Genomic DNA, 109,013 nt, shown 5'->3' on the forward strand with positions numbered 1-109,013 from the left:
GTTCTGGCGCACCGTGAGCGTGGTGAAGATGCGCCTGTCTTCGGGCACCAGTGCCAGGCCCAGGCGCGCCCGTGCCTCGGTCGGCAGGCCGGCCAGGGACTGATCGTCCAGGCGCACTTCGCCGCGCGATTGCGGGCCGGCGTCGAGCAGCGATTTCATGAGCGTGGACTTGCCGGCACCGTTGCGGCCCAGCAGCGCCACGCCGCCGCGAGTGGGCACCGACAGGTCGATGCCGAACAGCACGCGGCTGTCGCCGTACTGCGCATGCAGGTCGCGCACCTCAAGCATGTCCATCCCCTTCGTCACCCAGATAAACCTCCTGCACGCGCGCATCGGCGCGGATGGCGTCGGGGCTGCCCGAGGCGATCAGCTCGCCGTGGTGCAGCACCGAGATGCGGTCGGCCAGGCCGAACACGACCTCCATGTCGTGTTCGGTCATGAGCATGGCCAAGCCGCGCCGGCGCTTGACCTGCTGCAGCAGCCGCACCGACGCCTGGCGCTCGGCCGCCGACATGCCGGCGGTCGGTTCGTCCAGGAACAGCACGGCCGGCTCCAGCGCCAGCACCATGGCAAGCTCCAGGCGCTTGCGGTCGCCATAAGCCAGCGTGCCGGCCACGGCCTCGCGCTGGGATGCGAAACCAGTGTCGTCCAGCAGCGCAGCGATGCGCGCGTCGAAGGCCGCGGCACGCGCGGCAGGCACGCGGCCCCAGGGATTGCCGCGGCGCGCGCCGGCCTCCAGCGCCACGCGCAGGTTGTCCTGCACGCTGAGCTTGGTGAACACCTTGGCGACCTGGAAGGTGCGGCCGAAGCCGCGGTGCACGCGCTGGTGCGCGGGCATGCGCGTGAGGTCTGCGCCCTCGAACAGCACCTGGCCGCGGTCCGCGTAGAGCTCACCCGTCAGCACCTTGAACAGCGTGGTCTTGCCGGCGCCGTTGGGGCCGATGACCACATGGGACTCGCCGGGCGCAATGGTGAGGCTCACGCCGCGCAGCACGCGGATCGGGCCGTACGACTTGTCCAGCGTGGTGGCTTGCAGCAAGGCGCTCACCGCTTGTCTCCCCGCTGCGTGAGCCGCGCCAGCAGGCCCAGGATGCCGCCCGGCAGCCCGACCACCACGACCAGCAGCAAGAGGCCCGTGACCATGTCCGACAGCCCCACCAGCGTGCGTGTGACGTAGAACACGCAGGAGAGCACCAGCGCACCCAGCACCGGCCCCCAGAAGTAGGCGCTGCCGCCCAGCAGGGTGTAGAGGATGGGGTTGGTCGAGTTGGACCAGTGCGCGAGTTCAGGTGTGACGATCTGCGCCCAGGGTGCGACCAGCGCGCCGGCCGTGGCCGTCACGGCGCCAGCCAGCACGAAGATGGCCAGGCGGTGCCTGCGCACCGGGATGCCCAGGAACTCGGCGCGCTCAGGGTCCTGCTTGACGGCCTGCAGCGCCCGGCCGAACGACGTGCCGATGAGCCAGCGCACGAAGGCGATCAGCAAGCCGCAGACCCCGACGATGCAGTAGTAGAAGTTGTCGCCGGCCGCCAGGTCGATGCGCCAGCCGCCCAGGGCCAGCACGGGGCGGGTCAAGCCGGCCAGCCCGTCGTTGCGGCCCAGCGCACCGGTGTTGGCGATCAGCAAGTGCAGCAGTTCGGCAAAGGCCAACGTCAGGATGGCGAAGTACACGCCCTCGCTGCGCCGCAGTGACACCACGCCCACGGCCGCCGCCAGCACAGCGCCGACCAGCCCCGACAGCGGCAGCACCAGCATGAACGGCAGCCCGCTGCCCTGCGTCAACAGCGCCGTGGCATAGGCACCGGCCGCGAAGAACATGGCCTGGCCGAAGCTCAGCACGCCGGACAGGCCGAACAGCAGGTTGAAGGCCAGGCCGAACACGGCGTTGATCCAGACCATGCCGGCGATGAACACCAGGCCGCGGTTGAGGAAGGCCGGCGCCAGCAGGGCCGCGGCCATGACCAGCAGCAGCACGGTGGCGTCGCGCCGGGGGCTGGCGCCCGCGAAGGTAGAGGCTTGCATGTTCAGTGCCTCTTGCCCATGAGGCCCTGCGGCCGGATCAGCAGAATGAGCGTCATGGCCACGAAGAACGGCAGCCCCGGCAGGCCCGGCAGCACCCACTGCCCCACCGCATCGATGAGCCCGAGCAGGATGGAGCCGAAGAAGGCGCCGCTGATGCTGCCCATGCCGCCGATGATGATGACGCCGAAGGCCTGGATCACGAAGGCGCTGGCCAGCGTGGGCGACAGCGTCTGGTTGGCCAGCAGCAGGCCACCGGCCAGGCCGGCCAGCGCGAAGCCGATGGCCACCGTGGCGGTGTAGACCCAGCGCACGTTGACACCCAGGAGCCGCGCCATCCAGGGATCGACGGCAATGGCCTTGACCAGCCGGCCCGGGCCGGTGCGGTTCAGGAACACTTCCAGCGCCACGAAGACAACGATGCCCGCGCCGATGATGAACAGCGAGAAGCGTGGCACCACGGCATTGCCCAGCAGCCAGGCGCCGTCCAGCGCGGCCGGCGGCATCACGCTGTGGTAGTTCAGGCCCCAGACCAGCTTGGTCGCGCCCTCGCAGACCAGCAGCAGCGCGTAGGTGGCGATCAGCACGTAGGCGTCTTCCACGCCGGCCAGGCGCCTCAGCACCAGCCGGTCCACCACCAGGCCCAGCAGGGCCACGAACACGCCGGCCACGAGCGAGCCGAACAGGTAGAACGCGATCGAGCTGCCGGCGCCCAGGGCCTGGGCCAGCGAGTACGCGCCGTAGGCCCCGATCATGAAGAAGCCGCCGTGCGAGAAGTTCAGGATGTGCAGCGTGCCGAACACCAGCGTCAACCCGGCGGCGACCAGGAAGGTCGCCATGGCCCAGGTCAGGCTGTTGACCAGCAGCGTGGCGATGTCTGCCAGCAGCATGCGTTCTTCAGGCGGTGCGCAGCGTGAGCTTCTTGCCCGGCGTGGGCGGGAAGATCACGGTCTTGCCGTCGACCTTGACGTACTGCGCCACCTTGTAGCCCCTGTCCGTGGTGGCGGGCTCCAGGTAGACCAGCTCGACGTCCTTGATGGCCTGGTTGTCTTCGGCGCGCATGGTGCGCGGGCCGGTCACGGTGTCCCAGGTCAGGCCCTTGAGCGCGGCGATCACGGCCTCGGTGTCGGTGGACCTGGCCTTCTCGATCGCCTGCTTGTAGGCGTACAGGCTGGCGTGGGCCTCGGCGGCCCAGCCCAGCGGCTCGCTGTCCTTGGTCTTGGCCGCGTAGTCGGCGACGAAGCGGTCGCTCATGGCATTGCCCTTGTTGGCCTCGGCGTAGTAGTGCATGCCGGTCCACTGCGCGGGCAGTTGCTGCTTGAGGCCACGCGCCACCAGGAACTCGTTGGCCGCATCGCAGACCACCTTGTAGCGGTTCATGAGGCCGAAGCCGCGCGCCTGCTGGAACATGGTGATGGCGTCGCCGCCGTACGTGCAGTTGAAGACGCCGTCGGCCTGCTGGCGCAGCGCCTGCGTGATCGAATTGCGGTAGTCGGAGACGCCGTAGGGCATCAGGATGGGCTCGAGCACCGTGGGCTTCTTGCCGGCGATGGCCGGATAGAACTCCAGCAGCGCGTCGACGAAGATGCTCCAGGTGGTGCGGCCGTACTCGTGGTCGGGCACGAGGCCGGTCCAGCGCGTGATGTCGGGGTACTTCTGCGCCATCAGCTTGGCCTGGGCGCGCGTGCGCGCGTCGGGCGCGTCGCCGGGGCGAAACAGGTTGGGCGAGTAGTTCTCGTGGTTCATCTTCTCGGTGCCGGCGCCGCAGGTCATGAACACACCCTTCTCCTGCTGCATCACCGGACCCAGCGCCAGCACCACCGCGCTGGAGATGCCGCCGGTGTGCAGATTGACGCCCGCGCCCAGCAGTTCGCGCGCGGCGGCCAGCGCGGCGGCGGGGTTGGCCTTGTCGTCGCGAATCTCCAGCTGCACCTGCCGGCCCAGGATGCCGCCGGCCTTGTTGATCTGCTCGATCGCCACGTCAGCGCCGTTCTTGACGTAGGAGCCGATGAACTCCTGCGGACCGCTGAGCGGCGTGATCAGGCCGATCTTGAGCGAGCCGGATTGCGCACGCACGAGGGCTGGCAGGCCGGTGGTGGCGGCAACGGCGGCCAGGGCCGAAGCCTTGAGGACGCTTCTGCGTGGGATGGCGGGCATGGGTGTCTCCTGGATGTTGTCAGGCGGTGGCGGGTGGAAAATCAGCGGCCCGTGAACACGGGTGGGCGACGTTCGCGAAAGGCGCGCACGGCCTCGGCGTGGTCGGCTGTTCCGTTGGACAGGCACTCGTAGGCCACGCCAGCGTCGAAGTAGCTGTGGAACAGCTGGCGAAGCGGCAGGTTGGTCGTGACCTTGCTCCAGCGGATGGCCTTGGTGGCGCCAGCCGCCAGGCGCTGGGCCAGCGCGGCCACATGGGCATCGAGCTCGGCGCGCGGCACCACGTCTGTCACCAGGCCGATGCGCTCGGCCTCGGCCGCGGTCATGAGCTCGCCGGTCAGCAGGTACTTCCTGGCCTTGGCATAGCCCACGAGCTGCGGCCAGATCAGCGCGCCGCCGTCGCCCGCCACCAGGCCCACGCTGACATGCGGATCGCCGATGCGCGCCTCGGCCGCCATCACCACGATGTCGCTGAGCAGCGCCAAGCTCGCGCCCAGGCCGGTGGCGTGGCCGTTGAGCTTGCAGATCAGCGGCTTCTCCAGGTCGAGCTGGGTATAGACGATGTCCTTGGCCTCGCGCGCGGTGCGCTCGAACTCGCTCGGCTCGTCCACCGATAGCTGCATCCAGTCGATGTCGCCGCCGGCGCAGAAGGCGCTGCCGTTGCCGGTCAGCACCACGATGTCGGAGTCTGGGTCGCGCTGCGCATCGGTGAACACGCGCGAGAGCTCATGGTGGAGCCGCGCATTGACGGCGTTGCGCTGTGCGGGGCGGTTCAACGCGATTGTGAGGATGCGGCCCTCGCGCTGGAATTCGATGCACTCGTAGCTGGAAAAGTCCATGGTTTCCGGTCTCCCTTCAAACGGTGGCGGTGGTGGCCGCCGTCGCGGCAAAAGCCAGGAAGTGCTGCTCGCCCGCGCCGTAGAGCTGCTCGTCCACGCGCACGCGGCGCAGGTAGTGGCTGGCGGCGTACTCCTCGGTGATGCCGATGCCGCCGTGCAGTTGCACGGCCTCCTGCGCGCCAAGCAGCGCGTGCTCGCAGACCAGTGCCTTGGCGGCATGCACATCGCGCGTGGCCGAGTCCGCACCAGCCGCCAGCGCGGCGATGGCCTGGTCCAGCACGGCACGGCTTTCCTCAACGCGGATGTAGAAGTCCACCATGCGGTGCTGCAGCGCCTGGTAGGAGCCCAGCGGCACGCCGAACTGGCGGCGCGTCTTGAGGTAGTTCAACGTGAGGTCGAAGACCGCGCGCAGTGCGCCCCAGGCGTCGCAGGCGGTGGCCAGCGCGGCCAGTTGCAGCGCGGGGCCGGCGGTGAACGGCAGCGTGCCGTCCAGCCGCGTGGCCTGCGCATCGACGAGATCGACGCTGGCTGCACCGCGGCCGTCGAGCAGCGGCAGTGGCCGGCGCTGCACGCCGTCCTGCGCGGTGTCGACCTGCCACAGCGCACCCTCGGCTGCCACGAACAATTGCTCGGCCAGGTCGGCATCGGGCACCAGGCTCTGGCGGCCCGTCAGCGTTCCACCCTGCACCGCCATGGCTTGCGGTTCCAGCAGGCAGGCGGCACGGCGCTGGCCGTTGAGCAGCGACGGCAGCCAGGCCTGTTGCTGCGCGGCGCTGGCGTGCCGGCCGACCAGCCAGGGTGCCAGCACACCGCTGGACAGCCAGGGCTCGTTGAGCAGCGCCTGGCCGGCGCGCTCGGACAGCAGGCAGACCGAGGAGATGCGCACGCCGAAGCCGCCCTGCTCGGCCTCGTTGGCCACGCTGCACCAGCCCATCTGCGCCAGGCCCTCCCAGATCGCCGCATCGAAGCGGCGCGCAGCGGATGCCAGACGCTGGCGCTGCGCGAAGGGGTAGCGCTCGGCCAGGTAGCGCTGGGCGGCCTCGTCCAGGGCCGCGTCGGTGTCGTCGAACCAGGTCTTGTGGGTCACAGGCCGAGCTCCGCCTTGCTGATGATGTTGCGCTGGATCTCGTTGGACCCGCCGTAAATGGTGGACGCGCGGCCGTGCAGGTACTCGCGCACGGCACCGCTGGCGTCCTGCGGGCCCAGCGGCGAGCGCGCGTTGTCGGCGTTGACGTCGGCCGGGTCGTAGACGATGGCGGCCTGGCCCAGCCAGTCCAGCGTGGCCTCGGAGATCTGCTGCTGCAGCTCGGAGCCGCGCAGCTTCATGATGGAGGCCTCCACACCGGGCGGGCCGGAGGCGTCCATGCGCCGCGCGTAGGCCAGGCAGTAGGCGCGCAGCGCGTGCAGCGACAGCTCGATGCGCGCGACGCGGCGCTCGAAGACCGGCCGGTCGGCAATGCTGGTGCTGGGCACCTCGCGCACCAGGCGCTTCAAGTGCTCGAGCTGGCGCATGGAGCGGCCGGTTTCGGCCGCCAGGATGCGCTCGTTGCTGAGCAAAAACTTGGCGTAGGTCCAGCCGCGGCCCTCCTCGCCGACCAGGTTCTCGACCGGCACACGCACCTCGTCGAGGAACACCTCGTTGACATGGTGGCAGCCGTCCATGGTGCGGATGGGCTGCACCCGCACGCCGGGGCTGCGCATGTCGATCAGCAGGAAGGAGATGCCCTGCTGCGGCCGCGCTTCCTCGCTGGTTCGCACCAGGCAGAACATCCAGTCGGCCCATTGCACGTAGCTGGTCCAGATCTTCTGGCCGCTCACGCGGTAGTGGTCGCCGTGGCGCACGGCGCGGGTCTTGAGCCCCGCGAGGTCCGAGCCCGCGCCGGGCTCCGAATAGCCCTGGGCCCACCACTCCTCGGATGCCAGGATGGGCGGCAGGAAGCGCGCCTTCTGCGCCGCGGAGCCGAAGGTGTAGATCACCGGGCCGACGTAGTTCACGCCGAAGGGGATCAGCCAGGGCGCACCGAGTCGCGTGCTCTCCTCCTCGAAGACCAGGCGCTGCAGCGGCGTCCACTCGGCACCGCCGTAGGCGCGCGGCCAGTGGCCCGCGACCCATCCGCGCGGCGCCAGCGAGCGCAGGAAGTCCAGGTTGTCCTCTTTCGTGAGGAACAGGTTGGCGTGCACCTTGGCGCGCACATGGGCCGGCAACCCGTGCTCGCAGTACGCGCGGACCTCGGCGCGAAAGGCGTCTTCGGCTTGGCGGGCCTGCTCGATGGTTGTAGTTTGCGACATAAAATGAACCATGATTCATTAATCAGTTTCAGCCATTTGCCACGCCCTCGCACTAGGGAAAACACCCGAAACGGATGGAGCGAAGGCGACCGGTAAACTGAAAATCGAACCCTTGAACGGCATGCAGGAGCAGGCCCAACAGCAGGAAAGGAATGGATGTGGCAAGCGCCTCAGGCAGCCGGACAGGACGGTCACGCAAGGTCTTCTCGCCCGCCGTGCAAATCACGCGCGACGAGCGTGCGGCTCGGACGCGCGAGCAGTTGTTGATGTCGGCCGCACGCGTGGTCGGCGAATTTGGCTACCGAGATGCGTCGATCCAGCGCATCACGGCTGACGCCGGCATGGCGCAGGGCACGTTCTATCTGTACTTCGCTTCACGCCAGGCTCTGTTCGACGAATTGCTGCCGCACTTCGGTCTCCACATGCTCGAGCACGTGCGCGAACGCGCCCACGGCAAGAGCGACTTCTTCGAGATCGAGGAAATCGGCGCGCGTGCGGTGTTCGCGTATCTGCAGGAGAACCCCTGGTTTTGGCGCGTACTGAACGAAGCCGAGGTCGAAGCCCCAGCGGCCTGGGCACGCCACCATGAGGAAGTGGTGCGGCGCTACCTGAAGTTTCTCAAGCGTGCCCGCCAGGCAGGTGTGATCACGCTGTACCGCGAGGACGAACTAGACACGCTGGCCTACCTGCTGATCGCAGCGCGTGACTACCTTTATCTCTACCACCTGCATCGTTCAAAGCAAAACAGCGGCATCCCGGAATCGGTGGTGAGAACCTACATGCAGTTTGTGCGAGGCGGCCTCAATGCGTTGCCAGCGACGGACTAGCAAGCTGCTGAAGTTTCCTCCCGGACAGGACCTGTGCACCCTCAGCGAGATGCGCAAGCCGCCCGGGGCCCCATGGGGGATGCGCCACAATTCGATGACACAGGGAGCTATCCGGAGCATGAGCAAAGCATCGCAGTCAGAGGCCAAGGGAGCGCGCATGAGGAGCAAGAAGCCGGCGCCCCCGGTCATCGACCTCGAGCAGTACGCCCCTGCGTACCTGACCTGGATCGCCAACAAGCTCTCCGGAGGCGCCTCAAGTGCCTACCTCCGTGCATTCGACGTGGGGATAGAAACCTGGCGCCTCTTGGTATTGCTGGCCATCGAGAACGACGTGACTGCTCAGTCGTGTTCTCGAACCATCGGTATGGACAAAGCTTCGGTGAGCCGCGTCTTCAAGGCCATGCAGGCCGACGGCCTCATCACGTTCAGCCTCGACGACCGCGATGGACGCCTTCGCATCGCCAGCATCACCGAGAAGGGGCGCGCGCTCCACGACCAGATTCTTGAGCTGGCCCGTGAGCGCGAGCGCGTCTTCCTCTCTGTGCTCACCAAAGCGGAGCGGGAGACGCTGATGGACTTGCTGCGAAGGCTCCACGACAACCTGCCAAGCGTCGAGAAAGCGACGGCGCTGTTCCTGGAAGAGCGCTACCCCGAGGCAGTGGCACGCCGACCTCGCGGTTAGACGGGTTGCCGCGGTCCATGCAGTGACCCTGCCCTCAGGCAGATTCCGCCAGCAGCCGCTGGACAACCCGCCGGGCTCGGTTGCCGCCCGCATCGACATGGATGTCGATCCACTCGGGCTTTCCTCCGAACTCCTTGATGTTCCGGTACTGCTCCTCGATGACGATGCGGTCCTCGTCGAACGTGAAGGCGGTCTGCTGGATGACCGCTTGGCTGTTGTCCGGCTTGTCCGGGTGGCGCGTGCTCGACATGCTCCAGAAATAGTGGCAGGTATCGTCGGTCTCCGGTGTGATGCCGTGCAGACCGCGCATGTGGAAGCCCCCACGCTGGGGGTCGTCGATGGAATCGGTGCCAGGCTCGATGGCGCCCGTCCAGATTCTCAGGTGCGACAACGCGAACTCGATTTCCTGCCAGCGGTCGCAGGAATCGCCGAACGGCCAGGCCGCCTTGTACGTCGGCGGTGGGCGCGATCCGGGCATCTGCCGGACCACCTTGACCGTGTCGCCATCCTGCGTGACCTTCATGCCGGCGTTCATGTGCAGCCGCGCATCGCCACCGATGGTCTGCAGGTGCACGTACCCCAGATGGCTCAGGTCCAACAGGTTGTCGTGGATCAGCTGCCAAGGCGCCTTGTAGTGGTAGGAGCCGGTTCCAAACTTGTAGCGGGGGTCGTTGTGCCAGGGGTAGTCGGGTGCTTCAAGGGTCGGCGCACCCCCAACTTCCTTGGGCATCCAAATCCAGAGGATGTGGTTCTTCTCGGCGATGTGGTAAGCCCGGACCTTGGCCTTGGTCGGAATCTTCTCCTGGCCGGGAATCTCCAGGCACTGGCCGTTCGGCGCGTAAAGCATGCCGTGGTAGCCGCAGCGCACACCCTGTGCCTCCACCGTGCCGCAGGACAGCGGCAGCGAGCGATGGCAGCAGCGGTCCTCCAGCGCGGCGACCTGGCCGTCAGCGGTACGGAACAGCACCACGCGCTGGTTCAGGAACATGCGCCCCACGGGCTTGTCGGTCACATCGGTGGAGAAGCCGGCCATGTACCACTGGTTGAGCGGGAACTTGGGCAGAGCAGGCGTGGCCGACACCGGCTGGATGGGAATGCTTTCGATGGTCATGGGGTTCTCCTTTGGGGCGTGAGCGGGGCTCACAGGTCAAGAACGAGGGCTGGTGTCTTCGCACGCGAGCAGCACGGCGTGAAGAGCTTGTTGTCCGCGTGCTCCGAGTCCATCAGGCAGGCGTCGCGGTGGTCCGGCAGTCCTTCGAGCACGGCTGTGATGCAGGTGCCGCACACCCCGGACTCGCAGGAGTAGTTCACGTCGATGCCGCTGTCGAGCAGGACCTGCAGCGCGGTCATGCCCACGGGGACGTCCAGGGTGGCGCCGGACCGGGCCAGCCGCAGTTGGAATGGCTGGTCACCCGCGGTCTCCTGCACTGCGCCTGTAAAGTGCTCGCGGTGCAGGCGCTCCTCCGCCCATCCCGCGGTCCGCGCAGATGCGAGCACGTGGTCCATGAAACCTGCAGGGCCGCACACGTAGAGGTGCGCCCCTGCGGGAGCGGTGCGGAACGCCGCCACGGCGTCGAACTTGGGGCCGTCCGCCAGGTCGCTGAAGTACATGCTTGCCCGGTCCGAGAACCGGCTTGCGCCAATCTCATCGCGAAACGCCATGCGCTCAGGTGCGCGGGCACAGTAATGCAGCTCGAATGGTTGGCCATCGCGCTGCAACTGCAGTGCCATCGCGAGGATGGGCGTCACGCCGATGCCACCCGCGACCAGGACGCTGTACGGCGCTTCGGTCAATGCGAACAGGTTCTTCGGTGCGCTGACCTTGAGCACGGTGCCCACCGGGGCCGCATCGTGCATGCCGGACGAGCCGCCGCGAGACGCCGGCTCGCGCAGCACGCCGATGCGCCAGATGCCACGGTCGTGCGGGTCACTGCACAGCGAATACTGCCGCACAGGACCCGACGGCACGTGCACATCGATGTGCGCGCCGGCGCTGAAGGATGGAAGCGGCGCCTCCGCGACCGGCTCCAGTTCGAAACTGCAGATGCCGTCCGCCTCGTTGCGGCGGGCGCGCACTCTCACGTCGAGTTCAACCATCTCATCCACCTCTTTGCGCGCGCTCCGTGTTCGCGCGGCCTCTGGCTTCGCGGGCGGCAAGGAAGCGCTGGGTCGCGGCCTCCACCTCCGGCAGGTTTTCGTGCACACGCTGCAGCAAGGTCAGCAACGACTTCGCTTCGTCCTTGGACAGCACCTCCAGCAGCGCCCGCTCGCGCTCCAGCGCGACATCGCGGATCGCGTCGTGCAGCGCGCGGCCCTGGTCGGTCAGCACCGCGATGCGGGCACGGCCGTCGTTCTGGTCGAGCGCAATGCGGATGAAGCCGTCTTCCTGCATGGTCTTGAAGCATCGGCTCACCGACGCCTTGTCCATGCCGATGACGCGCGACACCTGGTTGGCCGAGCACGCCCCGTCGACGGCCAGCAGCACCAGGCAGCGCCAGACTTCGATGCCGACACCGAAGTGCTTGAGGTAGAAGCCGGACGCGCCGCGCGACAGCTTGTTCGCAGTCCAGGTCAGGTAGGCCGGGACATAGCGCTCCAGGTCGATATGCCTGTTGTGTTGGCTGGCACGCGGGCCGCCAGCGCTCAGTTCGCGGTTCTCAGCGTACATCTCAGTGCACCGCCATGCCGATCCAGCGTTCGAGCGTGCCGGTATCGGACGCCAACGCGGCCGCCTCGGCGTCGTGCACGACGCTGCCGTGGTCGAGGATGACAGCCCGGCTGGCGTACGCCAGGGCTTCGTCAACCTGCTGCTCCACGATCACCACGCTGATGCCGGTCTGCTGGCTCAGCCGGCGGAACGCTGCCAGGAGTTCCTGCCGAATCAAGGGAGCCAGGCCTTCCAGCGGCTCGTCCATCAGCAACAGCTTGGGCTGGCCGAGCAGCGCACGCGCCACGGACAGCATCTGCTGCTCGCCGCCGGACAGCTGGTTGCCGCCGTTGTGGCGGCGTTCCGCCAGGCGCGGGAACAGGTCGTAGGCTTCGCCCAGCGCCGTCTTCGGTCGCCGCTTCAGGCCCGCGAGCAGGTTCTCCTCCACGGTCAGCGAAGGGAATACGTCGCGCGTCTGCGGCACGAGGCCGAGGCCGCGCTCGGCGCGCTGGTGGGCAGACAGCCGGGAGACGTCTTCGCCGCAGAAGACGATGGCGCCACCCCGCAGCGGTATCACGCCCATGACCGCGCGCAAGGCTGTGGTTTTGCCGACACCGTTGCGGCCGATCATGGCGAGCCGTTCGCCGCGCGCCACCTGGAACGACAGTCCATCGAGCACCGTCATCGGGCCATAGCCCGCCTGGACGGCCTTCACTTCGAGCATCAACGCAGACATGTCAGTTCCCCAGGTAGGCGGCCCGAACCTTCGGGTCGCGCCGGATGTCGTCGGGCGTGCCCTCGGCCAGGACCGCGCCCTCGCACAGCACGACGATGCGGTTGGCGAAGCGGAACACCAGGTCCATGTCGTGCTCGATGATGAGCACGCCGAGGTCCTGGGGCAGCGCATCCAATGCGGACAGAAGCTTGGCGCCGTCGCCCTTGGGCACGCCCGCCATGGGCTCGTCCAGCAGCAGGACCTTGGGCCGCAGGGCCATCGCCAGAGCCATCTCGATGAGACGCTGTTCACCGTAGGCCAGGTCCTGGGTGGCCGTTGCCGCGTGGGCTGCGAGACCGAAGCGGCCCAGCAGCTCCTGCGCTTCTGCGGTCAGGGATGGGTAGCCATCGACGCTGCGCCAGGCACTGCCACTCAGGCCCTCGCGTTCGAACAGCGCCATCTCGATCTGCCGCTGCACGGGCAGATGCGGCGCCAACGTGGTGATCTGGAAGGTGCGCGCCAAACCGTGGCGCACCCGCTTGGCCTGCGACAGCCGCGACACGTTCTCGCCACGCAGCCACACCTCGCCGCTGTCCGACGGGACGACACCGCTGATCTGGTGAACCAGCGTCGTCTTCCCCGCGCCGTTGGGACCGATGAGCGCGAGCCGGTCGCCGGCGGCCAGTCGGAACGAGACCTTGCGCGTGACGTGGAGCCCGCCGTAGCGCTTGTCCACATGGCGCAGTTCGAGCAGGTCGCTCATGGGGCGCCTCCCAAGCGCTTGCGCATCCATGCCAGGGCTTGCGCTGGCGGGAACAGGACCACGAGCATCAGCAAGCCGCCCACGATGAACAGCCAGTGGTAGGGATTGATCGACGATGCCGTGTGGTGCAGCACCAGGAAGACGGCCGCGCCGACCAGCGCACCGGTCAGCCGCCCTGCGCCTCCCAGGATCAGCATGACCAGCACCTCGGCCGACAGCGCGAACGAGAGGCTGTCCAAGCCGACGACGGCGGTGGTCTGTGCAGACAATGCGCCCGCCACACCGGCGAGCGCGCCCGCCACGGTGTAAATGGCCAGCAACCGGCGGTAGACCGGCGTGCCCAGCGCGGCCATGCGGGCGCGGCTCTCGTGGATGCCCCGGACCGCCAGGCCGAACGGAGAGTCGACGAGCCTGCGCGCCACGTAGAAGCCCAGCACGAGGATGGCCAGGGCGTAGTACGCAGCCACGCGGCCTTCCAGGTCGAACTCGAAGCGGCCCAGCAGCGGCCCCATGGTGTAGCCCGACAGCCCATCGTCGCCGCCGGTCCATCCCCGCGCTTTGTGCGCCACCGACAGGACCAGTTGCGATACCGCCACCGTCAGCATGAGGAAGGTGAAGCCCTGGTAACGCAGCAGGAAGGCGCCGCTCAGCCCGGCGAGCAGCGCGCCGGCCACGAGGCCAATGCCCAAGCCGAGCAGCGGATCGGGAGCCACGTGCAGAGCGAACACGCCCGCCGCGTATGCGCCCGTGCCGAACATCGCAGCATGGCCCAGCGTCGCCAGGCCGGCGATGCCGACCACCAGATCGAGCGACAGCACGAACAGCCCGACGATGAAGATGCGGGTCAGCAGGCCCAGCTGATCAGGCATGCTTGCGCAGGCTGCCAGGCCCAAGGCCAGGGTCAGTACCGGGGCACGCCAAGCGGGCGCGCAACGCGGGCCGGACGCGACAACCGCCGTCTCGGCCGGCGCCGGCTTGGTAAGGGAGATCGTGATCATCGCTTCAGCAACCCATTCGGACGCCACGCCAGCACGATGGCCATCGCCGCGAAGAAAAAGAGACTGCCCCAGTCGGACGCGAGGTACTTGCTCGCGGTCTCGATCAGGCCCAGCAGGATGGCGGCGCACAGGGAGCCGGGAATGCTGCCCATGCCGCCGACGGCGACGACCACGAGCACCAGGACCAGGTACTTCAGGGCGTAGTACGGCTCGAGCGGCATGACCTCCGCGCCAAGAACGCCACCCAGCCCAGCCAGGGCCGCGCCGGCGGCGAACGTCAGGCACTGCACGGTCCGGATCGGAATGCCCAGCGAAGACGCCGTGCCGGGGTGGTCCACGGTGGCGCGCAGCCAGATGCCGAAGCGGGTCTGGGTCACCGTCCACGCGGCTGCTAGCGCGACGGCGATCCCCGCGCCGATGACGAGCAGGCGCTGTGCCGGCATCGTCCGGAACCCCAGGTCGATGGAGCCGGCCAGCGAGGGCGGCAGCTGGACCATCTGCACCTGCGGGCCCACCAGCGCGTTCGTCGTGGCGATCAGCACGAAGGTCAGGCCGATGGTGAACAGCACCTGGTCCAGCTCCTTGCGCCGGTACAGATGGCGGAGCACGGTGGCCTCGAGCACGGCGCCCAGCAGACCGGTGGCGATGACCGCGAGCGGCACGGCCAGCCAGAAGCTCCACTGGAGCTCCCGGGTCAGCAAGGCCGCGCAGTAGCCCCCGACCATGGCGAAGGCGCCATGGCTCAGGTTCACGAAGCGCATCAGCCCCAGCGTGACCGACAGCCCGACAGCGATCACGAACAGCACCATGCCGTACGCGAGCCCGTCGATGAGGATGTTGGAGAAGGTGTTCACGTGGCCTCGCGCGTCACTGGCTCAGACCGAAGTCCACCTGCGGCCCGAAGTTCTGCGTCTCGGCATTGACCAGCGAGGAGCCTTGCTTCTCTACCTTGCGCAGGTAGACGTTCTGGGTGATGTGGCGCGACTTCGGGTCGATGCGCACGGGGCCGCGCGGGCTTTCCCACTGCAACTCACGTGCGGCGGCCAAGGCCTTCGCGCCGTCCTTCGCGCCGCCAGTTGCTTCGATCATCTTGTGGATGACGTACATGCCGTCCCAGGCGCCGACCGAGGCGTAGTTCGCGACGGCGGCCGGGTCCTGCTTCTTGAGCGCGGCCACGAAGGTCTTGTTCTGCGGCGAGTCGTGCGCGCCGGAGTAATGGAACGCTGTCGTCAGTCCAAGCGCCGAGTCGCCGAACTTTTGCAGGTCGAACTCATCCATCTCCGCCGTGCCCAAGAACTGGATACCCGCCTTGGCCAGGCCGTTCTCGTTGTACGCCTTCACGAAGCCCAGGTTCGGCGGGCCACCCGGCAGGAAGGTGTAGACGGCTTGTGCGCCACTGGCCCTTATGCGTTGTGCGAACGGGCCGAAGTCGGTCGTCGCCATGGGCATGCGGATGCTCTCGACGACAACGCCACCCTGCTTGGCAAGCTCGGCTTTGAACGCGGCTTCAGCGTCGATGCCTGGACCGTAGTCGGTCACAGCGGTCACGATCTTCTTCAGACCCTGCTTCGCTGCCCACTGCGCGAGCGGCACGGTGACCTGCCACAGCGTGTAGCTGGTCCGGATGAAATAGTCGGACTTCTCGGTGATCGAGGAAGTCGCGGCGTTGAAGATGACCGTCGGCGTCTTCGACTGCTGGATGAGCGGCGCCACCGCCATGGCATTCGGCGTGAAGACGAAGCCGCCCAGGAAGTCGACCTTGTCCTTGACGATGAGTTCTTGCGCGAGAACCTTGGTCTGCGCCGGGTTCGGCCCGCCGGTGTCGCGGTAGATGAGCTCCACGTCCTTGCCCGCGAGCTTGCCGCCCTGGCTGGCAATGTAGGCCTCGGCGCCTGCCTTGAACAGCGTACCGTAGTGGGCAAACGGGCCGGAGAACGGTCCGATGATGCCGACCTTGACCTTCAGGTCCTGTGCAAGCGCCAGGGGTGGGGTGAGAGCCGTTGCGGCCAGAACAGCGCCGCACAGAACGCGTCGGGTCAGTGGCATGTTGCCTCCTTGGTTGTCGTGCCGTTCGGGGATACGGCCTTCGCGGCGAATTTTGGTTGAAATACCAACTAGTTGCAATATCAACTTATTGGTGAAAACCCTTGTTGCAAGTCATGGCACGGGAGCCCTGCACCGGCGCCATCAGTTGCTTGGCTTGCCGCGCAAGTGCTGCAGGTTCGATACGAGCACGCACCGTCTGCTTGAGGGAGTGCGACGTCAGCTGGGTGGAACGTAGGCTACGGCGCACGAGAAGTGAGGCCAAAGTCTGGCCCGTCTGGACAGCCCGTTTGCCTACGCTGTACTTCTCACAAACCCACTGCCAACAGGCGGTTCAACCGAGAGGAAATGACCATGAATACCGATCAAGTCAAGGGCGCCCTGAAGGATGCAGCGGGCAAAGTGCAAGAGAAGGTCGGCGAGGTGACTGGCAGCCGCGAGCAGGAGGCCAAGGGAGTTGCGAAGCAAGTTGAAGGCAAGACCCAGAAGAGCTTCGGCGACACCAAGGAAGCCGTCAAGGACGCAGCAAACAAGCCGTAAGTTTCGGCAGGTGTTCGCACCATGTACAAAAGCGGCCGAGGCCGCTTTTCTTCGCATGGGCTGCGGACAGAAGGACAAGTCGGTCCGCCTGTGCTGGTAGGAGCCACGCGGCGAACTTGCGCCATGCCGGCGCGTGCGCCGATTCTTGGATCCATCCAACGCTTGCGGATGGCATCGTCGGCTTTGGAAACGCGGGGTTCACTGGGCGAAGGCTTTCGCTCTTTCGTTGCCGCGCTGCTGACTCGATCCGAGGGTGGCGACGTTCCAGTCCACCTCTTGCCAGAAATGTCGAACGGCGTCTCGCCGTTCGCTGAAGCAACGCTGGTCGGCGCCCATGCCCCGCGGCTCTTCGGCAACTCGCGTGGCAAGTGCCTCCAGCTTCTGCGCGCCCAAGCACACCGCACCGAGACAGCGCAGCCCTCCTGCAGGCCGACGGGCCAGTCCACTGGTTTGAACGCGACCAAGGCTGGCATCCCACGCACCAGCATGCGTAGCATGGGGACCGCTGCCGGGCAGCGGGCGCCGTGCAGCCGACGGTGAACTCTCGGTCCCGCTCGCTCTGCAGGCTCTCGCGCAAAACCACTCGCGACCGAGGCGACAGTCTCGAGCGGCCGACCCGCTATCCCACGGCCTTCTCTTCGAAGCGCTCGTCGGCATGGTATTCGCGCCGTAGCTCGCGCACCAATTGGGCCACGGTCGGCAGCCCGTGTACGCCAGAGACCGAGTGGCCGGCGCTCCAGATGTCGGTCCATCGCTGGTTCGGGGCGGCGTTGGCGCCGCCGCCGTAGCGACGCCGCGCCTCCTCCACCGATATGCTCTCATCCAGCGTCGCGAGGTCAATGCCCAGCCGCCGCGCAGACGGTGCCAGGAAGCTGGCGGGCAGGCCAGTGAAACCGCGCGTGAGCCGCACGTCGTCGATGGAGCTGTCCACCAGCATCTGCCGGTATTGCTCACTCGCCATGCTTTCGCGTGTGGCGATGAAGCGCGTGCCCATGATGCCCAGCGTGCAGCCCAGTGCCCGCGCGGCGCGCAGTGCCACGCCGTCGGACAGGCCACCGGCCAGCACAACGGGACCACCGAACACCTTGCGCACCGCCCGCACGAAAGCGAAAGGGTTGGCCCACCCTGTGTGCCCGCCTGCACCGGCCGTGAGCAGCACGAGGCCGTCCACTCCCGACTCGATGGCGCGGAGCGCATGGTGCAGCGAGGCGACATCGGCGAACACCCGGCACCCGGCCGCATGCAGCCGCGGTACCACCGCGCTGGGCGAGCCTACGCTGGTGATGACGAGCCGGACGCGGTGGCGCGCCATCAGCTCGACTCGGCCATCACCCGGACCGGGTCACGCCGCATAATGAGGTTGGGGCAGTACGGTGCCGTGCGGTCGAGGGCCGCCACGGCTTCCGCGTCCAGCCGCGTCATCCAGGCATCGAACTCTTCCAAGGTGCCGCAGTTGGCGGTCGGGAACGCGCCGATCACGCCGGCCGCGCAGGCCGCGGACACCAGCTCGATGCCCGAGACGCGCAGCATGGGCGCGGCGATCACCGGCAGAGCGAGGCAATCGAGAAAAGAGAAGTCAGGGGTCATGTCGAAATTTGCAGAGTCCTTGACCAGGCCAGCATCGGCTGCCTCTTCGGGTACCGGTCCGCGCGACGTCACAGCGATCGGCGGGCATCGTCCAGCGCAGGCGCAGCTCCCAGCGCGCCGGCATCGACACCGTCCAACGGCACCGGAAAGCGCGCCAGCGAGAGCGGCGCATCCTGCGCCAGGCGCGCGCGCTGCGCGAACTGCGCGAGGCCGGCGAGTTCGCCGGGCTCCACCACCGGTGCGACAGGCAGGTCGTGCCTTGCCAGATCTTCGAACGCCTGCGCCGCGTCGCGGCCGGCCAGCTGTGCAGCGATGCGCGCGTTGATGGCCTGCGCCACCTTCTTGCGCGCGCCGAGCGTGCGGTAGGCCGCGTCGGCGAAAGGCCCCATGTCCAACGCCTCGCACAGGCGCACCCAGAAGTGGTCTTCCAGCGCGGCCACCGACAGCGCGCGTCCGTCGCGGCAGGCAAAGCTGCCGTAGGCCGGCTTGGCGAGCGTGGCGGCGCGCTGGGCCTGCAGGTCGGTGGCGCCGTCCGCCCGGTATGCACCCAGGCGCGGGTTCATCCAGTGCAGCACGCAATCTGCCAGCGCCACGTCCAGGTGCTGGCCGCGCCCGGTGTGCTGGCGCTGCAGCAGGGCCGCGAGCGTGGCCGACAGCGCGTACATCGACCCGCACAGGTCGGCCACCGGCAGCGCGAAGTTGTGCGCGGGCGGCCCGCCGGGTTCGCCCGAGATGGCCAGCGCGCCGGCTGCGGCCAGATAGTTGATGTCGTGGCCGGGCAGGTTGGCCCAGGGGCCATCCTGCCCGTAACCGCTCAGCGAGACGTAGACCAGGCGCGGGCAGCTCTCGCGCAGGCTGTCGTAGTCCAACCCGAGGCGGGCCATGACGCCGGGCCGGTAGGACTCCACCACCACGTCGGCCTGCGCCACCAGCGCGCGGATCTCGGCACGCTGGGCCGGGTCCTTGAGGTCGGCCAGCAGGCTCTGCTTGCCGCGATTGACGGCCTCGAAGGCCCCAGGGCCCATGCGGCGCGCATTGTCGCCGCCGGGCGGGCGCTCGACCTTGACCACGCGCGCGCCCATCTCGGCCAGACTCTGCGTGAAGAATGGCCCCGGCAGCAGTTCGCTGAAGTCGACGACGGTGACGCCCGTCAGCGGAGCTGCGCCCTTCATGCCGCGCTCCGTTCGACGATCACCGCGTCCAACGGCAGCACGCCCTCGCCTTCGGCGCCCACCCAGACCGGGTTGAGGTCCATCTCCTCGATGGTCGAGGCGTTCGCGGTGACGAACTCGGAGACGGCCACGAGCAGCCGCTCCAGCGCCGCCACGTCGGCCGCCGGCCGTCCGCGCGCGCCGGCCAGCAGCGGAAAGCAACGCATCTCGCGGACCATGGCCGCCGCGTCGGCGGGGCCGACCGGCAGCAGGCGGCGCGTCACGTCGCGCAGGATCTCCACGTAGATGCCGCCCAGCCCGAAGGTCATCACGTGGCCGAACACCGGGTCGCGCGTCACGCCAACCATCAGCTCGGTGCCCCGCGCGGCGCCATCTTCTCGACCAGCAGGCCCTCGATGCGCGCACCGGGCTTGTGCCAGGTGGCCGCGGCCATGATGTCGTCCCAGGCGGTCTCCACATGGGCGCCGTCAGCGAGATTGACCTGCACGCCGCCAATGTCCGACTTGTGCAGGATGTCGCGGCTGGCGATCTTGGCCACGACCGGCTACGGCAGCTTCGCCACCACCTTGATCTCGAAGTCGAAGCCGTAGAGCCAGGTCACGCCCACGCAGGTGATGTTGGGGTACGGCGCCTCGCCCCAGTACTCGGGCACGACGGCCCAGATACGTTCGAACTTCTCGGCAGGGTCGACGATGAAGACCGTCACGTCGACCACGTCGTCGAAGCCGCAGCCGGCCGCCGCCAGCACCGCGTTGAGGTTCTCGAAGGCGCGGCGCACCTGGGCTTCCAGGCCCGGTTCGGGCGAGCCGTCCTCGCGGCTGCCGACCTGGCCCGAGACGAACAAGAAGCCGTTGGAGCGCACGGCAGGCGAGTAGCGGTTGCGCTCATACAGCGCCTGGCGGCCTGCGGGAAAGACGACGTCACGTTGTGCCATGGAAATGCCTTGGTGGATGGATTCAGGATGGCGCAACTGTAGAAAGCCGCGCCCGTGCGATCAACGCGCCGGTCCACCCACCACTGTTCGTAAACTCCAAACAATCCCCGATCCCACCGGAGCACGCATGGACCGTTTCGATGCGATGCAGGCCTTCGCCCGTGTCGTGGAAGCCGGCAGCTTCACCAAGGCCGCCGACACGCTGCACATGGGCAAGACCAGCGTCACCCATCTCGTGCAGCAGCTCGAGGCGCGGCTGCGCGTGAAGCTGCTGAACCGCACCACGCGCCGCGTGCACCTCACGGCCGATGGCGCTGCCTATTACGAGCGCGTGGTGCGCCTGCTGGCCGACGTGGACGACGCCGAGACCAGCCTGTCCAGCGCGGCTCGCGCGCCGCGTGGCCGGCTGCGCGTGGACGTGCCGAGCCCGCTCGCGCGCATGCTGCTGGTGCCGGCGCTGCCGGACTTCCATGCGCGCTATCCCGAGATCCAGCTCGACATGGGCGTCAGCGACCGCATGGTCGACCTGATCGGCGAGAACGTGGACTGCGTGCTGCGCGGCGGCCGCATCGCCAACCCCTCGCTCGTGGCGCGCCACGTGGGCGACCTGCAGCTGGGCGTGTACGCGGCGCCCGGCTACCTCGCGCTGGCCGGCCGGCCGGACCACCCGGGCATGCTGGAAGACACGCACCACCGCATCGTCGGCTTCCTGTGGTCGCGCGCGGGCAAGACCTTCCCGTACGCGATGCAGCGTGGCGACGAGCAGGTCCGCGTGCAGGGCCGCTACGCCTTCGCGGTGGACGACGGCAACGCCTACCTCGCGGCCGGCCTGGCCGGCCTGGGCGTGCTGTGGCTGCCCGAGTACATGGCCAGGCCGCACCGCGCCAGTGGCGAGCTCGTGCCGCTGTTCGAGGACTGGCGGCTCGACCCCATGCCGCTGTACCTGGCCTACGCGCCAAACCGGCATGTGAGCGCCAAGCTGCGCGCCTTCATCGACTGGGCCGTGGCGCTGCTGGCCGTGCATGCGCCGGTGGGCGGGCAACCTCCCTCCGGCCACAGGCCTGCCGGCGCGCCAGGGCTGGCGCGCAAGGGCGCGCCGCGCGGGCCGGCAGCGGCGCTGGCGTCCGAGGCTGTGCTTGAATCGCGCGGTACCTCCGCGGCACCATGACCTACGCTTCTTCCCTGCTGGTGCTGGCCGGCATCTACCTCGCCGTGCTCGCCAGCCCCGGGCCCAACTTCTTCATCCTGAGCCAGATGGCGCTGCAAGGCCGGCGCGCCGAAGCGCGCTGGGTCGTCCTGGGGCTGACCACCGGCTCCATCGTCTGGGTGCTCGTGTCGCTGGCCGGGCTCAGCGCCGTGCTGGCCAGCCACCCCTGGGCCGCCGCCGCGGTGCGGCTGCTCGGTGCGGCCTACCTGCTGTGGTACGGCGCGCGGCTGCTGGCGTCGGCGTTCGTGCCGGCCCGCGCGCCGCGCGAGCATGCCCGCCCCGTTTCTGGTGCGGGGTCCAGGCTGGCGGCCTGGCGGACCGGCTTGGTGACGGGCCTGACCAACCCCAAGGGCGCGGCGTTCTGGACCAGCGCCTTCGCCACGGTCCTGCCCGCCGGCGCACCGCCGTGGTTCCTCGCCGCCACGGTGGCCCTGGTGGCGGTGCTCTCGCTGGGCTGGCATCTGGGCATCACGCTGGTGTTCGCACTGCCTGCCTTGCGCGACCGCTACCTGCGGCTGGAGCGCGTGGTCAACGGCGTCGCAGGTGGCGCCCTGGTCGTGCTGGGCCTGCAGCGCGTGGCGGGTCGCTAGCACGTCGCTGCCGACCCGGCGCGGCCCCTGCGCCCCCCCGATCACCCCGGCATGGCACTGGCCAGGGTCTGCACCCTCTGGCCGAACACGTCCAGGTCGAACGGCTTGGTCAGCACCTGCATGCCGGCCGGCAGCAGGCCGTGGCTCAGGACGGCATTCTCGGCATAGCCGGTGACGAACAGCACCTTCAAGCCGGGGTTGATGACCCGCGCTGCGTCGGCAACGTGGCGGCCATTCATGCCGCCGGGCAGACCCACGTCGGTGATCAGCAACTGCACGGACGGCTCGCTGCGCAGCACCTCCAGCGCCATCTGGCCATGGCCCGCCTCCAGCACGCGGTAGCCCATGTCGTTCAGCAACTCCACCATGAGCGAGCGCACGGGAGCTTCGTCCTCGACGACGAGGACGGTCTGGCCGGCGCCATCCAGCGGCAGCGCCCCGGCTGCATTGCCGAGGTCTGCCTGCGCCGCGGCTTCGCTCTCGTGCCTGGGCAGGTAGATGCAGACCTTGGTGCCGGCGCCGACCTCCGAGTAGATGCGGGCCTGCCCGCCCGACTGCCGGGCGAAACCGTAGACCATCGACAGCCCGAGCCCGGTTCCCATGCCGATGGGCTTGGTCGTGAAGAAGGGGTCGAACGCGCGGGCGATGACCTCCGGCGACATGCCGGCGCCGTTGTCGCTCACGCAGATGGACACGTACTGCCCGGGCAGCATCTCCTGCGCGCCGGCAGTGCGTTCGTCCAGCGCACGGTTGGCGGTCTCGATGACGAGCCGGCCGCCATCGGGCATGGCATCGCGCGCGTTGATGCACAGGTTCAGCAGCGCGTTCTCGAGCTGGCCGGGGTCGGCATGCACGGACCATACGCCGATGCCGGCGATGACCTCGAGCACGACCTGCGGGCCGATGGTGCGCCGGATCAGGTCTTCGAAGCCCCCCACCAGCTGGTTGACGCTGAGGACCTTGGGTTCGAGCGTCTGCTGGCGCGAGAACGCCAGCAGCCGGTGCGTGAGGGCGGCGGCACGCTTGGTGGCGGTCTGGCCGATGTCGACGTACCGCACCAGGGTCGAATCGCCGTCCAGCCGGCGCCGGAGCATCTCCAAACTCCCAGACACCGCCGCCAGAAGGTTGTTGAAGTCGTGCGCCAGGCCGCCGGTCAATTGCCCCACGGCTTCCATCTTCTGCGACTGCCGCAGCGCCGCCTCGGACTTCTGCAGTTCGGCGGTCCGCTCCTGCACCTGGCGTTCGAGCGAACCCGCCAGTTCGCGCAGTTCGCTTTCGGCCCGCCTGCGCTCGGTGGCCTGGCGGGTCCGGTGCGCCACCTCGCGGACCAGCGCCATCTCGTCGGCGGTCCAGGGGCGCGAGGTGGCATGGTTGAGGTAGAGCAGCGCGACCAGGCCGCCGTCCTCGCTGACCGGCATGTTGACCACGGACTGCGCGCTGATGGCAATCAGCGCATCCGCGTTGTCGCGCGTCCTGGGGTCCGTCCGCGCGTCCGCGAACACGACGGTCTGCCCCCGCTTCAAGTCTTCGATGTAGCTGCCGTAGTCGCGGAAGTGCAGCGTGCCCGCCAGCGAGCGGATGCCGGGCGCGTTCCAGTCGCGCTCGATCGTGATGGTCTCCGCCTGCTTGTCGACCGTTCCATAACCCGCCCGGCTCACGTCCAGCGCCTGGCCCAGGGCCTGCGCCGCCCGGTAGGCGATGTCGGCCGGGCCTTCCGCTGCACCAAACACCTCCTGGTCCAGGTGGTCGAGCAGTTCGGCACGCCGCCGCGCCAGCATCACGTCGGTGATGTCGTGCGAGATGCCGGACATGGACACAGGCCTGCCGTCGCGGTCGCGCTCCAGGCGCCCGCTGATGCGCACCCAGGCCATCTGCCCGTCCGGGCGGATGATCCGGTACTCGATGCCGTAGTCCTCGCCCGTGTCGATGGTGTGCGCGACCGCGTTGCGCATCCTGGCCTGGTCATCCGGGTGGACTGCGGCCAGCAGTTCAGCGTACGTGAACGGCAAGGCCGGATCACGGCCGAAATTGCCCTTGCAGTGGGCCGACGCCGACAGCGCCTGCGTGGGCAGGCACAGGTCCCACACGCCCAGGCTGGCCGCGTCCGTCGCCGCGAGCAGCCGGGCTTCGCTCTCGCGCAGCGCCGTCGTCTGCCGCACGCGCTCCACCCACCCCACCGTCCGTTGGCCCACCTCCTTGATGAAGGCGAGGTCCTGCGGCGTCCAGTCGCGCACTTCGGCGTTGTTCACGAAGAACACCGCCACCAGCCGGCCGTCTTCCACCACGGGCATGTTCACGAATGCGCGGGAGGACTTGGCCTCCAGCGCGGCGGCGGCGTGCGCGGTCCGCGCGTCTTCGCGCACATCGCGGATGGCGATGAATTCGTTGCGCTTCAAGCCGTCGATGAACGAACCGTAGCCGCGCAGCGGCGTGGACCCTTCCAGCGTCTCGACGCCGGGCGCACACCAGTCCTTCTCCACCTCCAGCGTTTCGCGGTGGGGGTCGATGCTGCCGAAGCCGACCCGGCTCGCACCCAGCGTCGTGCCCAGCATCTCCGATGCCATCAAGCCGATCTGCGCGGCCGTCTTGCCGGCGCCAACGGCATCGGCAAGCTCCGCAAGCCTGTCGCGCTTGAACTGTGCGGCCACCCGTTCGGTGGAGTCCACGCCCGTCACGAATATTCCCTCCACCCGGCCCTCGGCATCGCGCAGGGGCTGGAAGACGAAGTCGACGAAGCGTTCGTCGACAGGGCCGCCCGGGTGGGTCTTCACTGCATAGCGGGCGCTGTCCGCCGCGTAGGCCACGCCGCTTCGGTACACGCCGTCCAGCAGGTCCAGGTAGCCCTGCTCGACCGCATCGGGCAAGGCCTGTGCGACGGTCTTGCCGATGACCTCGCGCTCTCCGACGAGCTTGAGGTAGTTCGGGTTCGCCAGCGCGATGACGTGCCCCGGTCCGCGCAACATCGCCATGAAGCCGGGCGCCTGCTCGAACAGACGCGCGAACTCGTCCGGGTCACCGGTCACGGTGTGGACGGGGCCGGTGCCATGAACGTCCGAACCGACGCCATCGTGCAGCACGGGGCGGTCCGTCATCGGGCATCGCCCGCAAGGCGCGTGGTCGCAGCGGCGGCGACACCGCACGCCGCATGCGTTTGCCTCTCAAGGACAACGACGTGGAAGATCAGCTGTTGCATGGCCTTGGGAAGGAATGGGCGTGCGATGCATCGCCGCCTCTCGGGGCAGTCTACCAGCGGCCCTGCCATCCATCCGGGGGCTGGACGGTAGCGCCAGGCCGGGCCGCCCGCCCCGCGCTGCGCCTTGTCCATGCCGTTGGCTGCCATGCCATCCCAGCCCTGGAAGTCGTCCTACATACGGATACATCTGCCGGTTGAAGAATCATGACGCGCATCCCGCGCGGATTTCAACCTGGTCCAAGGACACCCATGCGCGAATGGCCCTTCAAAGTGCAGCCAGCTGACAGTTCAGCTCCCGCCGGCCATCCCGGCAGCCAAGGCATCGGCAGCGCTGCGGTGGCGCCCACCCTGCCGCAGTCCCACGGGCTCGGCAACGGGGGCCGTGCCGACGCCCCTCCACAGACCTTCGACCGACCCACGCGCGCAACGTCCGGCTGAACGCCCCCCGAGCCGCAGCCCGGGCATGGGCCCCTCACTTCAGGGGCCGCTGCTGTTGCTGGAACGTGCCCACCAGTTCGCCCTTGGCCAGCACACGGCCGCGCATCGCTGCCAGCAACTGGTCGCGCTCCGCACCGGGTGGCACATCGAGCATCGTGTCGAGCGCGAAGACCTGGAAGTGGTAGCGATGCGGCGGGTCCATGACCGGTGGCCGCGGGCCGTAGTAGCCGGGCGACCCCCGCGTCGTGGCACCTTGCACCACCCCCTCGGGCTCGGTCAGGCGCAGCTGTTCCTGCAGTCCCTCGGGCATCTGGTTCACACCCGCCGGGATGTTCCAGGCCAGCCAGTGCACGAAGGGCGTGACGGGTCTGGCGTCCGGGTCTTCCACGATCACCACGTAGGACTTCGCACCGACCACCGGGCTCCAGCCGAGCTGAGGCGAAACACCGTCGGCATATTCGCTGTGGCGCAGCGGGATCGCCGCCAGCGGCGCGAAGCTGGACGATGTCACCTGCAGTGCGGCGGCGGCGCGTGTCTCCTCGCGGTCGCGGGCGAGCGGCACGCCGCTTCCGCGCATGGCCTGTGCGCGCATGGGTTCGGCCGGCGGCGTGCCCGCAGCAGCGGTGCTGGCGTTCCGGCCTTCATAGGCGATGCGGTAGACCACGCCATTGGCATCGTCCGCCATCAGCAAGGCACCGTCCCGGGCCACGGCCAGGCCTACCGGCCGGGCGATGTGGGTCTTGCCTGCGTCGGTCAGGAATCCCGTGACGAAGGGCTCGATCTTCTGAGGTTGGCCATCGGCAAAGCGGATGCGGACGATCTCGTAGCCCGACGCAGGGTTGCGGTTCCACGAGCCGCGCATGGCCAAGAAGGCGTCGCCCGTGTATTCGGCCGGGAACGCGCCACCGGGGTAGAACAGCATCTGCATCGGGGCGGCATGGGCCGTGTAGCCCAGCACCATCGGCGTGCTGAGGGCCAGCCACTGTGCCTTGCCGATGTCGCCCACCGGCGTGCTCTGCGGGTTCACGCCATCGGTGCCCCAGATGTGCGGCCAGCCGTACTGCTTGCCGCGCTCGATCCTGTTCAGTTCCTCGGGCTGCACGTCGTCGCCCAGGAAGTCGATGCCATGGTCCATGCCCCACAGCGCGCCCGTGCGCGGCTCCCAGGCAAAGCCGATGGTGTTGCGCAGCCCGCTGGCGAAGATGGTCCGGCTCTTGCCGTCGGGCGAGATGCGCAGCATGGCCGCGTTCTCGGGGTTGGATTCGTTGCAGGCATTGCAGGTCGAGCCCACGCTCAGGTAGAGCATGCCATCCGGGCCGAAGGCCATCGTGCGGTTCGGATGCTGGCCCGAGTCCGGCAGGTCGCCCAGCAGCATTTCCAGCGGCCCGAGCAGGCCGTCCGGGCGGATCGGCGCCTTGAACACTTCCTTGACGGTGGCAAGGTAAAGATGGCCGTCGTGGATCGCCAGCCCGTGCGCGCCGGCGCGGTTGGCCACGATGACGCCCGGGCCATCGGCCCGGCCATCGCCGTCCTGGTCACGCAGCATGACCACATCGCCCTGGTCGCGGCGACTGACATAGACCGTACCGTCGGGAGCCACGGCCAGGATGCGCGCGTTCTTCAGCCCCGCTGCGAACACCGACACGCGAAAGTCGGGCGGCGCCTGCAGGGCGCGCACACGTGCTTCGGTGGCATCGACCTTGGCGGGCTTGAACACGTTGGTGCGGATCGGAACGTCCGTGCCATCACCCTGTTGGGCGAATGCTGCGACCGGGCCGAGCGCCCCCAGACCGAGCATCACGGCGCACAGGGCTCCGCGTTCGAGGGGCTTCATGAAATGGTGGACGGCAGGGTTTGTCATCGTCCAAGTCTTCGGGCTGGGCGGCGCACGGACTGTCGGCGCGACGCCTTGGTCGCCGTAGGCGAGCCGGCGGCCCTCCGGGCGGCTGCACATCGACGCGGCATCCTGCGAGACAGACGGCGCCGCGTCTGACGTCCGGCGCACTGCCGCCGACCGTACAACGAACTGACGGGTCTTCGCCGGACGAAGCATCCCCTCACCCACATCTCCGATCTTTCCGAAATACCGATCCAACAGGAGCCATCCAGTGAACCGCACTTCCATCGCTACCGCCATCGTCACGCTGGGCACTGCCCTCGCACTCACCGTCGCCCATGGCGCCGAGCCAGGAGAGCCCGGCAAGGTCTCCACAGCCATTGCCAAGGCAACCGCGGCCATCCGTGCCGACAAGGACATGAAGGCCGTGCTCGACGCCCATGCCGGCCTCAAGCCCAAGGCCATCGAGAAGATCTCGGTGGAAGAGGCGCGCAAGCAGCCCACCCCTGCCGACGCCGTGAACGTGGTGCTGCGCGCCAAGGGCATGCCGACGGCACCCGAGCAGCTGGTGCCCGGCGTCGAGAGCCGCGACACCACGGTCAAGGGCGCGGCCGGCGACCTGCCCGCGCGCATCTACACGCCGCAAGGCGCAGGCCCATTCCCCGTCGTCGTGTACTTCCACGGGGGCGGCTGGGTCATCGCCGACAAGCAGGTCTACGACGGCGGCGCGCGCGGGATCGCCAAGCAGGCCAACGCCATCGTCGTGTCCGTGGATTACCGGCAGGCCCCCGAGAACAAGTTCCCGGCCGCATGGGACGATGCGCTGGCCGCCTACAAGTGGGTGCTGGAGAACGCAGCGTCGATCAAGGGCGACCCCAAGCAGGTGGCGCTGGCCGGCGAAAGCGCTGGCGGCAACCTGGCCGTGGCGACCGCCGTCGCCGCCCGCGATGCAGGCCTGCAGAAGCCCGCACACGTGCTGGCGGTCTACCCGGTCGCGCAGACCAGCCTGAACACCGAGTCTTACATCGAGAACGCGCTGGCCAAGCCCCTCAACCGCGCCATGGTCAAGTGGTTCGTGGGCCACCTCACGACCTCGGAGGAGCAGCTCAAGGACCCGCGCCTGAGCCTTATCGATGCGAATCTCCAGGGCCTGCCGCCGGTGACGATCATCAACGCTCGCATCGACCCGCTGCGCAGCGACGGCTCCAAGCTGGAGGATGCGCTCAAGAACGCCAACGTCCCGGTTGAGCGGCGCAGCTACGAGGGCGTCACCCACGAGTTCTTCGGCATGGCCGCGGTCGTGCAGAAGGCGAAGGATGCGCAGCAGTACGCGGGCGAGCGCCTGCGTGCGGGCTTCAACGCGCGGTCGGTCCAGTGACAGGAACTGCCGGCGGCCACGGCCAGCAGCCGCCGGCTATTTATTCTTCGCCTTGCTCTTCGCGGCCTTGGCCACCTGCATGTTGTCGACCAGGTTCGGGTAAGGCCGGCCTGCGGCCTTGGCATGCCGCTTGGCGGTGGCCTTCTGCGCCGGCGTCAGGTGCGTGCTCTCCTGGCCCTTGGCGGTGCGAGGGTTCTTGCGTTTCCAGGGCTCCTTGTCGGTGGCAGACGCGCGTTGCGCGCCAGCCTTGGTCGCTTGCCCGCGCGACGACGCTGCCCTGCTCTTGCTGTCCGACATGGTGTTCTCCGGGTGCTGGCGGAACGTTCCGCGCTACGCCAGCATGGCTTGGCACGTCGTACCCCAAGACCGGACCGCGCCGCTTGTGGCTGCGGGAGAGCGCCGACGCCACGCAGACGCACAACCGCTCGCATGGCCGACAGGCCCTGCCTCCCGGCACCTACAGCCCCGCAGGGGGGCTTGCCGGATGCTCTGCGCATCGATTGGGAGGAAACGATGCGAAAGATGATTCTGATGGCCGTGGCCGGCTTTCTGTGGAAGAAGTTCAAGGCGCACCAAGCTGCCAAGACCACCGGCGCCCGGTACCGCCGCTACTGACGGAGAAGAACGGCGGGCGGCCTCCGCCCTGCCCCGCGCTGGCCCGATGCGTGTCGCCACCTGGAACATCAACAACGTCGTCAAGCGGCTGGACCTGCTGCTCGACTGGCTCGGCCGTTCCCAGCCGGATGTGGTGGCGCTTCAGGAGCTGAAGACGCCCACGGCCGACTTTCCGTCCGGGGCGCTGGAGGCTGCGGGCTACCAGAGCCTCGTGGTCGGCCAGCGCGCCTGGAATGGTGTGGCGCTGCTCGCGCGCGGACACGCGCCCGTGCCTGTGCTCGCCGCGCTGCCGGGCGACCCGAAGGACAAGGATGCACGGTACCTGGAGGCCGCGATCGACGGCGTGCTCTTCGCCGGCCTGTACCTGCCCAATGGCAATCCGCAGCCGGGCCCCAAGTTCGACCACAAGCTGAGATGGATGGAACGGATGCGCCTGCGGGCCGAAGCGCTGTGGAACTCTGGCCAGCCCGTCGTGCTCATGGGCGACTGGAACGTGGTGCCCACCGATGCCGACATCTACAAGCCCGACACCTGGCGCGACAACGCGCTGTTGCAGCCCGCACCACGCCAGGCCTATGCCGCGATCCTGTCGCAGGGCTGGACCGATGCACTGCGGGCAGCGCATCCTGGCGAGACGGGCTTCACGTTCTGGGACTACCGCCGCAAGCGCTGGCCCCGCAATGCCGGCCTGCGCATCGACCACATCCTGGTCAGCGCAGCACTCAAGGTTGTCGACGCCGGCGTGGACCGGGAAGAGCGCGGGCAGGAGGGCGCCAGCGACCATGCGCCGGTGTGGGCCGAGGTGCGCACGGCCTCACACAAGCCCAGGCGCGCGAGGCGCGCGAGGCGCTGAGCGGCCTCGCCTGCGCGGATGCGTGCCACGCAGACGTGCTGCGGATCAGGCCGTCACGCCCAGCCCAACGCCGTACAACACCGCCAGCAGCACCACCGCGGCTACAGCCCCTGCGACGATGAACATGCGCTTGTTGGCAAAGCGGTTGCGGCTCGACGAGGTGGGCACCGCGCCGGTATCTGGTTGGTTGTTGGCAGGCATGGGGACTCCTTGGATGGCATGCATGTTCCCATCGAGACGCCGCCAGTGCGGTAGGACAACACTGCCACTGCTGGAGGGACGACAGCGGGTCCGGCCTCAGGCCACGCACCACCGGTCGACCGGCACCCTTGGCCGTGTCCCATCGGCAAGCCAGTGCGGGGCGCGGCCGCTGGTTGCTACAAGCCCGGTTCGCCCGCCAGGGCGCGCGCCAGGTACCGGGCGGTGCGGCTGTCCGCCTCCCGCCCTGCCACTTCGGCGGGTGTGCCGCACGCCACCACCTGGCCGCCGGCCGCGCCCGCGCCGGGGCCCATGTCGATGACCCAGTCGCAGGCCGCCGCAACGCGCATGTCGTGCTCCACGACCACCACGGTGTTGCCGGCCGCAGCCAGCCCGTCCAGCTGCACCAGCAGCCGGTCCACATCGGCAGGATGCAGGCCGGTGGTGGGTTCGTCCAGCACGTAGAGCGTGTCGCCACGCTGCAGGCGCTGCAGCTCGGTGGCGAGCTTGATGCGCTGGGCTTCGCCACCGCTGAGCTCGGTGGCCGGCTGGCCCAGGCGCAGATAGCCAAGGCCGATGTCGCGCAGCAGCACCAGGGGGCGCAGCACCGCGGGTTCGTCCGCGAAGGCCGCGCAGGCGCTGTCCACCGTGAGCGCGAGCACCTGGGCGATGTTCAGGCCGTTCCACTGGATCTGCAGTGTGTCGGGGTTGTACCGCGCACCGTGGCAGTCCGGGCACGGCGCGTACACGCTGGGCAGGAAGAGCAGTTCCACGCTCACGAAGCCTTCGCCTTCGCAGGTGGGGCAGCGCCCCTGCGCCACGTTGAAGGAGAAGCGCCCCGGCCCGTAGCGCCGCCGCCGTGCGGCCGGCGTCGCCGCGAAGAGCTGGCGCACGCCATCGAACAGGCCGGTGTAGGTGGCCAGGTTGGAGCGCGGCGTGCGGCCGATGGGCTTTTGGTCCACCTGCACCAGGCGGCGGATGCCCGCCAGGCCGCCGACGAGGCGGCCTTGCAGGGGGGCGCCTGCAGCGTCGTCGGCGGCACCGGGGTCGTCGTCCTGCAGCGCGTGCTGCGACGGCGCGCGCGACGCGGCGGGGTCGTTCTCGCCGTCCGCCACCGCATCGGGCGCCGCCGGCGCCGCGCCAGCGGACGGCGTGCCAAGCGCAGCGGCCACCAACGCCACCAGCGCCTGGCTCACGAGGCTCGACTTGCCCGAGCCCGACACACCGGTCACCGCGGTCAGGCAGCCCACGGGGAAGGCGGCGTCCGCGCCCTGCAGGTTGTGGCGGACGATGCCTTCGAGCCGTAGCCACTGCCCCGCCACCCGCGGCGCCCTGGGCACGGGCCGCGGCGCCACGTCGGCCGCGGGAAAGAGGTAGCGCCTCGTCTGCGACTGCGCCACGTGCGCCAGCCCGGCCGGCGGGCCGCTGTAGAGCACCTCGCCGCCGTGGGTGCCCGCGCCGGGGCCCACGTCCACCAGCCAGTCGGCGTGGCGCATGGCGCCGAGGTCGTGCTCCACCACGAAGAGCGAATTGCCCGCCGCCTTGAGCCGGTGCAGCGCGTCGAGCAAGGCCTCGCCGTCTGCGGGATGCAGGCCTGCCGAGGGCTCGTCCAGCACATACACCACGCCGAAGAGCTGCGAGCCCAGTTGCGTGGCCAACCGCAGGCGCTGCAGCTCGCCCGACGACAGCGAGGGCGTGGCGCGGTCCAGCGTGAGATAGCCCAGGCCGAGCTGCGCGAGCGCAGCGATGCGTGCGCCGATCTCCTGCGCCAGCCGCTGCGCGGCCAGCACCTTCTCGGCCGAGAAATCCGGCGTGCGGCGCACGTCCGGCGCGGCGGCGTGCGCCGAGCCACCGGCCGCCACCCGGCTGGCGGTGTGGGCCCGGTGGCTGCGCGCACCCGCGCGGCCGGTGCCGGCGGCGCGCCCCGCCTGTCCTTCGCCGAGCCGGCCTTCGGCCGCGGGCTGCAGCAGGCGCGCCACCTCGTCCAGCGGCAGCCGCCCCAGGGCGGCGATATCGTGCCCGGCGAAGGTGACCGACAGCGCCTCGGGCTTGAGCCGGCGCCCGCCGCAGGCCGGGCACGGGCTGCCCACCAGGAAGGCCGCCGCGCGTTCGCGCATGCGCGCGCTCTTGCTGTGGGCGAAGCTGTGCAGCACGTGCCGCCGCGCGCTGGTGAAGGTGCCCATGTAGCTCGGCGCCGTGCCCGCCTTGCGCGCGGCCTTCGCCTCGTGGCGGTCGAAGCCCACGTAGACCGGCACCACGGGCTGCTCGTCCGTGAACAGGATCCAGTCGCGCGTCTTCTTCGGCAATGCGCGCCAGGGCAGGTCCACATCGTGGCCCAGGGTGGTCAGGATGTCGCGCAGGTTCTGCCCGCCCCAGGCGGTGGGCCAGGCGGCCACCGCACGCTCGCGGATGGTGAGGCTGTCGTCGGGCACGAGCGAGCGCTCGGTGACCTCGTACACGCGGCCCATGCCGTGGCAATGCGGGCAGGCGCCTTCGGGCGTGTTGGGCGAGAAGTCTTCCGCGTACAGCATGGGCTGGCCAGGCGGATAGTGGCCGGCGCGCGAATACAGCAGGCGCAGCAGGCTGGAGATGGCGGTCGCGGTGCCCACGGAAGATCGGGCCGTGGGCGTGCCGCGCTGCTGCTGCAGCGCCACGGCCGGCGGCAGGCCGTCGATGCGGTCCACGTCGGGCGTGCCGGCCTGGTCGATCAGCCGCCGCGCGTAGGGCGCCACCGATTCCAGGTAGCGGCGCTGGGCCTCGGCGTACAAGGTGCCGAAGGCCAGCGACGACTTGCCCGAGCCCGATATGCCCGTGAAGACGACCAGCGCGTCGCGCGGGATGTCGACATCGACGTTCTTGAGGTTGTGCTCGCGTGCGCCCCGCACGCGGACGAAACCCTGGGGCGGGTGGGAAGGAGTCTTGGGCACCGGCGCATTGTGGGGTGCGCCTGCGGTGGGCCATGTGGGATGCGGCGACGTCCCGTCGTGCATGCCTGCGAGGCGACCGCGTGGCCGCTCTTCGCCCGCCGGTTCGCCCATCCGGGCACCGGCCGTTCAGGCGGACACAGGCGCCCCCTTGCCCGGCAGGCGCAACTCGCCCTGCGACCCGGCCGCCTGCGCCAGCAGCCATCCGCGGAATGCCGAGAACGCAGGCAGGTGCAGGCGGTCCGGCCGGAAGCACAGGTAGTGGCCCTGGTCCACGGCCACCGACGTGCCGCAGGGGCTGTGCAGAGACCCGTCGGCCAGCTCGTCCTCGACCAGCACCCGCGGGACGATGCCGACACCCAGGCCGCTGCGCGCTGCCTGGATCAGCGCCGAGTACTGCGCAAAGCGCGGCCCCGCGGCGACCTGCGCCTCGGGCACGCCGTGCTGCGCCGCCCACAGCGGCCAGGCGCTGGGCGCCTCCTCATGGTGCAGCAGCGTGTGGCCGAGCAGGTCCTCTGGCCGCAGGATGCGGTGCTGGCCGCCGGCCAACGCGTCGGACGCGATCAGCACGAACTCGCGGCCCGCGATGTACTCGGCCACCACGCCGGGCCACTCGCCCGGGCTGTAGCGGATGGCCGCGTCCACCTGCGGTGGAATGCCGTCGGACGGGTCCAGGTGGCGGCTGAAGCTCAGCGTGATCTGCGGGTGGTGGCGCCGGAACTCGGGCAGGCGGGGAATCAGCCAGCGCGTGAGGAAGGTGGGCACGCTGGCCAGCGTCAGCAGCCCCACGCCGGCGCCGCCCGAGCGGGCCTCGTAGGTCGCCGTCTCGATGGCCCGCAGGCTGGCCGCGATCTTCTGCCAATAGGCCCGGCCCGCCGGGGTGAGCTGCACGCCGCGCCCGTGCTTGGCCAGCAGCGTGACGCCCAGAAAGGCCTCCAGCGCGGCGATCTGCTTGCTGACTGCGCCGACGGTGATGCACAGCGCCCCGGCGGCCTGCGTGAGCGTGGCGTAGCGCGCCACGGCGTCGAAGGCCAGCAGCTCCTGGATGGTGGGGCAGTTGCGTTTCATGGTGGGGGAAAACTTGAGCAGAACATGCGGGACATTTTCCATCTGCTCAACAGAAGTCATCCGAATGTCACCTCCCGCACCGCATTCCCTCTCTAGAATTCCTGCACATTGAACTTCAGGGCCGTCGCGATCGGAAAGTATTGCGGGGCCCGCAGATGGACGGGAGACATGGTTCGCGGCATTTCCCTGGTGTATGGCCTGTACCTGCTGCTGCCGATGGCGCTGCTGGCGATCGGCAGCTTCGGCCAGAGCTGGACCAACAGCCTGCTGCCCTCCGGCTTCACCGGCCAGTGGTACGCGGACCTGTGGGCCGATCCCTCCTTCCGCAAGGCTTTCACGAGCAGCCTGACGGTGGCCCTGTCCGCCTGCGCCATCGACGCCGTGCTGGCGCTGCCGCTGGCCTATGCGCTGTACCACGGTGCGCGCCGCGGCCATGCACTGGCGGCCCGCATCGTCAGCGCCATGCCGGTGGCGGTGCCCGCCATCACGCTGGGCTTCGGCTACATGATCGTGTTCAACACCGACGCCATGCCCTGGCTGGGCAGCACGCCGCTGCTGGTGGCGGCGCATGCCATCGCCACCCTGCCCTACCTGACCAACACGCTGCTGACCGACCTGCGCCACCTGGGGCTGGAGCGGCTGGAGCAGGCCGCCGCCACGCTGGGCGCCACCGAGTGGCAGCGCTTCACCGGCATCGTGCTGCCCAGCCTGCAGCAGAGCCTGCTGTCCGGGCTGGTCATGGTGGCCGCGCTGTCCATCGGCGAGTTCAACCTGTCCAACCTGCTGGCGGGCTTCCAGAACCGCACCTATCCGGTGGTGCTGCTGCAGGCCTTCTACGGCGCCACCGGTTTCGCCTGCGCCGCCACCGTCGTGTTGCTGCTGCTGGCCTGCGTGGCCGCGCTGCTGTCCTCCTCCGCGCTGCGCAAGTCCTCCGGAGCGCCGTCCGGCGGCCCGGAGGTGCCCGGCACCGCAGCGCACCGCGCGAAGGGATCCCCATGAGTCTCGTCTTCGACCACGTCAGCTACCGCTACCCCGGCAGCACCCAGGGCCTGCACGACATCTCGTTCGAGGTCGGCAGCGGCGAGCTGGTCGCCGTCATCGGCCCCAGCGGTTCGGGCAAGTCCACGCTGCTCAAGCTGGTCGCCGGGCTGGAGAGCGGCCACAGCGGCCGCATCGCGCTGGCGGGGCAGGACATGGCCGGCACGCCGGTGCACCAGCGCGGCATCGGCATGGTGTTCCAGAGCTATGCGCTGTTCCCGCACCTGTCGGTGCAGGACAACGTGGCCTACGGCCTGGCACTGCGTGGCCAGCCCGCCACGCAGCGGCGTGCCCGCGCGCGCGAACTGCTGGAGGTGGTGGGCCTCGCCGAGCACGCCGGGCGCGCCGTCACCCAGCTGTCGGGCGGCCAGCAGCAGCGCGTGGCGCTGGCCCGCGCGCTGGCCATCGACCCACGCGCGCTGCTGCTGGACGAGCCGCTGTCGGCGCTGGACGCCGGCGTGCGCGGCCACCTGCGCGACCAGATCCGCGCGTTGCAGCGGCGCTTCGGCGCCACCACGCTGCTGGTGACGCACGACCAGGAAGAGGCACTGACCATGGCCGACCGCGTGGCCGTGCTCAAGGACGGGCGCCTGCTGCAGATGGCCACGCCCCGTGAACTCTACGAACGCCCCGCACAGCGCGCCGTGGCCGAGTTCGTCGGCCTGTCCACCCTGCTGCCGGGCCGGGTCGCGGCGCCGGATCGCGTGGACGTGGGCTTCGCCGTGCTGGCCGCGCCCACCGGCCAGCGCGCCATCGGACAGGCCGTGCACGTGCTGGTGCGGCCCGAGCACGTGCAGGCCGACCCGCCGCCGGGCACGCCGAACCGCCTGGAGGGCAGGCCCGGCGCGGCGCGCTACCTGGGCGCGCTCACGCGTTACGACTTCGAGGTGGCCGGCGCGCCGCGGCCGTTCCTGGCCGACGGCCGCACCAGTGCCACCGCAGCCATTGCCATTGCCCCGCAATCCATCCGCCTGCTCGACGAGTGAGCACCCCCGCATCTTCGACCCAAGGAGTCACCGCATGCAACGCAGACAACTGATCCAGGCCGCCAGCGCGCTGCCGCTGGCCGCCCTCGCCGCCCGCACCCACGCCTTCGACGGCGCCGAGCTGTACGCCGGCGAGAAGGCGCTGTACGAGGAGGCGCGCAAGGAAGGCATGTGCGTGTCCTTCGACACCGGCCCGGAGTGGGCCAACTGGAAGTCGCTGTTCCGCGATTTCAAGAAGCGCTATCCCGAGATCGAACTGACCTACAACGACCTGGGTTCGGCCGCCACCGTGGTCGCGCTCGAGAAGATGCGCCGCCGGCCGCAGGCCGACACGGCCTACTACTTCGCTGCCTCGGCCGTGGATGCGGCCAGGAAGGATGTCGTCGCGCCCTACAAGCCCATCCACTTCGACCAGCTGCCCCCCGTGTTCCGCGAGGAAGAGGGCAGGTGGTTCACGGTCCACACGCTGAACATCGCGTTCCTGGTCAACAGGAAACTCGTCAAGAACGTGCCCACCAGCTGGGCCGACCTGCTCAAGCCCGAATACAAGGGCGCGGTGAGCTACCTCGATCCGCGCAGCACCGGCGTGGGCCAGGTGCTGGTGTTCGCCGCGGCCTATGCCAACGGCGGCAGCGTGGACGAGATCAAGCCCGGCACCGACTTCCTCGGCCGCCTGCACGCCGCGGGCAACGTGCAGCGCGTCGAAGGCACCACGCCCTATGCCAAGTTCCTCAAGGGCGAGATCCCGGTCTGGATCAGCTACGAGAACGATGGCCTGAAGGCCAAGCACGTGGACGGCATGGGCGACGCCTGCGAGGTGGTGATCCCCAAGGAGGCCAGCGTGGCCGCGCCCTACGCGATCAGCCTGGTCAAGAACGGCCCCAACCCCAACGCCGGCAAGCTGTGGCTGAACTTCATCATGAGCAGCGCCGGCCAGCAGCTGTTCGCGCAGGGCTTCGTGCGGCCTGCCGTGCCGGGCATCCAGCTGCCCGCCGACGTGGCGGCCAAGATGCCGGCCGCGGCACAGATCCGCCCGCTCGACGTGGTCAAGGCCTCGGCACGCAAGGCCGAGGTGGACCAGCTGTGGGCGCAGGCCACGCTGTCGCGCTGACCGGCCCGCCATGATCCGCCGCTTCGGCGCCTGGCCCGCCTGGGCCTTCATGCTGGTGTTCTTCGCGCTGCCGCTGGGCGCGTTGCTGCCCGAGGCGCTGGGCGATGGCGGCGGCGCGTTCGCGCGCCTTCTCGCCAATCCGCTGCTGCCGGGCGCGCTGCGCAACACGCTGGCGCTCGGGCTCACGGCCGGGGCGGTGTCGGCCCTGGTCGGCACGGCGGTGGCCGTCGAGCTGGCTCGCCAGCCACCGGCGCGGCGGCGCTGGATGATGACGCTGCTGAGCCTGCCGCTGGCCTTCTCGGGCCTGGTGATCGCCTATGGCTTCATCCTGGCCTTTGGCCGCGCCGGCTTCGTCACGCAGCTGCTGGCCGGCCTGGGTGCCGATCCGGCGCGCGTGGGCAGCTGGATCTACGGCGCCGCGGGGCTGGGCCTGGCCTACGCCTACTACCTGGTGCCGCGCGTGGCGCTGTCGCTGTACCCGGTGTTCGTGAACCTGGACCTGCGGCCGATGCAGGCCGCACGCACGCTGGGCGCCACGCGCTGGCGCGCCTTCCGCGACACGGTGCTGGCCGAGGTCGCGCCCTCCGTGCTGTCCAACGCCTGCATGGTGGCGGCCATCGCCATGGGTACCTATGGCACGGCGCTGGCACTGGTCGGCACGCAGCTCAACATCCTGCCGCTGATGCTCTATGCGCAGGTGGGCGATGGCGGTTCGGATTTTGGTGTGGCGGCGGCCTTGTCGCTGCTGCTGATGGCGCTGTGCGTCACCGTGATGGGATTGGGAGATGCGATTGCACGCAGAAGAGAACGGGGTGGCGCAGCCGCCCACTGACATGGACGCCACGCACTACCCCGCGCCGCTCGCCGAGGCGTTGCAGCGCCTGGCAGAACGCCAGCGCGGCCCGCAACGCCTGGTGCGGCCGGTCGGCATCATCGGCCCGGGCGACGGCGACGCACAGGTCTGCGCGGCTGCGCGCGAGGTGGCCTGCGCGCTGGCCCGGGCCGGCATGGCCATCGTCTGCGGCGGCCGCGGCGGCGTGATGGCGGCCGCATCGCAGGGCGCGCGCGAAGGCGGGGGCATCGCCATCGGCATCCTGCCGGAGGAGGACGAACGCAACGCCAACGCATGGCTCAGCGTGGCGATCGCCACCGGCATGGGCGAGATGCGCAACGCGCTGGTGGCGCGCAGCGCGCTGTGCCTGGCCGCCATCGGCGGCAACATGGGCACGCTGTCGGAGATGGCGCTGGGCCTCAAATGGGGCACGCCTGTGTTCGTGCTGCACGGCGATGTGGCGCTGCCCGGCGCCGTGCAGGTCGCCGACGCGCAGGAGATGCTGGCGCGGCTGGTCGATGCGCTGCTGGGCATGCAGCCAGCGGCACGGACCTGAGGGCCGTGGACCAAGCCGGTGGGCCTTGGCGGACCTGGCCGGCGTGGACCGTTCCATGGATCCGGCCGGCGCAGACTTCGGGCCGTGGACAATGCCCGTGCGAGGTCTGGCATGGAAGTGGGTTCTGAACAAGTCGGCACGGCCGGTGGCCGAAGGAATGCGTCGCAGCGGCTGATGGCGGCGCTGCGCTTTCGCCAGCTGGAGCTGCTCAGCACGCTGGCCGACACCGGCAACATGCGGGCGGCCGCCCAACGGCTCCACATGACCACGGCAGCCGTGAGCAAGGGCCTCAAGGACGTCGAGGCGCTGTTCCAGCAAACGTTGTTCCATCGCCTTCCCCGCGGCGTCGTGCCGACCGCGGCCGGTGCGCTGGTGGTGCAGCGCGGCCGCGTCCTGCTGGCCGAGATGGAGCAACTGTCCGACGAGCTCGCCTCGCCACTCCGGCCGCTGCACGAGCGGCTGAAGATCGGCGCGACGCCGTTCCTTGCATGGACGCTGCTGCCGGGCGTCCTCGCGGACCTCGCGGGCGCGGGCCAGCTGCCGGGCCTGCTGCTGATCGAGGGGCGGCTGGCGGACATCTCGCGCCAGCTCGAGGCCGGCGAAGTGGACGCCCTCATCACGATGGACACCCCTTCTGAACTCGGCAGCCTGTCCAAGCAGGGGTTCACCATCGAGCGGATCGGCCTGGAACAGTGGCGCGTCGTGTGTTCGCCCCGGCACCCCCTCGCCGCCCGGAACACCCGCAAGAGCGCCCCGCTGAAGTGGGTGGACGTGGCGCAGGAGCACTGGATCCTGCCGCCCCGCCCGACCCATTCGCGGATGATGCTGGAACGCGCGCTCGAGGACCACGCGCTGCCCGCGTTGATCCCGTTCATCGAGACCATGAACGCGGTCACGCACCTGCAGCTGGCCGAACAGAACCTGGGCCTGACGCTTGCGGCGCAGGGCACGCTGGCCGACCGGCTGCAGCGCGGGGTTCTGGTGGAACTGACCATGGAGAACCTGCCGCCGCCGGTGGCCATCGTGATGGTGTACCGCCGCAGCGGCAACTACCGCGCCCGGCTGGCGGGACTGGCTGCCGCCGCGCAACGGGCGAGCAATGTCCCGACTGCGGTACCCGGAATGCCGAGCGCGTCCAGCAGGAAGTTGTCGGCACGGAAATCCCGCGCGTAGGCGGCGGCGAGCAAGCTGAGGCACGCCGTGAGCACGGGCGTGCGCACGTCGGCAACGCCACCCAGCGCCTCCAGGAAGGCCAGGCCGAAGGGTGCGTCTTCCAGCACATACCGGTGCTCCAGCACAGCGGGACCGTTCGGGCTCATGCCATTGCGGACGATCGCCGCCGCCATGGTGTGCAGCGGCCCTTGGGGCACGTGGTAGGAGCGCGCATAGTGCTGCTGCAGGGATGGCAGCTCCAACCCGAACGCCATGGCCACGGCGCGTCGTTCACGGTCGAGGCCTTCCGCGAGCCGGCCCACCACGGGGGTGAAGTTGCCGAACAGCGACCAGGCTTCGCCCGACTCCATGCGCGTCAAGTTCGGGATGACCTCCGCTGCATGCGCGATCGGGTTGATGTTGGCCAGCGCTGGCGCCAGGAGGCTGTCCGCGGCGACGAAGCGCTCGCCGAATAGTTGCGCGCAGGTCTGCCGCGCGGATGCAGCGCCCGCAGCACCCACGGTCGCCATGTCGATGCGGCTGCGCAGCGGGTTCACATGCAGCAGGCCGTCCTGCTGAAAGTGCGCGGTCGTCAGCGTGGTTGCCCAGCCCGTGACCTGCACGCCCATGGCTGCCGCGGCGATCCACAGTGGCGCCAGTGACAGCGCACCGCTGACGACCACATGCTGCCCACTGCGCCAGCCCGCATTCAGCGGCCCCAGCACGGCGGCGTATGCGTTGGCCGGCAGGCAGACCAGCACGACGGGAAAGTCCGCGAGCCGGTCTGGCGAGTCCAGCAGTTCGAATTCGACCTTGCCTTGCAGCGCGCCGGTACAGGCAACGGTGGCTGCGTCTCTGTCGCGACGCAGCCGGCCGGCCGTGGGCGACCACATGGCCGGAGCGTGTCCCGCGCGGACGAGGAACGCGGCGGCGGCGCAGCCGATCGGTCCGGCACCGACGATGGCGACGCGGGCCGTCATCGCGCAAGGGCGGTGCGTCGCATGCAGCACCGTTCACGGGAAGAAGCTTGCAAGCACATGGGCGGTCCGTGCATGGCGCTCACTCCAGCGACAGCTTGCGTTCGGCAACCAAGCTGCCCCACTTGGCGAGCCCTTCGGTCGCGTCCCTGCCCAGCTCGGCCGGGCTGCTGGCGACCAGTTCGATGCCCTGCTGGCGCAGCTTGTCCTTCAGTTCATCGTTCTTTTGGGCACTGCGCACCGCCTCGTGCAGCCGCTCGATGATGACGGCCGGGGTGCCGGCGGGTGCGAACAGCGCGAACTTGGTGGCCGACTCGAAGCGCGGCACACCCGCTTCTTCGACCGTCGGCACCTGCGGCAGGAGCGGGCTGCGGCTGCTGCCGGACACCGCCACCGCCTTGAGACGGCCCGCCCGGATCAAGGGCATCGCCACGCCGATGTCGACAAAGCCCACATCCACTTCTCCCGCAGCCACGGCCAGTGTCGCGGGGCCGCCGCCCTTGTAGGGAATGTGGGTGATGGAGGTGCGGGTCAGGTCCTTGAAAAGCTCGCTCGCCATGTGGCTGGTGGAGCCGTTGCCGCCCGACGCGTAGTTCAAGTGGCCGGGCTGCTGCCGCGCCATGTCGAGCAGGCCCTTGACGCCCTGCACGTCCAGCCCCGTCTTCACCGTCAGGATGAGCGGGCTCACGCCGACAAGAGAGACCGGGGCGAGCGCGCCGGGCCCGTACGGCAGCGACTTGATCAGGTGCGGTGCGATGGCGTAGGTGCTGTTGGTCGCCAGCGTCAAGGTGTAGCCATCGGGCTTGGCGCGGCTCACTTCGCCTTGGGCGATCGTGCCGACGGCTCCAGGGCGGTTGTCCACCACCACGGACTGGTCCAGCTGCCTGGCCATGTGGGCGGCCAGCTGGCGCGCCAGGATGTCGGTGGCGCCGCCGGCGGTCCAGCCGATCACCAGCTTGATGGGCTGGCTGGGGTAGCCCGACGCCTGGGCGTTGGCGGCGGGAGCGATGCAGGCCGCGACCAACGCCAGGCCAGCTGCCAGCGCATGTTTGCAATTCATCGGGACACCTCATTGCGTTCAGTGGCTTGCCAGTCTAGGCACCGGACTGCCCCGCAACCAGCGAACGATTTTCAAGGGGTCTTAACCGCAGGTGGACTGGCCGCAGCCACGCGTGGCGCGCTGCGGCATGCCGTGCCCAGCATTCGTTGCCGATCAGTATTAACACCAATTCATAATATAAGCCTTACTGACACTATTGCTGTCCATGAACGCAACGAGCGGAGACAGCCATGGACCTCGAGCGATGACGATGCGCCAAGCGAAGCGAAGCCGCCATCGCCTGTCCCGGCGGCAGGCCCGTTCCATCGTGGCCCAGCGCCGAGCCGCGCAGGCTCTGGCCAGTTCGGGCATCCCGGCCGCCGCGCGGCCGAACGAGATCGGCGACCAGCCGCAGGAGTGAACGTGTCCGCACCAGCCCGCCCGCACACCGGCCGCGATGCCGCATCGGCGCCCTTTCGCGACGTGCCCTTCATCGCACGCGACATCGACATCGAACGCAGGGACGATGGAAGCATCGTCCTGCGCAACCGGCTGGCGTTGCAGGTCGAGGTGCCGCACATCCCGGCGCTCCTGCACACACGAAGCCAGACGCTGCCCGAGCGCGCCTGGCTCGCGCAGCGCCGCGGCCCGGCCGGCGCCTGGGAACATCTGCGCTACGGCGATGCGCAGCGCCAGGTCGATGGCGTGACCCAGGCGCTGCTGCAGCTGGACCGCGCGGGCGCACCCGTCATGGTGCTCAGCGGCAATTCGATCGAGCACGGGGTGCTTGCAATCGCCGCCATGCAGGCGCGCATGCCGCTCGTCGCCATCACGCCGGCCTATGCCCTGCTGAGCCAGGACCATGCGCGGCTCAAGAGCATGGCCGACCTGCTGCGCCCGGCCGTGATCTTCGTGCAGAGCGCGCGCCAGTTCGAACCCGCGCTGCGGGCCTTGCGCACGCTGGCAGGACCGCCTGCCACGGTGGTCTGCGCCACCGATCCCGTGCCCGGCCTCAGCGACGTGCTGTGGCACGACTGGACCCGCACGCCGCCCGGCCCGGCCGTCGCGGCGTCCGTCGCCCGCATCACGCCCGACACCGTCGCCAAGTACCTGTTCACGTCCGGCTCCACCGGCACGCCCAAGGCGGTGACGATGACGCAGCGGGTCCTCACGCACGCCCTGGCCATGCACAGCCAGCTGTGGACCCGGTCGCCGAGCCCCGACGACTGCGCCACGCTCGACTGGATGCCGTGGAGCCACGTCGCCGGCGGCAACACCGTGTTCCACAGCGTGCTGCGCGATGGCGGCACGCTGTACATCGACGACGGCAAGCCGGCGCCGAAGCTGTTCGACGAAACCCTGCGCAACCTGCGCGAGATCTCGCCGCTGCGCTTCGCCAACGTGCCGATCGGCTACGCGATGCTGGCCGACGCATTGGAGCAGGACGAGAGCCTGGCGCACCGCTTCTTCGCCAAGCTGCAGACCATGGCCTACGCCGGCGCACGCCTGCCCGACGAGGTCTACCGCCGGCTGCAGACGCTGGCCGTCCGCCACACGGGCTGCCGCATCCCCTTCGTCTCGGGCTACGGGGCCACCGAGACCGGGCCCAGCGCGCTGTATGTGTTCTGGCCCACCGACCGCGTCGGCCTGTGCGGGCTGCCCCATCCCGGGGTGGAGGCCAAGCTGGTCCCGCTGGACGACGCCCGCTACGAACTGCGCATCCGCAGTGCGGCCGTGACGCCCGGCTACCACCAGCAGCCGCAGGCCACGGCGGCGGCCTTCGACGACGAGGGATTCTTCAGGATGGGCGACGCGGCCAGCTTCGTCGATCCGGCGGACCCGCAAGAGGGCCTGCTGTTCGCCGGCCGTGTCGCGGAGGAGTTCAAGCTGACCTCCGGCACCTTCGTGCGTGTCGGGGCGCTGCGCGTGCAGCTCATCGATGCGCTGGCGCCGTGGGTGGCCGATGCCGTGATCACCGGCGCCGACCGCGGCCACGTCGGCGCCCTGCTGTGGCCCAGCCTGGGACCTTGCCGCGAACTGGTCGGCAACCCCACCGCCACGCTGGCCGAGATCGCCGCCTCGCCCCGGTACCGCGACAAGCTGCTGCAGGCCCTGCGCGCCCACAACACGGCGCACCCCGGCAGCAGCGCGCGCATCGACCGCGTGCTGCTGCTGGAGACGCCCGCGTCGATGGACCACGGCGAGATCACCGACAAGGGCTACGTCAACCAGCGCGTCGTGCTGCAGCGGCGCAGCGATGCCGTCGCGCGCCTGTACGACGACGCCCGCCACGCCGACGTGCTCCACGTCACCGCATCCCCTCAACCGGCAACCGACCGCACCGCATGACCGAACCCCTTTTGATCGCCGAATGCCACGGCGACATCGCCGTGCTCAAGCTGAACCGCGCGGACAAGCGCAATGCCATCAACGACGCGCTGATCCAGGCGCTGGGCGCGTACTTCTCGGCCCCCCCGCGCGGTGCCCGTGTGGTCGTGCTGCACGGCGAAGGTGCGCACTTCTGCGCCGGCCTCGACCTGGTGGAGCGCATGGCCAACCGCAGCCAGAACCCCCTGGACGGACTGCGCCATTCGCGCGGCTGGCACCGCGTGTTCGACCTGATCCAGCACGGCGAGGTGCCGGTCATCAGCGTGCTCAAGGGCGGCGTGATCGGCGGCGGCCTGGAGCTGGCGGCCGCCACCCATGTCCGGGTGAGCGAGGCCTCCACCTTCTACCAGTTGCCGGAAGGCCAGCGCGGGATCTTCGTGGGCGGCGGGGCCGCCGTGCGCGTGCCGCGCATCATCGGCGCCGGCCGCATGGTCGAGATGATGCTGACCGGCCGACGCTACAGCGCCGCCGAAGGCCAAAGCCTGGGCATGTCCCACTACACGGTCGACGACGGCGCCGGCCTGGCCCGCGCCCTGGAGCTGGCCGCGGCCGTGGCGTCCAATGCCGAGGCCTCCAACTACGCCATCATCAACGGCATCTCGCGCATCGCGGACATGCCGGCCGAGGCCGGCCTGTTCGCCGAGAGCATGGTCGCCTCCATGACGGGCGCCGCCGCCAATGGCGACGAACGCATCGCCGCGTTCTTCGCGCAGCGCCGCCAGGCGCGCCAACCCTGAGCGCGCCGCCATGTCGATCCGTGGCAAGGCGTACATCGCCGGCATCTACGAGCACCCCACGCGGCGCGCCGACGGCATCTCGACCGCACAGCTGCATGCGGACGTCGCGCTCGGCGCCCTGGCCGATGCGGGCCTGTCCCTGCACGACGTGGACGGCTTCTTCTGCGGGGCAGACGCACCCGGCCTGGGCGGCATGACGATGGCCGAGTACATCGGCCTGAACCGGCTGCGGCACCTGGACAGCACCGAGACCGGCGGATCGGGCTACCTGCTGCACGTCAGCCACGCGGCGCAGGCCATCGCGGCGGGCCACTGCAATGTGGCCCTGATCACGCTGGCCGACAGGCCGCTGGCGGGCGCCACCGGCACGCGGCTGGCGGGCATGGACCTGCACGGCATGCCCGACCGGCCCTTCCTCGCGGCGGTGCCGCCGGTGCCCGTCTACGGCTACGGCATGGTCGCGCGGCGCCACATGCACGAGTACGGCACCACGCCGGAGCAACTGGCCTGGGTCAAGGTGGCGGCATCGCACCACGCCCAGCACAACCCGCACGCCAAGCTGCGCACCGTCGTCACGGTGCAGGACGTGCTCGACTCGCCCATGGTGGCCGATCCGCTGCACAAGCTCGATTGCTGCGTCATGACCGATGGCGGCGGCGCCATCGTGGTGACGCGCCCCGAGATCGCGCGCGAACTCCGTCGGCCGCGCGTCAAGGTCCTCGGTGCGGGCGAAGCGCTCAAGCACAGCCATGGCGGCGACATCGACCTGACCTACTCCGCCGGCATCTGGTCGGGCGCCAAGGCGTTCGAGGAAGCGGGCGTGACGCCGGCCGACATCCGCTATGCATCGCTCTACGACAGCTTCACCATCACCGTGATCCTGCAGCTGGAAGACCTGGGCTTTTGCCGCAAGGGCGAAGGCGGCCGCTTCGTGCAGGACGGCAACCTCATCTCCGGCATCGGCCGGCTGCCGTTCAACACCGACGGCGGCGGCCTGTGCAACAACCATCCCGGCAACAAGGGCGGCATGACCAAGATCCTGGAGGCCGTGCGCCAATGCCGCGGCGAGGCGCATCCGGCGGTGCAGGTGCGCAACCATGACACGGTGCTGGCCCACGGCACCGGCGGCTCGCTGGCCGGCTACCACGTGGCCGGCACCCTGATCCTGCAGGCGGAGTGAACCCATGCGCAAGACCACGTCACACCTGCCGCCGGCCCCCACGGTGTTTCCCGAAGCCGCGGCGTTCTGGGAGGCGGCCACCCAGGGGCGGCTGCTCGTCAAGCGGTGCGAGGCCTGCGGACGCAACTACTACTACCCGCGGCCAAACTGCCCGTTCTGCGGCCGTGGCGACACGCACTGGCTGCCCACCAGCGGACGCGGCACCGTCTACTCCTTCTCCATCGTGCGCGGCGCGCCGCGTCCCACGGCCATGGCCGTGGTCGAGCTGCCCGAAGGCCCGCGCCTGACCACGGCGATCGTCGACAGCGACGTGCATGCGCTGCAGATCGGCGATGCGGTGCAGGTGCGCTTCGACCCCAGCGACGGCGGGCCGCCCTTGCCCGTGTTCACGACCACGGCCGCCGAGCAGGCGCGCGCCTATGCGCGCCAGGCGCTGGCCGCTTCCCAGGAAGCGCACCGCCCGCCGGACCACACGTCGGCGCCGCTGCAGGCCGCCGCCGTGGTGGGCGCCGGCACCATGGGGATCGGCATCACGCTGGCGCTGCTGGCCGCGGGCCTGCGCGTCTGCCTGATCGACAACAGCCAGGACAACCTGCAGCGCGCCGTGGAGCGCGTGCGTTCCACGCTGGACGAACAACGCACCAAGGGCCGCGTCACCGACGCGCAATGCGATGCGCAGATGGCGGCCCTGCGCACCAGCCGGGAGATGCAGGACATCGCGTCGGCCGACGTGGTGATCGAGGCCGTGTGGGAACAGTTGGCGCTGAAGCAGCAAGTCTTTGCGCAGATCGATACGCACGCGCGCCCAGGGGCACTGCTCGGCACCAACACGTCCACGCTCGACATCGACCGGATCGCGGGCGCCACGCGCCGGCCCGAGGCGGTCATCGGGCTGCACTTCTTCAGTCCGGCCCATGTGATGAAGCTGCTGGAGGTCGTGCGCGGGCCGCGCACCGACGAGGCCAGCGTCGCCAGCGCGCGGGAACTGGGCCGCCGGCTGGGCAAGGTGGCGGTCGTGGTGGGCGTCTGCGACGGCTTCGTTGGCAACCGGCTGATGATGGCGCGCGAGCGCCAGGCCGGCCGGCTGCTGCTGGAGGGCGCTTCACCGCAGCAGGTCGACCGCGTGCTGCGCGAGTTCGGCCTGCCGATGGGAACCTTCGAGCTGCAGGACATGGCCGGCGGCATCGAGCTCAGCTACCGGCGGCGGCAGGAGACCGGCCAGCAGGATTGGCTGATGGACCGCCTGTACGAAGCCGGCCGCACCGGGTTGCGCGCGGGCCGCGGCTACTACCGCTACGAGGCCGGGCAGCGCACGCCGTTGCCGGACCCCGAGGTCCTGCAGCTGATCGTGCAGGCCGCCGCGCGCGCAGGCATCGCCCGCGCACGCATGGCCGACGCCGACGTCTGCGAACGCCTGATCCTGCCCATGGTCAACGAAGGGGCCAAGCTGGTGGCCGAGCGCATCGTGCCGCGGGCCAGCGACATCGACGTCGTCTGGCAGCACGGCTACGGCTGGCCCGCGTGGAAGGGAGGCCCCATGTACTACGCCGACCGGCTGGGGCTGGGCCACGTGCGCGACCGCCTGCGCACCCTGCACCGGCAGCACGGCGACGCCTACCGGCCCGCGGACCTGATCGAACGCCTGGCCGATGCGGGCGGCCGGCTGTGCGAGACGGACGGCGCCTGAGCGCCCGGCACACGCCGCCCCGTCGCCTCACATGTGCGCAGCATGCCGCGCAATGCGCAAGCGGGTCATCCACTCGCGCAACTGCGCGTGCTCGCCGGCCGACAAGGGACTGAAGAACTGGCGCTCCGCCTCGTCGACGAGGCGGTCGCACCGCGCCAGCACGGTGCGCCCCCTGGCCGTGCGCCGGATGTCGATCCGGCGGCCGTGGGCGGGATTGCTGTCACGCTCGACCAGGCCCTTGGACTCCAGGGCCTGGACGAACTGGCCCATCGACTGGGCCGTGATCCGGAGCTTGCGCGCCAGATCTGCCGAGGAGGTGGGCTCCATCGTCGCCAGCAGGCTCAGCACCGTGTACTGGCCCGATGTGATGCCCTCGCCGCGCAGACATTCCTCAAGTTGCTCGGTCACTTCGCCATGAAGGCGCATCACTTGATAGAAGTCGCGGGCACGCAAGGGCATGGTGCGGAGGAGTATAGCCACGGCCTCCTCAGGCGCCGCGCGCCAATCCGGGACCCCACCGGTGCGCTGGCAGCCAGCCATCTGCAACGTGCCGCGGCGCGCCAAGACGTGCCACGGCGCGCCGTCCACCCCCAGGATTTTCACGACAACAAGGAGACTTCGATGCCCATGAACCGTCGCGCTTTTCACCACACGCTGGCCTCCGCCGCGGCCCTACTCGCCTGGCACGGCACATCCAGCGCCGCCACCACGGTACAGACGCTGAAGATTCTGGTCGGCTACCCCGCCGGCGGAACCACCGACGCGGCCGCACGCCGACTGGCCGAAGGCATGCGTGGCCCCTACGCCCAGACCACGCTGGTGGACAACCGCCCCGGCGCCGGTGGCCGCATCGCGCTGAACGAGTTGCGCCGCGGGCCCGCCGACGGCAGCAGCATGGTCGTGCAGCCCGAGGCCGTGCTGACCGTCGTGCCGCATGTGGAGCCCAGGAACGCAAACGTGAGGCTGGAAGACCTGTCGCCCGTCTCGTCCTGCGCCGTGTTGCGCATGGGCTTCGCCGTCGGTCCGATGGTCCCGGCCGACGTGCGCAACATCGCCGACTTCCTGCAGTGGGCAAAGAAGCACCAGGACCAGGCCAGCTACGCGACGCCCGGCTCCGCCACGCCGCAGCGCTTCCTCGTCAGCCAGCTGTCGCGCCAGACCGGCGTCGCGCTGAACCACATCCCCTACAAGGGCTCGGCCCCCGCTGTCATCGACCTGATCGGAGGCCAGGTGGCCGCGATGTGCTCCCCCATCGGCGACGCGCTGCCGCACCTGAAGGAAGGCCGCCTGCGCCTGCTGGCGCTCGCCAGTGCGCAACGGTCCGCACTGGCCCCGGACGTGCCGACGTTCCAGGAGCAGGGCTTCCCCGACCTGATCGCCGACGAGACCTCCGGTGTGGTGATGGCCAAAGGCACGCCGGAAGACACGCTGGCCCGCGCCGCGGCGGCCATCGCCGAGGTGGTGGCCAGCCCCGATGTCGTCCAGGCCTTCGCCAGGCTGGGGCTGGAGCCTGCCTGCGCCAAGCCGCCCGAATACACCCGCATGCTGGCGCGCAACTACGAAGTCTGGGGCCAGCGCATCGCCGCTTCGGGGTTCAAACCCGAGATGTAGACGAGCCTGGCGCCGACCGCCGGACGACGGGGTGCGGCGTCTTCGCACTGCGCTCTGGAGCTCCTTGGTCCGCGGCAGGCTGCTCCGCCGCGAACAGCTCGAACACCATGCCGCGCAGCCACTGGTTCAGCGGCTCCCGGTGCACCTTGGCGTGCCAGAAGACGTTGATCGCCGCCTCGGGCAGCTTGACCGGGTGCGGCCGCAGTGCCAGCCCGAACGGTTCGACCAGCTCGAGTGCCAGCCGCTCGGGCACCGTGGCCACGAGCGCCGTGCCTTGCAGGATGTGGCCCACGCTCACGAAGTGCGGCACGTTGAGCCGCACGGTCCGGTCGATGCCGGCCTTCTGGATCAAGGTGTCGATCGCGCCGTGCCCCGTGCCTGCGGACACGATCACGAGGTGCTCGGCCGCCTTGTAGTCGGCCAGCGTCAGCTTCGGCCGGTCGAGCCTGTGGCCCTTGCGGAACAGGCACACGTAGCGTTGGCGGAACAGCCGGCGCTGGAAGAAGCCAGCCTTCAACTGCGGCAGCAGGCCGATGGCCAGGTCGACCTTGCCGGCCTCCATGTCGTCGCGCAGGTTGGTGGCGTTGTTGCGCACGGTGTTCAGCGTCACGCCCGGCGCCTCGCGGCCCAGCCGCTCCAGCAGCGCCGGCAGGAAGACGATCTCGCCGATGTCGGTCATGCCGATGGTGATGGTGCGCTTGAGCGTGGCCGGCGTGAACTGCATGCGCTGGTTCAGCCCGCTGTGGATCATGCCCAGCGCGTAGCCGACCGGCTCGCCGAGCTGTTCTGCGAACGGCGTGGGCACCATGCCGCCCGGGGTGCGCAGGAACAACTCGTCGTCGAAGATGCGGCGCAGCTTGGCCAGTGCATTGCTGACGGCAGGCTGCGTGAGGCCCATGTTGTCGGCCACCCTGGACACGCGCCGCTCGGCCATGAGTTGCTGGAACAGGACCAGCAGGTTCAGGTCGATGTCAGACAGCTCCATCGCGACTCCACCATTGCCGATGATATGAAGCGCAGATGGTATGGCAGCCCGTGATCCGCCGGCCTCCATCGGCACAATCGCGCGCAGCGCCTCGCAGCCCACCGCCCATGGACATCCTCGTTCAGCCGCTCAACCGCATCATCCGCGCCGCACCGGGCGTGAACCTGCTCGATGCCCTGCGCGCGGCGCAGGTGCCGATGTCCTACTCCTGCCTGTCCGGCCGCTGCGGCATCTGCCGCTGCCGCGTGCTCGATGGCGAGGTGCTCGATGGTGGACGCGAGCAGCAGCGCCCGCTGGACGGCATGGACGGCGCGGTGCTGGCGTGCCAGACCTACGTCACCGAGCCGTGCACGATCGAAGTCCCCACACCCGAAGAGGCGGTGGTGCACCGGGCGCGCGTGGCCAAGGCGAAGGTGGTGGCCCTCGATCCCATGGCGGCCGGCATCCGGCGCCTGCTGCTCAGGCCGGCTAGGCCCATGGAATTCTCGCCGGGCCAGTACGCGCAACTCGCGTTCACGCCAGCGCATGCGCGGCCCTACTCCATGGCCGGCCTGCCGGGCGATGAACTGCTGGAGTTCCATGTGCAGCTGGTCCCCAAGGGCCGCGTCAGCGACCACATCGCCGGGCAGCTGCGGGTGGGCGACACCGTCAAGGTCAGCGGGCCGCTGGGCGCCGCCTACCTGCGCAAGCAGCACACCGGCCCGATCCTGTGCGTGGCGGGCGCCACGGGCCTGGCGCCGGTGCTGTCGGTGGTGCGCGGCGCCGTGGCCTCCGGCATGCGCAACCCCATCGACCTGTACTTCGGCCTGCGCTCGCCACGCGAACTTTACGGCCTGGCCTGGCTGGACGCACTGCGGCAGGCGCACCCTGCACTGCGCGTGCACGTCGTGATGGCATCGGGTGCCGACCCGGCCACCCAGCGGCGCGGCCTGGTGACCCAGGCCATCGCGCAGGACCACGACAGCCTGCGCGGGTGGCAAGCCTACCTGTGCGGCTCACCGCCGATGGTGGAGACCACCATGCTGGTCGCGCTGGGCAAGGGCATCGAGGCGACGCACATCCACGCCGAAGCCTTCTACATGCAGGGCGACTGACTCAGCCCGCGTCCGGCTGCGCAGCGGGCGCCGCCTTGCGGAACGCTTCCAGCTGTCCGCAGGCCGCGTCCACCGCCTGCACGCGCGGCCAGCGCGCCATGTCCACCTTGAAGCGGCGCGCGCCTTCGATCTGCGGCACGAGGTAGACATCCGCGAGCGTGGGCCTGTTGCCGAAACAGAAGTCGCCACGCCGCCGGTCGACCGCGAGGAAGGCCTCGATGGCGTCGAAGCCCGCGCCGATCCAGGTGCCGCACCAGTCGTTCACCGCAGACTCGTCCGCCCTGAAGCGGTGGCGCAGCGCCTCCAGGATGCGCCGGTTGTTGACCGGGTGCACGTCGCAGCCCACGATGGCCGCGAGCGCACGCACCTGCGCGCGGTCGCTGGCGCCGTCGGGCAACAGCGGCGGCTGGGGATAGCGCTCTTCGAGCCATTCGATGATGGCCGGCGACTGCGTCATGCGGTGGCCATCCAGCTCGAGCACGGGCACGAACTGCTGCGGGTTGGTCGCCTGGAAGGCCTGTGCAAGATGTTCCTCGCGCCGCAGGTCGACCGCGACCTGCTCGTACGCCAGCCCCTTCAGGTTCAGCGCGATGCGCAGGCGGTGCGAGGTGCCGCTGCGGAAGAAGGTGTAGAGCTTCATGGTCAGTCCAGCGAGATCCTGGCGCGCTTGACGATTTCACCGAAGGTGCGCGAGTCGCGTTCGATGGCCTTGGTGAGCTCGCCCGGCGGGCCGATGTAGGGCTCGAAGCCGAAGGTCGCCAGGCGTTCCTTGACCTCGGCGCTGGCCAGCACCTTGCCCACGTCGGCATTGATCTTCTCGATGGCTGCCTTCGGGGTGCCGACGGGCGCGAACAGGCCGACCCAGGTCTTCACCTCGAAGCCTGCCGGGCCGCCGGCCTCGCCAACCGTCGGCACATCGGCGTAGCCCGGCAGGCGCTTCGGTGCAGCGAGTGCGAGGAACTTGACCTTCCTGGCCTGGTACATCGGGCCGGCGGTCGCCGCGGAGCCGAAGGCCCACTGGATGTCGCCAGTGGCCACGGAGGTGTAGACGTTGCCCATGTCCTTGAACGGCACGTGCACCATCTTCGTGTCCGTCGCTGCCTCGAGCATCGCCGCGCCCACGTGGGCCACGCTGCCGATGCCCCACGATCCGTACGTGATGCCACCAGGCGCGGCCTTGGCCGCCTTGATCAGGTCGCCCACGTTGTTCCAGGGCGAATTGGCCGCCACGACGACGAAGAAGTTGGTGAAGTACACCGGCGCCACCGGCTCGAAGTCCTTGAGCGGGTCGTAGGGCAGTTGCTTGAACACGTGCGGCTGCAGGGCCATGTGCGTGTTGTCGACCTGCAGCACGGTGTAGCCGTCGGGAGCCGCACGCTTGGCGTCGCCGATGGCGATGAAGCCGCTGGCCCCGGGCTTGTTGTCGATCACGAGCTGCTGGCCCCAGTTGCGCGTCAGGCGTTCGCCAAGGATGCGCATCACCGCATCGGGGCCACTGCCTGGCGAGTACGGCGCCACCGAGCGCACCGGCTTGGCGGGATAGGTCTGGGCCATGGCGGCGGGCAGGCACGCGGCGCCGACGATGAACAGAGAGGACAGTGAAAGGGCGCGCGTGAAGGCGCGTGAACGGGCGACAGTGTGCATGGCTGGCTTTCTTGGCGGTTCGGCCGCTGGCGGCCGGTTGGAAAGGTCTGGCTGGACTCGATGTGGGCGCAGGCGGCGCAGGCAGGCCGCTCAGCCGACGGCTTCGGCGCGGTGCGCGTGCAGCGCCTCGAAGATCGGCGCGTCGCCGAAGCGGAACAGGTCCAGCGCGTCGGAGGCGGATGCCTGGGCCGAGAACGGCTGCCACGATGGCACGACGAACAGGTCGCCGCGGGCTACCTGCCAGGTGCGTTCTCCCACGGTGACGGTGCCGCTGCCGTCGAAGACCTGGAACACCGACGAGCCCACCTCGCGGTGCACCAGCGTCGCGGCGCCGGCGCGCACGCGGTGCATCTCGCAGCGCATGGTGGGCAGCACGTCACCGCCGGTGGTCGGGTTGGTGAAACGCACGGCCGCGTGGCCGGGGCTCAGCGTGCCGGGCTGGCCTTCTGCTTCCAGCGCGAGCTGGTCGGCCAGCGCGCGGTCGGTGTCGGCCCAGCGGTAGGCCAACAGGGGCGACGCGGGCTGGGCGCCCTTGCTGGAGACGGGGCGCAGGCCGGGGTGGCCCCACAGCCGCTCGGCGTACGAACGCTCGGCCGTGCTGCGCTCGGCAGGCGAGACCCTCTCGCGGCCGGCCTCGAAGAACTGGCTCTCGGTGTAGTACGAGAACGGAATGTCCAGGCCGTCGATCCAGGCCATGGGCTCGGTGGCGGCGTTGTGGTGGGCGTGCCAGTTCCAGCCGGCCTGCGGCAGGAAGTCGCCACGCGACATGCGCACGGCGTCGCCGTTGACCACCGTCCACACGCCTTCACCCTCCACCACGAAGCGGAAGGCATGCTGCGTGTGGCGGTGCTCGGGCGCGTCCTCGCCCGGCATCAGGTACTGGATGGCGGCCCACAGCGTGGGCGTGGCGAACGGCCGGCCGCCCAGCGCGGGGTTGGCCAGCGCGATGGCGCGGCGCTCGCCACCGCGGCCCACCGGCACGATCTCGCCGGCCTGCGCGGCCAGGGCCAGCAGCTTCTCCCAGCGCCACAGGTGCGGCACGGCCTTGGACTTCGGGTGCCGGGGCATCAGGTCGCCGATCTCGGTCCACAGCGGCACCAGCAGCTCCTGCTCGAAGCCGCGGTACAGCTGCTCCAGGGCGGGCGTGGGTTCGGGCTGCCCACGCCCCGCGACGGCATGCAGCCGCACCGGGGAAGGCGTCAGGTCGGTGGTCATGGTGGGGGGTCTCCGTGGTGCGACGTTGCTTTATTCGGCCTTGCCGACGTGGAGCACGATGCTGCCCACGCCTTCGATCCGGCCCTCGATGCGGTCGCCCGCCTGCACGGGCCCCACGCCTTCGGGCGTGCCGGTGAAGACCAGGTCGCCGGGCTGCAGGTGGTAGAACCTGGAGAGGTCGGCGATGAGTTCGGGGATGTCCCAGATCAGCTTGGACAGGTCGGACTTCTGGCGCACGGCGCCGTTGACCGACATCTCGAGCGCGCCCTCGCGCAACACGCGCTGCGGCATGGGCACGATCTCGGAGACGACGGAGGACTGCTCCACGTCCTTGCCCAGGTCCCAGGGCCGGCCCTTCTCGCGGGCCACGAGCTGCAGGTCGCGGCGGGTCATGTCCAGGCCGCAGGCGTAGCCGTAGACCAGGCGCGGCGCATCCGCCTCGCTGACGCGGAAACCGGCCGTGCCGATGGCCAGCACCAGCTCCATCTCGTGCTGGTAGTCCTGGGTGCCGGGCGGGTAGGCCACGGTGGCGCCGGACTCCACCAGCGTGGACGGCGCCTTGGTGAAGTAGAACGGCACCTCGACCGACTTGTCGACCGGGCGGCCCATCTCCACGGCATGCGCGTGGTAGTTGCGGCCGACGAAGAACAGGCGGTTGACCGGCAGGCGCTCGCTGCGCCCGCGCACGGGCAGCGAACGCACGGGCGGCGGGGTCCAGAGGTAGGTGGTGGTCATCGGGGTTTTCCTTTGCGGTGGATGGTGTGGATGGGGGTCTGCATCGGCGCGCTGGCAGCCGGTCACAGCCTGGACAGGGGCGTGCCCGGATCGGCCAGGCGTTCGGCATCGACGGGCTTGTGCTGCTCGATCAGCCGGCGCGCGAAGCGCAGGTCGCGCGCCGCATTCGGACCGATGGCGGCCTGCACCACGTCTCCGGCCAGGTAGAACAGCACGAAGCTGCCGCTGGCCGGATCACCGCGCCGCACCACGCGGTGCGCGGCGCCGGGCATGCCGTAGATCTGCAGGTTCATGCCGTATTGGTCGGACCAGAACCAGGGCAGCGGCTGGTAGTCCACCGCGCGGCCGAGGGCCGAACGCGCGGCGGCGATGCCCTGCTCCTGCGCGTTCTGCCACGACTCCAGCCGCAGCCGGCGGCCGGCCCAGGGATTGGCCGCCACGGCCACATCGCCGGCCGCCAGGATGTCGGGGTCCGAGCTGTGGCATTGCGCATCGACGAGCACGCCGCCATCGCAGGCCAGGCCCGCGGCGCGCGCCAGTTCGTCGTTGGGCACCAGGCCGATGCCGAGCACGATGGCATCGCAGGCGAGCGCGCTGCCATCGGCCAGCTGCACCACCGGGCGGCCATCGCCCCCCGTGGCGAAGCCGTTGACGCCGGCGCCCAGCAGCACGCGCACGCCCTGCGCGCGGTGCAGTGCGAGCAGGTGGTCGGAGATCTCCGCCGGCACGGTGCGCTCGCACAGCCGGCCCTGGGTCTCGACCACCACGGCATCGGCGCCCCGTTGCCGCGCCGTGGCCGCGACCTCCAGGCCGATCCAGCCGCCGCCCACCACCACGATGCTGCGGCCGGGCGCGAGGACCGGCGCCAGCGCCGCGGCATCGCCGATGGTGCGCAGCGTGTGGAGCGGCACCCGGTCGGCACCCGGCAAGGTGAGCCGTCGGGCACGCCCGCCGGTGCACAGGATCAGCTTCTCGTACGGCACCACGGCGCCATCGGCCAGCACCACCTGCCTGGCGGCACGGTCGATGCGCAGCACCTGGGCGCCCGGGCGCCAGTCGAGGCCCAGGGCCGCGAAGGCCTCGGGCTTCAGGAGGTGCGTGCTCTCCGGCGGCGCCGTGCCGGACAGCACGGCCTTGGACAGCGGCGGCCTCTCGTGCGGCGGATGCGGCTCGTCGCCGACCAGCACCACCCGGCCCGTGAAGCCTTCGGCGCGCAGCGTCCGGGCCGCCCAGCCGCCGGCCTGGCCGGCGCCGACGATCACGATCGTGCGGGCCGCGCTGGCATCCGTGCATGCGGCGGCCGCGACCTGGGGTCGCTCAGCAGTCATGGGTTCTCCTTGGTGGCCTGGAAAAAGCTCAGTCGAAGGCGAGCCAGACGCGGCCGCCTTCGATCTTCACGGGGTAGCTGCGCAGCGCCTCGGTCACCGGCGCGCAGGTCGGCTGGCCGGAGCGCACGTCGAACTTGCCCTGGTGCAGCGGGCACTCGATCTCGTGCCCTTCGAGGAAGCCATCGCACAGCCGTGCGTGGCCATGGGTGCAGATGTTGTCGGTGGCGAAGACCTCGCCATCGACGCCGTACAGCGCGATGTCGCGGCCAGCGACGGCCAGGCCGACCACGTCGTCCTGCGGCACCTCGTCCTGCGCGGCCGCGTCGATCCAGTTCATGGGCATGGCGCGGCTCCTCAGATGGGGTAGATCAGCGAGTTGGGGATCATCTCGCTGTCGTAGACGACCAGGCGCGCGGCGAACTTCAGCCCCTGCGGCGTGCGCACCACTTCATCGAGCGTGCGGCCCACGTTGAACACGGTCGTCTCCTTGGACAAGCGCGTGCGGAACACCGCGTAGTTGGCCTCGCTGTGGATGCGACCATCGGCATCGACCCGGTGCACAAGCGGCGTGCCGACCACGTGGCGCTGGTAGTAGGGATCGTGGAACAGGGTCTCGCGGATGCCGTAGACGCGGTCTTTCAGCATGCCCTTGCTGTCGAACGCCAGCGTGGCCAGCGGAAAGCCTCGCTCGTGGTTCTCGCGCGGCTGCAGCTTGTAGACGCAGTCGTCGATGAAGAACTCGGGCCAGGCGTCCCAGTCGGCCGCGTCCAGGGCCGAGGCGTAGCGCGCATACAGCTGCGTCAGCTCGAAGTGGTTCTGCCAGTCCATGGTCACGCCTCCATCACCTTGCGCCAGTACGCGTACATGCCCCGGATCAGCGTCTCGGTCACCATGTGGTCCGTGTCGCCGACCTCGCGGCCACCGAGTTCGGCCAGCGTGCGGTGCACGGGCTTGGTCTCGAAGCCTTCCTGCGACCACTCGATGACCTCGCCGTCGTCGGCAGAGACGAAGCCCGCCGGGCCGAACAGGTTGGCCTGGCGCAGCCGGCGCTGCGTCATCTCCTCGCTGTCGTCCTCGAAGCCGAAATGCGTCCAGACGAAATCGAAGGCGCCGTGGCCGTCCGGCTGGATATGGCGCGTCGAGACGCTGTTGACCTGCTGCTGGAAGATCACGCTGGGGAACACGGTCATCATCACGGCGGTGGGCGCGCCCCACCAGGGCTCGTGCACGATGTCGAGGAAGCGCGCGTCGTGGAGCTCCATGCCCGCCTTGAAGCTGGACACCTGGGTCACGTCGGCCGCCTTGCCGGACGCGCCGCGCGTGGACACCATGGCCGCATGCCGGTGCTGCGCATCCATCAGCAGCTGCGACTTGTTGTCGGCGCGCCAGAGCCCGAAGGTGACGAACCAGGTGTGCAGCAGGCCGGGGTGGTATGGGTCCTTGATGTTCTCCTGCATCAGCTTCCAGTTGCCGGGGATGCGCTGGCGGTTGTAGCCCAGGATCTTGAGCTGGCGGCCATCGAACAGCCGGTCGAAGTAGGCCAGGACGACCGGACCGAGGAAGTCCTCCAGCGGCTCCACACCATGGTCGAACGAGGCGAAGACCACGCCGCCACGCACGGCGACCTTGAGCTTGGTCAGCCCGTGCTCGGCCGGCTTGAAGTCGGCCGGCATGCCGCCGTTGACCTTGCCATCCTGCTTGACGCCGCGGCGAAACGGCACGCCCTGCAGGTCGCCCGACAGCGTGTAGTTCCACTGGTGGTAGGGGCAGGTCAGGCTCTCGCGGTTGCCATGGCGCTCGCGGCAAAACGCCATGCCGCGGTGCGCGCAGACGTTCTCCACCACGTGGATGGAGCGGTCCTTGTCGCGCACCAGCAGCACCGAGCGCTCGCCGATCACGGTGCGCTTGAAGTCGCCGGCGTTGGGGATCTCGGCCTCCAGGCCGACGTAGCACCAGTGGCCGTTGTAGAAGAGCCGGTCCAGTTCCTTGCGGTACAGGGTCTCGTCGGTGTAGGCCTGGAACGGGATGCGGCTGGTGCCGTCGCTTTCCCAGCGGATCTGCTGCGGAAAGACGGTCGCGGGGCATTCATGCATGGGGCGTCTCCTGTCGTGGTCGCTGCGTGCGCGGTGCGCTCGCACCGTGCTCCCGGAGCGGCGGCCGCTGCTGGTCAGCGGCCTCTCCGAGGTTGGACGCGATCATTCGTGCAGGCGGAACATCAGTCAATGTGACGGGAGTGATGTTCCATATCACCCATGTGAATACTATGGCAGGCCCGCCGCCCACACCTCGAACGCGCAGGCGTCCATGGGCCTGGCGATCAGGTAGCCCTGTGCCACCCGGCAGCCCAGCTCCGCCAGCAAGCGGCACTGGGCCTGCGTCTCGACGCCTTCCGCGACGACCGTCAACCCCAGGCTGATGCCGATCTGCAGGACGGCATTGCACAGCGGCAGCGCGCTGTCGCGGGTGCCCAGGTCCGCCACGAAGCTGCGGTCGATCTTGAGCTCGGTGATCGGCAGCCGGTGCAGGTAGTTGAGGCTGGAATATCCGGTGCCGAAATCGTCCATCGACAGCCGCACGCCCAGGGCCTGCAGCGCGTGGATGGTCTGCATCGTGTCGGCATGCTTGTCGAGCATCACGCCTTCGGTGACCTCGATGATGAGGTCGGCAGGACGCAAGCCATGGCTGCGCAGCGTTTCCTCCACCAGGCGGGGCAGGTCCGCGTCGTGCAGCGTCAGCGGCGACAGGTTGACCGATATGGAAGGCACGCGCATTCCACGCAGCCGCCACGCGGCCAGCTGCGCACACGCGGTGCGCAGCACCCAGTGGCTCAGCTCGCCGATCAGGCCGCACTCTTCGGCCAGCGGGATGAAACTGGCCGGCGGCACGTTGCCGCGCACCGGATGCTGCCAGCGCGACAGCACTTCGACGCCATGCAGGCCCTGGGTCGCCAGGTCCAGCTGCGGCTGGTAGGCAAGGCGCAGCGCGCCCTCGCGCAGGGCCTGCGCCAGATCGGCCTCCAGCAGGAGGCGCTCCTGCGCGATCGCGTTGAGTTCGCTGCTGAAGAACGCGAACGATCCGCGGGCCTCGCCCTTGGCCTGGTACATCGCCATGTCGGCGCGCTGCAGCAGCGCGTCGATGCTGCTGCCGTCGGCAGGAAACATGGCGACGCCGAAGCTGGCGGTCGGCCGGATGGTGGCGCTGCCCAGTTCCACGGGCTCGTGCAGCACCCCTTGCAGACGTTCGACGACATCGGCGGCGCGCCGCGCATCGCAGACCGGCAGCACCAGGACGAATTCGTCGCCGGACAAGCGGCAGACGATGTCGGCCGTGCGGCGTCCCTGCATCAGGCGCGCGGCGACGGTCTTGAGCAGCTGGTCGCCCGCTGGATGCCCGAGCGAGTCGTTGACATGCTTGAAGCGGTCGAGATCGATGAACACCACCGCGGCGGGCGTCGCGTTGCGTGCCGATGTCGCCAGCGCCTGCTCGGCCTTGGCATGGAGCAGGCTGCGGTTGGGCAGGCCGGTGAGCGCATCGTAGAACGCCAGCCGGTGGATGCGCGCCTTGGAGCGCTCGCGCTCCAGGGCCAGCGCACAGAGATGCACGCACGCGGCCATCAGCTTGCGGTGGAATCCGTCGGGCGGCTTGCACTCCGCGTAGTGGAAGATGACCGCGCCGGCAACGATCCCCTGCACCGTCCGGATGGGAACCGCCCAGAAGGCGCGGTAGCCGACCGCGGTCAGCGGGTCCTTGAAACTGGCCCAGCGCGCATCCGTCGCGATGTCGATGAACGCGCCCTCCTCGGCGGAAGGCCGTGCATCCCTGCTGGCGATCATGTCCAGCTTGAGCACCTGGCCCGACAGGTGGGCCAGGTAGGCGCTCGGCAGTTGCGGCGCCGCCAGCGGGTTGATGCGGCCGGACAGGTCGAACCGGACCACGCAGCTGGCCGTGCCCGGCAGGATCTTGTCCACCTGCTCGCACACCATCGTGGCCACGTCGCTGATGGAGCGCTCGGCCGCGATCGCCTCCAGCACGCGGTGCTGCATCACCTGGTGCATCTTGGATTCGGTGATGTCGGTGATCACGCTCACGGTGTTGATCAGCTGGCCTTCCTCGTCCATCACCGGGTTGGTGGCGATGCTGCACCAGTAGCGTTCTCCGTGGTGCCCGCGCAGCAGCTCCTGCCGCCGGATCGGCACGCCCGCCTTCAGACCGGCGTGCAACGCGAGGATCTCGCGCTGCGGAATCTGCGGCGCCAGCAGGCCGGGCGGAACGTGGCCACCGGCCTCCCGCAGGGTCATGCCGAACATCCGCGTGAAGCCGTTGTTGACGTAGGCGATGCGCCAGTCGGCATCCGTGATGAGCACGGCGTTGTCGGTCGCATCGGCCACCAGCGACAGCCGCCGCGTTTCTTCCTGTGCACGGCGCTCGCGCTCGATGCGCTCCGTCACGTCGCTGGCCATCTTGAAGATGCTGACGACGTTCCTGTCGGCATCGAGGATGGGCGCGTAGGTGGCTTCGAGCCAGCGCTTGGCGCCGTCGCGCGTGCGGCGCTCGCAGATGTCGGCGTAGGCCTGGCCGTCCCGCAGCCGCTGCCAGAACAGCGCATAGGCCGGCGACGCGGCATGCGCAGGGTCGCAAAAGATGGTGTGCCGAACGCCCTGCACCTGCTCGAGCGCGTAGCCGAAGATGTCCAGGAACAGAGGATTCGCGTACAGCAGCTTGCCATCGGGCGAGAACTCTGCGATCGCCTTGACATGGCCCAGCGTCCGGATGATCGCGTTGCGCTCGGCAAGGTGGCGCGACGCGATCGGGTCGTTGGCAGGACGCACCACCGGCACGTCCTGCGCGGTGGTGGCGAGGTTCAAAACGCCTCCCAACCAGGGTCGGTGCCCGCAGAGGCCATCGCCAGCTCGGGGCGGGCAGCGGCAGCAGGTCGCTTGGCCGCCTGCAGGGCGGTGGCCTTCCTGGCCGCGCCCGGTGCGGCAGGCCGCGGCGCCGGCGACCTGGGCGCCGGCGCGGTCCGTTCGACTGCGGGAGCCGATGCGGCGGTGGGTACCGCTGCCACGTTCGCCAGCTTGAACACGCTGACGGCCTCGACCAGGTGGACGGTCTGCTGGTTCAGGCTGTCGGCCGCGGCCGCAGACTCTTCGACCAGCGCTGCGTTCTGCTGCGTGACCTGGTCCAGCTGCATGACGGCATCGCTGATCTGGCTGATGCCCTGCGTCTGCTCACCGGTCGCTGCGCTGATCTCGCCGATGAGGTCGGCCACGCGCTGGACCTGCCCGACGATGTCGCCCATGGTGGCGCCCGCATCGGCCACCAGGCGCGAGCCCGTCTCCACCTTCTCGACGCTCGCGCCGATGAGCTGCTTGATCTCCTTCGCCGCCTCGGCCGAGCGGCCGGCAAGGCTGCGGACTTCGCTGGCCACGACGGCGAATCCGCGGCCCTGCTCGCCTGCGCGGGCCGCCTCGACCGCGGCATTCAGCGCAAGGATGTTGGTCTGGAAGGCAATGCCGTCGACGACGCCGATGATGTCGGAGATCTTCTTGGAGCTCTCGGTGATGGCCTGCATGGTCGAGACCACCTGGCCCACCACCACACCGCCCTGCTTGGCCACTGCGCTGGCCGACGCCGCCAGCTGGGTGGCCTGGCGCGCGGTCTCGGAGTTCGATTGCACGGTGGAGGTCAGCTCTTCCATCGAGGCCGCGGTCTGCTGCAGGTTGGCCGCCTGTTCTTCCGTGCGCTGGCTCAGGTCGGCGTTGCCGGCGGCAATCTGCGTCGCGCCGGTCGCGATGTTGTCGCTGCTGGCCCGCACCGTGCCCACCACGCGCACGAGGCTCTGGTTCATGGCTTGCAAGGCCGCCAGCAGGCGGCTGGTCTCGTCCTTGCCGGTGACCTCGATCTGCGACGTCAGGTCGCCGGCGGAAACCGTCTCGGCCACCTCGACCGCGCGGGCGATCGGACGGGTGATCGACAAGGTGATCAGCCACGCGGCGGCGATGCCGAACGCCAGGCCGATGCAGCACAGCACGAACACCCAGGCGCGGGCCGAGGCGTAGGCGGCCTCTGCCTCCTTCGTCGCGGCAAGCGTCTGCTGCTCCTGTTGGGCGGCGAACTCGCCGAGCGCCAGCAACCAGGTCTTCTGCGGACCCGTGACCTCGCGGGACAGCACCTGGACGGCTTCGGCGTTCTTGTTCTCCAGGCCGAGTGCGACCAACTTGTCGATGAGCGGGCGCGTCGTTGCCTTCATGGCCAGGATCCTGCTGAAAAGGTCCTTGCTCTCCTGCGCCGCGCCGGGCATGGCCAGCATGCGCGCAAGCTCCTGTTCCGCGGCGTCGTAATGGGCCCGCGACTTGATCAAGGCTGCGTCGACCTCCTGCATCTGCGCCTGGTCCTCGAGCAGCACGATGTCCCGGCTGGCGATGGCCACCTGGTTGACCGCAATGCGCATGGCCACGGCCAGGCTCGCCGCCTTGTTGTGCACGTTGGCGATGTCTTCGAGGCGGCTCTGCACCTGCCCCATGCTGTGGATCCCCAGCAGGCCGACCAGCACGAGCAGAGACAGCACGGCGCCGAAGCCGGTGGCCAGGCGCGTGCCCAGCTTGAAGTTTTTGAGGAAGTTCATGGTGGGGTCTCGATGGGGTTCACTGGACTGCAGGCGAAGTGCCTGCGCGGAGCGCGGCCAACAGGCGCGCGATGTCGATCAACAGGACGGTGCGGGGCTGGTCGGCCGGCCCCAGCGTGAGGACGCCGCGGACGTTGTCGGCCAGCAGGCCGTCGCCGAGGTGCGGCGCAGGCTGGACCTGCAGTTGCTCCAGCTCGACGACGTCGGACACGGCGTCGACCACGACCGCGACCACGCGGTCTTGGAGGTGCAGAACCACCGTCACCGTGGTCTGGTCGAGGCCGGCCTGCATGCCGAACAGCAGGCGCAGATCGATGACGGGCACGATGGTCCCGCGCAGATTCAGCACGCCCTTCATGTGGTCGGGCATGGCCGGGATCGATGTCGGGGCCACGTATCCCCGGATCTCCTGGACGTCGAGGATGCCGATGGCGTACTCGACGGCGCCCAGGCGGAAGGTCAGAACGCGGTCGTCGGCCGTGGGGCAGTCGTCTGGCGTCCAGTGACCCGGAGCAGCGCCAGGGACGGAAACCGGTGTGGCGGAACTAGGTTGAAGGGCTGGCATGGGAACGGTGTCTGTGAAGGGTGTGGGCGCCGGCCGTCGGCGCGAAAGGGCTCAAAGCCATACGCAATTACACGTACACCATTGAATTGCGCGCAACTTTTTTGACCGACACAGCAGCGGCCGGATCGGTGCGAAGCGCAGACAGGAGCGGACGGACAGGCATGGGTGGCTTTCTTGTTGCACGGCGGCAACCAACAACACCCAATTGTCCGGAGGAGACGCCAATCTGCAACGGAATTAGTGTGCAGAGCGCGCAGTTGTGGCGCCTCAACACATTACAGATGCAACGCGCCTGGCGGTTTCCCGGGAATTGTTGCGGCGCGCCGCCCGTGGTCGGCGCGGGCGCGCTACCAGTCCAGGGCGCCGCGAACGGAGTCCCTGGTCAGCGCCAGGTGCGCACGCCCGACGGCGGTGATCCGGCGCACGATCGCGACAGGCTGGCCGTCGGCAGACGACTCGCCGACGCCGCCCTCCACGAGCCCCGCCTGCAGGAGCAGTTGGACCATGGACACCGCGTCCGGGTCGCGCAGGCGAAACGGAAACTGCGCGCGCGCGATCTGCCGCAAAAAGACGAGGCGCGTGTCCGTTTCTCCCATCGAGGGACTGGCTGCCCCGCCGTCGTCGTTCAACACCGCTGTCTCCTTTCGGTCGTCGAAGATTCTAGGAAGCGCCCATGAACGCACCGGCGCGCCACGCTGGCAGATCTGACAGGAGTTTTGCGGGTTCGCTCCGCACTTTTGAGGGAGCGACGCTGCCGCCGGTGCGCGGCGGCCATGCCGCATCCTGGCTGCCAGGGCGGCCGGCATGGCCGGTTGTTGCAAAATACAGACTTTGTCAACCTCCGGCCCCTGCTTGCCATCCGGGCCCGCTCGCGCCGCATCGCGCCGCCTCGAACGGTGCCCGCCGACGCGCTGACCGTGTGGTGCGATCCCGGTCCGGACGCCGCCAGACACCGCGTTGGCACGGCTCCACGCACCCGCTACCATCCCCCTTATGTCACGCTACAACGCCCCCTTCGAGATCCACGTCCACGGCCAGGTGCCGTTGCGCGCGGACGTGAACTACGAGCAGATCCAGGAGGCGCTCAAACCCTTGTGGAAATACGCCGGTGCGCGTTCGCTCGCGGCAGCCGCAGCCAGCGCCTACGAGGAGGAGCCCGGCATCCGCTTCGAGCCCGCCGAGCACCTGCTGGACATGTGCTGGACCGTGCCCGGCGACGAGGACTTCAGGCAGGCGCTGGACGAGATGTGCATGAGCCTGAACGAACTGTCCGAGCAGGGCGCGGCCATCGAGGTCAGCTTCTACGATGCCGAGTTCGACGAGGACGACGAGGAAGCCCCCGAGGACGAAGAGTCGCGCGACGACTTCGTGATGCTGTTCGTCGGCCCCAACCCTGCCGCCATCATGCAGGTGCAGCGCGACCTGCTGGTGCAGGACGTGATCCACACCATGGAGCGCCACTTCGACGCGAGCGAGCTGACCGGCGTCGTGGCCGAGATCGACAAGCTGTTCACGCAGCGCTTCGACGCGCTGACGAACTCGCTGGACCTGGGCAAGCCTTCGCGCGGGCCGGGCTCCGGCGGCTCCGGCGGCTCGGGCAGCCACGGCGGCGGCGGCCGGCGGCCGCGCCACCTGCACTGAGGCCTGCGGCCAAGTTCCGCGACCGGGCGCTGCGAACGCGCCTGCCATGCGGGGCCGTGATCAGGCGCGCGGCGCGCGCCACAGGTTGAGCAGGTTGCCCACCAAGATCAGCCCCGTGCCCAGCACCATCAGCAGGTCGAAGCGCTCGGCATAGAACAGCCAGCCGGCCAGCGCCGTCAGCGGCACGCGCATGAAGTCCATCGGCACCACCACCGTCGCGTCGGCATGGCGCATGGCACTGGCCATGCAGTAGTGCGCGTAGGTGGCGGCGACCGCGACCAGCACCACCCAGCCCCAGGCCGCAGCCGACGGCCAGCGCCACACGGCCAGCGCCGGCCACAGCCCCAGCACGGACTGCACCACCAGCATCCAGAACATGATGGTCACGGCCTGCTCGGTGCGCGCCATCGACTTGACGAGGATGATGGACACGGCAAAGCCCAGCGCCGCCGCCAGCGCGATGGCCTGCCCGGCCCCCAGGCCCCCGCCCCCGCCCGGCCGCGCGATCATCGCCACGCCGACGGCCCCCAGCAGCACCGCCGCCACCTTCCAGCGGTGCAGCCGCTCGCCCAGGAACAGCGCGGCCAGCAGCGCGGTCCAGATCGGCATCGTGAACTCGATGGCCACCACCTGCCCCAGCGGGATCAGCGTGAGCGCCAGGAACCAGCCGTACTGCGCGGCGTAGTGGACGATGTTGCGCCCCACGTGGCGCGGCAGCTGGCGCGTGCGCAGGGTTGCCAGGCCACCGGACAGGCGCACCAGCGGCGCCAGGAGCACCATGCCCATCACCGAACGCATCAGCATGATCTGGAACACATCCAGCTCGCGCGTGGCCTGGCGGCCCGCGACCGCGACGACCAGCATCAGCAGCAGCCAGCCCGCCATCCAGGGTGCGGCACGCCGGGCCTGCGCCAGAACAGGGACGGAAGCGGTGGAGAAACGCGGTTGGGTTGTGTCAGGCATGGATGTGTGGGGGCCTACAGGCCCTGCCGGGTCACCTCATGCCAGATGAAGGGCGATTGCAGGCGCAGCAGGTCCCGCGCCTCCTGCAGCGCCCGGGGGCCGGGACGCTGGCGGTTGGCAAAATACTCGTCGATGAAGCGCAGCCGCAGGTCCCGGAACGGCCCGGCATTGAGCTTCAGCCGGTCACGGCCGATGGTGTGCTGCGCCTGCTTGTGCAGCGGCGTGCCCACGGGCGCGACGCGGTGATTGATCTGCACCCGCCCACTCAACAAATTCAGGATGAACAACTCAGGGGGCAGCAGGAAGGGGTCCAGTACGTCCTGGAATTCGTCCTTGTTGGTGTTCATCGGACGGCAGGCCAGGCGAAAGTTGCTCCAGTCGTAGGACTTGCACAGCGGCGCCTTCGACTTTGGCTCGAAATGGTCGACGGAGGTGTCCTGCAGCGAGCGGTGGGTGTAGACGGCCAAGTACGCACAGGTGGCGCCGTAGCCATCGTGCAGATCATCCAGACAGTTGCGCCAATAGTCCTTCAGCCTTCCTGACCACCCGGCGGGCGGCGGCGCCGACCAGACCAGCTTGTTCTTGTCCGCCCAACGCTTGGCTGGCTTGACCACGCGGGTGGCGAATCCCGCGGGTGGCCCCAACGGTCGCACGGGAATCATGGCGCCTTGCCCTTGCGGTTGCGGCGCACCGGGGCCGTAGTCGCGAAGGGGCTGGGCAGATCCCACCAGCCCCGCTGCGCGCCGGCGATGCGCCAACGCGACCAGAACGGGTCGATGTCGCCCAGCACGTTCTCCAGTTCGCGTGTGAGCTTCTCGCCATCGGACGCCGTTGCGCCAGGGTCCTGCGCCAGCGCCTCGGCCTGCGCAATGAGCACTTCGGCCTCGCGCGAGCGGGCGCTGCCCAGGTCGAACGCCTGGCTCACCAGCCAGCGCGATACGTCACCGAGCCGCTCGAACGGCCGCTGCACCAATTGCACGCCAGCCGGACGCGATGCGCCGGCGGCCACCAGATCCAGATCGAACCATGCATCCACCTTGGATTCGAAGCGCGGCTCGGCCGACGCCATGACCATCGGCGAGTGGGTTGCAACGATCAGTTGCACCTGCGCCTCGCCTGCCAGTTCGCGCGTGACGTCCAACAGCGCCGACACGATCATGCGCTGCCAGCGCGGGTGCAGGTGGGCTTCGATCTCATCGATCAGAAACACCACCTGCGGCGCCGTGTCTTCCTCATTCAACGCACTGGCAGCCTGGTGTTCCTGCCAGCTCCAGACCAGCAGATAGGCAAGAGCGATGATGCGACGCACGCCGGACGACGCATGCAACACCGGCACTGCCTTGCCATAGGCCGTCTGTAGCGTCGGAATGTCGCGCGCATCGTCCTTGCTCACGCGCGTCAGGGGCCCTGGTACCAGCGGCTCGGTCTCGGATTCGGACAGCCTGGCCAGCACCAGGCACAGTCGGCGGAACGCCGCACCGCCTTCCTTCTGCCAGCCAGCCCAGTCACTGAGCAAGCCGTTGCAAGACGGCAGCCCGCCCCCCTCGTCCTTGAGCCCATCCCACACATCGCGTGCGCTGAAGACATACGCAGGCACGCGGCCCGGCACATCCTGACCGCCGACCGTCTTCCAGTAGTTGCGCGCCGGATCCCACACGGCAAAGCCGCCGTCTGCCATGGCATACAGCACCAGCCCCGGGTTGTAGGGCCGGCCGACCTTGCCGGTCCACTCCTCATCGCGCGCCGAGAACTGGCTCTTGTAGCGCACGCCCTTGTTGGACATGCCTTCGACGACGAACTCGATGCTGCCTTCCTTCGACGAGTCCGGCCGGGCCACGTAACCGCTGACCAGCGCCTTGTTCAGCGTGCGCGGCCAATGCCGGGTCATCGCCCACCAGGCGATGTCGAGCAGAAAACTCTTGCCCAGGCCGTTGTCGCCCGTCAGCAGGTTCAACCGGCGTTTGAAGACGATCTTCATTTCCTCGCACGGCCCCACCTTCACAAGATGCAGTTCCTTGAGCATGTCCAGTCCTTCTTGCGCACGGTCCAACGGTCCCCGGGCGGCTTGCGAGCATAACGCTGCCCACCATGCCAACTTCAACGCCGCAGGACCACCTCCGCCCGCGCCTGCGCCGCGCTCTCCACGATGTGCGGTGCCACGCCGCGCTGCTTGAGCGCGTTGCCCAGCTTCATGCGCAGGAAACCGCTCGTGGAGTAACGCGCCACGCTGCGGTAGTGCTGCTCCACCAGGCCGCGCACCATCTCCGAATAGGCGTCCAGCACGTCGGGCAGGATGGTGGAGTGGTCGTAGTTGACGACCACGTCCACGCGCCGGCCCAGGGGTGCCACGCGGCGCAGCACCTGCTCGCGGATGGCTTGCACGTCGGCCAGGCTGCGCACGGTGTGGCCTTCGAAGTTGACGAACAGCAGGTTCTTGTCCGGGTCGTAGGCAAAGCGCTGCTCCAGCGGCACGCCGAGCATCTCCTCGCGCAGGCCCATGGGCACCGCCGCGAAGATGCGCGCGTCCATGGTCGCGGGCGGCGCGTGCAGCACGGGCGCGAAGTCCATGCAGTCCAGGATGTCGCGCTGCAGGTCCACCCCGGGCGCGATCTCCACCAGCTCCAGCCCGTCCGCGCACAGGCGGAACACGCAGCGCTCGGTCACGTACAGCACGCGCTGGCCGCGCTGCAACGCGATGCGGCCGCTGAAGGTGCGGTGCTCCACCTCGTGCACGAACTTCTTCGTCGCGCCGGCCATGAAGCTGCCCACGAACACCACCTGCTTGGCGTTCTGGCTGATGTTGATGAAGCCGCCCGCTCCGGCCAGCTTGGGGCCGAACTTGCTGACGTTGAGGTTGCCCTCGCGGTCGGCCTGGGCCAGGCCCAGGAAGGCGATGTCCAGCCCGCCGCCGTCGTAGAAGTCGAACTGGTAGGGCTGGTCGATGATGGCCTGCGTGTTGACGGCGGCGCCGAAGTTCAGGCCGCCGGCCGGCACGCCGCCGATCACGCCGGGTTCGGCCGTCAGCGTCAGCAGGTCGATCACCTTCTCCTCGTGCGCGACCTCGGCGATGCCCTCGGGCATGCCGATGCCCAGGTTGACCACGCTGTTGGCCTGCAGCTCCATGGCGGCGCGCCGCGCGATGGTCTTGCGCGGGCCCATGGCCATGGGCGCCGTGCCGGCCAGCGGCACCCGCAGCTCGCCGCTGAACGCCGGGCTGTAGGGCTCGGCGAAGGTCTGCCAGTGGTTCTCGGGCCGGGCCACGACCACGCAGTCCACCAGCACCCCGGGAATCTTGACCTGCCGCGCCGGCAGCGCATGGCGCTCGGCCAGCCGCTCGACCTGCACGATCACGGTGCCGCCGCAATTGCGCACCGCCATGGCGATGGCCAGCGCCTCCAGCGTCAGCGCTTCCTTCTCCATGGTGATGTTGCCGTCCGGGTCGGCGGTAGTGCCGCGGATGATGCCCACGTCGATCGGGAACGCCTGGTAGAACAGGTAGTCCTTTCCGTCGATCGGCATCAGGCGCACCAGGTCCTGGGTGGTGCGCTCGTTGAGCTTGCCGCCACCGTGGCGCGGGTCGACGAAGGTGCCCAGCCCCACGCTGGACAGGTGCCCCGGCTTGCCGCCGGCGATGTCGCGGAACAGGTGCGAGATCACGCCCTGCGGCAGGTTGTAGGCCTCGATGCGGTTGGCCACCGCCAGCTGCTGCAGGCCCGGCACCAGGCCCCAGTGGCCGCCGATCACGCGGCGCACCAGCCCCTCGTGCGCCAGATGGTTCAGGCCCTTGTGCTTGCCGTCGCCTTGGCCCGCCGCGTAGACCAGCGTGAGGTTGCGCGGCTTGCCGTGGGCCTGGGCATGCTCGTCCTCGGTGGCGAGGAACAGCGCCTCCAGCGCGATGGCGATCTCCTCGGCGAAGCCGATGCCGACGAAGCCGCCCGTGGCGACCGTGTCGCCGTCGCGGATCAGGCGCACGGCCTGCGCGGCGGTGACGATCTTGGTGCGTTGCGCGGGAGCCGCGCCCTGTGCCGGGTCATGCATGGTGTTGTCTCCTGTTGCCGGGGCGGTGCCTTCAGTTGAAGGGCTCTTCGCGGATGCGGCGCTTCTGGTCCTCGACGGGGTTCACCTCGGCCTGCATCTGCTGGCGCATGATGCGCGCGGCCGTACCGTCGGCCTGCATGGCGGCCCAGGCGGCCTGCCAGCGGGCGGCCTCGTCCTCGGGGAAGTCCGGCGAGGTCGCCAGGTACAGGCGCGAAGGCCGGATCACCTGGCCGAACTGCAGCACGTCCAGGTTGCCGCGCACCTCGCGCACGGCGTGCACGACCATCGCGCGCGGCGCCACCCAGGCGTCGATGCGGCGGTCCTTCATGCGCTTGGCGTTCATCCACTCCTCGCGCTGCGGCGAGACCTGGCTGAAGCCCAGCGAGCGCACCAGCGCCTCGGCGCCGGAGAACTCCAACACGCCAACGGGCCGGTCCTTCACGCGGTCTAGCGCGCCCACGTCGACGCCGGGCGAGCCTACCAGCACCAGGTCGTCGGTCAGCAGCTCCACCATCCAGCGGTAGTGCGGCTCGCGCTCGGGCGAGCGCGTCAGCGCCACGATGCCCACGCGCGGGCCCTGGCGCGCGATCTCCTGCGCGCGGAACCACGGCAGGTATTCGATGCGCCCGCTGTGGCCCACGCGGCGGGCCAGCTCCAGCACCAGCGCGTGCAGCACGCCCCGTCCGGGGCCGGGCTGCTCGGACACCGAGGCCGAGGGCACCTGGTAGGTGTAGGGCGGCAGCTCGGCCGCCAGCAGGCGCAGCTCTGGCGCGGGCGCCTGGGCCCAGGCCTGGCCGCAGCAGGCCGCCGCCAGCAGCAGCAGGGTTCGCAACACGCCGGCCATGGTCAGAACACCCCCACGGTCAGGTACAGGCCCAGCACCAGGATGCTGGCAGTGAACGCCGTCAGGCTGCCCACCACGAACAGGTCGAAGTACGACTGCTTGTGCGTCAGCCCGCAGATCGCCAGCAGCGTGATCACCGCGCCGTTGTGCGGCAGGATGTCCATGGCGGCGGAGCCCATGGCCGCGATGCGGTGCATGATCTCCGGGTTGATGCCCGCCACCTGCGCCGCGTTGGCGTAGTACTCGCCCATCGCGCCCAGCGCCAGGCTCATGCCGCCGGAGGCCGAGCCCGTCATGCCGGCCAGCACGGTGACCACCAGCCACAGCGAGACGACGGGATCGGACGCCACCGCCTTGAGCCCCTCGCGCACCACGGCGAAGGCCGCCAGCGCGGCGATCACCGCGCCATAGCCCACCTCCGATGCAGTGTTGGCCATGGGCAGCAGCGAGCCCAGCGTGCCCTTGTTGATGGCGCCCTGCAGGTCGGCGATGCGCTTGCGGTTGGTCAGCGCCAGCACCACGATGGCGGCCAGCATCGCGCCGATGATGGCCCAGATGGCCAGCACCTTCTTGAGGTCGATGTTCTTGAACCGGGCAGTGGCCAGCTCGCTGTGGTCGAACGCCGGGATCACGTACTTGGACAGCAGGAAGTTCAGCCCGATCACGAGCAGGATGGGCAGCAGCGCGAGGAAGAACGAGGGCAGGTTGGAGTTGTCGACCGCCGCGAATTCCTCCTTGTGCTCGCCATAGCCCTCGCCCGCCTTGCGCGCGGCGGCGGTGCGCCGCGACAGCCACAGCATGCCGGTGGCGAACATGAACACCGCCGCCACCAGGCCCATGCCGGGCGCAGCGTAGATGGTGGTCTTGAAGAACGGGATCGGGATCGCGTTCTGGATCGCGGGCGTGCCCGGCAGCGCCACCATCGTGAACGTGAAGCTGCCCAGGCCGATGGCGGCCGGGATCAGCCGCTTGGGGATCTGCGCCTCACGGAACAGCGAGGCCGCGATCGGGTAGACCGAGAACGCCACCACGAACAGCGAGACGCCGCCATACGTCAGCAGCGCGCAGGCCAGCACCACCGCGAGGATGGCGCGCTCGCCGCCGACCCAGCGCACGATCCGGTGGGCGATGGCGCGCGCCGCGCCCGACTCGTCCATGAGCTTGCCGAACACCGCGCCCAGCAGGAACAGCGGGAAGTAGGTGGCGAAGTAGCTGCCCAGCGCGGGCATGAAGATCTGCGTGTAGCTGGCGAAGAACGGCAGGTCGCCGAGGTTGAAGGCCACGGCCACCGCTGCGCAGAGCGGGGCGATGAAGATGACGTTCCAGCCGCGGTGGGCCAGGAAGATGAGCAGCGCCAGGGACGCGAAGATGCCAACGATGCCGAGCATGGGAAATGTCTCCGAAAGAGTGAGCGTTCCCCGGCTCTTCTGCGAAGACCGTGCCAAGCCGAAATCGAGGGTTTACCCTGGCGTTTTGGTGCGAAAACTGCACGGCGCGCGGTCTGCCTGTACACCAACCCAGACACCCATCCGACGCGGTGTACAGTCGCCTGGACACATGGCGCAGGTCGGCCGACCGCGCCGAAACACAACAAATTCCAAAAGAGAAAGCCCGAGGGGACGCCATGACCGCAGCGGCGCACACCGAAGCCTGGCCCAGCGGCGTGCTGGGGCACAGCGCCGCATCGATCCGCCTGCTTGCCATCCGGTCGCTGTTCGACCGCCTGGAAGACCTGTGCGAGGGCGCGGTGGCCGTCGACATGGACGCCCGCGTCGCCTGGATCAACGACAAGTACGCGCGCAAGGTCGGCCTGCCCGATGCCAGGGCCGCGCTCGGCCGGCCCATCGAGGACATCATCCCCGACAGCCAGTTGCGCGAGGTGGCTCCACGGGCAAGCCCATCGTGGTGGACATCATGCCGCTGGGATCGGAGCATGTGGTGGTCACGCGGCTGCCTTTGCGCGACGAGGACGATCGGCCGGTCGGCGCCATCGGCTTCGTGCTGTACGAGCGGGTCGACGGCCTCAAGCCCGTCCTGGCCAAGATGCAGCAGCTGCAGGCGCGGCTGCAGGCCGCCGAGCGCGAACTGGCCGACAACCGCCGCGCGCGCTACAGCCTGGCCGCGTTCCTGGGCATGTCGGCGCCGGCCAACGAGATCAAGCGCCAGGCGCGCCGCGCGGCGCAGCTGGACGCCACCGTGCTGCTGAGCGGCGAGACGGGCACCGGCAAGGAGCTGCTGGCCCACGCCATCCACCATGCGTCGCCACGGGCGGCGCGGCCCTTCGTCAGCATCAACGCCGCCGCCATCCCCGAATCGCTGCTCGAGGCCGAACTGTTCGGCGTGGCGCCCGGTGCCTACACGGGCGCCGACCGCCGCGGCCGCGACGGCAAGTTCAAGCTGGCCGACGGCGGCACGCTGTTTCTGGACGAGGTGGGCGACATGCCCATGGCGCTGCAGCCCAAGCTGCTGCGGGTGCTGCAGGAACAGGAGATCGAGCCGCTGGGTGCCAACCGCCTGCTGCGGCTGGACGTGCGCGTGATCGCGGCCAGCAGCTTCGACCTGGCCGGGCGCGTGGCCGAAGGGCGTTTCCGTGCCGACCTGTACTACCGGCTTGCGGTGCTGGCGCTGCAGCTGCCGCCGCTGCGCGCGCGGCTGGACGACCTGCCGCTGCTGGTGGAGCGGCTGCTGGAGGACATCGGCGCGCGGCTGGGCCAGGGCATCGACATCGACGCCGACGCACTCGCCCTGCTGCGGCAACACCATTGGCCCGGCAACGTGCGCGAACTGCGCAACACGCTGGAGCGCGCGCTGCTGCAAAGCGACAGCGCGCAGCTGTGCGCCGCCCATGTCGCCGCCGCGCTGCCGGCGCGGCTGCAGGCCACCGTACTGGCACCGGACGCACCGGCCGTCCCAGGTCTACCGGCGGAACCGCAAGCCGGGCCCCGGCCCGCGCCCGCGGTGCAGCCGCTGGCGCAGGCCGTGCTGGCCGCCGAGCGCCAGGCCATCGCCGCCGCGCTGCAGGCCCACGGCGGCAGCAAGGTGGCCACGGCACGCGCACTGGGCATCTCGCGCGCGGCGCTCTACCAAAAGCTGGCCGCGCACGGCATGTCCTGAGATCCGCGCGCGCTGGCGCCGGCCCAGCTTCTCAGTCCGGCACGACCGCGGTCACCTCGATCTCGACCTTGGCGCGGTCTTCGACCAGCGCGCTCACCTCCACCGCCGTCATCGCCGCGTTGAAGCTGCCGATCAGCTCGCGGAAGGCCTTGCCGATCTCGGGGTAGGCGGCCACGTACGCGCGCTTGTCGGTCACGTACCAGGTCATGCGCACGATGTGCTCGGGCCGGGCATCGCCGGCGCGCAGCACGTCCACGACGTTCTGCAGGGCCTGGCGCACCTGGCCGGCCATGTCGTCGGTGTGGAACACGCCTTGCGCATCCCAGCCGATCATGCCGGCGACGAACACCATGCGGCCGCGTGCGGTCACGCCGTTGGCGTAACCCTTGGGACGCGGCCAATCCGGGGGAAGAAGAACTTGCATCGCCAGACTCCAGGAAGAAAGCGGAATGGGCGGCAGCCGCGCCCTAGGCGGGCACCGCCGCCACCTGGCGCAGCAGGTCGCGCCCGATGATGAGTTGCTGCACTTCGGTCGCGCCCTCGTAGATGCGCAGCGCGCGGATCTCGCGGTACAGGCGCTCGACCGGCTGCTCGCGCACCACGCCCAGCCCGCCGAACATCTGCACCGCCGCGTCGATGACCTGCTGCGCGTTCTCGGTCGCCGTCATCTTGGCCATGGCGGCCTCGCGCGTGACGCCCTTGCCCTGGTCGCGCAGCCAGGCCGCGCGGTAGGTCAGCAGCGCCGCGCTGTCGACGGCGGTGGCCATCTGCGCCAGCTTCGCCTGGGTCAGCTGGAAGTCGGCCAGCACGCCGCCGAACATCCTGCGCGTGGTGGCGCGCGCCAGCGCCTCGTCCAGCGCGCGGCGCGCAAAGCCCAGCGCGGCGGCGGCCACCGAAGTGCGGAACACGTCCAGCGTGCGCATGGCCACCTTGAAGCCCTCGCCCGCCGCGCCCACGCGCTGGCTGGCCGGGATGCGGCAGTCGGCAAAGCGCAGCCGCGCCAGCGGGTGCGGCGCGATCACGTCGATGCGCTCGGCGATCTCCAAGCCCGGCGTGCCGGCCTCGACGATGAACGCGCTGATGCCGCGCGCGCCGGGCGCCTCGCCGGTGCGCGCGAACACCATGTAGAAGTCGGCGATGCCGCCATTGGAGATCCAGGTCTTCTCGCCGTCGAGCACGTAGTCGCCGCCATCGGCGCGGGCCGCGCAGGCCATGGCCGCCACGTCGGAGCCGGCCTCGGGCTCGGACAGCGCGAACGCGCTGATCGCCTCCCCCCTGGCCACCGGCGCCAGGTAGCGCGCGCGCTGCGCCGGCGTGCCGTGCAGGCTGATGGCGCCGCTGCCCAGGCCCTGCATGGCGAAGGCGAAGTCGGCCAGGCCCGAATGGCGTGCCAGCGTCTCGCGGATCAGGCAGATGGCGCGCGTGTCGATGGCCTGGGCCGAATCACCCACGGCGTGGCGGAGCCAGCCGGCAGCGCCAAGGGACTTCACCAGCGCCCTGCATTCGGCGTCCACGTCAGGGCCGTGGCCGTGTGCGATGTGTTCGCCGGCCCAGGTGTCCAGCGCACGCGCCAGTTCGGCGTGGCGGGGCTCGAAGAAGGGCCAATGGAGGTAGGACAGATCGGGCATGTCAGTTCCCCTCGAACACGGGCTTCTGCTTGGCCACGAACGCGTGGTAGGCGCGCGAGAAGTCTTCCGTCAGCATGCAGATGGCCTGCGCCTGGGCCTCGGCCTCGATGGCCTGCTCGATGGTCATGGCCCACTCCTGGTGCAGCATGGTCTTGGTGATGCCGTTGGCAAAGCTCGGCCCTTCCACCAGCTGCGCGGCCAGGGCCTGGGCTTCGCCCAGCAGGGCCTCGGGCGCGGCCAGGCGGTTGTGGAAGCCCCAGCGCTCGCCCTCTTCGCCACCCAGGCTGCGGCCGGTGTAGAGCAGCTCGCTGGCGCGGCCCTGGCCCACGATGCGCGGCAGCATGGCGCAGGCGCCCATGTCGCAGCCGGCCAGGCCGACGCGGTTGAACAGGAAGGCTGTCTTGCTGCGCGCCGTGCCGATGCGCAGATCCGACGCCATGGCCATGATGGCGCCGGCCCCGGCACACACGCCGTCGATGGCCGCCACGATGGGCTGCGGGCAGGTGCGCATGTTCTTGACCAGCTCGCCCGTCATGCGCGTGAACATCAGCAGCTCGGGCGCCTTGAGCTGCACCAGCGGGCCGATGATCTCGTGCACGTCGCCGCCGGAGCAGAAGTTGCCGCCGCTGCCCACCAGCACCACGGCCTTCACGTCGTCCGCCCACCGCAGGTCGTGGAACAGGTCGCGCAGCTCGGCGTAGCTGTCGAAGGTCAGCGGGTTCTTGCGCTCGGGGCGGTTCAAGGTGATGGTGGCAACAAAGGCCTGCACCTGCCATCCGAAGTGCGTGGCCCGGTAGCCGGCCAACGGGCGCCGGTTGCCGGCGAGAAGTTGGGGGTCGATGCGGTCGTCTTGGCTCATCTGGCGGGTCTCCGTGTGCTGGTGTTCTCTTGCAGGCTGGCGGTGTCGATCTCGGTCTGGCGCTGCGCCAGGTGCACGCGCAACTGGCCCAGGTGCTCGTACAGGGCGTCCTTGGTGCCGGAGGGCACACCCTTGAGCAGCTCGGCCAGCCAGCGTTCGTGCTCGGCCGCCATCGCGGTGAATCCGGCGCGGCCCAACGGGGTCAGGCTCACGCGCCAGGAACGGCGGTCGTCCGGGTCGTCGATGCGCTGCACCAGCCCCTCCTTGACGAGCTGGTCGGTCAGGCCGGTCACGTTGCCGCCGGTCACCATGAGGTAGCGCGACAGCACATTCATGCGCAGCCCGTCCGGGTGCCGGTCGAGCTGGGCCAGGTAGTCGAAGCGCGGCAGCGTGGTGTCGAAGCGCGAGCGCAGCAGCTGGCGGATCTGCTGCTCGATCTGCGTGCTGCAGGCCAGGAGGCGCAGCCAGATCTTGGTGTCCAGGTGGTCGCCGGCCTGGGCCCGCGCCTCCAGCCCGATGTGCTCGTCGCTCAACGACTGGACCAATTGGAAGTTCTTTGCCCGGGTTGCCATCTACATCACCTCTCCACCACTGACGGACAGCGATTGTCCCGTGACGGCACCCGCGCCCCGGCCGCACAGCCAGGCCACGGCGTCGGCCACCTCGGCCGGGTCCACCAGCCGGCCCTGCGGATTGGACTTGACGAACTCGGCCAGGGCCGCGTCTGGCGTGCGCCCTGTCTTGGCGACGACGCGCGCGATGCTGTCGCGCACGATGTCGGTGTCGGTGTAGCCCGGGCAGACCGCGTTCACCGTCACGCCCTTGGCCGCCAGCTCCAGCGCCAGCGCGCGGGTCAGGCCGATGACGCCGTGCTTGGCCGCGCAGTAGGCCGACACATAGGCATAACCCACCTGCCCGGCCGTGCTGGCCACGTTCACGATGCGGCCCCAGCCGGCCGCCAGCATGCCCGGCAACACGGCCTGGGTGCACAGCATGGTGCCGCTCAGGTTCACGTCCAGCATGCGCTGCCACAGGGCGGCGTCCATCTTCAGGAACGGCGCGCTCTCGGCCTGGCCGGCGTTGTTCACCAGCACCTGCACCGGGCCGAAGCGTGCCTGCGCACCGGCCACGGCGCGCGCCACGTCCTGCGCATCGGCCACGTCTGCGGCGACGGCGTGCAGGCGCTCCGGGTCTTCGGCGGCCAGCGCGGGCAGGCTGCGGCCCAGCACGGTGACCTGCAGGCCGTCGGCCACCAGGCGCCGCGCGATGGCCGCGCCGATGCCGCGGCCGCCACCCGTCACCAGCGCATGCACGGTGCTCATGGCCTCGACGCCTTCTCGCGCTCGAAGTTGGCTTCCATCTGCGGCTTGGCCGACCGGTACTGCCTGGGCCAGGCGATGGGCGTGTAGCCGATCCTGGCGGCCTCGGTCAGCGTCCAGGCCGGGTTGGCCAGGTGCGGGCGCGCCACGGCACACAGGTCGGCCCGGCCGGCGGCCAGGATGCTGTTGGCGTGGTCGGCCTCGCTGATGGCGCCCACCGCGATGATCGCGATGCCGGCCTCCTGGCGGATGCGGTCGGCAAACGGCGTCTGGAACATGCGGCCGTAGACCGGTTTTTCCCTCTTGCTGACCTGGCCGGACGAGCAGTCGATCATGTCGGCGCCGGCGGCCTTGAAGGCGCGCGCGATCTGCACCGCATCGCCGGGCGTGATGCCGCCTTCCACCCAGTCGTGCGCGGAGATCCGCACCGACATCGGCTTGTCCTGCGGCCAGGCCGCGCGCACGGCGGCGAACACTTCCAGCGGGTAGCGCAGCCGGTTGGCCAGCGTGCCGCCATAAGCGTCGGTGCGCTGGTTGGTCAGCGGCGAGATGAAGCTCGACAGCAGGTAGCCGTGCGCGCAATGCAGCTCCAGCCAATCGGCACCGGCCGCGTCGGCCGCGCGCGTCGAGGCCACGAACTGCTCCTTGACCAGCTGCATGTCGGCCAGCGTCATGGCGCGCGCGGTCTGGCTCACGCCTTCGAGGTATTGCTGGGGCGAGGCCGACACGATGGGCCAGTTGCCCGATTCGAGCGGCTGGTCGATGCCGTCCCAGGCCAGGCGTGTCGACGCCTTGGCGCCGGCGTGGCCGATCTGGATGGCGAACTTCGCGTCGGTGTGCGTGTGGATCCAGTCGGCGATGCGCTGGAAGGCCAGCGTGTGCTCGGGCTTGTACAGCCCGGGGCAGCCCGGTGTGATGCGGCCTTCGGCGCTGACGCAGCTCATCTCGGCGAACACCAGGCCGGCACCGCCCATGGCGCGCGCGCCCAGGTGCACCAGGTGGTAGTCGCCGGCCACGCCGTCCACGGCGGAGTACTGCGCCATGGGCGAGACGACGATGCGGTTCTTCAGCGTGAGGCCGCGCACGTTGTAGGGCGTGAACATGGGCGGCGGCGGCTTGGCGCCATCCGGCACCGGCACGCCGGCCTGCTGCGCGAACCAGCGCTCGTAGCCCTCCAGCCAGCCGGCATCGCGCAGGCGCAGGTTCTCGTGGCTGATGCGCTGGCTGCGCGTGAGCATGGAATACATGAACTGCTCGGGAGCGAGCTGGTCGCAGTAGCGCAGGCCGCACACCTCGAACCATTCCATCGCGTTCCATGCCGCGTTCTGGATGCGCAGCGTCTCCACGCGGCGGGCCTCCTGGTAGGCGGCCAGCACCTCGGGGATGCGTTCACGGCCAGCGCCCAGCCGCTTGAACTGGCGCGTGAGCTCGATCGCGTCCTCGATCGCCAGCTTGGTGCCCGAGCCGATGGCGAAGTGCGCCGTGTGCACCGCGTCGCCCATCAGCACCACGTGGCTGCCGTGCGGGTTGCGCAGCCACCACTGCGCGCACACCACGCGCTGGAAATTGAGCCAGGCCGAGCCGCGCAGGTGCCGCGCGTTGGTCATGAGCCGGGCGCCCTGCAGGTTGTCGGCGAAGACCTTCTCGCAGAATGCGATGGACTGCTCCTGGTCGGCCTGGTCGAGCCCATGGGCGCGCCACACGTCTTCGGGGCACTCGACGATGAAGGTGGTGGTGTTCTCGTCGAACTTGTAGATGTGGGCCTGGAACCAGCCGTGCTCCGTGCGCTGGAAGTCGAAGGTGAACGCGTCGTACAGCTTGTGCGTGCCCAGCCAGATGAAGCGGTTGGGCCGCGTCACGATGTCGGGCTTGAACACGTCGGCATGCCGGCCGCGGATGCGCGAGTTGATGCCGTCGCTGGCGATGACGAGGTCGGCGTCCGGGTAGTCGGCGTCCGAATCGGCCTCGGTCTCGAACACCAGCTTCACGCCCAATTGCTCGCAGCGCGCCTGCAGGATGTTGAGCAGCTTCTTGCGGCCGATGCCCACGAAGCCGTGGCCGCCCGAGCGGATGCGCCGACCCTTGAACAGCAGCTCGATGTCGTCCCAGTGGTTGAAGGCCTGCTCGATCTCGTCGGCCGTGGCGCGGTCCCACTGGCGCATGTTGTCCATGGTGGCATCGGAGAACACCACGCCCCAGCCGAAGGTGTCGTAGGGCTTGTTGCGCTCCACGACCGAGATGTCGTGCGCGGGGTCGAGCTGCTTCATGAGCAGCGCCAGGTACAGCCCGGCTGGGCCGCCACCGATGCAAACGATCTTCATGCGGGTTCTCCAATGGGCCTGGCGCCAGCGCGCCAGGACTGCTCGATCCAGGCCTTTAGTTTGGTTTTAAATAATTCAAGTGTCAAGCATTTGGACCTGCCATGGCGCAGGGATGGCGCGCGATCTCCGCCGCCGTGAGGGCTGCGCGAGCGTGAACTCCGGCGCCTCGGGCAGGCCCCACGCCGCCGCGCGCTCCAGCACCAGGCAGCGCAGCACCTGCACGAGGACCATGGTGCAGTCGCTGCTGCACGCCATGCGGCTCAAGACCTGGGGCTGCGGCACGCTGAGCATGCTCTGCGTAGGACATGGTCGCGCATCGCGGGCGATGGGGCCGACCCGCTGATCCACCATGGTGCAACAAGCGTATCTGCCATGCCGCCGCGCATATTCGCTGCGGCCATCGCAACAGGAGCATCTCCATGCAACGCTTTTCCAAACTCGCCTCGTTCGCTCTCGCCACCATCCTGTCGGTCAGTGCCGTCACTGCCGTGGCCCAGGTGACGGTCGGCGGCGCGCCGATGCTGCCGACGAAGGACATCATCGACAACGCCGTCAACTCCAAGGACCACACCACGCTGGTCGCTGCCGTCAAGGCGGCGGGCCTCGTGGAGACCTTGAAGGGACCCGGTCCGTTCACCGTCTTTGCGCCGACGAACGCCGCGTTCGCCGCCCTGCCTGCCGGCACGGTCGACACGCTGCTCAAGCCGGAGAACAAGAGCACCTTGGCCGGCATCCTGACCTACCACGTCGTGCCAGGCAAGGTGGACGCCAAGGCCCTGATGAAGATGATCGAAGACGGCAAGGGTTCCGCTTCGCTCAAGACCGTGTCGGGCGGCGTCCTGACGGCCAAGTCCAGTGGCGGCAAGGTCATGGTCACCGACGAGAAGGGTGGCACGGCGACCGTGACCATCGCAGACGTCATGCAGTCCAATGGCGTGATCCACGTGGTCGACAAGGTGCTGCTGCCCAAGTGATTGCGCCGAACGCCGCCCGCACGTCGGCCGGCATCCCGATGGCGCGGTGCGTGTTTAGGTCGGTGAAGACCAGCACCTGGCGCTAGGCCACGTGCTGTTCGTCGGCCAGGCTGGCGTGAAGGTCCAGCGCCAGCCGTGGTCACTGCCGGACATGGAGGGCCCTCGCACCGCCGAGGGCCGGTTCACCGCGCGTGCAGCTTGAAGCGCTGCAGCTTGCCGGTGGACGTGCGGGGCAGCTGCTCGAGGAACACGATGCTGCGCGGGTACTTGTAGGGCGCCACCGTGCGTTTGACGAAGTCCTGCAGCGTGCGGACCATGGCCGCGTCGCCCACGCAGCCGGGGCGCAGCACCACGAAGGCCTTGACGATCTGGCCGCGCTCGGCATCGGCCTGGCCGACCACGCCGCATTCGGCCACGTCGGGGTGCGCCAGCAGCGCGTCCTCGACCTCCGGCGCGGCGATGTTGTAGCCGGCCGAGACGATCATGTCGTCGGTGCGCGCCTGGTAGTGGAAGTAGCCGTCCGCATCCATCAGGTACGCGTCGCCGGTGATGTTCCAGCCGTCGCGCACATAGGCCTGCTGGCGCGCGTCGGCCAGGTAGCGGCAGCCCGTCGGCCCCTGCACGGCCAGCTTGCCGACGGTGCCGGGCGGCAGTTCGCGGCCCTCCTCGTCCACCACCTTGGCGCGGTAGCCGGGCACCGGCTTGCCGGTGGCGCCGGGCCGGGCCGTGGCCTCGTCGTGCGAGATGAAGATGTGCAGCATCTCGGTGGCGCCGATGCCGTCGATCAGCTCGATGCCGGTGGCCTGCTTCCACAACGCGCGTGCCGAGGCGGGCAGCGCCTCGCCCGCCGACACGCACTTGCGCAACGGGGTGCGGCGCAACAGCTCGCCGCTGGCTGCCATCTGGCGGTACGAGGTGGGCGCGGTGAAGCACACGGTGGCGCCGTAGTCCTGGATGCCCTGCAGCAGTTGCTGCGGCCCGGCCTTCTCCAGCAGCACGGTGGACGCGCCGACCGCCATCGGGAACAGCACCAGCCCGCCGAGCCCGAACGTGAACGCCAGCGGAGGACTGCCGATGAACACGTCGTCGGCGTTCGCGCGCAGCAGGTGCGGCGGCCAGCAGGCACAGATGGCCATCACGTCGCGGTGGTAGTGCATGGTGGCCTTGGGCACGCCGGTGGTGCCCGAGGTGAAGCCGAAGATGCAGCAATCGTCCGACGCCGTGGCCACGTTCTCGAACACCGGCGAGGCCCGGGCCATGGCGGCTTCGAGCCCCTGCGGCCCGTCGTCGTGGAAGTAGCGCACCTGGCCCAGCCCCGGGGCCTCCTGCACCGTCAGGCGCAGCTCCTCGGCCAGCGCGGCGTCGCACAGGGCATGGGTGACCTGCCCGACCCGGACGATGGCGCCCAGCTCCTTGGCGCGCAGCAGCGGCATGGTGGCCACCGCGATGCCGCCGGCCTTGGCGACAGCGAACCAGCAGGCCACCAGCATGGGATTGTTGGGCGCGCGCAGCAGCACGCGGTTGCCGGGCACCAGCCCCATGCTTTGCACGAGCACGTTGGCGATGCGGTTGGCGGCAGCCTGCAGCTCGGCGTAGGTCCAGCACAGGCCCGGCGCGCGGACCGCCACCCGCTGCCCGCGGCCTTCGGCAACGTGGCGGTCGAGCAGCTCGCTGGCGCAGTTCAGGCGCGCGGGGAACTGCAGCGCGGGCAGGTCGAACAGGTAGTCGGGCTGCTGCCCGGCCGGCGGCAGATGGTCGCGGGCAAACGTGTCGACGTGGGCACTCGGGTGCATCTCGGCTTCCTTCCGGTCTGGGGCGCACGGCACCCAGGCCATGGCGGTCCATCGCAATCACTTGCGTTTTAGTTTGAGTTTGAATATTTCATTTGTCAAGCATTTGGCTTGGCAGGCCGCCCTGGTTTTCCCTGGCCACCGGCACCGGCGCGCGCCAGGCGCCCGGCCCCGCCACGGCGCTGCACGGGTTCTGCGGCACACTGGCACGCTGGCCCCACCCACGGAGACAACCGCCATGAGCCTGCACCGCCAGTTGCAACAGCGCGCCCTCGAGGACCGCCCCATCCGCGTCGGCCTGATCGGCGCCGGCAAGTTCGGCTCGATGTACCTGGCCCAGGTCCCGCGCACGCCGGGCGTGCACCTGGTGGCCATCGCCGACCTGTCGCCCGCCGCGGCACGCGCCAACCTGGCGCGCGTGGGCTGGGACGCCGGACGCAGCGCCGCGCGCTCGATGGACGAAGCATGGCAGGCGGGCACGACCTGGATCACCGAGGACTGGCAGGCCGTCACGCGGCATCCGGGCATCGACGTGGTGGTCGAGTGCACCGGCCACCCGGTGGCGGCCGTGGCGCACTGCCTGGACGCCTTCGCCCACGGCAAGCACCTGGTCAACGTGACGGTGGAGGCCGACGCGTTCTGCGGCCCGCTGCTGGCGCGCCGCGCACAGGAGGCGGGCGTGGTCTATTCGCTCGCCTTCGGCGACCAGCCCGCGCTGATCTGCGACCTGGTGGACTGGGCGCGCAGCTGCGGCTTCCCTGTGGTGGCGGCCGGGCGCGGGCACAAGTGGCTGCCGCACTTCAGCGCGTCCACGCCCGAGACGGTCTGGGGCCACTACGGCCTGACGCCCGAGCAGGCGCAGCGCGGCGGCCTCAACCCCAAGATGTTCAACAGCTTCCTGGACGGCTCCAAGCCCTCCATCGAGAGCGCGGCCGTGGCCAATGCCACCGGCCTGGCGGTGCCCTCCGACGGCCTGCTCTACCCGCCCGCCGCCGTGGACCAGATCCCCAACGTCACGCGCCCGCGCAGCGAGGGCGGCGTACTGGAGAAGAAGGGCATGGTCGAGGTGGTCTCGTCGCTGCAGCCCGACGGCACGCCGATCCCCTACGACATCCGCATGGGCGTGTGGGTCACGGTCGAGGGCGAGACCGGGTACATCCGCAACTGCTTCGAGGAATACAACGCGCAGACCGACGACTCCGGCCGCTACTTCACGCTGTACAAGCGCTGGCACCTGATCGGGCTGGAGGTGGGCATGTCGGTGGCCAGCGTGGCGCTGCGCCGCGAGCCCACGGGCGCGGCCGTGGCGTGGAATGCCGACGTGGTGGCCACCGCCAAGCGCGACCTCGCCGTGGGGGAGACGCTGGACGGCGAAGGCGGCTACACCGTCTGGGGCAAGCTGCTGCCGGTGGCCCGTTCACTGGGCATGGGCGGCCTGCCGCTGGGGCTGGCGCACGATGTGAAGCTGGTGCGCCCCGTCAAAACAGGCCAGAGCCTCAGCTGGGACGACGTGGTGCTGGACCAGAGCACGCCCGCGTTCAAGCTGCGGCGCGAGCTGGAAACCGTGTTCGCGCGCTGATCAGCCTTCGACTTCGAGCACGCCGCGGTTGATCTGGTCGCGCTCGAGCGACTCGAACAGCGCCTTGAAGTTGCCCTCGCCGAAGCCCTCGCGGTAGTCGCCCTTGCGCTGGATGAACTCGAAGAACACCGGGCCCAGCAGCGGCTCGGAGAAGATCTGCAGCAAGAGGCGCGGCCGGCCGCCTTCGGTGGTGCCGTCCAGCAGGATGCCGCGCGACTGCAGCTCGCCGACCGGTTCGCCGTGGCCGGGCAGGCGCGTCTGCAGGTTCTGGTAGTAGACGTCGTTGGGCGCGCTCAGCACCGGGATGCCGGCCATCTGCAGGCGGTCGATGGCGTCCAGCAGGTTGTCGGTCAACAGCGCGATGTGCTGGATGCCCTCGCCGTTGAACTGCATCAGGAACTCCTCGATCTGGCCGCCGCCCTTCTTCGCCTCCTCGTTGAGCGGGATGCGGATCAGGCCATCGGGTGCCGTCATGGCCTTGGAGGTCAGCCCCGTGTACTCGCCCTTGATGTCGAAGTAGCGGATCTCCTGGAAGTTGAACAGCTTGTTGTAGAAGTCGGCCCAGTGCGCCATGCGGCCGCGGTACACGTTGTGCGTGAGGTGGTCCACCACCTGGAAGCCGTGGCCCTGGGGGCGGCGGTCCACACCCGGCAGGAACTCGAAGTCGATGTCGTAGATGCTCTTGCCGTCCTCGAAGCGGTCGATCAGGTACAGAGGCGCGCCGCCGATGCCCTTGATGGCCGGCAGGCGCAGCTCCATGGGGCCGGTGCCGATCTCGATGGGCTGGGCGCCCAGCTCCAGCGCGCGCTTGTAGGCCACGTGCGAGTCGCGCACGCGGAACGCCAGCCCGCAGGCCGAGGGGCCGTGCTCGGCGGCGAAGTAGCCGGCCTCGCTGCGCGGCTCGTTGTTGACGATGAAGTTGATCTCGTTCTGCCGGTACAGCAGCACGTTCTTGGAGCGGTGCCGCGCCACCAGCGTGAAGCCCATCTTCTCGAACAGCGGCTCCAGCAGGCCCGGCGTGGGCGAGGCGAATTCCACGAACTCGAAGCCGCACAGGCCCATGGGGTTGTCGAACAGGTCAGCCATGTCTTTTCTCCGTTGAAGTGGGATTGGGCTCCAGAAACCTCGATGCTAGGCAAATCCCGTGCACGATTCATGCGTTCTTCAACCATCGCACGCCGCCGACTGCAGGATTCGCGCGGCGCCGGCGTTCAGACCAGCCCGCTGACTGGCAACGCCGCACCGTGCACGGCGCGCGCGGCGTCCGAGGCCAGGAACAGCATCACGTCGGCCAGCGCATCGGGGTGCACCCATTGCGTGGCGTCCGCATCGGGCATGGCGGCGCGGTTGTCCGGCGTGTCGATGGTGGAAGGCAGCACGCAGTTGACGTTCACCCCTTGCCCTTTGAGTTCGGCCGACATCGCTTCGGTGAGCCGGATCAGCGCGCTCTTGGAGGCGGCATAGGCGCCCATCTGCGCGCCGCCCCGCAGCGCGGCGCCCGCACCCACGGTCACGATGCGGCCGCCGCCGTGGGCCAGCAGGTGTGGCACGAGCACCGCCGCCACGTTCACGAAGCTGCGCGCGTTCAGGTCCATCAGGAAGTCCCAGCTGTGCGCCGTGGTCTCGTGCACGGCTTCGCCCATGCGGAACCCGCCGGCGATGTGCAGCAGCGTGTCGACGCGGCCCAGGCGCTCGATCTGCGGCGCCAGTGCGGCGGCCAGCTGCGCGCGGTCCAGCAGGTCGGCCGCGACCTGCACCTGGGCCTCGTCCGCCGCACCGCCGTAGGCGCGCTGCAGCGCGCCGGCATCGCGGTCGAGCAGCAGCAGGCGCGCGCCCTGGGCACGCGCGCGCGCCGCGGTGGCGCGGCCCAGGTGGCCGGCGGCGCCGGTGATGAGGATGGTGCGGGGGGTGGTCGCCATGGCGGTGCTCCTGGTGTGCGTGTGGTGGCTTGCGGTGTGGGGGCGCGGCACGTGCAGCGCAAGGCCCCAGTGTCGCTCGGCCCCGCGCCGGGCCCGGCAAAGCGCATAAGCTTGGCGCCATGCAAGACCTCGGCAACTGGACCCCCTCTTCCTGGCGCGCGCGCCCGGCCCTGCAACTGCCCGCCTACGCCGACGAGGCCGCGCTGCGCGCCGCCGAACAGCGCCTGGCCACGTTGCCGGCGCTGATCTTCCCCGGCGAGATCGCGCAGCTGCGCGAACGCCTGGGTGCCGTGGCGCGCGGCGAGGCCTTCCTGCTGCAAGGGGGCGACTGCGCCGAGAGCTTCGACGAGTTCGGCCAGGATGGGGTGGAGTCCACCTTCCGCGTGATCCTGCAGATGGCGGTGGTGCTGACGTATGCGGCCGCCTGCCCGGTGGTCAAGCTCGGCCGCATCGCGGGGCAGTTCGCCAAGCCGCGCTCGTCGGAGAGCGAGACCGTGGACGGCGTGACGCTGCCCTCGTACCGCGGCGACATCGTCAACGGCAGCGCCTTCAGCGCCGCCGCCCGCCTGCCCGACCCGGCCCGTCTGCTGACGGCCTACGCCCACTCCACCACCACGTTGAACCAGCTGCGTGCGCTGGCCCAGGGCGGCTTCGCCGACCTGCACGAGGTGCACCGCTGGACCGCCGACTTCGTGCGCACCAGCCCGCAGGGCACGCGCTTCGCCGAGCTGGCCGACCGCATCACCGAATCGCTGGCCTTCATGGAGGCCTGCGGCTTCGACGCGGCACGCGCACCGCAGCTGCATGCGGTGGAGTTCTACACCTCGCACGAGGCACTGCACCTGCACTACGAGCAGGCGCTCACGCGGCACGACATGCGCAGCGGCCGCTGGTATGGCGGCTCGGCCCACATGCTGTGGCTGGGCGAGCGCACGCGCCAGCTCGACGGTGCGCACATCGAGTACCTGCGCGGCGTGGACAACCCGGTCGGCGTGAAGCTCGGCCCCAACGCGGCGGCCGACGACGTGCTGCGCCTGCTCGACCGGCTGGACCCGGACCGGCAGGTCGGCCGCACGGTGCTGATCAGCCGCATGGGCAGCGACAAGGTGGCCGAGCGGCTGCCGCCGCTGCTGCGCGCGGTGCGCCGCACCGGCCGCACGCCGGTGTGGTGCTGCGATCCGATGCACGGCAACACCGTCACCGCGTCCAACGGCTACAAGACGCGCGACTTCGAACGCATCCTCGCGGAGCTGCGCGGCTTCTTCGCCGCGCACGCGCAGGAAGGCACCTACGCCGGTGGCCTGCACTTCGAGATGACCGGGCAGGACGTGACCGAGTGCCGCGGCGGCGCCCAGGCGCTCAGCGACGCGGGCCTGGCCAGCCGCTACCGCAGCGCCTGCGATCCGCGGCTCAACGGCTCGCAAAGCCTGGAGCTGGCGTTCCAGGTCGCCGACGTGCTGAAGGCCGCGCGCGCCGGGCGCTGACGACGCGGTTCAGTCCAGCACCACGTTGGCCTTCCTGGCCAGCGCCGCGTAGCGCGCGGCCTCGCTGCGGAAGAACTTCGCGGCGTCCTCGGGCGAGGTCGGCCGGATCACGTTGCCCTGCCTGGCCATGGCCTCGACCACCTCGGGGCTGGCGAAACCCTTGACGAAGGCATCGTGCACGCGCTTGACCTCGGCCGCCGGCAGCTTGGCCGGGCCGATGAGGGCGAACCAGCCTTCGACGTCGTAGTCCGGCAGGCCCTGCTCGGCGATGGTGGGGATCTCCGGCGCGGCCGGCGAGCGCTGGGCGCTGCACAGGCCGATGGCCTTGACCGCGCCGCTGCGGATGTGCGCCACGATGGCCGGCAGCGCCACCACGCCGAACTGCACCTGGCCGCCCAGCAGGTCGTTGACCATGGGGCCGGTGCCCTTGTAAGGGATGTGGCGCGCGTTCACGCCGGCCTGCTCCAGGAACATCGCGCCGGCCAGGTGGATCACGGTGCCGTTGCCGGACGAGGCGTAGTTGTAGTCTTCCGGCCTGGCCTTGAGCAGCGCCACCAGTTCCTTCACGTTGCCGGCCGGCACCGACTTGCCGGCCACCAGCACGAAGGGCGTGGCGCCGATCACGCTGATGGGCGTGAAGTCCGCGAGCGCGTCGAACGGCATCTTCTTGTAGACGGCCGGGTTGATCACGTGGTTGTTGGAGACCAGGCCCAGCGTCAGCCCGTCGGGTGCGGCCTTGGCCACGGCCGATGCACCGGTGATGCCGCCGGCGCCCGGCAGGTTCTCGACCACCAGCGGTGCGCCGAGCGCCTTGCCCACGGCGACGGAGGCCGCGCGCGCGATCACGTCCACGCCCGAGCCGGCGCTGATCGGCAGGACCAGCCGCACTGGCTTGTCGTTCTGGGCGAAGGCCGGCAGGGCCAGGGTGGCGCAGGCCGCCAGCAGGCTGCGGCGGCTCAGGTTCGGTGTGTGCATCGTCTTGTCTCCGTGGTTGCTTTTTTCAGAGGGCCGCCTGCCGCAGCGCGCCCAGGATCTCGTCGGTGTGCTCGCCCACCTTGGGCAGCGGCATGCGCACGCCGGGCCGGCGCCCGCCCAGGGTCAGCGGCAGCAGCACCGCCCCGGTCACGCCGCCGTCGTCGGTGGTCATGGGCACCAGGCCGCCGCTCTGCTGGAGGTGCGGGTCTTCGCAGAGCTGCTCGGGCCGCACGATGGGCGCGTAGGGAATGCCCGCGGTCTCCAGCCGCGGCGCCAATTCCTCCACCCGGTGGTGCACGAGGATCTCGCCCAGCATGGCCAGCAGCTGCGGGCGCACCGCCACGCGCGAGGCGTTGTCGCCGAAGCCCGGGTGCTGCAGCAGGTCCTCGCGCGCGAGGACCCTGCACAGCGTGGCGAACTGCTTGTCGCTGACGGCGCCGATGAACAGCTGCTCGCCGTCGGCCAGCGTGAACACGTCGTAGACGCTCCAGGCCGACACGCGCGACGGCATGGGCGGCGGCGGCTCGCCCGTCATCAGGTACTGCTGCATGTGCTGCGACGAGAGGAACACGCAGTTCTCGAACAGTGCGCTCTGCACCTCCTGGCCCTTGCCCGTGCGCTCGCGCTCGCGCAGCGCGGCCAGCACGCCGATGGCGCCGAACATGCCGCCCATGATGTCGTTGACCGACGTGCCCGCGCGCAGCGGCCGGCCCACCGGCCCGGTCATGTACGACAGGCCGCCCATCATCTGCACCACCTCGTCCAGCGCCAGCCGGTTCTCGTAGGGGCCCGGCAGGAAGCCCTTGTGCGTGACATAGATCAGCCGGGGAAAGCGCGCCGACAGCGTGGCGTGGTCCAGCCCCAGCTTCTCCATGAGGCCGGGGCGGAAATTCTCCAGCACCACGTCGCACTGGCCGGCCAGCTCGGCGGCGGTGGTGCGCCCCTCCTCGCTCGTGATGTCCAGCACGATGCTCTTCTTGTTGCGGTTGAAGCTGCGGAAGAAGCCGATGCCCAGGCCGGGCAGCCTGCGCGTCTTGTCGCCGCCGGGCGGCTCGACCTTGATGACCTCGGCCCCGAGGTCCGCGAGGATCATGCCGCAGGTCGGGCCCATGACCATGTGGGTGAATTCGAGCACGCGGATGCCGGCCAGGGGCAGCGCTGGCGTTTGTGGTTCCATGGGTCGCTCCATCAGTTGCAGGCGGGCGCGTGCGCGTCCGCGAAGGTCTTGGGCAGGCCGGCGCGCCACAGCGTGCCGTGCAGGCTCTCGCCCTCCAGCCAGCCCGCCACCTTGTGGCGCAGGGCCAGCAGGCGCTGCAGGTCGATGCCGGTGTCTATGCCCATGTCGGCCAGCATGAAGGCCAGGTCCTCGCTGGCCGCGTTGCCGCTGGCGCCAGGCGCGTGCGGGCAGCCGCCGATGCCGGCCAGCGTGGCATCGAAGCGGTCCACGCCGGTCTGCAGCGCGGCGTAGACATTGGCCAGCGCCAGGCCGCGCGTGTCGTGGAAATGGCCGCAGCACAGGCGATCACCCGCCAGCGCACGCGCCTGCTCGAAGAGCGCGGCCACGGCCGCCGGGTTCGCATAGCCCACGGTGTCGGCGATGCTGACCCGATCGGCCCCCGCATCGAGCAGCGCCTGCATGCAGCGCAGCACTTCGGCCGGCGGCACGTGGCCCTGCAGCGTGCAGCCGAAGGCCGTGCCGATGCCGCCTTCGATCAGCGTCTTCGAACCCGCCGCGTCGCGCGCGGCCCGCATCCTGGCCACCTCGGCCACGACCTCGTCCGGCGTCTTGCGCAGGTTGGCCAGGCTGTGCGCGTGGCTGGCCGACAGCGGCACCAGCATCACGTCGGCCTGCGCGGCGATGGCGCTCTCGGCACCGCGCAGGTTGGGCACCAGCACCGAGACCACGAGGCCGGGCAGCGTCTTCGCATAGGCCACCAGGTCGGCCGTGTCGGCCAACTGCGGCAGCAGCCGCGCCGGCACGAAGGAGCCGACCTCGATCTCGCGCTGGCCGGCCGCATGCGCGTCGCGGATCCATTCCTGCTTGCGCCCGGTCGGCAGCACGGTCTGGATGCTCTGCAGGCCGTCGCGCAGGCCGACTTCGCGCACAACGGCGCGCCGGGGTGGTGTCATGGCTCGTCTCCAAGTGGTTGGCCGCACTCTAGACATTCCGACCGCGATCTTGAAGCGCTATTATTTCGGGTCTAGGCTGCCGTTTCGGAATGTCTCAATGCACGACCTCGACCTGACGACGCTGCGCCTGTTCGTCGCCACCTGCGAGCTGCGCAACATCGCGCGGGCCGGCGAGCAGCAGCACATCGGTGCTTCGGCGATCAGCAAGCGGCTGGCGCAGCTGGAGCAGACCACGGGCACGCCCTTGTTCGAACGCCGCCGCCGCGGCGTGGTGCCCACGGCGGCCGGCGAGATTTTGCTGGAGCATGCGCGCGCCATGCTGGCCAGTGCCGACCGCGTGGCGCGCGACATGGCGGCCTACCGGCACGGCATCAAGGGCCAGGTGCGCGTGCTGGCCTCCATGTCGTCGATCGCCGAGCAGCTGCCCGACGACATCGCCAGCTTCCTGAACGATCCGGCCCACCACGGCATCCGCGTGGACCTGGAGGAGCAGGTGTCCAGCCACATCGTGGGCGCGGTGCGCGAAGGGCTGGCGCCGCTGGGCATCTGCTGGGATGCGGCCGACATGGAAGGCCTGCAGGTGCGCCGCTACCGCAGCGACCGGCTGGTGCTGGTGGCCCACCCCCGCCACCCCCTCGCCCGGCAGGAGCGCAGCAGCTTCGCCGACAGCCTGGCCCACGAGCACGTGGGCCTGCCCGCCTCCACCGCGGTCCACGGCATGCTGGCGCGCGCCGCGGCCATCGCCGGGCGGCCGCTGAACTACCGCACCGTGGTCTCCACCTTCGAGGCCAGCCTGCGCTGCGTGCACGCGGGCCTGGGCGTGGCCGTGGTGCCGCGCGAGGTGGTGCAGCTGTCCGCACCGGACAAGGGCCTGCGCGTGGTGCAGCTCACGGACGCCTGGGCCACGCGGCATCTGGCGATCTGCCTGCGCAGCGAGGAAGGGCTGTCGCCCTCGGCGCGGCTGCTGCTGGCGCACCTGCAGGCGCAGGCGGCCAGCTGAGAAGGCCGGCACGGCCGCGCCGGCCAGGCCCGCCGCCACCGATGCACCGGCTGCATCAATCGTTCCGAACGCTGCAATTCACAAGCCATCCACGCTGTCCGAGACTCCACGGGAGGGCTGCAACCGCGGCCCCTACCGGAGATACAGGTGAGCAACGAAGCCGTAGCCTTGAGCGCGTGGGTGGGGCGCAGCGAGACCGTGCAGGACACGATCACCCCCACCCCGCTGGTGGCACTGGCCGCCACGCTGGACCACCCGGCCGCCACGGTGGCCGCAGGAACGCAACTGCCGCCGCTGTGGCACTGGCTGTACTTCCTGCCCATGCACCGGCAGTCGGAGATCGGCGCCGACGGGCATGCCAGGCGCGGCGGCTTCCTGCCCCCGGTGCCGTTGCCGCGCCGCATGTGGGCAGGCAGCCAGTTCAGCTTCCATGCGCCCATCCGTGTGGGCGATGCCGTGGCACGCACCTCCACCATCGACGACGTGCGCAGCAAGTCCGGCCGCACCGGCCAGCTCGTGTTCGTGAAGGTCCGCCATGAAGTGCGCTGCAATGGCGCCGCCGACCCCGCGCTGGTCGAGTTCCACGACATCGTCTACCGCGAAGCCCAGGGGCCGGGCGACGTGGCCCCGCCGCCGCAGGCCGCCGCGCCAGGCACGTGGCGACGCGAGATCGTGCCCGACGACGTGCTGCTGTTCCGCTATTCGGCGCTGACGTTCAACGGCCACCGCATCCACTACGACCGCAAGTACGTCACTGAGGTGGAAGGCTATCCCGGGCTCATCGTGCACGGCCCGCTCATCGCCACCTTGCTCATGGACCTGCTTTGGCGCCAGATGCCCGGCGCCGAGGTGGCGGACTTTCGCTTCAAGGCCGTGCGGCCGACCTTCGACCTGCACCCCTTCCACGTCAATGGCGAACTGCAGGCGGACGGCAAGACCGTGCGCCTGTGGGCCAGCGACCACGAAGGCTGGCTGACGATGGACGCCACCGCCGTGCTGCGCTGAACCGGAGAACACCCATGCAACCCCTCCGAGGCATCACTGTCGTCACGCTCGAACACGCCATCGCGGCGCCGCTCGCCACCCGCCAGCTGGCCGACCTGGGCGCCCGCGTCATCAAGATCGAGCGTCCTGGCAGCGGGGACTTCGCCCGCGGCTACGACCAGCGCGTGCGCGGCCTGGCATCGCACTTCGTCTGGACCAACCGCTCGAAGGAAAGCCTCACATTGGACGTCAAGCACCCCGAGGCCGCGAAGGTGCTCGAACGCCTGGTGCTGGAGAAGGCCGACGTGGTGGTGCAGAACCTCGCGCCCGGCGCCGCGGCGCGGCTGGGCATGGGCCATGAAGCCCTGTCGCAACGCAAGCCCGGCCTGATCGTCTGCGACATCTCGGGCTACGGCGACGACCCGGTGAACCCCGGCCCCTACCGCGACAAGAAGGCGTACGACCTGCTGATCCAGAGCGAGGCGGGCTTCGTGTCGGTCACCGGCACGCCGGACGAGCCCTGCAAGGCCGGCCCGTCCATCGCCGACATCGCGGCGGGCATGTATGCGTACACCAACATCCTGGCCGCCCTGATGCAGCGCAGCCAGAGCGGGCGCGGCCAGCGCATCGACATCTCGATGCTCGAGTCCCTGGCCGAGTGGACCAGCTACCCGCTGTACTACGCCTTCGAGGGCGCCGCGCCGCCGCCGCGCACGGGCGCCAGCCACGCCACCATCTACCCGTACGGCCCCTTCCCCGCCGGCGACGGCGGCACGGTGATGCTGGGCCTGCAGAACGAGCGCGAATGGGCCAGCTTCTGCAGCACCGTGCTGCAACAGCCGGCCCTGGCGAGCGATCCGCGCTTCACGGCCAACTTCAAGCGGGTGGCCGAGCGCGTGGCGCTGCGCCAGATCATCGTGGACGCCTTCGCCACGCTCACGGCCGCACAGGTGGTCCAGCGGCTGGAGCAGGCGCAGATCGCCAATGCCCAGGTCAACACCATGGCCGAGGTCTGGGCGCACCCGCAGCTGCAGGCCCGTGGCCGCTGGACCCAGGTCGGCTCGCCGCAGGGCCCGCTGCCCGCCATGCTGCCGCCCGGCAGCTGGGGCGGCGAGGCGGGCGGCCCGCGCATGGACCCGGTGCCCGCGCTGGGCCAGCACACCGACGCCATCCTCGCCGAACTCGGCTACGCCAGTGGCGACATCGCCGCACTGCGCGCCGCCCAGGCGATCTGACCCCCACACCTCCACGAAAGACCACCATGGCAGCCACCATCATCGACTCGCGCATCTTCGGCGACATGTTCAGCGACGCACGCATGCGCGCCGTCTGGTCCGACGAGAACCGCACCGCCAAGTACCTGGACATCGAGCGCGCGCTCGCCAAGGTGCAGGGGCGCCTGGGCATCATCCCGCAGGAGGCCGCCGACGAGATCGTGCGCAACTGCGAGTTGTCGCAGATCGACTGGGTCCAGCTCAAGGCCAAGACCGAGCAGATCGGCTACCCCATCATCGCGGTGGTCAACCAGATCAACGCCAACTGCCGCGACAAGCTGGGCGAGTACTGCCACTGGGGCGCCACCACGCAAGACATCACCGATACCGCCGCCGTGCTGCAGATGCGCGAAGGCCTGGCGCTGGTCGAGCAGGACCTGGACGAGATCGGCCACGCGCTCGCCAGCCTGGCGAAGAAGTACCGCGACACGCCGGTCATCGGCCGCTCCAACCTGCAGCAGGCCACGCCCATCACGTTCGGCTACAAGATGGCCAGCATCCTGGCCGGCATCGACCGCCACCGCGAGCGCTTGCAGCAGTTGAAGCCGCGCGTGCTGATGGGCGAGTTCGGCGGTGCATCGGGCACGCTGTCGTCGCTGGAGAAGGGGGCGATGCAAACGCAGGCCGCGCTGATGCAGGAACTGGGCCTGGCCCAGCCGCTGATCTCCTGGCACACGGTGCGCGACACCATCGCCGAGGTCGGCGCCTTCCTGGGCCTGGTGGGTGGCTCGCTCGGCAAGATCGCCATGGACGTCAAGCTCATGATGCAGACCGAGGTGGCCGAGGTGTTCGAGCCCTACGCGCCCGGGCGCGGCTCCTCGTCCACCATGCCGCAAAAGCGCAACCCGATCTCCTGCCTGTACATCCACGCCAACATCTCGGTGGCGCGCCAGCACGCCGCCGCACTGATGGACGCGATGGTGGCCGACCACGAGCGCTCCACCGGCCCCTGGGAGATCGAATGGGTGTCGCTGCCCGAGATCTTCTGCCTGATGTCCGGCGCGCTGAAGCAGGCCAAGTTCATCCTGAACGGCCTGGAGGTGGACGCCGGCCGCATGCGCGCCAACATCGGCATGACCAACGGCCTCGTGATGTCCGAGGCCGTGATGATGGGCCTGGGCCCGTACATCGGCCGCGAGTACGCGCACGACCTGGTCTACGACCTGTGCCGCGAAGCCATCGCCAAGGACCGGCCGCTGATCGACATCCTGGCCGCGCATCCGGAGATCACGCAGCATGTGACGCGCGCGCAGCTGGAGGCCATGTGCGAGCCGGCCAACCATCTCGGGCAGGCCGGGGTGATGGTGGACCGGGTGCTGGCGGCGCGCCGGTAGGCGATCCGCCAGCCGTCTGGTGCCGGTTGGCCGCCGCTTCTGCTCAAGCCTTCACTTCGACCACAGGCTCGAAGCCGCCGAAGATCATGCGCTTGCCATCGAAGGGCATGGGCGGGTTGCCGGGCGTGGACGGATCCATGCGCGGGTCTTCCATCATCTTCTTCATGCCGGCGTCGCGCGTGGCCTTGTCCGGCCACTCGACCCACGAGAACGCCACCGTCTCCTCGGCCGTGGCCTGGACTGCGCGGCGGAAATCGGTGAGCTTGCCGTCGGGCACGTCATCGCCCCAACCCTCGATCACGCGGACCGCGCCCAGCTCGATGAACAGCGCGTCGAAATGGCGCGCGTGCTCGATGAACTTCTGCTTGTTGGCGGTGGGAACGGCGATCACGAAACCATCGATGTAGGACATCTCTTCACTCCTTCAGGGTTGATCGGTCGGCGCGCTCGCCCGAGCGCGCCTCGCATGCCTGCGACGAACGGCGGCACGCCAAATCGACATGGCCGCCTGGCAAAAACGATACGCCGATGCCGCCAGCGCCGAAACACACGCCGTCGGCCTGTCCGACATCCGGCCGATCCGCCCGGCCGTGCCCGCCGACAATGCCTGCATGAGACCGCCGATCCGGAACGCCCGCCGCTGCTGCACGGTATGGCTGCTGCTCGTTGCTGCTGCGGCCCTGGCCACGCTGGCCGCGGCAGCCTCGCCGGCGGCGCCTTCGGCTGAAACGACGCAGGTGCATGCACTCGACGGCCACCGCGTGACGCTGGACGTGTTCCCCGCGGCCGGCACGCCACGGGGCGCGGCCATCCTTTCGCACGGCTTCACGCGGAGCCGGGGCACGATGGCGGGCCACGCGCAGGCGCTTGCCGATGCCGGTGTGCTGGCGCTCACGCCGGATTTGCCCTGCACCTTCGACTTCCGCTGCAACGCCCGCGCCCTCGCCGCGCTGGTGGCCGCGCTGCGCGCGGGTGGACCCTTCGGGGAGCCGGTGCAACGGGTCATGCTGGTCGGCTTCTCCGCGGGCGGGCTGTCCAGCCTCTTGGCGGCGGACACGCCTGGCGTGGTCGGCTTCGTCGGGTTGGACCCGTTCGACCGAGCGCTGCCGGATGAGACGCAGCCCCTGGGCTTGCAAGCGGCAGGGCGGCTGCACACCGAGGCGCTGCTGCTGCGCGCCCCGCCATCGCGCTGCAACGCCAACGCAGCGGCCGCACCCTGGGCCACGGCCCTGCCGGCGCTGTGGCGCGACGAGACCATCGCAGGCGCTTCGCACTGCGACTTCGAGTCGCCCACCGACTGGATTTGCCGCCTGGCCTGCGGCGACCCCGACCCGGCGCGCCAGCAGCAGGTCCGTCAGGGGCTGCTGGACGCCGCGGCGCGCTGGATGCCCTGAGTTCGGCACATCCGCCGCGGAGAAGCAGGCACGGGGTGGCAGCAGCCGACCGCGCCAGCATCGACGCTCACGATGGCGCCGCGGCGGTGCGCGCCGCCCCACGCCGCTTGCCCTTCATCTCCAGGAAGAACGCGTAGATCTGCTGCGCGGCAGGCGACAGCGACCGGCCCTTGCGCCGGATCAGCCCCACCTTGCGCGTGACGACGGGGTCCACCAGCGGCACGCTGACCAGCAGCGGGTGGTCGGCCCCCGGCATGGCCAGCGAGGGCACGGCCGCCACGCCCAGCCCGGCCTCGACCAGGCCCAGCATGGTCGTCACGTGCTGCGCCTCGTAGATGGCCTCGGGCCGGCCCGGCAGCCCCGCCAGCGCCTGGTCCAGCAGCAGACGGTTGCCCGAGCTCTTGCTGACCGAGATGAAATCGAACTGCCCCAGCTCGGCCCAGCCCACCTTGCGCTTCTTCGCCAGTGGGTGGTCCCGGCGGCACGCGGCCACGAAACGCTCTTCCAGCAGCGGCGTGAACTCGATGTCGGGCTCCTGGCTGCCGATGAAGTTCAGCCCGAAGTCGGCCTCGCTGCGCGCCACCGCCGCCAGCACATCGTTCGCGCCCGCATCGAACACCTTGACGCGGATCTTCGGGTAGCGCTCGCGGTAGCGCGACACCACCTGCGACAGGTAGTAGTAGACCGTGGACGGCACGCAGGCGATGGTCACCTCGCCCATGCGCGTGCCGGCCACGCCGCGGATGCCCAGCAGCGTGTTGTCCAGGTCGTCCAGCAGCTGCTGCACCTTGCGGTCGAAGTCGCGGCCCACGGCCGTGAGGCTGACCTTGCGCGTGGTGCGTTCGAGCAGCTTGACGCCCAGCGCCTCCTCCAGCTTCTCGATGCGCCGGCTGAACGCCGGCTGCGACACGTGCAGCGCCTCGGCCGCCTTGCGAAAGTTCGACAGCTCTGCCACCGTGCGGAAGGCCTGCAGGTCGTTGAGGTTGAAGTTGATGGCCATGGCGGGGGCGGTGCGCTGGTGTCAGTGATAGGGAGTGTGCATCAATCGTTCGCAAAGATGCAATTCACAACGCGGCGTCCCGGACGGACCATTGCGGCGGTTCCCATGCACATCCTCGACCCATCCACCGGAGTAGACAAATGAAGTTGCAGTCCAACCGAGCGATCTGGAGCATCGCCGCAGCGGCGCTGCTCGCCTGCGCCAGCGCATCGGCCGCCTGGCCCGACAAGCCCATCACCATCGTCGTGCCCACCGCGGCCGGCGGCGCCAACGACGCCATGGCCCGTACCATCGGCCAGGCCCTGGGCGTGGCACTCAAGCAAAGCGTGATCGTGGAGAACAAGGCCGGCGCCAACGGTGCCATCGCCAGCGAGTACGTCAAGCGCGCGGCGCCGGACGGCTACACGCTGATGCTGGGCTACATCGCCACCCATGCGATGAACCCGGCGCTGCAAAAGCTGCGCTACGACCCGGTCGCAGACTTCGAACCCGTGGCGATGGTGGGCTCCTCGGCCACGCTGATGGTCGCCAGCCCCAAGGTCAAGGCCAACAGTGCCAAGGAACTCGTCGCCCAGCTCAAGGCCGGCAGGGAGCCCGGAACCTACGCCTCGGCCGGCAACGGCACGGCGCCGCACTTCGCGGCCGAGATGTTCAAGCTCTCCACCGGGGTGGACCTGCTGCACGTGCCGTACAAAGGCTCCGCGCCCGCGGTGAACGACACGGTGGCGGGCCAGACGCAGGTGATGTTCCCCAGCCTCTTCACGGCCATGGCCTTCGTGAAGAACGGCCAGCTCAAGGCCATGGGTGTGGCCGGCAGCAAGCGCTCGGAACTGTTGCCCAACGTGCCGACGCTGGCCGAGCAAGGCATCAACGGCGTGGAGGTGTCGCAGTGGTACGCCTTCTTCGCGCCGGCCAAGACGCCCGCGCCCATCGTCGAGCAGCTCAATGCCGCGCTGAACAAGATCCTGGCGGACAAGACCGTGATCAAGCGGCTGGTCGAGCACGGCGCCGAGGTGGAGACCATGACCGTGCCGCAGATGCGCAGCTTCATGGCCGCCGAGCAGGTCAAGTGGAAGAAGGTCGTCCAGGCGACCGGCCTGAAGGCGGACTGAGGATGCGCCGACACGTTCTCCCGACCTCCCGGCGCGGCACGCGGCCGGCACCTGCGGCGTTGACCGCCCTGTGCGCCCTGGCGGCCGACAGCGCGCGGGCACGGAGCAGCGCGCGGCGCCAGTCCTGGGTGGGTCTGTCATGAGCAAGACCATCCCCTGCGTCCTGATGCGCGCCGGCACCTCGCGCGGCCCCTTCTTCCTGCGCGAATGGCTGCCCGCGGGCGACGAGGCGCGCGACCAGGCGCTGATCGGCGCGATCGGCGCGTCCGACCCCTTGCAGCTGGACGGCGTGGGCGGCGGCAGCACGCTGAACAGCAAGGTGGCCATCGTCTCCCGCTCAAGCGTGCCGGGCTGCGACCTGGACTACCTGTTCGCCCAGGTCGGCGTGGGCCACCGCTCGGTGGACACGCGGCCCAACTGCGGCAACATGCTCTCGGGCGTGGCGCCGTTCGCCATCGAGCAGGGCCTGGTGCCCGCGCAGGACGGCAGCACCAAGGTGCGCGTGCACAACGTCAACACCGGCGCACGCATCGACGTGACCGTTCGCACCCCGGGCCGGCGCGTGACCTACGAGGGCGATGCCCGCATCGACGGCGTGGCCGGCACCGCGGCGCCCATCCTGCTGGACTTCCTGGACGCCTGGGGCGCGGTGACCGGCCAGGTGTTCCCGACCGGCCAGCGCATCGACCGCATCCAGGGCGTGGAGGTCAGCTGCATCGACGCGGCCATGCCGCTCATGGTCGTGCGCGCGGCCGACCTGGGCGTCAGCGGCCGCGAGAAGCCGGTAGCGCTGGACGCCGATGCCGCCCTGCTGGAGCGCATCGAATCGCTGCGGCTGGAGGCCGGCCTGCGCATGGGCCTGGGCGATGTGTCGAACAGCGTCGTGCCCAAGCCGGTGCTGGTCAGCGCAGGCGACTCGCCGGACAGCATCACCTCGCGCTACTTCACGCCACGGCGCTGCCATGCCTCGCATGCGGTGACGGGCGCCATCGGCGTGGCCAGCGCCTTCGCGCTGCCGGGCACGGTGGCCAGCGGCGTGGCGCGCGCGGCCGGTTGCCACCAGTTGAGCGTGCTGCACCCTGCCGGGCAGATCGACATCGAGGTGGAGATGGGCGGTGAGGGCGACGGGGTCAGCGTGCAGCGCGCAGCGCTGGTGCGCACCGCGCGCAAGATCATGCAGGGCGACCTGCACCTGCCCGACTACGTGTTCTCGCGGCCCGGGGAATCCGACCGGCCTGCCGCGCGCAAGCCGCTCACGCTGATCGTGCCGACCAGCGCGGGCGGCGGCAACGACACCATGGCCCGCATCATCGCCGCCAAGCTGGCGCCCTTGCTGGGCCAGGAGGTGCTGGTGGACAACCGCGCCGGCGCCAACGGCGCCGTGGCGAGCGAGTACGTGGCGGCGGCCGAGCCCGATGGCCAGACGCTGATGTTCGGCTATGTCGCCACCCATGCCATGAACCCGGCGCTGCAGAAGCTGGGCTACGACCCGGTGGCCGACTTCGCGCCGGTGGGGCTGGTCGGCTCATCGCCCACGCTGATGGTGGTGCACCCCGCCGTGCCCGCGGCGGACGTGTCCGCTCTCGTGGCCGCGCTGCGCGCCGAGCCGGGCCGCTACGGCTACGCCTCGGCCGGCGACGGCACGCCACCGCACTTCGCGGCGGCCCTGTTCCAGCTCGCGACCGGCACCACGGTGCGCGGCAGCACCTACGAAGGCGCGGCCCCGGCGATCGCCGACACGGCCAGCGGCCGCGCGCAGCTGATGTTCCCCAGCCTGTTCACCGCCTCGCCCTTCGTGCACAGCGGGCGCCTGCGGGCCCTCGCGGTGGCCGGCGCCCAGCGGCTGCCGGCGCTGCCCGGTGTACCGACGCTGGCCGAGGCCGGCGTGGCCGGCGTGGACGTGACGCAGTGGTATGGGCTGTTCGCGCCGGCGCGCACGCCGCCGGCACGGGTGCTGGCGCTCAACGCGGCGTTGAACCAGGTGTTGGCCGATCCGGACGTCGTGCGGTTGTTCGAGCAGCACGGTGCACGCGTGGAGGCCGGCACGCCTGCGATGCTGGGCGAGCGGGTCCAGGCCGAACTGGCGCGCTGGCGCGCCGTGGTGGACCGCAGCGGGCTGGCACGGCCGGAGCAGCGGTCGGCCGTCCTCGAGTAGCGGCAGGAGCCGCGCCTGGCAGGGCCCACCGCGCTCAGTCCAGCTTGACGCCGGCGGCGCGCACCACCTGCCCCCACATCGCGCGGTCGGCCTGGATGAAGGCCGCGAACTCGGCCGGCGTGTTGCAGCGCAGCTCGCCGCCGTAGTCGCGCCACTTCTTCTGCAGCTCGGGCGACTGGCAGACCTTGGCCATCGCCGCGCTGAGCTGGGCCAGGATGGCCGGCGGCGTGCCGGCCGGCGCCAGCACGCCCTGCCAGGCGATAGGCGCGTAGTCGGGCAGGCCCTGCTCGGCGAAGGTCGGCACGTCCGGAAAGCTCGGATGGCGCTCCTTGCCGGTGATGCCCAGCAGCTTGAGCTTGCCCGCGCGGATGTTGCCGGCCGCCGCGGGCAGGCCGTCGAACATCAGCTGCACCTGGCCCGCCAGCAGGTCGGTGTAGGGGCTGTTGCTGTTGTAGGGCACGAGGTTGCTGCGCACCCCGGCCGCGTTGTTGAACCACACGGCCGACAGATGCGAGTAGCTGCCCGGCCCCTGCGTGGCGGCGGCCACCGATTCGGGCCGGGCCTTGAGCTGCGCGATGAGTTCGCGCGCGTCCTTGACCGGCAACCCGGGCGTGGCCACCAGGCCGGTGTTGAGCACGCCCAGCAGGCTGATGGGCGCGAAGTCGCGCTCGGCGTTGAACGGCAGCCGGCTGTACAGGTGCGGCACCACCGACAGCGAGCTGGTGGTGCCGATGTACAGCGTGTAGCCATCGGCCGGCGCCCGCGCCGCAACCTCGGTGCCGATGATGTTCGACGCCCCGGGCCGGTTCTCGACGAAGAAGCTCTGCCCCAGTGCGGCGGTGAGCCCGGCCGCCAGTTCACGGGCATTGGCGTCCGGCCCGCTGCCGGCGGGGAACGGCGCCACGATGCGCACCGGCTTGCCCGGGTACTCGGCATGGGCCGCCTGGGCCGCCGCACCCAGCGGCAGCGCCGCGAGCGCGCCGAGCGCGAGCCCCGCCCCAACGCGCAACAGCCTGTTGAAGAAAGCCATCGATGTCTCCTTTTGCGAATGCGTGCAGTCTGCACGCCGCAAATGATACGAAAAATTCATTTATTGTCAAAATACGATAATTGAAGAATAATTTATTCAGATAGATTGCCACGGCTTCTTCAAGTTCTCAACGGGAGACAATTCGATGGGTTCTCTTTCGCAGCTGCAGTTCAGCCACATCGGCCTGTACGTGACCGACATCGCGCGCATGGCGCGCTTCTACAAGCAGGCGCTGCGCTTCACGCAGACCGACGCGGGCGACCTGGGCACCGTGCAGCTGGTGTTCCTGAGCCGCGACCCCCACGAGCACCACCAGCTGGTGCTGGCCACGGGCCGGCCGGCAGACATGGCCTTCAACGTGGTCAACCAGATTTCCTTCCGCGTGCCCGACCTGGCGGCGCTGCGCGGCTTCCACGGCCGGCTGCTGGCCGAGGGCGCCAGCGACATGCACCCCGTGACGCACGGCAACGCCATCTCGGTCTACTGCCGCGACCCCGAGGGCAACCGGCTCGAGCTGTTCATGGACACGCCCTGGTACTGCGACCAGCCGCTGCGCGAGCCCATCGACCTGGCCCGCCCCGACGCCGAGATCCTGGCCCGGGCCGAGGCCATCGCGCGCCGCTTTCCCAAGTTCATGCCGCGCGCCCAATGGCAGGCCGAAATGGCGCGCCGCATGCTGGAAGACCAGCGTGGCTGAACAGGCGCCGCTCTACGACGTGGCCATCGTGGGCCTGGGGCCGACCGGCGCCGTGCTGGCCAACCTGCTGGGCGCGGCCGGCCGCTCGGTGCTGGTGCTGGAGAAGGAGACCGGCGTCTTCCCGCTGCCGCGGGCCATCCACTTCGACGGCGAGGTGCTGCGCGTGCTGCAGTCCGTCGGACTGCGCGAGCAGGTGCTGGCCATCGCGCGGCCGGGCACCCAGGGCATGCACTTCGTCAACGAAGCCGGGCAGACCCTGCTGGTGCGCGGCGGCACGGCCGCGCTGGGGCCGCACGGCGGCGCCAACAACTACTACTTCCACCAGCCCGAGCTGGAGGCCGTGCTGCGCGCGGGACTGGCGCGCCATCCGCAGGTGGACGTGCGCCTGGGCCATGAACTCACCGGCATCGCGCCGCACGCCGACCGGGTGGCGCTGCAGGTGCGCAGCGCCGGCGCCAGTGCAACCCTGCAGGCGCGCTACGTGGTCGGCTGCGACGGCGCGCGCTCGCCCGTGCGCCAGCACATGCGCAGCCCGCTGGTCGACCTGGGCCTGTGCCAGCCCTGGCTGGTGTTCGACGTCATCCTGCAGCAGCCCGTGGACCTGCCCGGCCACACCGTGCAGCACTGCGACCCGCGCCGCCCCATGACCTACTGCAACGTGGTGGGCGCGCGCCGGCGCTGGGAGATCATGGTGCTGCCCGGGGACGACCGTGACGCGCTGGTGCAGCCCGAGACGCTGTGGCGCCTGGTGGCACCCTGGGTCACGCCCGGGCAGGCGCAGCTGGAGCGCGCCGCCATCTACACCTTCCACTCGGTGATCGCCGAGGGCTGGCGTGCAGGCCGGCTGCTGTTGGCGGGCGACGCCTGCCACCAGACCCCGCCCTTCCTGGGCCAGGGCATGTGCGCCGGCATCCGCGATGCGGCCAACCTGGCCTGGAAGCTGGACGCGGTGCTGGCCGGCCGCGCGCCCGAGGCACTGCTGGACACCTACGAATCCGAACGCAAGCCACACGTGCGCGCGTTGATCGAACTGGCCGTGCGCCTGGGCGGCATCATCCAGACCACCGACCCGGCCGAGGCCGCCGCACGCGACGCGCGCTTTCGTGCTGGCGGGCCCGAGATCTTCGAGCTGCCGCCGCAACTGCTGGGCCCGGGCGCGTTCGACCCCACGGCGCCCGCCGTGGCAGGCCGCCCCTTTCCGCAACCGCGCCTGCGCGACGGCCGCCTGCTCGACGAATTGCTGGGCCGGCGCAGCGCCGTGATCGGCCGCAGCGCGGCGCTGCAGGCCGCCGCCCCGGCCACGGCCGAGCGCTGGCGCCGCAGCGGCGCCATCGTCATCGACCAGCCCGAGCCCGCCATCGACGCCTGGCTGGACGCCCACGGTGCCCAGGCCGTGGTGCTGCGCCCCGACCGGTATATCGTCGGCGTCGCGCGCACGGGCGCCGAGCTGGACCGCATCTCGCAATACCTTCCCGTCGCGCCATGAACCACTCAACGGGAAATTGCCTTGCCGGAATCCTCTTCGTCCAGCCTGGAGCGCATGCTGGGCGTGCTCGACCTGTTCGACGACACCCACCTCACGCGCACGGCGGAAGACATCGCTACCCTGCTCGATGTGTCGCTGCCCACCAGCTACCGCTATGTCCGCCTGCTGCTGCAGGCCGGGCTGCTGCAGCGCGTGGAGGACTCGCAGTACGCGCTGGGGCCGCGCATCATCCTGCTGGACCACTACATCCGCGGCGCCGACCCCGTGCTCAAGCTGGGCCTGCCGGTGCTGCGCGAACTGGTGGCCGCCACCGGCTTCGACTGCGTGGTGACCGGGCTGTTCGGCACCCAGGTGCTGGACACGCACCGCGAGATGGGCGGCGCGCCCGCCGCGCTGGCCTACGGGCGCGGCCGGCCCCGGCCGCTGTTCCTGGGCGCGGCACCCAAGGTGCTGCTGTCGTGCTTCGGGCCGGTGGCGCTCAAGAAGGTGTTCGCGTCGCAGCACGACGAGATCGTGCGCGCGGGCCTGCCGGCGGACTGGAGCAGCTTCCGGCGCTACTTCGCGGCCATCCGCAAGGCCGGCCACTATGTCTCGCGCGGCGAGCTGGAGCCGCAACTCGTGGCGGTGGCCGCGCCCGTCCCCAAACCCGATGGCGGTGCCTGGGCCGCCATCTCGCTGGTGTTCGACACCTCGCGCCTGGCGATCGTCGACCTTGACAAGCTGGTCCGACTGGTCACCGACGCCGCCACGCGCATCGGAGGTCGGTTGGGCTGAACCCTCCCTCCCCTCCCTCCATAAGGAAACCCCGTGAAACTCATCAGCTACCACTGCAATGGCCAGGACAGCTACGGCGCCGTCGTCGGCGAGCGCGTGGTCGACCTGCGCGCCGTGTTCGGCGCGCGCGCGCCCGATCTCAAGGCGCTGATCGCCGCCGGCCTGGTGGACGAGGCCCGCACCGCCGTGCAGAACGCCAAGGCCACGCTGCCGCTGGGCGAGGTGCGCCTGCTGCCCGTGGTGCCCAATCCCGGCAAGATCTTCTGCATCGGCCTGAACTACGGCGAGCACGTGCGCGAGACCGGCAGGCAGGTGACCGAGAAGCCCGTGGTCTTCCTGCGCGTGGCCGATTCGCAGCTGGGCCACGGCGAGGACATCGTGCGCCCGCGCGTGTCCGAGCGGCTGGACTACGAGGGCGAGATCGCCATCGTGATCGGCCAGGGCGGCCGCCACATCGCCGAGGCCGATGCGTGGACGCACATCGCCGGCTACAGCTGCTACAACGACGGCAGCGTGCGCGACTGGCAGGTGCACACCTCGCAATGGGCGCCCGGCAAGAACTTCTGGCGCACCGGCGGCTTCGGCCCCTGGCTGGTGACGGCCGACGAGATCGCGCCCGACCGGCAGATGACGCTGGTGACGCGCCTGAACGGCCAGGAGATGCAGCGCGCCACCACCGACATGATGATCCACAGCATCCCGCGCCAGATCGCCTACATCTCGTCCTTCATCCCGCTGGAGCCGGGCGACGTGATCGTCACCGGCACGCCGGGCGGCGTGGGCAACAAGCGCACGCCACCGGTGTTCATGCGGCCCGGCGACACGGTGGAGATCGAGGTGGACGCCATCGGCGTGCTGCGCAACGGCATCCGCGACGAATGAACGGCGAGGCCCTGGCCGCGCCCCTGCTCGCGCTGGAGGAGCGGCGCCGCGCCGCGCTGCTGGCCGGGGACACCGGCGCGTTGCAGGCGCTGCTGGCGCCGGATCTGCGCTACACGCATTCCACCGGCGCCATCGATGGCCGCGACAGCCTGCTGGCCAAGCTGGCCGGCGGGCAGATCGTCTACCGGCAGCTGGCCTTCACGCAGCTGGCGGTGCAGTGCATGGCAGACGCCGGCACCGTTGCCGGCGAGATGCACGCAGAGGTGCTGCGCGACGGCGTGGCACGCAGCATCGCGGCCCGCTACCTCGCGGTGTGGCTGCGGCGCGCAGGGGCGTGGCAGCTGGCCGCTTTCCAGGGCACGCCACTGGCGTCGCGCTGAAGGCCGGCGCCGTTCAGAAGGTGGACTGCGGCAGATCCCTGGGGCCGAACACCAGCGACACGCGGGCCTCGTCCGGGATGGGTGGCATGCCGGCGTTCAGCGCCTCCCAGGCCGCGCGCAGCGCGGCCAGCCGCTCGGGCTGGCGCGCCGCCTGGTTGGCCCGCTCGCGCGGGTCGGCCACCACGTCGAACAGGAAGTCCGTGCCGTCCTGGCGCAGGTATTTCCAGTCGCCGCGCAAGAGCGCACGCTGGCCGCGGTGCTTCATGCGCCAGAACAGGTCGCGCGCAGGCGCCGGCGCGGCCGGGTCGGCGAAATGCGGCAGCAGGCTGCGCCCGTCCAGCGGGTAGTCCGGGTGCGCCGCCACGCCGGCGGCATCCAGGAAGGTGGCCGTCCAGTCCATCGTCATGTTGGGGTGCTGGCTCACGCCGCCGGCCGCGATGCGCGCGGGCCAGCGCGCCAGCAGCGGCACGCGCAGGCCGCCTTCGAGCAGGTCCATCTTGCCGCCCACGAACGGCCAGTTGTTGGAGAAGCGCTCGCCGCCGTTGTCGCTCGTGAACACCACCAGCGTGTTGTCGGCCAGGCCGCGCCGCGCCAATGCGTCCAGCACCTGGCCGATGCCCTCGTCCATCTGCGTGACCATCTTCTGGTAGGTGGCCAGGCTGCCGCCGTCCAGGTGCTTGAGGCCGGCGCCGATGCGCGCGGACTCGGCCGCGTCCTCGCGCGTGAGCCAGGGCCAATGCGGCGCGCTGTAGTGCAGGCTCAGCAGGAAGGGCTTGGCCGCTTCCTGGCGTTCGATGAACCCGGCCGCGCGCGCGCTGAGCAGGTCGGTGAGGTAACCATCGCGGTGGATCTCGGTCTCGTTCTCCCACAGGTCGTGGTTGCCGCGCGGGTCCAGGTGCGAGAAGTAGTCGGCTCCGCCGGCATGGAAGCCCCAGAACTCCCCGTAGCCCGACAGGCGCGGGCCGAGGTGCGGCGGGTAGCCCAGGTGCCACTTGCCGACGAGCGCGGTGGCATAGCCCGCATCGCGCAGCAACGAGGGCAGCGTGGGGTGCGCGGGCGGCAGGCCCAGCACCTTGTCGCCGTGGGCCGCGGCCAGCGGCTCCTCGGCCGCGCCGCGCAGGCGGTACTGGTAGCGGCCGCTGGCCAGCGCGAAGCGCGTGGGCGAGCACACGGCCGAGTTGGCATAGCCGCGCGTGAAGCGCAGGCCTTCAGCGGCCATGCGGTCGAGCCGCGGCGACACGTCGACGGGCTGGTTGGCGGCGTCGCGCGCGCCGGTGCAGCCCAGGTCGGCATAGCCCAGGTCGTCGGCGAGGATGAAGATCAGGTTGGGGCGTGCATCTGGCATGCGCGGGACTCTACGCCAAGGCCGCTTGGCCCCGGCAGCCCATGGCCGTCAGGCCGGCGTGGCGATCTCGTCGTAGCCGCGGCCGAGGAACTGCAGCAGGCAAAAACCGTTGCCGAAGGGATCGGCCAGCAGCGCGATGCGGCCCCAGTTGGCCGTGCGGGCCGGCTGCTCCAGCGTGGCACCGGCCGCCACGGCGCGCGCCACCGCGGCATCGACATCGTCCACCACGATGTCGACATGGACCGGTGTCCAGTGCCGCGTGTAGTCGCGCACCTGCGTGGCGCCCGGAAAGGCCGGGCTGCCGGCCGGCTTGGCCAGCAGGTAGAGCGGCACGGCGGCGCCCAGCAGTTCCACGCCGTCCGTGCCGAAGCGCCGGCCCGTGCGCAGGCCGAAGGCAGCGCAGTAGAAACCGGTGGCGCGGGCCAGGTCGTCGACGTCGATGTTCAGCAGCAGCTGCATGGGGGGTGCCCTCGTTCAGGCCGCGCCAGGTCGCGCGCGGCGGTGCTCACTTGCGCGGTTTGGCCTGGCGGTCGAACTTGCGCCAGTAGGTGAAGGGGTCTTCGTGCACCTCGAGATCGACCTCGGCCACCCGG

The 109,013-nt window shown here is 69.9% G+C and carries 105 protein-coding genes and 3 pseudogenes (2 of these 108 running past the window's edge); 37 read left to right on the forward strand and 71 right to left on the reverse strand.

The genetic code is table 11. The annotated features are described in order from the left end of the window. The 9 genes and pseudogenes from ASF44_RS00495 to ASF44_RS00530 form a co-directional block, all read right to left on the reverse strand. Positions 1 to 288, reverse strand: the start of a protein-coding gene (locus ASF44_RS00495) for an ABC transporter ATP-binding protein (protein WP_056898122.1). Its footprint begins 417 nt before the window's first position; only the first 288 of its 705 coding nucleotides appear in the window; its start codon is at positions 286 to 288; the stop codon falls past the left edge of the window. Then, complete coding sequence (locus tag ASF44_RS33195) at positions 281 to 514, reverse strand: hypothetical protein (RefSeq protein WP_369820896.1); 234 nt, start codon at positions 512 to 514, stop codon at positions 281 to 283. The genes ASF44_RS00495 and ASF44_RS33195 overlap by 8 nt, the downstream gene beginning before the upstream one ends. 15 nt (positions 515 to 529) lie before the next feature. Continuing rightward, positions 530 to 982 (reverse strand): annotated as a pseudogene (locus tag ASF44_RS33200) (ATP-binding cassette domain-containing protein); the annotation flags it as partial. Positions 983 to 1,044: 62 nt separating this feature from the next. Beyond that, positions 1,045 to 2,022, reverse strand: coding sequence for a branched-chain amino acid ABC transporter permease (locus tag ASF44_RS00505; RefSeq protein WP_056897235.1), 978 nt, complete (start codon positions 2,020 to 2,022; stop codon positions 1,045 to 1,047). Between the two features lie 2 nt (positions 2,023 to 2,024). Then, a complete protein-coding gene (locus ASF44_RS00510; protein WP_056897236.1) occupies positions 2,025 to 2,909 on the reverse strand; it encodes a branched-chain amino acid ABC transporter permease in 885 nt (294 codons plus the stop codon). Positions 2,910 to 2,916: 7 nt separating this feature from the next. After that, positions 2,917 to 4,176 (reverse strand): ABC transporter substrate-binding protein, encoded by a 1,260-nt coding sequence (locus tag ASF44_RS00515; RefSeq protein WP_056897237.1) that lies wholly within the window; start codon positions 4,174 to 4,176, stop codon positions 2,917 to 2,919. A gap of 41 nt (positions 4,177 to 4,217) precedes the next feature. After that, positions 4,218 to 5,012, reverse strand: a complete 795-nt coding sequence (locus ASF44_RS00520; protein WP_056897238.1) for an enoyl-CoA hydratase/isomerase family protein — start codon at positions 5,010 to 5,012, stop codon at positions 4,218 to 4,220. 16 nt (positions 5,013 to 5,028) lie between these two features. Then, positions 5,029 to 6,099 (reverse strand): acyl-CoA dehydrogenase family protein, encoded by a 1,071-nt coding sequence (locus tag ASF44_RS00525; RefSeq protein ID WP_056897239.1) that lies wholly within the window; start codon positions 6,097 to 6,099, stop codon positions 5,029 to 5,031. Then, the gene (locus tag ASF44_RS00530; protein ID WP_056897240.1) at positions 6,096 to 7,301 is read right to left on the reverse strand and encodes an acyl-CoA dehydrogenase family protein; all 1,206 of its coding nucleotides are present in this window, start codon (positions 7,299 to 7,301) and stop codon (positions 6,096 to 6,098) included. The genes ASF44_RS00525 and ASF44_RS00530 overlap by 4 nt, the downstream gene beginning before the upstream one ends. A gap of 152 nt (positions 7,302 to 7,453) precedes the next feature. Between ASF44_RS00530 and ASF44_RS00535 the strand changes: the two genes are divergently transcribed. Both ASF44_RS00535 and ASF44_RS00540 read left to right on the forward strand, forming a co-directional pair. Continuing rightward, the gene (locus tag ASF44_RS00535) at positions 7,454 to 8,128 is read left to right on the forward strand and encodes a TetR/AcrR family transcriptional regulator (protein ID WP_082524429.1); all 675 of its coding nucleotides are present in this window, start codon (positions 7,454 to 7,456) and stop codon (positions 8,126 to 8,128) included. Positions 8,129 to 8,285: 157 nt separating this feature from the next. Continuing rightward, the gene (locus ASF44_RS00540) at positions 8,286 to 8,810 is read left to right on the forward strand and encodes a MarR family winged helix-turn-helix transcriptional regulator (protein WP_056897242.1); all 525 of its coding nucleotides are present in this window, start codon (positions 8,286 to 8,288) and stop codon (positions 8,808 to 8,810) included. A 34-nt stretch (positions 8,811 to 8,844) separates the two neighbouring features. Here the strand turns inward: ASF44_RS00540 and ASF44_RS00545 are convergent, their stop codons facing one another. From ASF44_RS00545 to ASF44_RS00580, 8 genes are all read right to left on the reverse strand, one after another. Beyond that, positions 8,845 to 9,921 carry an aromatic ring-hydroxylating dioxygenase subunit alpha gene (locus ASF44_RS00545; RefSeq protein ID WP_056897243.1) on the reverse strand — a complete coding sequence of 359 codons (1,077 nt, stop codon included), beginning with the start codon at positions 9,919 to 9,921 and terminating at the stop codon, positions 8,845 to 8,847. A gap of 29 nt (positions 9,922 to 9,950) precedes the next feature. After that, complete coding sequence (locus ASF44_RS00550; protein WP_056897244.1) at positions 9,951 to 10,907, reverse strand: PDR/VanB family oxidoreductase; 957 nt, start codon at positions 10,905 to 10,907, stop codon at positions 9,951 to 9,953. Between the two features lies 1 nt (position 10,908). Continuing rightward, a complete protein-coding gene (locus tag ASF44_RS00555; protein WP_056897245.1) occupies positions 10,909 to 11,478 on the reverse strand; it encodes a MarR family winged helix-turn-helix transcriptional regulator in 570 nt (189 codons plus the stop codon). Between the two features lies 1 nt (position 11,479). Then, the gene (locus tag ASF44_RS00560) at positions 11,480 to 12,193 is read right to left on the reverse strand and encodes an ABC transporter ATP-binding protein (RefSeq protein ID WP_056897246.1); all 714 of its coding nucleotides are present in this window, start codon (positions 12,191 to 12,193) and stop codon (positions 11,480 to 11,482) included. Position 12,194: 1 nt separating this feature from the next. After that, positions 12,195 to 12,935: an ABC transporter ATP-binding protein gene (locus tag ASF44_RS00565; RefSeq protein WP_056897247.1), complete on the reverse strand. Its 741-nt coding sequence runs from the start codon at positions 12,933 to 12,935 to the stop codon at positions 12,195 to 12,197. After that, entirely contained in the window at positions 12,932 to 13,804 is an 873-nt protein-coding gene (locus tag ASF44_RS00570) for a branched-chain amino acid ABC transporter permease (RefSeq protein WP_162243765.1), read from the reverse strand. Before ASF44_RS00570 ends, ASF44_RS00565 begins: the two co-directional genes overlap by 4 nt. A gap of 125 nt (positions 13,805 to 13,929) precedes the next feature. After that, on the reverse strand, positions 13,930 to 14,787 hold the full coding sequence (locus ASF44_RS00575) for a branched-chain amino acid ABC transporter permease (RefSeq protein ID WP_056897249.1): 858 nt from the start codon (positions 14,785 to 14,787) through the stop codon (positions 13,930 to 13,932). A gap of 13 nt (positions 14,788 to 14,800) precedes the next feature. After that, positions 14,801 to 15,979, reverse strand: coding sequence for an ABC transporter substrate-binding protein (locus tag ASF44_RS00580; protein ID WP_156374301.1), 1,179 nt, complete (start codon positions 15,977 to 15,979; stop codon positions 14,801 to 14,803). 351 nt (positions 15,980 to 16,330) lie between these two features. Here ASF44_RS00580 and ASF44_RS00585 point away from each other — a divergent pair, with 351 nt between their 5' ends. Continuing rightward, on the forward strand, positions 16,331 to 16,516 hold the full coding sequence (locus ASF44_RS00585; RefSeq protein ID WP_056898124.1) for a CsbD family protein: 186 nt from the start codon (positions 16,331 to 16,333) through the stop codon (positions 16,514 to 16,516). Positions 16,517 to 16,714: 198 nt separating this feature from the next. On the opposite strand, the gene ASF44_RS31430 is transcribed toward ASF44_RS00585, so the two are convergent. The 7 genes from ASF44_RS31430 to ASF44_RS00610 form a co-directional block, all read right to left on the reverse strand. Next, positions 16,715 to 16,852, reverse strand: a complete 138-nt coding sequence (locus ASF44_RS31430) for a hypothetical protein (RefSeq protein WP_156374302.1) — start codon at positions 16,850 to 16,852, stop codon at positions 16,715 to 16,717. A 283-nt stretch (positions 16,853 to 17,135) separates the two neighbouring features. After that, a complete protein-coding gene (locus ASF44_RS00590; protein ID WP_235579085.1) occupies positions 17,136 to 17,828 on the reverse strand; it encodes a nitronate monooxygenase family protein in 693 nt (230 codons plus the stop codon). Next, positions 17,828 to 18,103 (reverse strand): hypothetical protein, encoded by a 276-nt coding sequence (locus ASF44_RS32675; RefSeq protein WP_235579086.1) that lies wholly within the window; start codon positions 18,101 to 18,103, stop codon positions 17,828 to 17,830. The genes ASF44_RS00590 and ASF44_RS32675 overlap by 1 nt, the downstream gene beginning before the upstream one ends. Before the next feature lie 68 nt (positions 18,104 to 18,171). Continuing rightward, a complete protein-coding gene (locus tag ASF44_RS00595) occupies positions 18,172 to 19,275 on the reverse strand; it encodes a CaiB/BaiF CoA-transferase family protein (protein WP_056897250.1) in 1,104 nt (367 codons plus the stop codon). Continuing rightward, on the reverse strand, positions 19,272 to 19,622 hold the full coding sequence (locus tag ASF44_RS30755) for an acetate--CoA ligase family protein (protein ID WP_056897251.1): 351 nt from the start codon (positions 19,620 to 19,622) through the stop codon (positions 19,272 to 19,274). Before ASF44_RS30755 ends, ASF44_RS00595 begins: the two co-directional genes overlap by 4 nt. Next, a complete protein-coding gene (locus ASF44_RS33205; RefSeq protein ID WP_056897252.1) occupies positions 19,622 to 19,813 on the reverse strand; it encodes an acetate--CoA ligase family protein in 192 nt (63 codons plus the stop codon). The genes ASF44_RS30755 and ASF44_RS33205 overlap by 1 nt, the downstream gene beginning before the upstream one ends. Before the next feature lie 6 nt (positions 19,814 to 19,819). Next, the gene (locus tag ASF44_RS00610; protein ID WP_056897253.1) at positions 19,820 to 20,209 is read right to left on the reverse strand and encodes a RidA family protein; all 390 of its coding nucleotides are present in this window, start codon (positions 20,207 to 20,209) and stop codon (positions 19,820 to 19,822) included. Positions 20,210 to 20,336: 127 nt separating this feature from the next. Here ASF44_RS00610 and ASF44_RS00615 point away from each other — a divergent pair, with 127 nt between their 5' ends. Both ASF44_RS00615 and ASF44_RS00620 read left to right on the forward strand, forming a co-directional pair. Further along, on the forward strand, positions 20,337 to 21,377 hold the full coding sequence (locus ASF44_RS00615) for a LysR family transcriptional regulator (protein ID WP_082524430.1): 1,041 nt from the start codon (positions 20,337 to 20,339) through the stop codon (positions 21,375 to 21,377). Then, positions 21,374 to 22,006: a LysE family transporter gene (locus tag ASF44_RS00620; RefSeq protein WP_056897254.1), complete on the forward strand. Its 633-nt coding sequence runs from the start codon at positions 21,374 to 21,376 to the stop codon at positions 22,004 to 22,006. Before ASF44_RS00615 ends, ASF44_RS00620 begins: the two co-directional genes overlap by 4 nt. Before the next feature lie 41 nt (positions 22,007 to 22,047). Here the strand turns inward: ASF44_RS00620 and ASF44_RS00625 are convergent, their stop codons facing one another. Together ASF44_RS00625 and ASF44_RS00630 are read right to left on the reverse strand one after the other, a co-directional pair. Beyond that, on the reverse strand, positions 22,048 to 25,098 hold the full coding sequence (locus ASF44_RS00625) for a GAF domain-containing protein (RefSeq protein WP_082524431.1): 3,051 nt from the start codon (positions 25,096 to 25,098) through the stop codon (positions 22,048 to 22,050). 573 nt (positions 25,099 to 25,671) lie between these two features. Continuing rightward, the gene (locus tag ASF44_RS00630; RefSeq protein WP_056897255.1) at positions 25,672 to 27,471 is read right to left on the reverse strand and encodes a YbhB/YbcL family Raf kinase inhibitor-like protein; all 1,800 of its coding nucleotides are present in this window, start codon (positions 27,469 to 27,471) and stop codon (positions 25,672 to 25,674) included. Between the two features lie 421 nt (positions 27,472 to 27,892). On the opposite strand from ASF44_RS00630, the gene ASF44_RS00635 reads away from it, so the two are divergent. Beyond that, positions 27,893 to 28,852, forward strand: coding sequence for an alpha/beta hydrolase (locus tag ASF44_RS00635; protein ID WP_082524535.1), 960 nt, complete (start codon positions 27,893 to 27,895; stop codon positions 28,850 to 28,852). Positions 28,853 to 28,888: 36 nt separating this feature from the next. Here ASF44_RS00635 and ASF44_RS00640 read toward each other — a convergent pair whose 3' ends face one another. After that, positions 28,889 to 29,149, reverse strand: coding sequence for a hypothetical protein (locus tag ASF44_RS00640; protein WP_082524432.1), 261 nt, complete (start codon positions 29,147 to 29,149; stop codon positions 28,889 to 28,891). A 364-nt stretch (positions 29,150 to 29,513) separates the two neighbouring features. On the opposite strand from ASF44_RS00640, the gene ASF44_RS00645 reads away from it, so the two are divergent. After that, on the forward strand, positions 29,514 to 30,320 hold the full coding sequence (locus tag ASF44_RS00645; RefSeq protein ID WP_056897256.1) for an exodeoxyribonuclease III: 807 nt from the start codon (positions 29,514 to 29,516) through the stop codon (positions 30,318 to 30,320). Positions 30,321 to 30,365: 45 nt separating this feature from the next. Here ASF44_RS00645 and ASF44_RS32480 read toward each other — a convergent pair whose 3' ends face one another. From ASF44_RS32480 to ASF44_RS00655, 3 genes are all read right to left on the reverse strand, one after another. Further along, positions 30,366 to 30,521, reverse strand: coding sequence for a hypothetical protein (locus ASF44_RS32480; protein WP_200930534.1), 156 nt, complete (start codon positions 30,519 to 30,521; stop codon positions 30,366 to 30,368). A gap of 176 nt (positions 30,522 to 30,697) precedes the next feature. Further along, on the reverse strand, positions 30,698 to 33,508 hold the full coding sequence (locus ASF44_RS00650; protein ID WP_162243766.1) for an excinuclease ABC subunit UvrA: 2,811 nt from the start codon (positions 33,506 to 33,508) through the stop codon (positions 30,698 to 30,700). 63 nt (positions 33,509 to 33,571) lie between these two features. Continuing rightward, positions 33,572 to 34,510, reverse strand: a complete 939-nt coding sequence (locus ASF44_RS00655; RefSeq protein WP_056898127.1) for a LysR substrate-binding domain-containing protein — start codon at positions 34,508 to 34,510, stop codon at positions 33,572 to 33,574. A gap of 168 nt (positions 34,511 to 34,678) precedes the next feature. Here ASF44_RS00655 and ASF44_RS00660 point away from each other — a divergent pair, with 168 nt between their 5' ends. The 6 genes from ASF44_RS00660 to ASF44_RS30760 all read left to right on the forward strand — a co-directional run bounded on the left by ASF44_RS00660 (position 34,679) and on the right by ASF44_RS30760 (position 40,206). Then, positions 34,679 to 35,509, forward strand: a complete 831-nt coding sequence (locus ASF44_RS00660) for an ABC transporter permease (protein ID WP_082524433.1) — start codon at positions 34,679 to 34,681, stop codon at positions 35,507 to 35,509. Continuing rightward, the gene (locus tag ASF44_RS00665; RefSeq protein ID WP_056897258.1) at positions 35,506 to 36,534 is read left to right on the forward strand and encodes an ABC transporter ATP-binding protein; all 1,029 of its coding nucleotides are present in this window, start codon (positions 35,506 to 35,508) and stop codon (positions 36,532 to 36,534) included. The genes ASF44_RS00660 and ASF44_RS00665 overlap by 4 nt, the downstream gene beginning before the upstream one ends. Before the next feature lie 34 nt (positions 36,535 to 36,568). Continuing rightward, complete coding sequence (locus ASF44_RS00670; RefSeq protein ID WP_056897259.1) at positions 36,569 to 37,645, forward strand: extracellular solute-binding protein; 1,077 nt, start codon at positions 36,569 to 36,571, stop codon at positions 37,643 to 37,645. A gap of 10 nt (positions 37,646 to 37,655) precedes the next feature. Beyond that, complete coding sequence (locus tag ASF44_RS00675) at positions 37,656 to 38,477, forward strand: ABC transporter permease (RefSeq protein WP_200930535.1); 822 nt, start codon at positions 37,656 to 37,658, stop codon at positions 38,475 to 38,477. A gap of 1 nt (position 38,478) precedes the next feature. Next, on the forward strand, positions 38,479 to 39,033 hold the full coding sequence (locus ASF44_RS00680) for a TIGR00725 family protein (protein WP_056898129.1): 555 nt from the start codon (positions 38,479 to 38,481) through the stop codon (positions 39,031 to 39,033). 111 nt (positions 39,034 to 39,144) lie between these two features. Further along, on the forward strand, positions 39,145 to 40,206 hold the full coding sequence (locus ASF44_RS30760; protein ID WP_082524434.1) for a LysR family transcriptional regulator: 1,062 nt from the start codon (positions 39,145 to 39,147) through the stop codon (positions 40,204 to 40,206). Positions 40,207 to 40,217: 11 nt separating this feature from the next. Here ASF44_RS30760 and ASF44_RS32680 read toward each other — a convergent pair. Continuing rightward, positions 40,218 to 41,165 (reverse strand): annotated as a pseudogene (locus ASF44_RS32680) (NAD/NADP octopine/nopaline dehydrogenase family protein); the annotation flags it as partial. A gap of 79 nt (positions 41,166 to 41,244) precedes the next feature. Beyond that, positions 41,245 to 42,222: a tripartite tricarboxylate transporter substrate binding protein gene (locus ASF44_RS00690; protein WP_056897261.1), complete on the reverse strand. Its 978-nt coding sequence runs from the start codon at positions 42,220 to 42,222 to the stop codon at positions 41,245 to 41,247. Between the two features lie 244 nt (positions 42,223 to 42,466). Here ASF44_RS00690 and ASF44_RS32685 point away from each other — a divergent pair, with 244 nt between their 5' ends. From ASF44_RS32685 to ASF44_RS00710, 5 genes are read left to right on the forward strand one after another with little or no spacing between them, the layout of a single operon-like run. Continuing rightward, complete coding sequence (locus ASF44_RS32685) at positions 42,467 to 42,622, forward strand: hypothetical protein (protein WP_235579088.1); 156 nt, start codon at positions 42,467 to 42,469, stop codon at positions 42,620 to 42,622. A gap of 2 nt (positions 42,623 to 42,624) precedes the next feature. Further along, positions 42,625 to 44,550 carry an AMP-binding protein gene (locus tag ASF44_RS00695; RefSeq protein ID WP_056897262.1) on the forward strand — a complete coding sequence of 642 codons (1,926 nt, stop codon included), beginning with the start codon at positions 42,625 to 42,627 and terminating at the stop codon, positions 44,548 to 44,550. Continuing rightward, entirely contained in the window at positions 44,547 to 45,326 is a 780-nt protein-coding gene (locus ASF44_RS00700) for a crotonase/enoyl-CoA hydratase family protein (RefSeq protein WP_056897263.1), read from the forward strand. The genes ASF44_RS00695 and ASF44_RS00700 overlap by 4 nt, the downstream gene beginning before the upstream one ends. Before the next feature lie 10 nt (positions 45,327 to 45,336). Continuing rightward, positions 45,337 to 46,506: a thiolase domain-containing protein gene (locus ASF44_RS00705; protein WP_056898130.1), complete on the forward strand. Its 1,170-nt coding sequence runs from the start codon at positions 45,337 to 45,339 to the stop codon at positions 46,504 to 46,506. A gap of 4 nt (positions 46,507 to 46,510) precedes the next feature. Next, positions 46,511 to 48,193, forward strand: coding sequence for a 3-hydroxyacyl-CoA dehydrogenase NAD-binding domain-containing protein (locus ASF44_RS00710; RefSeq protein WP_056897264.1), 1,683 nt, complete (start codon positions 46,511 to 46,513; stop codon positions 48,191 to 48,193). 27 nt (positions 48,194 to 48,220) lie between these two features. Here the strand turns inward: ASF44_RS00710 and ASF44_RS00715 are convergent, their stop codons facing one another. Then, positions 48,221 to 48,652: a MarR family winged helix-turn-helix transcriptional regulator gene (locus ASF44_RS00715; RefSeq protein WP_162243767.1), complete on the reverse strand. Its 432-nt coding sequence runs from the start codon at positions 48,650 to 48,652 to the stop codon at positions 48,221 to 48,223. A 162-nt stretch (positions 48,653 to 48,814) separates the two neighbouring features. Here ASF44_RS00715 and ASF44_RS00720 point away from each other — a divergent pair, with 162 nt between their 5' ends. Continuing rightward, positions 48,815 to 49,804: a tripartite tricarboxylate transporter substrate-binding protein gene (locus tag ASF44_RS00720; protein ID WP_056897266.1), complete on the forward strand. Its 990-nt coding sequence runs from the start codon at positions 48,815 to 48,817 to the stop codon at positions 49,802 to 49,804. Here ASF44_RS00720 and ASF44_RS00725 read toward each other — a convergent pair. Continuing rightward, on the reverse strand, positions 49,788 to 50,789 hold the full coding sequence (locus tag ASF44_RS00725; RefSeq protein WP_082524438.1) for a LysR family transcriptional regulator: 1,002 nt from the start codon (positions 50,787 to 50,789) through the stop codon (positions 49,788 to 49,790). The two genes, ASF44_RS00720 and ASF44_RS00725, sit on opposite strands and share 17 nt — an antisense overlap. Positions 50,790 to 50,896: 107 nt before the next feature. On the opposite strand from ASF44_RS00725, the gene ASF44_RS00730 reads away from it, so the two are divergent. Next, complete coding sequence (locus tag ASF44_RS00730; RefSeq protein WP_056897267.1) at positions 50,897 to 51,883, forward strand: 2Fe-2S iron-sulfur cluster-binding protein; 987 nt, start codon at positions 50,897 to 50,899, stop codon at positions 51,881 to 51,883. Position 51,884: 1 nt separating this feature from the next. Here the strand turns inward: ASF44_RS00730 and maiA are convergent, their stop codons facing one another. From maiA to ASF44_RS00790, 12 genes are all read right to left on the reverse strand, one after another. Next, positions 51,885 to 52,523 carry a maleylacetoacetate isomerase gene (maiA, locus tag ASF44_RS00735; RefSeq protein ID WP_056897268.1) on the reverse strand — a complete coding sequence of 213 codons (639 nt, stop codon included), beginning with the start codon at positions 52,521 to 52,523 and terminating at the stop codon, positions 51,885 to 51,887. A gap of 2 nt (positions 52,524 to 52,525) precedes the next feature. Beyond that, positions 52,526 to 53,527, reverse strand: a complete 1,002-nt coding sequence (locus ASF44_RS00740; RefSeq protein ID WP_056897269.1) for a tripartite tricarboxylate transporter substrate binding protein — start codon at positions 53,525 to 53,527, stop codon at positions 52,526 to 52,528. Positions 53,528 to 53,617: 90 nt separating this feature from the next. Next, positions 53,618 to 54,742: a cupin domain-containing protein gene (locus ASF44_RS00745; protein WP_056897270.1), complete on the reverse strand. Its 1,125-nt coding sequence runs from the start codon at positions 54,740 to 54,742 to the stop codon at positions 53,618 to 53,620. 30 nt (positions 54,743 to 54,772) lie between these two features. Next, positions 54,773 to 55,477, reverse strand: coding sequence for a fumarylacetoacetate hydrolase family protein (locus tag ASF44_RS00750; protein ID WP_056897271.1), 705 nt, complete (start codon positions 55,475 to 55,477; stop codon positions 54,773 to 54,775). 62 nt (positions 55,478 to 55,539) lie between these two features. Continuing rightward, positions 55,540 to 56,805 carry an NAD(P)/FAD-dependent oxidoreductase gene (locus ASF44_RS00755; RefSeq protein WP_056897272.1) on the reverse strand — a complete coding sequence of 422 codons (1,266 nt, stop codon included), beginning with the start codon at positions 56,803 to 56,805 and terminating at the stop codon, positions 55,540 to 55,542. A 28-nt stretch (positions 56,806 to 56,833) separates the two neighbouring features. Continuing rightward, on the reverse strand, positions 56,834 to 57,148 hold the full coding sequence (locus ASF44_RS00760; RefSeq protein WP_056897273.1) for a non-heme iron oxygenase ferredoxin subunit: 315 nt from the start codon (positions 57,146 to 57,148) through the stop codon (positions 56,834 to 56,836). Between the two features lie 11 nt (positions 57,149 to 57,159). Continuing rightward, positions 57,160 to 57,633 (reverse strand): aromatic-ring-hydroxylating dioxygenase subunit beta, encoded by a 474-nt coding sequence (locus tag ASF44_RS00765; RefSeq protein WP_056897274.1) that lies wholly within the window; start codon positions 57,631 to 57,633, stop codon positions 57,160 to 57,162. A gap of 2 nt (positions 57,634 to 57,635) precedes the next feature. Next, positions 57,636 to 58,898, reverse strand: coding sequence for an aromatic ring-hydroxylating dioxygenase subunit alpha (locus ASF44_RS00770; protein ID WP_056897275.1), 1,263 nt, complete (start codon positions 58,896 to 58,898; stop codon positions 57,636 to 57,638). A gap of 168 nt (positions 58,899 to 59,066) precedes the next feature. Next, entirely contained in the window at positions 59,067 to 61,670 is a 2,604-nt protein-coding gene (locus tag ASF44_RS00775; protein WP_162243768.1) for an EAL domain-containing protein, read from the reverse strand. Next, positions 61,667 to 63,430 (reverse strand): methyl-accepting chemotaxis protein, encoded by a 1,764-nt coding sequence (locus ASF44_RS00780; protein ID WP_056897276.1) that lies wholly within the window; start codon positions 63,428 to 63,430, stop codon positions 61,667 to 61,669. The genes ASF44_RS00775 and ASF44_RS00780 overlap by 4 nt, the downstream gene beginning before the upstream one ends. A gap of 19 nt (positions 63,431 to 63,449) precedes the next feature. Continuing rightward, positions 63,450 to 63,995 (reverse strand): chemotaxis protein CheW, encoded by a 546-nt coding sequence (locus ASF44_RS00785; protein ID WP_082524439.1) that lies wholly within the window; start codon positions 63,993 to 63,995, stop codon positions 63,450 to 63,452. A 347-nt stretch (positions 63,996 to 64,342) separates the two neighbouring features. Next, positions 64,343 to 64,627, reverse strand: coding sequence for a hypothetical protein (locus ASF44_RS00790; RefSeq protein WP_056897277.1), 285 nt, complete (start codon positions 64,625 to 64,627; stop codon positions 64,343 to 64,345). A 361-nt stretch (positions 64,628 to 64,988) separates the two neighbouring features. Between ASF44_RS00790 and ASF44_RS00795 the strand changes: the two genes are divergently transcribed. Next, positions 64,989 to 65,636: a DUF6806 family protein gene (locus ASF44_RS00795; protein ID WP_056897278.1), complete on the forward strand. Its 648-nt coding sequence runs from the start codon at positions 64,989 to 64,991 to the stop codon at positions 65,634 to 65,636. Positions 65,637 to 65,696: 60 nt separating this feature from the next. Here ASF44_RS00795 and ASF44_RS00800 read toward each other — a convergent pair whose 3' ends face one another. The 6 genes from ASF44_RS00800 to ASF44_RS00825 form a co-directional block, all read right to left on the reverse strand. Then, positions 65,697 to 66,599 (reverse strand): DMT family transporter, encoded by a 903-nt coding sequence (locus tag ASF44_RS00800; protein WP_082524440.1) that lies wholly within the window; start codon positions 66,597 to 66,599, stop codon positions 65,697 to 65,699. Between the two features lie 14 nt (positions 66,600 to 66,613). After that, positions 66,614 to 67,261, reverse strand: coding sequence for a hypothetical protein (locus ASF44_RS00805; protein ID WP_156374305.1), 648 nt, complete (start codon positions 67,259 to 67,261; stop codon positions 66,614 to 66,616). Then, positions 67,258 to 68,622 carry an AAA family ATPase gene (locus ASF44_RS00810; RefSeq protein WP_056897281.1) on the reverse strand — a complete coding sequence of 455 codons (1,365 nt, stop codon included), beginning with the start codon at positions 68,620 to 68,622 and terminating at the stop codon, positions 67,258 to 67,260. The genes ASF44_RS00805 and ASF44_RS00810 overlap by 4 nt, the downstream gene beginning before the upstream one ends. A gap of 74 nt (positions 68,623 to 68,696) precedes the next feature. Then, on the reverse strand, positions 68,697 to 70,637 hold the full coding sequence (locus ASF44_RS00815; protein WP_056897282.1) for an acyl CoA:acetate/3-ketoacid CoA transferase: 1,941 nt from the start codon (positions 70,635 to 70,637) through the stop codon (positions 68,697 to 68,699). Between the two features lie 31 nt (positions 70,638 to 70,668). Then, positions 70,669 to 71,481 carry a hypothetical protein gene (locus tag ASF44_RS00820; RefSeq protein ID WP_056897283.1) on the reverse strand — a complete coding sequence of 271 codons (813 nt, stop codon included), beginning with the start codon at positions 71,479 to 71,481 and terminating at the stop codon, positions 70,669 to 70,671. Between the two features lie 2 nt (positions 71,482 to 71,483). Beyond that, the gene (locus tag ASF44_RS00825; protein WP_056897284.1) at positions 71,484 to 72,869 is read right to left on the reverse strand and encodes a GntP family permease; all 1,386 of its coding nucleotides are present in this window, start codon (positions 72,867 to 72,869) and stop codon (positions 71,484 to 71,486) included. Between the two features lie 236 nt (positions 72,870 to 73,105). Between ASF44_RS00825 and ASF44_RS00830 the strand changes: the two are divergent. Then, positions 73,106 to 74,595 (forward strand): annotated as a pseudogene (locus ASF44_RS00830) (sigma-54 interaction domain-containing protein). A gap of 31 nt (positions 74,596 to 74,626) precedes the next feature. On the opposite strand, the gene ASF44_RS00835 reads toward ASF44_RS00830, so the two are convergent. From ASF44_RS00835 to ASF44_RS00865, 7 genes are all read right to left on the reverse strand, one after another. Next, positions 74,627 to 75,019 (reverse strand): RidA family protein, encoded by a 393-nt coding sequence (locus ASF44_RS00835; RefSeq protein WP_056897285.1) that lies wholly within the window; start codon positions 75,017 to 75,019, stop codon positions 74,627 to 74,629. Between the two features lie 43 nt (positions 75,020 to 75,062). Continuing rightward, a complete protein-coding gene (locus ASF44_RS00840) occupies positions 75,063 to 76,223 on the reverse strand; it encodes an acyl-CoA dehydrogenase family protein (protein ID WP_056897286.1) in 1,161 nt (386 codons plus the stop codon). Position 76,224: 1 nt separating this feature from the next. After that, a complete protein-coding gene (locus ASF44_RS00845; protein ID WP_056897287.1) occupies positions 76,225 to 77,082 on the reverse strand; it encodes an enoyl-CoA hydratase family protein in 858 nt (285 codons plus the stop codon). Next, positions 77,079 to 77,654, reverse strand: a complete 576-nt coding sequence (locus tag ASF44_RS00850; protein WP_056897288.1) for a MarR family winged helix-turn-helix transcriptional regulator — start codon at positions 77,652 to 77,654, stop codon at positions 77,079 to 77,081. Before ASF44_RS00850 ends, ASF44_RS00845 begins: the two co-directional genes overlap by 4 nt. Continuing rightward, a complete protein-coding gene (locus ASF44_RS00855) occupies positions 77,655 to 78,404 on the reverse strand; it encodes an SDR family NAD(P)-dependent oxidoreductase (protein ID WP_056897289.1) in 750 nt (249 codons plus the stop codon). Further along, a complete protein-coding gene (locus tag ASF44_RS00860) occupies positions 78,401 to 80,722 on the reverse strand; it encodes a bifunctional salicylyl-CoA 5-hydroxylase/oxidoreductase (protein ID WP_056897290.1) in 2,322 nt (773 codons plus the stop codon). The genes ASF44_RS00855 and ASF44_RS00860 overlap by 4 nt, the downstream gene beginning before the upstream one ends. Positions 80,723 to 80,797: 75 nt before the next feature. Beyond that, positions 80,798 to 81,013 carry a hypothetical protein gene (locus ASF44_RS00865; protein WP_056897291.1) on the reverse strand — a complete coding sequence of 72 codons (216 nt, stop codon included), beginning with the start codon at positions 81,011 to 81,013 and terminating at the stop codon, positions 80,798 to 80,800. Positions 81,014 to 81,141: 128 nt separating this feature from the next. Between ASF44_RS00865 and ASF44_RS00870 the strand changes: the two genes are divergently transcribed. Continuing rightward, positions 81,142 to 81,696 carry a fasciclin domain-containing protein gene (locus ASF44_RS00870; RefSeq protein WP_082524441.1) on the forward strand — a complete coding sequence of 185 codons (555 nt, stop codon included), beginning with the start codon at positions 81,142 to 81,144 and terminating at the stop codon, positions 81,694 to 81,696. A 182-nt stretch (positions 81,697 to 81,878) separates the two neighbouring features. Here the strand turns inward: ASF44_RS00870 and ASF44_RS00875 are convergent, their stop codons facing one another. Further along, the gene (locus ASF44_RS00875) at positions 81,879 to 83,489 is read right to left on the reverse strand and encodes an AMP-binding protein (RefSeq protein WP_056897292.1); all 1,611 of its coding nucleotides are present in this window, start codon (positions 83,487 to 83,489) and stop codon (positions 81,879 to 81,881) included. Positions 83,490 to 83,724: 235 nt separating this feature from the next. Between ASF44_RS00875 and ASF44_RS00880 the strand changes: the two genes are divergently transcribed. Then, the gene (locus ASF44_RS00880) at positions 83,725 to 85,065 is read left to right on the forward strand and encodes an NAD(P)H-dependent oxidoreductase (RefSeq protein ID WP_056897293.1); all 1,341 of its coding nucleotides are present in this window, start codon (positions 83,725 to 83,727) and stop codon (positions 85,063 to 85,065) included. Here ASF44_RS00880 and hppD read toward each other — a convergent pair whose 3' ends face one another. Next, a complete protein-coding gene (gene hppD / locus ASF44_RS00885; protein WP_056897294.1) occupies positions 85,066 to 86,151 on the reverse strand; it encodes a 4-hydroxyphenylpyruvate dioxygenase in 1,086 nt (361 codons plus the stop codon). It abuts the gene before it with no gap. 125 nt (positions 86,152 to 86,276) lie between these two features. After that, entirely contained in the window at positions 86,277 to 86,984 is a 708-nt protein-coding gene (locus ASF44_RS00890; protein ID WP_056897295.1) for an SDR family NAD(P)-dependent oxidoreductase, read from the reverse strand. A gap of 119 nt (positions 86,985 to 87,103) precedes the next feature. On the opposite strand from ASF44_RS00890, the gene ASF44_RS00895 reads away from it, so the two are divergent. Then, positions 87,104 to 88,468: a class II 3-deoxy-7-phosphoheptulonate synthase gene (locus tag ASF44_RS00895; protein WP_056897296.1), complete on the forward strand. Its 1,365-nt coding sequence runs from the start codon at positions 87,104 to 87,106 to the stop codon at positions 88,466 to 88,468. Between the two features lie 9 nt (positions 88,469 to 88,477). Here ASF44_RS00895 and ASF44_RS00900 read toward each other — a convergent pair whose 3' ends face one another. Genes ASF44_RS00900 through ASF44_RS00910 form a run of 3 tightly spaced genes read right to left on the reverse strand, consistent with a single transcriptional unit; the run spans position 88,478 to position 91,573 of the window. Then, positions 88,478 to 89,443: a tripartite tricarboxylate transporter substrate binding protein gene (locus ASF44_RS00900; protein WP_056897297.1), complete on the reverse strand. Its 966-nt coding sequence runs from the start codon at positions 89,441 to 89,443 to the stop codon at positions 88,478 to 88,480. 25 nt (positions 89,444 to 89,468) lie between these two features. After that, a complete protein-coding gene (locus ASF44_RS00905; protein ID WP_056897298.1) occupies positions 89,469 to 90,620 on the reverse strand; it encodes a CaiB/BaiF CoA-transferase family protein in 1,152 nt (383 codons plus the stop codon). Positions 90,621 to 90,631: 11 nt separating this feature from the next. Further along, positions 90,632 to 91,573, reverse strand: coding sequence for a hydroxymethylglutaryl-CoA lyase (locus ASF44_RS00910; RefSeq protein ID WP_056897299.1), 942 nt, complete (start codon positions 91,571 to 91,573; stop codon positions 90,632 to 90,634). A 97-nt stretch (positions 91,574 to 91,670) separates the two neighbouring features. On the opposite strand from ASF44_RS00910, the gene ASF44_RS00915 reads away from it, so the two are divergent. From ASF44_RS00915 to pcaB, 4 genes are all read left to right on the forward strand, one after another. Beyond that, on the forward strand, positions 91,671 to 92,573 hold the full coding sequence (locus ASF44_RS00915; RefSeq protein WP_056897300.1) for a LysR family transcriptional regulator: 903 nt from the start codon (positions 91,671 to 91,673) through the stop codon (positions 92,571 to 92,573). A gap of 147 nt (positions 92,574 to 92,720) precedes the next feature. Then, entirely contained in the window at positions 92,721 to 93,578 is an 858-nt protein-coding gene (locus ASF44_RS00920; protein WP_056897301.1) for a MaoC family dehydratase N-terminal domain-containing protein, read from the forward strand. 14 nt (positions 93,579 to 93,592) lie between these two features. Beyond that, positions 93,593 to 94,792, forward strand: coding sequence for a CaiB/BaiF CoA-transferase family protein (locus ASF44_RS00925; protein ID WP_056897302.1), 1,200 nt, complete (start codon positions 93,593 to 93,595; stop codon positions 94,790 to 94,792). A 26-nt stretch (positions 94,793 to 94,818) separates the two neighbouring features. Then, positions 94,819 to 96,165 carry a 3-carboxy-cis,cis-muconate cycloisomerase gene (gene pcaB, locus ASF44_RS00930; RefSeq protein WP_056897303.1) on the forward strand — a complete coding sequence of 449 codons (1,347 nt, stop codon included), beginning with the start codon at positions 94,819 to 94,821 and terminating at the stop codon, positions 96,163 to 96,165. A gap of 43 nt (positions 96,166 to 96,208) precedes the next feature. Here pcaB and ASF44_RS00935 read toward each other — a convergent pair whose 3' ends face one another. Continuing rightward, positions 96,209 to 96,577 carry a DUF1428 domain-containing protein gene (locus tag ASF44_RS00935; protein WP_056897304.1) on the reverse strand — a complete coding sequence of 123 codons (369 nt, stop codon included), beginning with the start codon at positions 96,575 to 96,577 and terminating at the stop codon, positions 96,209 to 96,211. Between the two features lie 88 nt (positions 96,578 to 96,665). Here ASF44_RS00935 and ASF44_RS00940 point away from each other — a divergent pair, with 88 nt between their 5' ends. Then, positions 96,666 to 97,559: an alpha/beta hydrolase gene (locus ASF44_RS00940; RefSeq protein WP_056897305.1), complete on the forward strand. Its 894-nt coding sequence runs from the start codon at positions 96,666 to 96,668 to the stop codon at positions 97,557 to 97,559. A gap of 67 nt (positions 97,560 to 97,626) precedes the next feature. On the opposite strand, the gene ASF44_RS00945 is transcribed toward ASF44_RS00940, so the two are convergent. After that, on the reverse strand, positions 97,627 to 98,559 hold the full coding sequence (locus tag ASF44_RS00945; protein WP_056897306.1) for a LysR family transcriptional regulator: 933 nt from the start codon (positions 98,557 to 98,559) through the stop codon (positions 97,627 to 97,629). 140 nt (positions 98,560 to 98,699) lie between these two features. On the opposite strand from ASF44_RS00945, the gene ASF44_RS00950 reads away from it, so the two are divergent. Further along, entirely contained in the window at positions 98,700 to 99,671 is a 972-nt protein-coding gene (locus ASF44_RS00950) for a tripartite tricarboxylate transporter substrate binding protein (protein WP_056897307.1), read from the forward strand. Positions 99,672 to 99,810: 139 nt separating this feature from the next. Then, a complete protein-coding gene (locus ASF44_RS00955) occupies positions 99,811 to 101,826 on the forward strand; it encodes a 4-oxalomesaconate tautomerase (protein WP_056897308.1) in 2,016 nt (671 codons plus the stop codon). A gap of 34 nt (positions 101,827 to 101,860) precedes the next feature. Here the strand turns inward: ASF44_RS00955 and ASF44_RS00960 are convergent, their stop codons facing one another. Next, a complete protein-coding gene (locus ASF44_RS00960; RefSeq protein WP_056897309.1) occupies positions 101,861 to 102,856 on the reverse strand; it encodes a tripartite tricarboxylate transporter substrate binding protein in 996 nt (331 codons plus the stop codon). Between the two features lie 145 nt (positions 102,857 to 103,001). Here ASF44_RS00960 and ASF44_RS00965 point away from each other — a divergent pair, with 145 nt between their 5' ends. The 5 genes from ASF44_RS00965 to ASF44_RS00985 are packed head-to-tail and all read left to right on the forward strand — an operon-like array spanning position 103,002 to position 107,075. Continuing rightward, a complete protein-coding gene (locus tag ASF44_RS00965) occupies positions 103,002 to 103,553 on the forward strand; it encodes a VOC family protein (protein WP_056897310.1) in 552 nt (183 codons plus the stop codon). Continuing rightward, positions 103,546 to 105,039: a bifunctional 3-(3-hydroxy-phenyl)propionate/3-hydroxycinnamic acid hydroxylase gene (locus ASF44_RS00970; protein ID WP_056897311.1), complete on the forward strand. Its 1,494-nt coding sequence runs from the start codon at positions 103,546 to 103,548 to the stop codon at positions 105,037 to 105,039. The genes ASF44_RS00965 and ASF44_RS00970 overlap by 8 nt, the downstream gene beginning before the upstream one ends. Positions 105,040 to 105,060: 21 nt before the next feature. Next, positions 105,061 to 105,813, forward strand: a complete 753-nt coding sequence (locus ASF44_RS00975) for an IclR family transcriptional regulator (protein WP_235579089.1) — start codon at positions 105,061 to 105,063, stop codon at positions 105,811 to 105,813. 33 nt (positions 105,814 to 105,846) lie between these two features. Then, complete coding sequence (locus ASF44_RS00980; RefSeq protein ID WP_056897312.1) at positions 105,847 to 106,695, forward strand: fumarylacetoacetate hydrolase family protein; 849 nt, start codon at positions 105,847 to 105,849, stop codon at positions 106,693 to 106,695. Continuing rightward, positions 106,692 to 107,075, forward strand: coding sequence for a nuclear transport factor 2 family protein (locus tag ASF44_RS00985; protein ID WP_056897313.1), 384 nt, complete (start codon positions 106,692 to 106,694; stop codon positions 107,073 to 107,075). Before ASF44_RS00980 ends, ASF44_RS00985 begins: the two co-directional genes overlap by 4 nt. 13 nt (positions 107,076 to 107,088) lie before the next feature. Here the strand turns inward: ASF44_RS00985 and ASF44_RS00990 are convergent, their stop codons facing one another. The 3 genes in view from ASF44_RS00990 to ASF44_RS01000 are tightly spaced (at most 48 nt apart) and all read right to left on the reverse strand, a layout consistent with a single transcriptional unit that may run on beyond the window. Further along, on the reverse strand, positions 107,089 to 108,420 hold the full coding sequence (locus tag ASF44_RS00990) for a sulfatase (RefSeq protein WP_056897314.1): 1,332 nt from the start codon (positions 108,418 to 108,420) through the stop codon (positions 107,089 to 107,091). A gap of 48 nt (positions 108,421 to 108,468) precedes the next feature. Then, positions 108,469 to 108,879 (reverse strand): VOC family protein, encoded by a 411-nt coding sequence (locus ASF44_RS00995; protein WP_056897315.1) that lies wholly within the window; start codon positions 108,877 to 108,879, stop codon positions 108,469 to 108,471. A 46-nt stretch (positions 108,880 to 108,925) separates the two neighbouring features. Continuing rightward, positions 108,926 to 109,013: the end of a DUF2164 domain-containing protein gene (locus ASF44_RS01000; RefSeq protein ID WP_056897316.1), read on the reverse strand. 188 nt of this gene lie beyond the right edge of the window; the window shows 88 of its 276 coding nt (coding positions 189-276); its start codon lies beyond the right edge, outside the window; its stop codon occupies positions 108,926 to 108,928.

The sequence above is a fragment of the Pseudorhodoferax sp. Leaf274 genome, assembly GCF_001422445.1.
In the GTDB taxonomy this organism is placed as follows: domain Bacteria; phylum Pseudomonadota; class Gammaproteobacteria; order Burkholderiales; family Burkholderiaceae_C; genus Pseudorhodoferax.

What these genes read in the sequence shown, in the direction of transcription:
- ASF44_RS33195 (WP_369820896.1), bottom strand. Translation starts at nt 514, where the DNA reads ATGTCGGCGGCCGAGCGCCAGGCGTCGGTGCGGCTGCTGCAGCAGGTC.
- ASF44_RS00505 (WP_056897235.1), bottom strand. Translation starts at nt 2,022, where the DNA reads ATGCAAGCCTCTACCTTCGCGGGCGCCAGCCCCCGGCGCGACGCCACC.
- ASF44_RS00510 (WP_056897236.1), bottom strand. Translation starts at nt 2,909, where the DNA reads ATGCTGCTGGCAGACATCGCCACGCTGCTGGTCAACAGCCTGACCTGG.
- ASF44_RS00515 (WP_056897237.1), bottom strand. Translation starts at nt 4,176, where the DNA reads ATGCCCGCCATCCCACGCAGAAGCGTCCTCAAGGCTTCGGCCCTGGCC.
- ASF44_RS00520 (WP_056897238.1), bottom strand. Translation starts at nt 5,012, where the DNA reads ATGGACTTTTCCAGCTACGAGTGCATCGAATTCCAGCGCGAGGGCCGC.
- ASF44_RS00530 (WP_056897240.1), bottom strand. Translation starts at nt 7,301, where the DNA reads ATGTCGCAAACTACAACCATCGAGCAGGCCCGCCAAGCCGAAGACGCC.
- ASF44_RS00535 (WP_082524429.1), top strand. Translation starts at nt 7,454, where the DNA reads ATGGATGTGGCAAGCGCCTCAGGCAGCCGGACAGGACGGTCACGCAAG.
- ASF44_RS00540 (WP_056897242.1), top strand. Translation starts at nt 8,286, where the DNA reads ATGAGGAGCAAGAAGCCGGCGCCCCCGGTCATCGACCTCGAGCAGTAC.
- ASF44_RS00545 (WP_056897243.1), bottom strand. Translation starts at nt 9,921, where the DNA reads ATGACCATCGAAAGCATTCCCATCCAGCCGGTGTCGGCCACGCCTGCT.
- ASF44_RS00550 (WP_056897244.1), bottom strand. Translation starts at nt 10,907, where the DNA reads ATGGTTGAACTCGACGTGAGAGTGCGCGCCCGCCGCAACGAGGCGGAC.
- ASF44_RS00555 (WP_056897245.1), bottom strand. Translation starts at nt 11,478, where the DNA reads ATGTACGCTGAGAACCGCGAACTGAGCGCTGGCGGCCCGCGTGCCAGC.
- ASF44_RS00560 (WP_056897246.1), bottom strand. Translation starts at nt 12,193, where the DNA reads ATGTCTGCGTTGATGCTCGAAGTGAAGGCCGTCCAGGCGGGCTATGGC.
- ASF44_RS00565 (WP_056897247.1), bottom strand. Translation starts at nt 12,935, where the DNA reads ATGAGCGACCTGCTCGAACTGCGCCATGTGGACAAGCGCTACGGCGGG.
- ASF44_RS00570 (WP_162243765.1), bottom strand. Translation starts at nt 13,804, where the DNA reads ATGCCTGATCAGCTGGGCCTGCTGACCCGCATCTTCATCGTCGGGCTG.
- ASF44_RS00580 (WP_156374301.1), bottom strand. Translation starts at nt 15,979, where the DNA reads ATGCCACTGACCCGACGCGTTCTGTGCGGCGCTGTTCTGGCCGCAACG.
- ASF44_RS00585 (WP_056898124.1), top strand. Translation starts at nt 16,331, where the DNA reads ATGAATACCGATCAAGTCAAGGGCGCCCTGAAGGATGCAGCGGGCAAA.
- ASF44_RS31430 (WP_156374302.1), bottom strand. Translation starts at nt 16,852, where the DNA reads ATGGGCGCCGACCAGCGTTGCTTCAGCGAACGGCGAGACGCCGTTCGA.
- ASF44_RS00590 (WP_235579085.1), bottom strand. Translation starts at nt 17,828, where the DNA reads ATGGCGCGCCACCGCGTCCGGCTCGTCATCACCAGCGTAGGCTCGCCC.
- ASF44_RS32675 (WP_235579086.1), bottom strand. Translation starts at nt 18,103, where the DNA reads ATGACCCCTGACTTCTCTTTTCTCGATTGCCTCGCTCTGCCGGTGATC.
- ASF44_RS00595 (WP_056897250.1), bottom strand. Translation starts at nt 19,275, where the DNA reads ATGAAGGGCGCAGCTCCGCTGACGGGCGTCACCGTCGTCGACTTCAGC.
- ASF44_RS30755 (WP_056897251.1), bottom strand. Translation starts at nt 19,622, where the DNA reads ATGGTTGGCGTGACGCGCGACCCGGTGTTCGGCCACGTGATGACCTTC.
- ASF44_RS00610 (WP_056897253.1), bottom strand. Translation starts at nt 20,209, where the DNA reads ATGGCACAACGTGACGTCGTCTTTCCCGCAGGCCGCCAGGCGCTGTAT.
- ASF44_RS00615 (WP_082524430.1), top strand. Translation starts at nt 20,337, where the DNA reads ATGGACCGTTTCGATGCGATGCAGGCCTTCGCCCGTGTCGTGGAAGCC.
- ASF44_RS00620 (WP_056897254.1), top strand. Translation starts at nt 21,374, where the DNA reads ATGACCTACGCTTCTTCCCTGCTGGTGCTGGCCGGCATCTACCTCGCC.
- ASF44_RS00625 (WP_082524431.1), bottom strand. Translation starts at nt 25,098, where the DNA reads ATGACGGACCGCCCCGTGCTGCACGATGGCGTCGGTTCGGACGTTCAT.
- ASF44_RS00630 (WP_056897255.1), bottom strand. Translation starts at nt 27,471, where the DNA reads ATGAAGCCCCTCGAACGCGGAGCCCTGTGCGCCGTGATGCTCGGTCTG.
- ASF44_RS00635 (WP_082524535.1), top strand. Translation starts at nt 27,893, where the DNA reads ATGAAGGCCGTGCTCGACGCCCATGCCGGCCTCAAGCCCAAGGCCATC.
- ASF44_RS00640 (WP_082524432.1), bottom strand. Translation starts at nt 29,149, where the DNA reads ATGTCGGACAGCAAGAGCAGGGCAGCGTCGTCGCGCGGGCAAGCGACC.
- ASF44_RS00645 (WP_056897256.1), top strand. Translation starts at nt 29,514, where the DNA reads ATGCGTGTCGCCACCTGGAACATCAACAACGTCGTCAAGCGGCTGGAC.
- ASF44_RS32480 (WP_200930534.1), bottom strand. Translation starts at nt 30,521, where the DNA reads ATGCCTGCCAACAACCAACCAGATACCGGCGCGGTGCCCACCTCGTCG.
- ASF44_RS00650 (WP_162243766.1), bottom strand. Translation starts at nt 33,508, where the DNA reads ATGCACGACGGGACGTCGCCGCATCCCACATGGCCCACCGCAGGCGCA.
- ASF44_RS00655 (WP_056898127.1), bottom strand. Translation starts at nt 34,510, where the DNA reads ATGAAACGCAACTGCCCCACCATCCAGGAGCTGCTGGCCTTCGACGCC.
- ASF44_RS00660 (WP_082524433.1), top strand. Translation starts at nt 34,679, where the DNA reads ATGGTTCGCGGCATTTCCCTGGTGTATGGCCTGTACCTGCTGCTGCCG.
- ASF44_RS00665 (WP_056897258.1), top strand. Translation starts at nt 35,506, where the DNA reads ATGAGTCTCGTCTTCGACCACGTCAGCTACCGCTACCCCGGCAGCACC.
- ASF44_RS00670 (WP_056897259.1), top strand. Translation starts at nt 36,569, where the DNA reads ATGCAACGCAGACAACTGATCCAGGCCGCCAGCGCGCTGCCGCTGGCC.
- ASF44_RS00675 (WP_200930535.1), top strand. Translation starts at nt 37,656, where the DNA reads ATGATCCGCCGCTTCGGCGCCTGGCCCGCCTGGGCCTTCATGCTGGTG.
- ASF44_RS00680 (WP_056898129.1), top strand. Translation starts at nt 38,479, where the DNA reads ATGGACGCCACGCACTACCCCGCGCCGCTCGCCGAGGCGTTGCAGCGC.
- ASF44_RS30760 (WP_082524434.1), top strand. Translation starts at nt 39,145, where the DNA reads ATGGAAGTGGGTTCTGAACAAGTCGGCACGGCCGGTGGCCGAAGGAAT.
- ASF44_RS00690 (WP_056897261.1), bottom strand. Translation starts at nt 42,222, where the DNA reads ATGAATTGCAAACATGCGCTGGCAGCTGGCCTGGCGTTGGTCGCGGCC.
- ASF44_RS32685 (WP_235579088.1), top strand. Translation starts at nt 42,467, where the DNA reads ATGACGATGCGCCAAGCGAAGCGAAGCCGCCATCGCCTGTCCCGGCGG.
- ASF44_RS00700 (WP_056897263.1), top strand. Translation starts at nt 44,547, where the DNA reads ATGACCGAACCCCTTTTGATCGCCGAATGCCACGGCGACATCGCCGTG.
- ASF44_RS00705 (WP_056898130.1), top strand. Translation starts at nt 45,337, where the DNA reads ATGTCGATCCGTGGCAAGGCGTACATCGCCGGCATCTACGAGCACCCC.
- ASF44_RS00710 (WP_056897264.1), top strand. Translation starts at nt 46,511, where the DNA reads ATGCGCAAGACCACGTCACACCTGCCGCCGGCCCCCACGGTGTTTCCC.
- ASF44_RS00715 (WP_162243767.1), bottom strand. Translation starts at nt 48,652, where the DNA reads ATGCCCTTGCGTGCCCGCGACTTCTATCAAGTGATGCGCCTTCATGGC.
- ASF44_RS00720 (WP_056897266.1), top strand. Translation starts at nt 48,815, where the DNA reads ATGCCCATGAACCGTCGCGCTTTTCACCACACGCTGGCCTCCGCCGCG.
- ASF44_RS00725 (WP_082524438.1), bottom strand. Translation starts at nt 50,789, where the DNA reads ATGGAGCTGTCTGACATCGACCTGAACCTGCTGGTCCTGTTCCAGCAA.
- ASF44_RS00730 (WP_056897267.1), top strand. Translation starts at nt 50,897, where the DNA reads ATGGACATCCTCGTTCAGCCGCTCAACCGCATCATCCGCGCCGCACCG.
- maiA (WP_056897268.1), bottom strand. Translation starts at nt 52,523, where the DNA reads ATGAAGCTCTACACCTTCTTCCGCAGCGGCACCTCGCACCGCCTGCGC.
- ASF44_RS00740 (WP_056897269.1), bottom strand. Translation starts at nt 53,527, where the DNA reads ATGCACACTGTCGCCCGTTCACGCGCCTTCACGCGCGCCCTTTCACTG.
- ASF44_RS00745 (WP_056897270.1), bottom strand. Translation starts at nt 54,742, where the DNA reads ATGACCACCGACCTGACGCCTTCCCCGGTGCGGCTGCATGCCGTCGCG.
- ASF44_RS00750 (WP_056897271.1), bottom strand. Translation starts at nt 55,477, where the DNA reads ATGACCACCACCTACCTCTGGACCCCGCCGCCCGTGCGTTCGCTGCCC.
- ASF44_RS00755 (WP_056897272.1), bottom strand. Translation starts at nt 56,805, where the DNA reads ATGACTGCTGAGCGACCCCAGGTCGCGGCCGCCGCATGCACGGATGCC.
- ASF44_RS00760 (WP_056897273.1), bottom strand. Translation starts at nt 57,148, where the DNA reads ATGCCCATGAACTGGATCGACGCGGCCGCGCAGGACGAGGTGCCGCAG.
- ASF44_RS00765 (WP_056897274.1), bottom strand. Translation starts at nt 57,633, where the DNA reads ATGGACTGGCAGAACCACTTCGAGCTGACGCAGCTGTATGCGCGCTAC.
- ASF44_RS00770 (WP_056897275.1), bottom strand. Translation starts at nt 58,898, where the DNA reads ATGCATGAATGCCCCGCGACCGTCTTTCCGCAGCAGATCCGCTGGGAA.
- ASF44_RS00780 (WP_056897276.1), bottom strand. Translation starts at nt 63,430, where the DNA reads ATGAACTTCCTCAAAAACTTCAAGCTGGGCACGCGCCTGGCCACCGGC.
- ASF44_RS00785 (WP_082524439.1), bottom strand. Translation starts at nt 63,995, where the DNA reads ATGCCAGCCCTTCAACCTAGTTCCGCCACACCGGTTTCCGTCCCTGGC.
- ASF44_RS00795 (WP_056897278.1), top strand. Translation starts at nt 64,989, where the DNA reads ATGTCACGCTACAACGCCCCCTTCGAGATCCACGTCCACGGCCAGGTG.
- ASF44_RS00800 (WP_082524440.1), bottom strand. Translation starts at nt 66,599, where the DNA reads ATGCCTGACACAACCCAACCGCGTTTCTCCACCGCTTCCGTCCCTGTT.
- ASF44_RS00805 (WP_156374305.1), bottom strand. Translation starts at nt 67,261, where the DNA reads ATGATTCCCGTGCGACCGTTGGGGCCACCCGCGGGATTCGCCACCCGC.
- ASF44_RS00810 (WP_056897281.1), bottom strand. Translation starts at nt 68,622, where the DNA reads ATGCTCAAGGAACTGCATCTTGTGAAGGTGGGGCCGTGCGAGGAAATG.
- ASF44_RS00815 (WP_056897282.1), bottom strand. Translation starts at nt 70,637, where the DNA reads ATGCATGACCCGGCACAGGGCGCGGCTCCCGCGCAACGCACCAAGATC.
- ASF44_RS00820 (WP_056897283.1), bottom strand. Translation starts at nt 71,481, where the DNA reads ATGGCCGGCGTGTTGCGAACCCTGCTGCTGCTGGCGGCGGCCTGCTGC.
- ASF44_RS00825 (WP_056897284.1), bottom strand. Translation starts at nt 72,869, where the DNA reads ATGCTCGGCATCGTTGGCATCTTCGCGTCCCTGGCGCTGCTCATCTTC.
- ASF44_RS00835 (WP_056897285.1), bottom strand. Translation starts at nt 75,019, where the DNA reads ATGCAAGTTCTTCTTCCCCCGGATTGGCCGCGTCCCAAGGGTTACGCC.
- ASF44_RS00840 (WP_056897286.1), bottom strand. Translation starts at nt 76,223, where the DNA reads ATGCCCGATCTGTCCTACCTCCATTGGCCCTTCTTCGAGCCCCGCCAC.
- ASF44_RS00845 (WP_056897287.1), bottom strand. Translation starts at nt 77,082, where the DNA reads ATGAGCCAAGACGACCGCATCGACCCCCAACTTCTCGCCGGCAACCGG.
- ASF44_RS00850 (WP_056897288.1), bottom strand. Translation starts at nt 77,654, where the DNA reads ATGGCAACCCGGGCAAAGAACTTCCAATTGGTCCAGTCGTTGAGCGAC.
- ASF44_RS00855 (WP_056897289.1), bottom strand. Translation starts at nt 78,404, where the DNA reads ATGAGCACCGTGCATGCGCTGGTGACGGGTGGCGGCCGCGGCATCGGC.
- ASF44_RS00860 (WP_056897290.1), bottom strand. Translation starts at nt 80,722, where the DNA reads ATGAAGATCGTTTGCATCGGTGGCGGCCCAGCCGGGCTGTACCTGGCG.
- ASF44_RS00865 (WP_056897291.1), bottom strand. Translation starts at nt 81,013, where the DNA reads ATGCTCAGCGTGCCGCAGCCCCAGGTCTTGAGCCGCATGGCGTGCAGC.
- ASF44_RS00870 (WP_082524441.1), top strand. Translation starts at nt 81,142, where the DNA reads ATGCAACGCTTTTCCAAACTCGCCTCGTTCGCTCTCGCCACCATCCTG.
- ASF44_RS00875 (WP_056897292.1), bottom strand. Translation starts at nt 83,489, where the DNA reads ATGCACCCGAGTGCCCACGTCGACACGTTTGCCCGCGACCATCTGCCG.
- ASF44_RS00880 (WP_056897293.1), top strand. Translation starts at nt 83,725, where the DNA reads ATGAGCCTGCACCGCCAGTTGCAACAGCGCGCCCTCGAGGACCGCCCC.
- hppD (WP_056897294.1), bottom strand. Translation starts at nt 86,151, where the DNA reads ATGGCTGACCTGTTCGACAACCCCATGGGCCTGTGCGGCTTCGAGTTC.
- ASF44_RS00890 (WP_056897295.1), bottom strand. Translation starts at nt 86,984, where the DNA reads ATGGCGACCACCCCCCGCACCATCCTCATCACCGGCGCCGCCGGCCAC.
- ASF44_RS00895 (WP_056897296.1), top strand. Translation starts at nt 87,104, where the DNA reads ATGCAAGACCTCGGCAACTGGACCCCCTCTTCCTGGCGCGCGCGCCCG.
- ASF44_RS00900 (WP_056897297.1), bottom strand. Translation starts at nt 89,443, where the DNA reads ATGCACACACCGAACCTGAGCCGCCGCAGCCTGCTGGCGGCCTGCGCC.
- ASF44_RS00905 (WP_056897298.1), bottom strand. Translation starts at nt 90,620, where the DNA reads ATGGAACCACAAACGCCAGCGCTGCCCCTGGCCGGCATCCGCGTGCTC.
- ASF44_RS00910 (WP_056897299.1), bottom strand. Translation starts at nt 91,573, where the DNA reads ATGACACCACCCCGGCGCGCCGTTGTGCGCGAAGTCGGCCTGCGCGAC.
- ASF44_RS00915 (WP_056897300.1), top strand. Translation starts at nt 91,671, where the DNA reads ATGCACGACCTCGACCTGACGACGCTGCGCCTGTTCGTCGCCACCTGC.
- ASF44_RS00925 (WP_056897302.1), top strand. Translation starts at nt 93,593, where the DNA reads ATGCAACCCCTCCGAGGCATCACTGTCGTCACGCTCGAACACGCCATC.
- pcaB (WP_056897303.1), top strand. Translation starts at nt 94,819, where the DNA reads ATGGCAGCCACCATCATCGACTCGCGCATCTTCGGCGACATGTTCAGC.
- ASF44_RS00935 (WP_056897304.1), bottom strand. Translation starts at nt 96,577, where the DNA reads ATGTCCTACATCGATGGTTTCGTGATCGCCGTTCCCACCGCCAACAAG.
- ASF44_RS00940 (WP_056897305.1), top strand. Translation starts at nt 96,666, where the DNA reads ATGGCCGCCTGGCAAAAACGATACGCCGATGCCGCCAGCGCCGAAACA.
- ASF44_RS00945 (WP_056897306.1), bottom strand. Translation starts at nt 98,559, where the DNA reads ATGGCCATCAACTTCAACCTCAACGACCTGCAGGCCTTCCGCACGGTG.
- ASF44_RS00950 (WP_056897307.1), top strand. Translation starts at nt 98,700, where the DNA reads ATGAAGTTGCAGTCCAACCGAGCGATCTGGAGCATCGCCGCAGCGGCG.
- ASF44_RS00955 (WP_056897308.1), top strand. Translation starts at nt 99,811, where the DNA reads ATGAGCAAGACCATCCCCTGCGTCCTGATGCGCGCCGGCACCTCGCGC.
- ASF44_RS00960 (WP_056897309.1), bottom strand. Translation starts at nt 102,856, where the DNA reads ATGGCTTTCTTCAACAGGCTGTTGCGCGTTGGGGCGGGGCTCGCGCTC.
- ASF44_RS00965 (WP_056897310.1), top strand. Translation starts at nt 103,002, where the DNA reads ATGGGTTCTCTTTCGCAGCTGCAGTTCAGCCACATCGGCCTGTACGTG.
- ASF44_RS00985 (WP_056897313.1), top strand. Translation starts at nt 106,692, where the DNA reads ATGAACGGCGAGGCCCTGGCCGCGCCCCTGCTCGCGCTGGAGGAGCGG.
- ASF44_RS00990 (WP_056897314.1), bottom strand. Translation starts at nt 108,420, where the DNA reads ATGCCAGATGCACGCCCCAACCTGATCTTCATCCTCGCCGACGACCTG.
- ASF44_RS00995 (WP_056897315.1), bottom strand. Translation starts at nt 108,879, where the DNA reads ATGCAGCTGCTGCTGAACATCGACGTCGACGACCTGGCCCGCGCCACC.